This is a genomic window from Pseudoclavibacter terrae, from assembly GCF_008831075.1.
Lineage (GTDB): Bacteria > Actinomycetota > Actinomycetes > Actinomycetales > Microbacteriaceae > Pseudoclavibacter > Pseudoclavibacter terrae.
Window position 1 is genome coordinate 297,358 of the sequence record NZ_WBJX01000004.1, and the last position, 114,395, is coordinate 411,752.

103 protein-coding genes (1 of these 103 running past the window's edge) are annotated in these 114,395 nt (G+C 69.1%); 45 read left to right on the forward strand and 58 right to left on the reverse strand.

Annotated elements, in window-relative coordinates; genetic code table 11:
• Positions 1–201: 201 nt before the first annotated feature.
• The 6 genes from F8O03_RS13210 to F8O03_RS13235 all read right to left on the reverse strand — a co-directional run bounded on the left by F8O03_RS13210 (position 202) and on the right by F8O03_RS13235 (position 6,936).
• Positions 202–1,599 (reverse strand): acetyl-CoA C-acetyltransferase, encoded by a 1,398-nt coding sequence (locus F8O03_RS13210; protein ID WP_151424257.1) that lies wholly within the window; start codon positions 1,597–1,599, stop codon positions 202–204.
• Positions 1,596–2,618, reverse strand: a complete 1,023-nt coding sequence (locus F8O03_RS13215) for a fumarylacetoacetate hydrolase family protein (protein ID WP_244296272.1) — start codon at positions 2,616–2,618, stop codon at positions 1,596–1,598. Before F8O03_RS13215 ends, F8O03_RS13210 begins: the two co-directional genes overlap by 4 nt.
• Entirely contained in the window at positions 2,615–3,685 is a 1,071-nt protein-coding gene (locus tag F8O03_RS13220; protein WP_151424258.1) for an amidohydrolase family protein, read from the reverse strand. Before F8O03_RS13220 ends, F8O03_RS13215 begins: the two co-directional genes overlap by 4 nt.
• Positions 3,682–4,815: an FAD-dependent monooxygenase gene (locus tag F8O03_RS13225; protein ID WP_151424259.1), complete on the reverse strand. Its 1,134-nt coding sequence runs from the start codon at positions 4,813–4,815 to the stop codon at positions 3,682–3,684. The genes F8O03_RS13220 and F8O03_RS13225 overlap by 4 nt, the downstream gene beginning before the upstream one ends.
• A gap of 88 nt (positions 4,816–4,903) precedes the next feature.
• A complete protein-coding gene (locus F8O03_RS13230) occupies positions 4,904–5,944 on the reverse strand; it encodes a cyclase family protein (RefSeq protein WP_151424260.1) in 1,041 nt (346 codons plus the stop codon).
• A complete protein-coding gene (locus tag F8O03_RS13235) occupies positions 5,941–6,936 on the reverse strand; it encodes a fumarylacetoacetate hydrolase family protein (protein ID WP_244296274.1) in 996 nt (331 codons plus the stop codon). Before F8O03_RS13235 ends, F8O03_RS13230 begins: the two co-directional genes overlap by 4 nt.
• A 210-nt stretch (positions 6,937–7,146) precedes the next feature.
• Here F8O03_RS13235 and F8O03_RS13240 point away from each other — a divergent pair, with 210 nt between their 5' ends.
• A complete protein-coding gene (locus F8O03_RS13240; RefSeq protein WP_244296275.1) occupies positions 7,147–7,584 on the forward strand; it encodes a prevent-host-death protein in 438 nt (145 codons plus the stop codon).
• Between the two features lie 250 nt (positions 7,585–7,834).
• Here the strand turns inward: F8O03_RS13240 and F8O03_RS13250 are convergent, their stop codons facing one another.
• The 9 genes from F8O03_RS13250 to F8O03_RS13290 all read right to left on the reverse strand — a co-directional run bounded on the left by F8O03_RS13250 (position 7,835) and on the right by F8O03_RS13290 (position 16,860).
• Positions 7,835–8,602, reverse strand: a complete 768-nt coding sequence (locus F8O03_RS13250; protein WP_151424264.1) for an SDR family NAD(P)-dependent oxidoreductase — start codon at positions 8,600–8,602, stop codon at positions 7,835–7,837.
• Positions 8,603–8,985: 383 nt separating this feature from the next.
• Positions 8,986–10,200 (reverse strand): acetyl-CoA C-acetyltransferase, encoded by a 1,215-nt coding sequence (locus tag F8O03_RS13255; RefSeq protein WP_244296276.1) that lies wholly within the window; start codon positions 10,198–10,200, stop codon positions 8,986–8,988.
• Positions 10,197–10,853, reverse strand: a complete 657-nt coding sequence (locus F8O03_RS13260) for a CoA transferase subunit B (RefSeq protein ID WP_151424265.1) — start codon at positions 10,851–10,853, stop codon at positions 10,197–10,199. Before F8O03_RS13260 ends, F8O03_RS13255 begins: the two co-directional genes overlap by 4 nt.
• Positions 10,853–11,671, reverse strand: a complete 819-nt coding sequence (locus tag F8O03_RS13265) for a CoA transferase subunit A (RefSeq protein ID WP_151424266.1) — start codon at positions 11,669–11,671, stop codon at positions 10,853–10,855. Before F8O03_RS13265 ends, F8O03_RS13260 begins: the two co-directional genes overlap by 1 nt.
• Positions 11,664–12,950 carry a bifunctional 3-oxoadipate enol-lactonase/4-carboxymuconolactone decarboxylase PcaDC gene (gene pcaDC / locus F8O03_RS18440; RefSeq protein WP_151424267.1) on the reverse strand — a complete coding sequence of 429 codons (1,287 nt, stop codon included), beginning with the start codon at positions 12,948–12,950 and terminating at the stop codon, positions 11,664–11,666. Before pcaDC ends, F8O03_RS13265 begins: the two co-directional genes overlap by 8 nt.
• Positions 12,947–14,227: a lyase family protein gene (locus tag F8O03_RS13275; protein ID WP_151424268.1), complete on the reverse strand. Its 1,281-nt coding sequence runs from the start codon at positions 14,225–14,227 to the stop codon at positions 12,947–12,949. Before F8O03_RS13275 ends, pcaDC begins: the two co-directional genes overlap by 4 nt.
• Entirely contained in the window at positions 14,224–14,805 is a 582-nt protein-coding gene (gene pcaG / locus F8O03_RS13280; RefSeq protein ID WP_151424269.1) for a protocatechuate 3,4-dioxygenase subunit alpha, read from the reverse strand. The genes F8O03_RS13275 and pcaG overlap by 4 nt, the downstream gene beginning before the upstream one ends.
• Positions 14,798–15,601, reverse strand: a complete 804-nt coding sequence (pcaH, locus tag F8O03_RS13285) for a protocatechuate 3,4-dioxygenase subunit beta (RefSeq protein WP_151424270.1) — start codon at positions 15,599–15,601, stop codon at positions 14,798–14,800. The genes pcaG and pcaH overlap by 8 nt, the downstream gene beginning before the upstream one ends.
• On the reverse strand, positions 15,598–16,860 hold the full coding sequence (locus tag F8O03_RS13290; RefSeq protein ID WP_151424271.1) for a 4-hydroxybenzoate 3-monooxygenase: 1,263 nt from the start codon (positions 16,858–16,860) through the stop codon (positions 15,598–15,600). Before F8O03_RS13290 ends, pcaH begins: the two co-directional genes overlap by 4 nt.
• 926 nt (positions 16,861–17,786) lie before the next feature.
• Between F8O03_RS13290 and F8O03_RS13295 the strand changes: the two genes are divergently transcribed.
• On the forward strand, positions 17,787–19,790 hold the full coding sequence (locus tag F8O03_RS13295; RefSeq protein WP_167516575.1) for a serine hydrolase domain-containing protein: 2,004 nt from the start codon (positions 17,787–17,789) through the stop codon (positions 19,788–19,790).
• 284 nt (positions 19,791–20,074) lie between these two features.
• Positions 20,075–20,728 (forward strand): hypothetical protein, encoded by a 654-nt coding sequence (locus F8O03_RS13300; RefSeq protein ID WP_151424273.1) that lies wholly within the window; start codon positions 20,075–20,077, stop codon positions 20,726–20,728.
• A gap of 9 nt (positions 20,729–20,737) precedes the next feature.
• On the opposite strand, the gene F8O03_RS13305 is transcribed toward F8O03_RS13300, so the two are convergent.
• Positions 20,738–22,114, reverse strand: coding sequence for an Imm61 family immunity protein (locus F8O03_RS13305; protein WP_167516576.1), 1,377 nt, complete (start codon positions 22,112–22,114; stop codon positions 20,738–20,740).
• Between the two features lie 333 nt (positions 22,115–22,447).
• On the opposite strand from F8O03_RS13305, the gene F8O03_RS13310 reads away from it, so the two are divergent.
• The 7 genes from F8O03_RS13310 (at position 22,448) to F8O03_RS13340 (ending at position 27,614) form a co-directional block, all read left to right on the forward strand.
• Positions 22,448–22,987, forward strand: coding sequence for a helix-turn-helix domain-containing protein (locus F8O03_RS13310; RefSeq protein WP_151424275.1), 540 nt, complete (start codon positions 22,448–22,450; stop codon positions 22,985–22,987).
• Positions 22,987–23,700 carry an ABC transporter ATP-binding protein gene (locus F8O03_RS13315; protein WP_151424276.1) on the forward strand — a complete coding sequence of 238 codons (714 nt, stop codon included), beginning with the start codon at positions 22,987–22,989 and terminating at the stop codon, positions 23,698–23,700. The genes F8O03_RS13310 and F8O03_RS13315 overlap by 1 nt, the downstream gene beginning before the upstream one ends.
• Before the next feature lie 242 nt (positions 23,701–23,942).
• Complete coding sequence (locus F8O03_RS13320; protein WP_151424277.1) at positions 23,943–24,509, forward strand: hypothetical protein; 567 nt, start codon at positions 23,943–23,945, stop codon at positions 24,507–24,509.
• A gap of 26 nt (positions 24,510–24,535) precedes the next feature.
• Positions 24,536–24,763, forward strand: a complete 228-nt coding sequence (locus F8O03_RS13325; RefSeq protein WP_151424278.1) for a PLD nuclease N-terminal domain-containing protein — start codon at positions 24,536–24,538, stop codon at positions 24,761–24,763.
• Positions 24,760–25,677 carry an ABC transporter ATP-binding protein gene (locus F8O03_RS13330; RefSeq protein ID WP_151424279.1) on the forward strand — a complete coding sequence of 306 codons (918 nt, stop codon included), beginning with the start codon at positions 24,760–24,762 and terminating at the stop codon, positions 25,675–25,677. The genes F8O03_RS13325 and F8O03_RS13330 overlap by 4 nt, the downstream gene beginning before the upstream one ends.
• The gene (locus F8O03_RS13335) at positions 25,674–26,426 is read left to right on the forward strand and encodes an ABC transporter (RefSeq protein WP_151424280.1); all 753 of its coding nucleotides are present in this window, start codon (positions 25,674–25,676) and stop codon (positions 26,424–26,426) included. The genes F8O03_RS13330 and F8O03_RS13335 overlap by 4 nt, the downstream gene beginning before the upstream one ends.
• A gap of 696 nt (positions 26,427–27,122) precedes the next feature.
• A complete protein-coding gene (locus tag F8O03_RS13340; protein WP_146079064.1) occupies positions 27,123–27,614 on the forward strand; it encodes a hypothetical protein in 492 nt (163 codons plus the stop codon).
• A gap of 83 nt (positions 27,615–27,697) precedes the next feature.
• Here the strand turns inward: F8O03_RS13340 and F8O03_RS13345 are convergent, their stop codons facing one another.
• On the reverse strand, positions 27,698–28,222 hold the full coding sequence (locus F8O03_RS13345) for a hypothetical protein (protein ID WP_167516577.1): 525 nt from the start codon (positions 28,220–28,222) through the stop codon (positions 27,698–27,700).
• A 308-nt stretch (positions 28,223–28,530) separates the two neighbouring features.
• Between F8O03_RS13345 and F8O03_RS13350 the strand changes: the two genes are divergently transcribed.
• The 6 genes from F8O03_RS13350 (at position 28,531) to F8O03_RS13375 (ending at position 33,515) form a co-directional block, all read left to right on the forward strand.
• Positions 28,531–29,433 carry an ATP-binding cassette domain-containing protein gene (locus F8O03_RS13350; protein ID WP_151424282.1) on the forward strand — a complete coding sequence of 301 codons (903 nt, stop codon included), beginning with the start codon at positions 28,531–28,533 and terminating at the stop codon, positions 29,431–29,433.
• 27 nt (positions 29,434–29,460) lie between these two features.
• Complete coding sequence (locus F8O03_RS13355) at positions 29,461–30,282, forward strand: ABC-2 transporter permease (RefSeq protein WP_151424283.1); 822 nt, start codon at positions 29,461–29,463, stop codon at positions 30,280–30,282.
• A 61-nt stretch (positions 30,283–30,343) separates the two neighbouring features.
• Positions 30,344–31,561: a sensor histidine kinase gene (locus F8O03_RS13360; protein ID WP_151424284.1), complete on the forward strand. Its 1,218-nt coding sequence runs from the start codon at positions 30,344–30,346 to the stop codon at positions 31,559–31,561.
• Entirely contained in the window at positions 31,558–32,256 is a 699-nt protein-coding gene (locus F8O03_RS13365; protein ID WP_151424285.1) for a response regulator transcription factor, read from the forward strand. The genes F8O03_RS13360 and F8O03_RS13365 overlap by 4 nt, the downstream gene beginning before the upstream one ends.
• 150 nt (positions 32,257–32,406) lie before the next feature.
• Positions 32,407–32,958 carry a TetR/AcrR family transcriptional regulator gene (locus F8O03_RS13370; RefSeq protein WP_151424286.1) on the forward strand — a complete coding sequence of 184 codons (552 nt, stop codon included), beginning with the start codon at positions 32,407–32,409 and terminating at the stop codon, positions 32,956–32,958.
• Positions 32,955–33,515 (forward strand): dihydrofolate reductase family protein, encoded by a 561-nt coding sequence (locus tag F8O03_RS13375; protein ID WP_151424287.1) that lies wholly within the window; start codon positions 32,955–32,957, stop codon positions 33,513–33,515. Before F8O03_RS13370 ends, F8O03_RS13375 begins: the two co-directional genes overlap by 4 nt.
• A gap of 45 nt (positions 33,516–33,560) precedes the next feature.
• Here F8O03_RS13375 and ppgK read toward each other — a convergent pair whose 3' ends face one another.
• Genes ppgK through F8O03_RS13395 form a run of 4 tightly spaced genes read right to left on the reverse strand, consistent with a single transcriptional unit; the run spans position 33,561 to position 39,624 of the window.
• Positions 33,561–34,358, reverse strand: coding sequence for a polyphosphate--glucose phosphotransferase (gene ppgK / locus F8O03_RS13380; RefSeq protein WP_151424288.1), 798 nt, complete (start codon positions 34,356–34,358; stop codon positions 33,561–33,563).
• Complete coding sequence (locus F8O03_RS13385; protein WP_151424289.1) at positions 34,355–35,980, reverse strand: DHA2 family efflux MFS transporter permease subunit; 1,626 nt, start codon at positions 35,978–35,980, stop codon at positions 34,355–34,357. Before F8O03_RS13385 ends, ppgK begins: the two co-directional genes overlap by 4 nt.
• Before the next feature lie 58 nt (positions 35,981–36,038).
• Complete coding sequence (locus tag F8O03_RS13390) at positions 36,039–38,330, reverse strand: glycoside hydrolase family 3 C-terminal domain-containing protein (RefSeq protein WP_151424290.1); 2,292 nt, start codon at positions 38,328–38,330, stop codon at positions 36,039–36,041.
• 28 nt (positions 38,331–38,358) lie between these two features.
• Positions 38,359–39,624, reverse strand: a complete 1,266-nt coding sequence (locus tag F8O03_RS13395) for an MFS transporter (protein ID WP_151424291.1) — start codon at positions 39,622–39,624, stop codon at positions 38,359–38,361.
• Positions 39,625–39,737: 113 nt separating this feature from the next.
• Here F8O03_RS13395 and F8O03_RS13400 point away from each other — a divergent pair, with 113 nt between their 5' ends.
• The gene (locus F8O03_RS13400; protein ID WP_151424292.1) at positions 39,738–40,334 is read left to right on the forward strand and encodes a TetR/AcrR family transcriptional regulator; all 597 of its coding nucleotides are present in this window, start codon (positions 39,738–39,740) and stop codon (positions 40,332–40,334) included.
• A gap of 83 nt (positions 40,335–40,417) precedes the next feature.
• Here F8O03_RS13400 and F8O03_RS13405 read toward each other — a convergent pair whose 3' ends face one another.
• A complete protein-coding gene (locus F8O03_RS13405; protein ID WP_151424293.1) occupies positions 40,418–41,377 on the reverse strand; it encodes a GlxA family transcriptional regulator in 960 nt (319 codons plus the stop codon).
• 126 nt (positions 41,378–41,503) lie between these two features.
• On the opposite strand from F8O03_RS13405, the gene F8O03_RS13410 reads away from it, so the two are divergent.
• Positions 41,504–42,142 carry an isochorismatase family protein gene (locus F8O03_RS13410; protein WP_151424294.1) on the forward strand — a complete coding sequence of 213 codons (639 nt, stop codon included), beginning with the start codon at positions 41,504–41,506 and terminating at the stop codon, positions 42,140–42,142.
• Positions 42,143–42,148: 6 nt separating this feature from the next.
• Positions 42,149–42,997, forward strand: coding sequence for an HAD family hydrolase (locus F8O03_RS13415; protein ID WP_151424295.1), 849 nt, complete (start codon positions 42,149–42,151; stop codon positions 42,995–42,997).
• A gap of 412 nt (positions 42,998–43,409) precedes the next feature.
• Here the strand turns inward: F8O03_RS13415 and F8O03_RS13425 are convergent, their stop codons facing one another.
• The 6 genes from F8O03_RS13425 to F8O03_RS13450 all read right to left on the reverse strand — a co-directional run bounded on the left by F8O03_RS13425 (position 43,410) and on the right by F8O03_RS13450 (position 49,131).
• Positions 43,410–44,117, reverse strand: coding sequence for a GNAT family N-acetyltransferase (locus F8O03_RS13425; protein ID WP_208851868.1), 708 nt, complete (start codon positions 44,115–44,117; stop codon positions 43,410–43,412).
• A gap of 295 nt (positions 44,118–44,412) precedes the next feature.
• Positions 44,413–45,621, reverse strand: coding sequence for an MFS transporter (locus F8O03_RS13430; protein ID WP_151424296.1), 1,209 nt, complete (start codon positions 45,619–45,621; stop codon positions 44,413–44,415).
• Between the two features lie 9 nt (positions 45,622–45,630).
• Positions 45,631–46,011 (reverse strand): hypothetical protein, encoded by a 381-nt coding sequence (locus F8O03_RS13435; protein WP_244296277.1) that lies wholly within the window; start codon positions 46,009–46,011, stop codon positions 45,631–45,633.
• A 173-nt stretch (positions 46,012–46,184) separates the two neighbouring features.
• Positions 46,185–47,264: a LacI family DNA-binding transcriptional regulator gene (locus F8O03_RS13440; protein WP_151424297.1), complete on the reverse strand. Its 1,080-nt coding sequence runs from the start codon at positions 47,262–47,264 to the stop codon at positions 46,185–46,187.
• Positions 47,261–48,076, reverse strand: coding sequence for a TIM barrel protein (locus tag F8O03_RS13445; RefSeq protein ID WP_151424392.1), 816 nt, complete (start codon positions 48,074–48,076; stop codon positions 47,261–47,263). The genes F8O03_RS13440 and F8O03_RS13445 overlap by 4 nt, the downstream gene beginning before the upstream one ends.
• A gap of 41 nt (positions 48,077–48,117) precedes the next feature.
• Positions 48,118–49,131, reverse strand: a complete 1,014-nt coding sequence (locus F8O03_RS13450; RefSeq protein WP_151424298.1) for a Gfo/Idh/MocA family oxidoreductase — start codon at positions 49,129–49,131, stop codon at positions 48,118–48,120.
• A gap of 139 nt (positions 49,132–49,270) precedes the next feature.
• Here F8O03_RS13450 and F8O03_RS13455 point away from each other — a divergent pair, with 139 nt between their 5' ends.
• The 3 genes from F8O03_RS13455 (at position 49,271) to msrA (ending at position 51,912) form a co-directional block, all read left to right on the forward strand.
• Positions 49,271–50,740: a sugar porter family MFS transporter gene (locus F8O03_RS13455; protein ID WP_151424299.1), complete on the forward strand. Its 1,470-nt coding sequence runs from the start codon at positions 49,271–49,273 to the stop codon at positions 50,738–50,740.
• Between the two features lie 207 nt (positions 50,741–50,947).
• A complete protein-coding gene (msrB, locus tag F8O03_RS13460) occupies positions 50,948–51,403 on the forward strand; it encodes a peptide-methionine (R)-S-oxide reductase MsrB (protein ID WP_151424300.1) in 456 nt (151 codons plus the stop codon).
• Positions 51,403–51,912, forward strand: coding sequence for a peptide-methionine (S)-S-oxide reductase MsrA (gene msrA / locus F8O03_RS13465; protein WP_151424301.1), 510 nt, complete (start codon positions 51,403–51,405; stop codon positions 51,910–51,912). The genes msrB and msrA overlap by 1 nt, the downstream gene beginning before the upstream one ends.
• Before the next feature lie 173 nt (positions 51,913–52,085).
• On the opposite strand, the gene F8O03_RS13470 is transcribed toward msrA, so the two are convergent.
• From F8O03_RS13470 to F8O03_RS13480, 4 genes are all read right to left on the reverse strand, one after another.
• Positions 52,086–52,586 carry a MarR family winged helix-turn-helix transcriptional regulator gene (locus F8O03_RS13470; RefSeq protein ID WP_151424302.1) on the reverse strand — a complete coding sequence of 167 codons (501 nt, stop codon included), beginning with the start codon at positions 52,584–52,586 and terminating at the stop codon, positions 52,086–52,088.
• Between the two features lie 21 nt (positions 52,587–52,607).
• A complete protein-coding gene (locus F8O03_RS18105) occupies positions 52,608–52,781 on the reverse strand; it encodes a hypothetical protein (RefSeq protein WP_167516578.1) in 174 nt (57 codons plus the stop codon).
• 171 nt (positions 52,782–52,952) lie between these two features.
• Positions 52,953–54,404: an ice-binding family protein gene (locus F8O03_RS13475; protein ID WP_151424303.1), complete on the reverse strand. Its 1,452-nt coding sequence runs from the start codon at positions 54,402–54,404 to the stop codon at positions 52,953–52,955.
• Between the two features lie 175 nt (positions 54,405–54,579).
• On the reverse strand, positions 54,580–55,329 hold the full coding sequence (locus F8O03_RS13480; protein ID WP_151424304.1) for an IclR family transcriptional regulator: 750 nt from the start codon (positions 55,327–55,329) through the stop codon (positions 54,580–54,582).
• A 175-nt stretch (positions 55,330–55,504) separates the two neighbouring features.
• On the opposite strand from F8O03_RS13480, the gene F8O03_RS13485 reads away from it, so the two are divergent.
• Positions 55,505–56,527 carry a VOC family protein gene (locus F8O03_RS13485; RefSeq protein ID WP_151424305.1) on the forward strand — a complete coding sequence of 341 codons (1,023 nt, stop codon included), beginning with the start codon at positions 55,505–55,507 and terminating at the stop codon, positions 56,525–56,527.
• A gap of 164 nt (positions 56,528–56,691) precedes the next feature.
• On the opposite strand, the gene F8O03_RS13490 is transcribed toward F8O03_RS13485, so the two are convergent.
• Complete coding sequence (locus tag F8O03_RS13490) at positions 56,692–57,426, reverse strand: SDR family NAD(P)-dependent oxidoreductase (protein WP_151424306.1); 735 nt, start codon at positions 57,424–57,426, stop codon at positions 56,692–56,694.
• 208 nt (positions 57,427–57,634) lie between these two features.
• Here F8O03_RS13490 and F8O03_RS13495 point away from each other — a divergent pair, with 208 nt between their 5' ends.
• Both F8O03_RS13495 and F8O03_RS13500 read left to right on the forward strand, forming a co-directional pair.
• The gene (locus F8O03_RS13495) at positions 57,635–58,093 is read left to right on the forward strand and encodes a hypothetical protein (protein ID WP_151424307.1); all 459 of its coding nucleotides are present in this window, start codon (positions 57,635–57,637) and stop codon (positions 58,091–58,093) included.
• Between the two features lie 10 nt (positions 58,094–58,103).
• A complete protein-coding gene (locus F8O03_RS13500; RefSeq protein ID WP_151424308.1) occupies positions 58,104–58,346 on the forward strand; it encodes a hypothetical protein in 243 nt (80 codons plus the stop codon).
• Between the two features lie 15 nt (positions 58,347–58,361).
• Here the strand turns inward: F8O03_RS13500 and F8O03_RS13505 are convergent, their stop codons facing one another.
• Positions 58,362–59,144 (reverse strand): IclR family transcriptional regulator, encoded by a 783-nt coding sequence (locus F8O03_RS13505; protein ID WP_244296278.1) that lies wholly within the window; start codon positions 59,142–59,144, stop codon positions 58,362–58,364.
• A 276-nt stretch (positions 59,145–59,420) separates the two neighbouring features.
• Here F8O03_RS13505 and hutH point away from each other — a divergent pair, with 276 nt between their 5' ends.
• Both hutH and F8O03_RS13515 read left to right on the forward strand, forming a co-directional pair.
• Positions 59,421–61,112, forward strand: coding sequence for a histidine ammonia-lyase (hutH, locus tag F8O03_RS13510; RefSeq protein WP_151424309.1), 1,692 nt, complete (start codon positions 59,421–59,423; stop codon positions 61,110–61,112).
• Between the two features lie 183 nt (positions 61,113–61,295).
• Positions 61,296–62,024, forward strand: coding sequence for a hypothetical protein (locus tag F8O03_RS13515; RefSeq protein ID WP_151424310.1), 729 nt, complete (start codon positions 61,296–61,298; stop codon positions 62,022–62,024).
• Positions 62,025–62,073: 49 nt separating this feature from the next.
• Here F8O03_RS13515 and F8O03_RS13520 read toward each other — a convergent pair whose 3' ends face one another.
• From F8O03_RS13520 to F8O03_RS13540, 5 genes are all read right to left on the reverse strand, one after another.
• A complete protein-coding gene (locus F8O03_RS13520; protein ID WP_151424311.1) occupies positions 62,074–62,880 on the reverse strand; it encodes a nitroreductase family protein in 807 nt (268 codons plus the stop codon).
• 143 nt (positions 62,881–63,023) lie between these two features.
• The gene (locus tag F8O03_RS13525) at positions 63,024–63,362 is read right to left on the reverse strand and encodes a hypothetical protein (protein WP_151424312.1); all 339 of its coding nucleotides are present in this window, start codon (positions 63,360–63,362) and stop codon (positions 63,024–63,026) included.
• A 168-nt stretch (positions 63,363–63,530) separates the two neighbouring features.
• Positions 63,531–64,259 (reverse strand): class I SAM-dependent methyltransferase, encoded by a 729-nt coding sequence (locus F8O03_RS13530; protein WP_244296280.1) that lies wholly within the window; start codon positions 64,257–64,259, stop codon positions 63,531–63,533.
• An 82-nt stretch (positions 64,260–64,341) separates the two neighbouring features.
• Positions 64,342–65,451, reverse strand: a complete 1,110-nt coding sequence (locus F8O03_RS13535; protein WP_151424313.1) for a type III polyketide synthase — start codon at positions 65,449–65,451, stop codon at positions 64,342–64,344.
• Between the two features lie 280 nt (positions 65,452–65,731).
• A complete protein-coding gene (locus F8O03_RS13540; protein WP_151424314.1) occupies positions 65,732–67,006 on the reverse strand; it encodes a M23 family metallopeptidase in 1,275 nt (424 codons plus the stop codon).
• Positions 67,007–67,286: 280 nt separating this feature from the next.
• Between F8O03_RS13540 and F8O03_RS13545 the strand changes: the two genes are divergently transcribed.
• Complete coding sequence (locus F8O03_RS13545; protein WP_151424315.1) at positions 67,287–68,759, forward strand: MFS transporter; 1,473 nt, start codon at positions 67,287–67,289, stop codon at positions 68,757–68,759.
• A gap of 44 nt (positions 68,760–68,803) precedes the next feature.
• Positions 68,804–71,212 carry a glycoside hydrolase family 2 TIM barrel-domain containing protein gene (locus tag F8O03_RS13550; RefSeq protein WP_151424316.1) on the forward strand — a complete coding sequence of 803 codons (2,409 nt, stop codon included), beginning with the start codon at positions 68,804–68,806 and terminating at the stop codon, positions 71,210–71,212.
• A gap of 46 nt (positions 71,213–71,258) precedes the next feature.
• Here F8O03_RS13550 and F8O03_RS13555 read toward each other — a convergent pair whose 3' ends face one another.
• Positions 71,259–72,245 (reverse strand): LacI family DNA-binding transcriptional regulator, encoded by a 987-nt coding sequence (locus F8O03_RS13555; protein ID WP_151424317.1) that lies wholly within the window; start codon positions 72,243–72,245, stop codon positions 71,259–71,261.
• Between the two features lie 91 nt (positions 72,246–72,336).
• Here F8O03_RS13555 and F8O03_RS13560 point away from each other — a divergent pair, with 91 nt between their 5' ends.
• The 4 genes from F8O03_RS13560 (at position 72,337) to araA (ending at position 77,541) form a co-directional block, all read left to right on the forward strand.
• Complete coding sequence (locus F8O03_RS13560; RefSeq protein ID WP_151424318.1) at positions 72,337–73,344, forward strand: LacI family DNA-binding transcriptional regulator; 1,008 nt, start codon at positions 72,337–72,339, stop codon at positions 73,342–73,344.
• Positions 73,345–73,520: 176 nt separating this feature from the next.
• Complete coding sequence (gene araB / locus F8O03_RS13565; protein ID WP_151424319.1) at positions 73,521–75,308, forward strand: ribulokinase; 1,788 nt, start codon at positions 73,521–73,523, stop codon at positions 75,306–75,308.
• Complete coding sequence (locus F8O03_RS13570) at positions 75,305–76,027, forward strand: L-ribulose-5-phosphate 4-epimerase (RefSeq protein WP_425280957.1); 723 nt, start codon at positions 75,305–75,307, stop codon at positions 76,025–76,027. The genes araB and F8O03_RS13570 overlap by 4 nt, the downstream gene beginning before the upstream one ends.
• Complete coding sequence (gene araA / locus F8O03_RS13575) at positions 76,024–77,541, forward strand: L-arabinose isomerase (RefSeq protein WP_151424320.1); 1,518 nt, start codon at positions 76,024–76,026, stop codon at positions 77,539–77,541. The genes F8O03_RS13570 and araA overlap by 4 nt, the downstream gene beginning before the upstream one ends.
• Before the next feature lie 485 nt (positions 77,542–78,026).
• On the opposite strand, the gene F8O03_RS13580 is transcribed toward araA, so the two are convergent.
• Genes F8O03_RS13580 through F8O03_RS13600 form a run of 5 tightly spaced genes read right to left on the reverse strand, consistent with a single transcriptional unit; the run spans position 78,027 to position 83,301 of the window.
• Positions 78,027–78,902 (reverse strand): ABC transporter ATP-binding protein, encoded by an 876-nt coding sequence (locus F8O03_RS13580; RefSeq protein ID WP_151424321.1) that lies wholly within the window; start codon positions 78,900–78,902, stop codon positions 78,027–78,029.
• On the reverse strand, positions 78,902–80,116 hold the full coding sequence (locus tag F8O03_RS13585; RefSeq protein ID WP_244296282.1) for a FecCD family ABC transporter permease: 1,215 nt from the start codon (positions 80,114–80,116) through the stop codon (positions 78,902–78,904). Before F8O03_RS13585 ends, F8O03_RS13580 begins: the two co-directional genes overlap by 1 nt.
• Positions 80,113–81,249, reverse strand: a complete 1,137-nt coding sequence (locus F8O03_RS13590; RefSeq protein WP_151424322.1) for a FecCD family ABC transporter permease — start codon at positions 81,247–81,249, stop codon at positions 80,113–80,115. The genes F8O03_RS13585 and F8O03_RS13590 overlap by 4 nt, the downstream gene beginning before the upstream one ends.
• 7 nt (positions 81,250–81,256) lie before the next feature.
• Complete coding sequence (locus tag F8O03_RS13595) at positions 81,257–82,186, reverse strand: siderophore-interacting protein (protein WP_151424323.1); 930 nt, start codon at positions 82,184–82,186, stop codon at positions 81,257–81,259.
• On the reverse strand, positions 82,183–83,301 hold the full coding sequence (locus F8O03_RS13600) for an ABC transporter substrate-binding protein (protein ID WP_167516579.1): 1,119 nt from the start codon (positions 83,299–83,301) through the stop codon (positions 82,183–82,185). The genes F8O03_RS13595 and F8O03_RS13600 overlap by 4 nt, the downstream gene beginning before the upstream one ends.
• 159 nt (positions 83,302–83,460) lie before the next feature.
• Between F8O03_RS13600 and F8O03_RS13605 the strand changes: the two genes are divergently transcribed.
• Complete coding sequence (locus F8O03_RS13605; RefSeq protein ID WP_151424325.1) at positions 83,461–84,279, forward strand: hypothetical protein; 819 nt, start codon at positions 83,461–83,463, stop codon at positions 84,277–84,279.
• A 67-nt stretch (positions 84,280–84,346) separates the two neighbouring features.
• Here the strand turns inward: F8O03_RS13605 and F8O03_RS13610 are convergent, their stop codons facing one another.
• A complete protein-coding gene (locus F8O03_RS13610; protein ID WP_151424326.1) occupies positions 84,347–85,132 on the reverse strand; it encodes a helix-turn-helix transcriptional regulator in 786 nt (261 codons plus the stop codon).
• An 85-nt stretch (positions 85,133–85,217) separates the two neighbouring features.
• Between F8O03_RS13610 and F8O03_RS13615 the strand changes: the two genes are divergently transcribed.
• From F8O03_RS13615 to purT, 3 genes are all read left to right on the forward strand, one after another.
• Entirely contained in the window at positions 85,218–87,023 is a 1,806-nt protein-coding gene (locus F8O03_RS13615; RefSeq protein ID WP_151424327.1) for an ABC transporter transmembrane domain-containing protein, read from the forward strand.
• Positions 87,020–88,915 (forward strand): ABC transporter ATP-binding protein, encoded by a 1,896-nt coding sequence (locus F8O03_RS13620; RefSeq protein WP_151424328.1) that lies wholly within the window; start codon positions 87,020–87,022, stop codon positions 88,913–88,915. Before F8O03_RS13615 ends, F8O03_RS13620 begins: the two co-directional genes overlap by 4 nt.
• A 67-nt stretch (positions 88,916–88,982) precedes the next feature.
• Positions 88,983–90,191 carry a formate-dependent phosphoribosylglycinamide formyltransferase gene (gene purT / locus F8O03_RS13625; protein WP_151424329.1) on the forward strand — a complete coding sequence of 403 codons (1,209 nt, stop codon included), beginning with the start codon at positions 88,983–88,985 and terminating at the stop codon, positions 90,189–90,191.
• 217 nt (positions 90,192–90,408) lie between these two features.
• Here purT and F8O03_RS13630 read toward each other — a convergent pair whose 3' ends face one another.
• Positions 90,409–91,302: a hypothetical protein gene (locus F8O03_RS13630; RefSeq protein WP_151424330.1), complete on the reverse strand. Its 894-nt coding sequence runs from the start codon at positions 91,300–91,302 to the stop codon at positions 90,409–90,411.
• Between the two features lie 146 nt (positions 91,303–91,448).
• On the opposite strand from F8O03_RS13630, the gene F8O03_RS13635 reads away from it, so the two are divergent.
• From F8O03_RS13635 to F8O03_RS13645, 3 genes are read left to right on the forward strand one after another with little or no spacing between them, the layout of a single operon-like run.
• Positions 91,449–92,519, forward strand: a complete 1,071-nt coding sequence (locus F8O03_RS13635) for an efflux RND transporter periplasmic adaptor subunit (protein WP_167516580.1) — start codon at positions 91,449–91,451, stop codon at positions 92,517–92,519.
• 1 nt (position 92,520) lies between these two features.
• Positions 92,521–93,441: an ABC transporter ATP-binding protein gene (locus F8O03_RS13640; protein ID WP_151424332.1), complete on the forward strand. Its 921-nt coding sequence runs from the start codon at positions 92,521–92,523 to the stop codon at positions 93,439–93,441.
• On the forward strand, positions 93,438–94,727 hold the full coding sequence (locus F8O03_RS13645) for an ABC transporter permease (RefSeq protein ID WP_151424333.1): 1,290 nt from the start codon (positions 93,438–93,440) through the stop codon (positions 94,725–94,727). Before F8O03_RS13640 ends, F8O03_RS13645 begins: the two co-directional genes overlap by 4 nt.
• Before the next feature lie 114 nt (positions 94,728–94,841).
• Here the strand turns inward: F8O03_RS13645 and F8O03_RS13650 are convergent, their stop codons facing one another.
• Positions 94,842–95,510 carry a hypothetical protein gene (locus tag F8O03_RS13650; RefSeq protein WP_151424334.1) on the reverse strand — a complete coding sequence of 223 codons (669 nt, stop codon included), beginning with the start codon at positions 95,508–95,510 and terminating at the stop codon, positions 94,842–94,844.
• A 267-nt stretch (positions 95,511–95,777) separates the two neighbouring features.
• Here F8O03_RS13650 and F8O03_RS18110 point away from each other — a divergent pair, with 267 nt between their 5' ends.
• Together F8O03_RS18110 and F8O03_RS13660 are read left to right on the forward strand one after the other, a co-directional pair.
• Entirely contained in the window at positions 95,778–98,360 is a 2,583-nt protein-coding gene (locus tag F8O03_RS18110) for an HNH endonuclease signature motif containing protein (protein WP_167516581.1), read from the forward strand.
• A 250-nt stretch (positions 98,361–98,610) separates the two neighbouring features.
• Positions 98,611–99,270, forward strand: a complete 660-nt coding sequence (locus F8O03_RS13660; protein ID WP_244296283.1) for a dihydrofolate reductase family protein — start codon at positions 98,611–98,613, stop codon at positions 99,268–99,270.
• 183 nt (positions 99,271–99,453) lie between these two features.
• On the opposite strand, the gene F8O03_RS13665 is transcribed toward F8O03_RS13660, so the two are convergent.
• Positions 99,454–102,021 carry an MMPL family transporter gene (locus tag F8O03_RS13665; RefSeq protein ID WP_151424335.1) on the reverse strand — a complete coding sequence of 856 codons (2,568 nt, stop codon included), beginning with the start codon at positions 102,019–102,021 and terminating at the stop codon, positions 99,454–99,456.
• A 136-nt stretch (positions 102,022–102,157) separates the two neighbouring features.
• Between F8O03_RS13665 and F8O03_RS13670 the strand changes: the two genes are divergently transcribed.
• Positions 102,158–102,799, forward strand: coding sequence for a TetR/AcrR family transcriptional regulator (locus F8O03_RS13670; RefSeq protein ID WP_151424336.1), 642 nt, complete (start codon positions 102,158–102,160; stop codon positions 102,797–102,799).
• Positions 102,800–102,876: 77 nt separating this feature from the next.
• Here the strand turns inward: F8O03_RS13670 and F8O03_RS13675 are convergent, their stop codons facing one another.
• The 8 genes from F8O03_RS13675 to F8O03_RS13710 all read right to left on the reverse strand — a co-directional run bounded on the left by F8O03_RS13675 (position 102,877) and on the right by F8O03_RS13710 (position 111,986).
• Entirely contained in the window at positions 102,877–104,022 is a 1,146-nt protein-coding gene (locus tag F8O03_RS13675; RefSeq protein WP_244296284.1) for an alpha/beta fold hydrolase, read from the reverse strand.
• Between the two features lie 28 nt (positions 104,023–104,050).
• A complete protein-coding gene (locus tag F8O03_RS13680) occupies positions 104,051–104,590 on the reverse strand; it encodes a histidine phosphatase family protein (protein WP_151424337.1) in 540 nt (179 codons plus the stop codon).
• Positions 104,587–106,158 (reverse strand): ABC transporter ATP-binding protein, encoded by a 1,572-nt coding sequence (locus F8O03_RS13685; protein ID WP_151424338.1) that lies wholly within the window; start codon positions 106,156–106,158, stop codon positions 104,587–104,589. Before F8O03_RS13685 ends, F8O03_RS13680 begins: the two co-directional genes overlap by 4 nt.
• 54 nt (positions 106,159–106,212) lie before the next feature.
• The gene (locus F8O03_RS13690) at positions 106,213–107,904 is read right to left on the reverse strand and encodes an ABC transporter permease (RefSeq protein WP_151424339.1); all 1,692 of its coding nucleotides are present in this window, start codon (positions 107,902–107,904) and stop codon (positions 106,213–106,215) included.
• Between the two features lie 19 nt (positions 107,905–107,923).
• Entirely contained in the window at positions 107,924–108,967 is a 1,044-nt protein-coding gene (locus F8O03_RS13695) for an ABC transporter substrate-binding protein (protein WP_151424340.1), read from the reverse strand.
• Between the two features lie 33 nt (positions 108,968–109,000).
• On the reverse strand, positions 109,001–109,975 hold the full coding sequence (locus F8O03_RS13700; RefSeq protein ID WP_244296285.1) for a metallophosphoesterase: 975 nt from the start codon (positions 109,973–109,975) through the stop codon (positions 109,001–109,003).
• The gene (locus F8O03_RS13705; protein WP_167516582.1) at positions 109,972–110,781 is read right to left on the reverse strand and encodes a tyrosine-protein phosphatase; all 810 of its coding nucleotides are present in this window, start codon (positions 110,779–110,781) and stop codon (positions 109,972–109,974) included. The genes F8O03_RS13700 and F8O03_RS13705 overlap by 4 nt, the downstream gene beginning before the upstream one ends.
• 305 nt (positions 110,782–111,086) lie before the next feature.
• The gene (locus F8O03_RS13710; protein WP_151424341.1) at positions 111,087–111,986 is read right to left on the reverse strand and encodes a MurR/RpiR family transcriptional regulator; all 900 of its coding nucleotides are present in this window, start codon (positions 111,984–111,986) and stop codon (positions 111,087–111,089) included.
• Between the two features lie 39 nt (positions 111,987–112,025).
• Between F8O03_RS13710 and F8O03_RS13715 the strand changes: the two genes are divergently transcribed.
• Positions 112,026–113,006, forward strand: a complete 981-nt coding sequence (locus tag F8O03_RS13715; RefSeq protein ID WP_151424342.1) for an NAD(P)H-quinone oxidoreductase — start codon at positions 112,026–112,028, stop codon at positions 113,004–113,006.
• Positions 113,007–113,161: 155 nt separating this feature from the next.
• Here F8O03_RS13715 and F8O03_RS13720 read toward each other — a convergent pair whose 3' ends face one another.
• Complete coding sequence (locus F8O03_RS13720; protein WP_104251912.1) at positions 113,162–113,626, reverse strand: DUF6892 domain-containing protein; 465 nt, start codon at positions 113,624–113,626, stop codon at positions 113,162–113,164.
• Between the two features lie 160 nt (positions 113,627–113,786).
• Here F8O03_RS13720 and F8O03_RS13725 point away from each other — a divergent pair, with 160 nt between their 5' ends.
• Positions 113,787–114,395 carry the 5' portion of a DJ-1/PfpI family protein gene (locus tag F8O03_RS13725; protein WP_167516583.1) on the forward strand. It continues 12 nt past the right edge of the window, so only the first 609 of its 621 coding nucleotides appear in the window; it begins with the start codon at positions 113,787–113,789; its stop codon lies beyond the right edge, outside the window.

The following is a 114,395-nucleotide window of genomic DNA, read 5'->3' on the forward strand; positions in this document are numbered from 1 at the left end:
TCGCTTCGTTACGGGAAACTTCCCCAAACGATGCGAGAAAGCCATCCCGAGACTCGTCGTGCAACGCCACCCGGCCGACCCCACCGCACCCCACCGCCTCGGGATGGGATACGCGCACGCAGATGGGGTACACGCCATCCCGAAGCGCCAAACCCATCCCGAAGAGACGAGATTGGGTTCGGTCAAGGGCAACCGGTGGGGTCAGCGGGTGAGGATGAGGGCGTCGCCTTGGCCGCCTCCGCCGCAGAGGGCGACCGCGGCCGTTCCGCCGCCTCGGCGGTTGAGTTCGTGCACGGCGTGGACGACGACGCGAGCTCCGGATGCGCCGATCGGGTGGCCGAGGGCGATCGCGCCGCCGTGCGGATTCACGACCTCGTCGGAGACGCCGAGCTCGGTCTGCGACTGCACGACGACGGCCGCGAAGGCCTCGTTGATCTCGACATGGTCAAGCGAGGAGACTTCGATGCCCTGCTTCTCGCAGGCCCGCGCGATCGCGCGGGACGGCTGCGACTGCAGCGACGCGTCGGGGCCGGCGACCTGGCCGGCTGCGCCGACGACCGCGAGCACGTCGTAGCCGTGCGCGTCGGCGAAGGCGCGAGTCGTGAGGACAACCGCGGACGCACCGTCGGAGATGGGCGAGGCGTTCCCGGCCGTGATCGTCCCGTCCGCGGCGAACGCGGCGCGCAACCCGGCAAGCGATTCGGTCGTCGTGGAGGGGCGGATGCCCTCGTCGCGCGTCACACGAACCGGGGCGCCCCGACGCACGGGCACGTCGACGGCGACGATCTCGGCGTCGAAGAGGCCAGCATCCACGGCCGCGGCGGCACGCTGATGCGAACGCGCGGCGACCGCGTCCTGTGCCTCGCGCGTGATGCCGAGGCTCGTGTTGTGCTGCTCGGTGAGGAGGCCCATGCTCTGCCCGGAAGCCGCATCCGTCAGCCCGTCGTGGGCCATGTGGTCGAGCGCCTCGACCGAACCGTACGCCCAGCCTTTGCGGGAGCCGGCGAGCAGGTGCGGCGCCTGGCTCATCGACTCCATGCCGGCCGCGACGACGAGCTGCGCGTCGCCGGTCTTCAGCAGCCGGGCGGCGTCGATGACGGCGGTGAGCCCGGAGAGGCAGACCTTGTTGATGGTGGCGACGTGCGCCGAGGCGGGGATGCCCGCGGCGAGCGCCGCCTGGCGTCCGGCGTTCTGCCCGACCCCCGCGGAGAGCACGTGACCGACGAGGACGGCGTCGACCAGCGACGCGTCGATGCTGCCCTGTGTGAGCGCGCCGCTGATCGCGGCGGCGCCGAGCTGCGGGGCGGTCAGCGTCGAGAGCTGCCCGTTGAGCTTGCCCTGCGGGGTCCTCGCGGCGGCGACGATGACGACGTCATCGAGGTGAGACCTCGGGGCGCCCGCCACCTCGCCAGCAGGAGTGACCTGCTCATTGACGAGTTGGCGCTCACCTTCGCCCGCTTGGATGGGGGCGCGGCCCGCGCTCTCCGCGGCAGCGCTCGGCACCGCGCCTGCGTTTGAACCAGGAGCAGTGAAATCGCCAGCGGCACCGGGATTCTTCCATCCGGTTCCCGAGTCGGTGCCGAAGTCTGTGCCGCTCATGCGCTCACGCGTCCTCTCGTTCGTTCCCGCGATGCCTTGCGGGCGCGGGGCACGGGCACGGCTTCGACGGCCGCGCCGATGACGTTGCTGATCTCGCCGATGCGTTCGACGCGCAGCTCGACGACGTCGCCCTCCGCGAGCGGTGGCGGCGTGAGCGAGCCCGCGCGTCCCCACAGCTCGGCGAGGCAGCCGCCGTTGCCCGCGGTGCCGGAGCCGAGCACGTCACCCGGCACAACCCGAGAATTCCGGGAGGCGTAAACCAAAAGGTGAGGAAACGACCAGCCCATGTTCGAGAGCAGGTCGCTGCCGATGAGCTCCCCGTTGACGAGCACCCGCAGCTCGAGCTCGAGGAAGCCGTCGGCGTCGTGCGCGTCGGCGAGCTCGTCGGCCGTGACGATCCACGGTCCGAGCGTCGCAGCGAAGTCCTTGCCCTTGCAGGGCCCGAGGCGCACTTTCATCTCGCGCGACTGGATGTCACGCGCCGACCAGTCGTTGAAGACGCTGTACCCGAAGATGTGGTCGGCCGCTGCGGCCGCGTCGAGGTTCGACCCGTCGCTGCCGTCAACACCGCCGACGATCACGGCGACCTCGAGCTCGAAGTCGAGCCGCTCGGTCACGGGCGGGCGGATGCTCGCCCCGCTGCCCACGAGCGAGTGCGGGTTGGTGAAGTAGAACGTGGGCGCGTCGTACCACTCGGCGACGACGCCCGAGTCGCCGTCGATCGACTTCACGACGCCCTCGACGTGCTCCTCGAAGGCCACGAAGTCGCGCACGCTCGGCGCCTCGATGGGCGCCAGCAGCTCGACGTCGGAGACCGTCGGAGCGAGGCCGAGCGAGCCGTCGGCCCGGGCCGCCTCGATGAGCGAGGCCGCGACAGCGTTGGCGCGCTCGAGGCCGAGCCGGGTCGCGCCGAGCACGGTCAGCCCGTCGGCGAACGCGAGCAGCCGGTCGCCGCCCTCGTGCGCGACGACGACCCCGTCGTGCGTTCGGCCGTCGCGCATCCACCTGGCGTATCTCACCGGGCCGCCTCCACGCTGTCCCAGACGCGGGGCAGTCGCGCGGCGTTGCCGACCAGGATCTGCGCCTCGTCGTCGGCGCCGAGCTCCGCGTCGCGGACGCGCTCGACGGGGTTCTCGACGCCCATGTCGAAGGGGTAGTCGGAGCCGAGGAGCACCCGGTCGGCGCCGACGGCGGTGACGAGGTTCCGCAGCGCGTCGGGCGTGTGCACGAGCGAGTCGAAGCTCAGCTGCCGTAGGTACGTGGACGGCGCTCGCAGGCAGGTGCGCGCTTCGGGGCGCACCTCCCAGGCGTGGTCGGAGCGGCCGATGAACGTCGGCAGGTAGCCGCCGCCGTGCGCCGCGATGAGCACGAGGTTCGGGAAGCGGTCGAGCACGCCGCCGAAGATGAGGTGGGAGATCGCAGTCGCGTTCTCTGCGGGCTGGCCGACCGTGTTGGAGAGGTAGAAACGGTCGAGGCGCTCGTCGAGGCTGCAGCCGAACGGGTGCAGGAACACGATGGCCTCGAGCTCCTCGGCGCGGCGCCAGAAATCGTCGAGCCGCGCGTCGCTGAGCTCGACGTCGCCCGCGAACGACGACAGCTCGACGCCCGCGAGGCCGTTGGCGAGCACGGCGTTCTCGAGCAGCTCGACGAGACGGTGCGGATGCTGCAGCGGCACGAGCCCGAGCCCGCGGAGGCGGTCCGGGGCGCCGGCCACGTGCGCGGCGATCGCCGCGTTGGCTTCTTTCGCCGCCCACACGGCGAGCTCCTCGCCCGCCCACGGGTAGTAGTGGCTCGGGGAGGGCGAGACGAGCTGCACATCCACGCCCTGCGCATCCATCACCGCGAGGCGCTCTTCGAGCGAGATGAGCTTCGGGAAGCGCGACTTGATCATGGCACCGGATACGGCGAGGCTCTCAGGCCCGTTGCGCTTGGCCTCGAGCTCTCCGGCGGCGGCGAAGCCCTCCGGGTCGCGGCCCTGCACAGCACCCTGGAGCGCGGGGAGGAGGAGGTGCGCGTGCACGTCGACGACCTGGCCGGCGGTGCCAGAAGCACGGCCGGCGGCAGTCACGTCGTTCGCCACGCTCATGCTGGCACCGCCACGAGCTGTGCGACGCCACCCATGAGGGCGGGCACGTTGCCGTCGCGCTTGCCCTCGAGCTGCCACTGGCCGAGGGTCGTGGAGGCCTCCACGACGTGCGACGCGCGGGGGATGCGGCGGGCGTGGAACTCGTCCCAGAACTGCTGGTCGAGCTGGTCGCTCTCGAGGAGCATCGTGGCGAGCACGAGCCCGTCCTCGGAGGCCTGGGCCGCGCCCTGCGCGATGGTTGGCGGGCAGCTGTGGGCGGCGTCGCCGATGATGACGACCCGGCCGCGGTTCCACGCATCCGGAACGACGTGGGAGGTGAAGAGCGTGTAGTGCACGCGGGCCGACTCGGTGAGCGAGTCGCGGATCTCCTGCCACGGCCCGCCGTAGCTGCCGGCGAGGTCGCGCATGATCTCGACGCTCTCGGCTGGCGTGAGCCCGGTGCGGTCCTGCGCCTTCTCGACGAGGTACGCGTAGATGCTGTTCTCGCCCGTCGGGCAGTAGCCGGCGATGAAGCAGCGGCCGCCGTAGTAGAGGTCGGTGTGGGTGACCTCGGCGGGGCGTTCCACGAAGGCGCGCCAGATGCCCATGCCCGTGCGCTCGGGCTTGGTCTCGATGCCGATGAGCGAGCGGGTGGGCGAGTTGAGGCCGTCGGCGCCGATGACGAGGTCTACGCGCGACGTGTCGCCCGCATCCGTCGTCAGGGTCACGCCGTCGGCGTCCTGCTCGAGACCCGTGACGGTGGTGCCGTAGTGGATGCGCGCGCCGACTTCCAGGGCGCGCTCGGCCAGGATCTTGGCGAGGTCGGGACGGTACATGCCGGCCGTCGCCGGGTACTCGGGGCCGCCCGTGCGGGTCTCGGTGAGGCTCGCTATGACCGTTCCAGCCGGGTCGGGGGCGCGCATGCTGACCTCGTCGAACGAGTAGGACTGCTCCTGGATGCGCTCCCAGATGCCGACCTGGTCGAAGACGCGCAGCGCGTTGCCCTGCAGGGTGATGCCGGAGCCGAGGGCCGTGACCTCGGGCTTCGCCTCGTAGACGTCGACCTCGACGCCACCGTCGGCGAGGAGGATCGCCGAGACCATGCCCGCGACTCCGCCTCCGACGATGGCGACCTTGGAAACTGCACTCATGATGGTCCTGCTTTCTGCGTCTGCGTTGACGATGAAGGTGTGCGTGCCGTGCGGCGGGGGCTGCCGTGGGCTGAGGTGCGGGGGCTGCTCAGCGGATGGCGATGGGGTTGACGGGAGACCCGACGGCGCCGGTGATGGGCAGCGGCGGGGCGACGAGGAGGAAGTCGTAGATGCCGTCGGCAGCGCACGCATCGGCCAGGGATTCAAGGTCCCACATCTCGCCGATGGTCAGGCCCATGTTGGGGATGACAACCTGGTGGAGCGGTTGGAAGGCGTCGTCGAACTCGTTGGGCCGCACTTCGAAGCCCCACGTGTCGGTGGCGATCGCGGCGATCTCGCTGCGGTGCAGCCAGCCCGCCGTCGTGAACGAGAGCCCGGCGCTCGGGCCGCCGGCGTAGCCGTTCCAGCCGTCGCGTTGCGCGCGGGCGTAGCGGCCGGTGCGCACGAGCACGATGTCGCCGCGGCCGACGGCGGCGGTCGCGCCCTGCGCGCGGATGCAGGACTCGAGGTCGGCGGTCGTGATCGCGTAGCCGTCCTCGAGCTCCCCGCTGTCGCGGAGGTGCCTGCCGAGGTCGAGGAGCACGCCGCGGCTCACGATCTCGGCCGCGGTGTGCTCGATACCGGTGATGAGGTCGCCGTCGCTCGTCACGACCTCGCCGGAGCGGCGCCCGTTCCACGCGTAGCCGTGGTCGAAGATGTGGCCGAGGCCATCCCACTGCGTGGAGCACTGCAGGGGCATGGCGATGACGTCGTCAGCCCCGCCGAGACCGTGAGGGAACCCCTGGTTCGCGAGCTGCGCATCCGTGCCCGTGTCGAGCATCGTGTGCACGGGGTTCGTGCGGCGCCGCCAGCCCAGCTGGGGGCCGTTCATATCGAACGGCTGGGAGAGCGAGGAGCTGCGGCCCGTGCGTACGAGCTTCGCGGCGTCGGCGCGCTTGGCGTCGTCGATGAAGTTCAGCGTGCCGATGCGGTCGTCCTCGCCCCAGCGGCCCCAGTTGCGGTAGGCCTGAGCCGCACGGGCGACCTCGGTGGCGGGGTCGGTGCGGTCGAGCTCGGCCGGGTTCTCGGTGGGGGTTCCGGTGACCGTGGGAGCGCCCCCGGCGCTGGCGGTCTCAGTGACGGAGGTCATGACGACACCGCTTCCGCCCGCACCTGCGTGGTCTGCGTGCCGAGTCCTTCGATGACGCTCACCATGACGTCGCCGTCCTGGAGGAGGCGGCCGTCCACGATGCCGTTGCCGGCTGGGCTGCCCGTGAGGAGCAGGTCGCCGGGGAGGAGCGGCATGTTCTCGGATGCTGCCGAGATGAGCGCGGGGATGTCGAAGAGGAGGTCGTCGGTGACGGCGTCCTGCATCGTGTCGCCGTTGAGCGTGAGCTTCAGGGTGAGCGAGTGCGGGTCGGTCACGAACTGCGACGGAACGAGGAACGGGCCGGTGGGGAGGAAGCCCGGCGCGTTCTTGCCGCGGTACCAGTCGGTGCCGATCTCCTTCATGTCCTTGCGGAAGATGAGGTCGCGCGTCGAGATGTCGTTGACGATCGTGTACCCGGCGACGTGGTCGAGGGCGTCCTCGCGGGAGACGCGGTGGGCGCGCTTGCCGATGACCACCGCGAGCTCCAGCTCCCAGTCGTGCTGGTTGCTGTAGCCGGGCAGCTCAAGTTCGGCGTCGACGCCGGCGACGGCCGTCGGGAGGCCGATGAAGAAGTACGGCTCGCCGTCCCTGGCGCGTGCATCCATCATCTCGGCCGCCCATTCGCGAAGCTCCTCAATGGGCCGCGGGTCGTTCTTGGCGCGGCCGGCGGCGACGAGGTCGATGACGTGCGTGCGGTAGTTGGCGCCGGTCTGCAGCACCTGGCGCGGCTCGACGGGGGCTTCGAGGGTGACGTCGTCGAGGCTGACCCATGTGCTGTCGTCGCTGGCGCTGCCCTGCGCGAGGTCGGCCAGGCGGTCCCACGAGGTGGGCGCTTCGGCGAGGAAGTCGTTGAGGGAGTCGGCGCCGAGCTCTTCGTGGCTGAGCGGGCGGATGCGGCCGGCCGCGACGAGTCCGAGCTGCGGCTTCCCCTCCCCCACGCTGAAGCGGGCAAGAGCGAAGTCGGCGGTCAGGCCTTCGGACGACGATGTCACGGGTGGTCTCCAATTCACGACGCTTCGGTGCGTTCGTGACATAAGTCAATCGCGTGCGGTCGCATCAGCCAAGCCGGGATCCGTTATCCCGGGCATCAGGGTTGGTGATGCGGATGTGTTTCGCGGCCAGTGGTTCTCCACAGATTCCTCGCGTGACCCTATTCAGAACTACTTCTGAAGTACTCATTCGTCATGCACTCCACAACATCCATGGCCAGGACCGTCAACTCGTCCGACCTCAGCCGTAACGCGACGAAGGTCTTTGCGGCGGCTGAAGACCACCCCGTCGACGTCACCCGACGCGACGGTGAAGATCTTGTGCTGATGTCGAAGAGCGAGTCTCAGGCCCGCGATCAGCTCTTGGAGATCGCGGCGCAGCTCATCGCCGTAGCGACCGACGACCGCGGCTCGCTCGAGCACCGAATGTCGCAGATGTTTCCATGGATCCTGGCACTCAGCCCAGATGGCCAACGCAAGTGCGCGCACGACCTGCTCGACGCTTCGCGTGCATCCTTCTCTACCGGTCAGGCTCATCTTGCGATTGCCGAGCTCACGGCGTGGAAGGAAACGGCATCGGCGCTCGCGGCGGGACTGACCCCAGTTCAAGCCGACTGGCTCGAAGCCGACATCACCGTGGAACGCCCCTAGAAGGTGACGAAAGACACACCTGTCCCCCCGCCCGACGAAGAAAGGCGAGTACCGCATCCGATTCGCGGCGAACTCGGCAGCCTTCATCGTGACGGTCACGTCTATGCACGCTGGCAGCACAAGCCAACGCTGCGCGCTGATGCCCGCATCTGGTTCTCCGTCGAGGATGACGTCGTCTACCTGGAGCAAGTTCACACACATCACCCCCACGAGACGAAGTAGGTGCGCCAAGGGGTGCATGGGTATGAAGTCAGCTGATCGCCCTCGCGATCGGCAGCCCGCCGCCGTGCGAGGTGAGGCCGCCGTCGACGGCGAGCTCGGCACCCGTCACGAATGAGGTCGCCGGTGACAGCAGGCTCGCGATGACGTCGGCGACCTCGCTCGGCGAGCCCGTGCGGCTGAGTGGTGTCAGCTCGACGTTGATACCGCGGAACGCCGCAGACGCGCTCGCCGTCATGGGCGTCTCGATGTACCCGGGGTGCACGCTGTTCACGCGGATCCCCCGCGGCCCGAGCTCCATCGCCGCGGTCTTCGTGATGCCGCGCGGCGCCCACTTGCTGGCCGCGTAGGCCACGGCGTAGTGCGCCATGACCGCTGCGGCCGAGCCGACATTGACGATGGATGCGCCGCTCGCCATGAGTGGGGACAGCGCCTGGATGCCCAGGGCGGGGCCGGTCGCATTCACCGCGAAGGCCAGCTCGAAGTCCTCGGCGGTGACGTTCTCAATGCGCGCACGCCGCGTGATGCCGGCGGCGTTGACGAGTCCCGCGAGCGCGCCGGCGGCTGCGGTCGAGGCAGCGGCGAGTGCGGCGACAGCAGCCCAACCCTCCGGGTCGCGCACGTCGAGAATGACCCGGTGGACGCTCGGTCGCTCGGGCGCATCCGCTGGCCAATAGAGGTCGGCCGCGATGACCGGGATGCCGTCGGCAACGAGCCGCCCGACGACCGCCGCCCCGATGCCGGACGCGGCCCCAGTGACGACTACGGGCGCGGCCGTCGGGCTGGCGGTTTCTGGCACGGGGCTCCTCTCGGCGCGCCGCTCTGCGCATCCATCTCAACTCAAGCAGGGCGCATGGCAGGGAGACACGGGTAATTGCTGATCCGGCGCATCCACTCTCTGGATGCGGTGACCCCCGAGAACACGGTTTCGGGATAGAGAGATGCCTTCGTGTTGGGAAACTTTCCAGCACGAAGCGAGAAACCCATCCCGAGACGGAGGCGGGAGCCGCCGAGGAAGGCAGGCCGTGCCTATCGGGTGTTTCGGGATGGGTTCCGCGCTTCGGGATGGGTTGCAAGCCATCCCGAAGCGTGAAAGCCATCCCGAAACGAGAGTGGGGCGGCCAGAAGGGCGGAGCGGACGCGTGGATACGGGCGCGTGGATACGGGCGCGCAGCGCCCCCGCTACACGCGCTCGAAGACGGCGGCGAGGGCTTGGCCGCCGCCGATGCACATGGTCTCGAGGGCGAGGCGCGCGTCGAGGGCGGGCAGCTCGTTGGCGAGGGTCGCGAGCATCCGGATGCCCGTGGCGCCGATGGGGTGGCCGATGGAGATGCCGGAGCCGCGCGGGTTGAGGCGCGGGTCTTCGGCGTCGATGCCCCAGTCGGCGAGGCACGCGAGCACCTGCACGGCGAACGCCTCGTTGAGCTCGATCACGTCGAGGTCGTCGAGTCCGATGCCTGCGCGCGAGAGTGCGAGCGAGGTCGCCGGCACGGGCGCGACGCCGAAGAGCCGCGGGTCGTTGCCGGCAACCGCCCACGAGACCAGCCGGACCGAAGGAGTGAGCCCAAGCGAAGCGGCGCGCGCAGGCGTCGTCACGATGCAGGCGGCGGCCGCGTCATTCTGGCCGCTCGAGTTGCCGGCGGTGACGGTGGATGCTGCATCCTTCTTCCCGAGGATCGGGCGCAGGCGGGCGAGGGCCTCGAGCGTCGAGTCGGCGCGCGGATGCTCGTCCCGGTCGACGAGCACGTCCCCCTTGCGTCCGGGCACGGTGACGGGAACCAGCTCGGCGTCGAACGCGCCGGATTCCTGGGCGGCGACGGCGCGCTGGTGCGATTGCAGGGCGAAGCGGTCCTGCGCCTCGCGCGAGATGCCGTACTCGGATCGCAGCAGTTCGGCGCTGCCGACGTTGCCGTCTGGGCTCGGGTAGTTGACGCCGCCGACCGTCTCGCGGCCGCGGGCGAGCGCGTCGTGCAGCATGAGGCCGGCGGGCGGGGTGCCGCGGCGACCCTGCTCCGTGTAGAGAGGAGCGTTCGACATCGACTCCGCGCCGAGGGCGACGATCACGTCGGCGACGCCCGTCTGCACCTCCATGGCCGCATTCATGACGGCCTGCAGGCCCGAACCGCAGCGGCGGTCGAGCTGGTACCCGGTCGTGGTGCTCGGGAAGCCCGCATCCAGCGCCGCAACGCGCCCGAAGGCGGGCGACTCCATGGAGGGGTAGCCCTGCGCGGCGATGACCGAGTCGACCGCATTCACGTCGAGCCCGCTGCGCGCGACGAGCGCCTCGAGGACGGCCACGCCGAGGTCGCGAGCCGACAGCGGCGCGAGCGAGCCTCCGAGGCGGCCGACCGGCGTGCGCAGGGGCGAGCAGATGACGACCTCGCGCAGCTCGGTCACGCGGAGACCTCCTGCAGCGAGTCGGCGACCGTGAAAGCGGCCCCCGTCGCATCCCGAACCTCGTCGACCGTCACGCCGGGTGCGAGCTCGATGAGCACGAGCCCCGAGTCCGTCACGTCGAGGACGGCGAGGTCGGTGATGATGCGGTCGATGCAGCCCTTGCCCGTGAGGGGCAGGGTGCACTGCTCGACGATCTTCGGCGAGCCGTCCTTCGCGACGTGCTCCATGACGACGAGCACGTGCTCGGCGCCGTTGACGAGGTCCATGGCCCCGCCCATGCCCTTGACCATCTTGCCCGGCACGGCCCAGTTGGCGATGTCACCCTGCGCCGAGACCTGCATGGCGCCGAGGACGGCGTTGGTGACGCGCCCGCCGCGGATCATGCCGAAGCTCGCCGCCGAGTCGAAGAACGAGGCGCCGGGCAGCACGGTCACGGTTTCCTTGCCGGCGTTGATGAGCTTCGGGTCGGCTTCCCCCTCCCACGGGTACGGGCCGACGCCGAGGATGCCGTTCTCCGAGTGCAGCACCACCTCGATGCCGTCGGCGATGTAGTTGGGGATGAGCGTCGGCAGCCCGATGCCGAGGTTCACGTACGAGCCGTCTTTGAGCTCCTTGGCGGCGCGGGCGGCCATCTCGTTCCTGGTCAGCGGCATCAGGCGTGTCCCCTCGAGTCGGTGGATGAAGTGGATGCGCCAGCGGCTTCGCGCGGCCGGACGGTGGTCTTCTCGATGGGCAGCTCGCCCGCCTGCTCTGCGCTCAGCACGATGACGCGGTCGACGTAGATGCCGGGCAGGTGGATCTCGTCGGGGTCGAGCTCGCCGGGTTCGACGAGGCGGTCGACCTCGGCGATCGTGATGCGTCCGGCCATGCCCGCGAGCGGGTTGAAGTTGCGGGTCGACTTCTCGAACTGGAGGTTGCCGTGGCGGTCGCCGACGGCGGCGCGGACCAGCCCGAAGTCGGTGCTGATGGCCGTCTCGAGCACGTACTCCTTGGCGGCGCCGAAGACGTCGAAGGGGCGCTGCTCCTTGGGTTCGCTGACGAGGCCGACGGTGCCGTCGGAGTTGTAGCGGATGGGCATCCCACCTTCCGAGACCATGGTGCCGGCGCCGGTCGCCGTGTAGAAGGCGGGAACGCCGACGCCGCCGGCGCGGAGCCGCTCGGCGAGCGTGCCCTGCGGGGTGAGCTCGACCTCGATCTCACCGGACAGGTACTGGCGCGCGAACTCCTTGTTCTCGCCGATGTAGCTGGCGATGACGCGGCGGATGCGCCCCTCGGAGAGCAGCTCGCCGAGGCCCCAGCCGTCGACGCCGCAGTTGTTGGAGACGACCTCGAGGCCGTCGACGCCGAGCGCCTGGATGGCCCGGATGAGGGTGATCGGCACGCCGGAGAGGCCGAAGCCTCCGACCGCGAGGGACGATCCCGCCGGGATGTCGGCGACGGCGTCGGCCGCCGAGGCGTAGGTCTTATCCACGTTCTGCTCCTTCGTTGGGGCTGGATTCTTGGTCGGTGCCGTTGCCGGCTGCGGTCCCGCCGCTGCGGCCGGCGGCAGCCGCGAACTCGGCGTCAATCTCCGCGAACACGCCGCGCGCGATGCCGAGAGCGCCGTTGGCGGGCGGCAGCCCGGCGTAGAGGGCCGTGTGCAGGATGACTTCGGCGATCTCGGCGCGCGACAGGCCGTTCCTGAGGGCGGCGCGCACGTGCATCCGGATCTCGGCCTCGTGCGACCCGGTGACGAGGCTCGCGAGGGTCGCGATGGACCGCTCGCGGCGGGACAGCTCGTCGCGCGCCCAGATCTCGCCCCACGCGTAGCGGGTGATGAAGTCCTGGAACGGCGCCGTCTCGGCGGTTGTGCCGGCGACGGCCCGGTCGACGTGCGCGTCGCCGAGCACCTCGCGGCGCACGCGCATCCCCTGCTCATGCGCGGCGGCCTGCGTCGACTGGCCCTGCGACGCGGATGCGCGCAGGTGCGTCGTGAGGAGGCGGGCGGCGGCGTCCGGGTCTTCGAGCGCGGCCAGGTGGGCGGTGCCCGCGATGGTCGAGTGGTAGCCGTTCGGGATGCGCTCGGTGAGCGCCTGCATGGCCTCTGGCGTCGTGACGGCGTCGTGTTCGCCGCTCACGACGAGGGTCGGGGCGCGCAGGGAACCGAGCGAAGCGGTGCGGTCGAAGGCGGCGAGCGCCTCGTTGCAGCGCGCGTACGACTCGTCGTCGATGTCGATGAGCGTCGAGAGCGATCGCGCGGCGGCCGAGAGCGGGTGCTGCTCGAGGAAGCCGGGCGCGAACCAGCGCTCGGCGCTGCCCGTGACGAGCGACGCGGTTCCGGATGCGCGCACCCCGCTGGCGCGTTGCTCCCAGCCCTCGGTGGTGCCGATCTTCGAATCGGTGCAGAAGAGGGCGAGGCTCTTCACGCGGTCGGGGTGCGCGAGGGCCAGTTCGAGGGCGATGGCCCCGCCGAGCGAGAGCCCGGCGAGGTGGAACGCACCGCCGCCGGCTTCCTCGACGACGTCGAGCACCGCATCCGCCAGCTCGGCGATCGTGAACGGCTCGGCCGTGGCCGGGCTGGAGCCGTGACCCGGGAGGTCGAGGCGCAGGATGCGCAGCGTGCTGCCCGGCGTCGAGGCGCGGAGGGCCGCGACGGTGCCGTCCCAGAGCGCCATAGTCGTGCCGAGGGATGGGAGCAGGACCAGCAGCTCGTTCTGCGACGCGGGCTGGGTGCCGGGTGCGAAGGCACCCCTGAGGCGTGGGATGGTCATGGTGTCTCCTCGCTTCGCGCGGTGGTCTGCTCGGGGCGTTTGCCGTCGCGGTCGCTGTCGGGCCCGCCGTCACGGTCGCCGTCGGGCCTGGCGTCCTGGTACAGGAACCGGCTGATGGCGGCATTCACGACCCGATTGGCTGCCTGCAGCGTGACCTGGTCGGCGCCCGCGACGGCGGAGTCGGCGAGGTGGTGGCGGGCGGTCTCTCGCTCGACGGTGACGCGGTCGAGGGATGCGGCGAGCCGGCGCGCGGACACGCCCGCGAGCTCGAGGAGGCGGCGCAGCGCATCCCATTCAGCGTGCCATTCGCCGGCCGGTCGCTCGTCTTGCGAGACCGCAGCGGACGCGACCGTCGCCAGCAGGCCAGGTGCCTGCAGCGCGTTCGAGACGACGACGATGGGGGCGACGGGGTTCTGCTTGTGGGGCATGGCGGACGACGTGCCGCCGCCGCCGAGCGAGAGCTCGCCGACGCGCTCGCCGGAGGCGGTGACGAGGTCGCGGCCGATGCGGCCGAGCGCTGTGCACACGGCCGTGGTGGCGCTGGCGACGGCGAGCACGGGGGTGCGCTCGGCGTGCCAGGAGCGGCGAGGGTCGTCGAGGCCGAGGCCGGCGGCGAGGTGCGCTCGCAGGATGCTGGTGGTCTGCGCACCGGACCCGAGGCGGTCGGCCGCCTCGCCGGTGCCGACCCCTCCCCCGAACTGCACGGGGAAGGCGAGGCCGTCGATGGCGGCGATGGCGGAGGTGACGCCGTCGAGCCAGCCCGCGAACTGCGCGCCGAGCGTGCTCGCGGCGGCCTGCCGGCCGAGGGTGTAGGCGACGCGGGGCGAGCGGCGTTCGGCGTCGGCGAGGCCTTGGAGGCGGGTGCCCGCGGTGACCAGGTCGGCGCGCACGGCCGTGAGCGCGTCGCGCGCGTGCAGCATGCTGGCGGAGTCGACGATGTCCTGGCTCGTCGCGCCGGCGTGCAGGCGCGGGGCCTCGACACCGGCGGAGGCGAGGGATGCGCGCAGCTGGCGCACGAGCTCCGGCACGATGACGCCGTCGGCTTCGATACCGTCGCGCAGCGCAGCGGCGTCGAGGTCGGCGGCTTCGATGTCCGTCGCGGCCGCGCTGGCGTCGCGCGACTCGAGGGAGGCCCAGGCGCGCAGCAGCTCGGCCTCGACGACGAGCATGCCCCGCACGAGGCCGCCGAACTCGTCGGATGCCGCCCCGGAGCCCGTCCCGCGGGCCCCTGACTCGCGAGCATCCGTCTGGCGGGAGTCTGCCTCGCCCGCGCTCACAGTTCCTGCCCGAAGTCGAAGAAGACGGTCTCGCCGTCGCCTTGGAGGCGGATGTCGAAGCGGTAGCTGCCCGGGGCATCCGGGTCCGCGATGAGGGTCGCACGACGGTCGGGGGCGATGCCCGCGAGCACGGCGTCTGCCTCGTTCTCGGCGGGCTGGTCGCCGAAGTACGCGCGGGTGAAGAGGTGGTGGAGGAGGCCTCGCGCGAAGATCGTGACGAGCAGGTAGGGCGCCGCTCCCGCATCCCGCCGTCCTGGCTTGATGGTCGTGAACGAGTAGTGGCCGTCGCGGTCGGCGGGGGTGCGCCCGAAGCCGGTGAACGTGTAGCCGTCGCGTTCGAGGCTGCCGCGCTGCGCGACGGGTGCGCCGTCGGCGTCGAGCCCCCAGAGCTCGAGGATCGCATCGGGAACCGCCTCCCCTGCCCCGTCGGTGACGGTGCCGTGCAGGCGGATGGCGTCGGGGCGCCAGGGCGCGGCGATCTCGCCGCCGCGCTCGTAGGGCAGGGCGTAGCCGTAGAAGGGGCCGACGGTCTGCGACGGGGTCTGGCCGAACGACGTGGGCGTTGTTGCCTCAGGCATGGTCGGTGTCCTCCGGTTCCATCCACGTGGACTTCGATCCGGTGAGCACGATGTCCCACTTGTAGCCGATCGCCCACTCGTGCTCGCTGACGTCGTGGTCGTAGTCCGCGACGAGCCTGGCTCGCGCGGCGGGGTCGACGATGGACTGGTAGATGGGGTCGAGCGCGAAGAGCGGGTCGCCGGGGAAGTACATCTGCGTGATGAGGCGCTGCGTGAACTGCGTGCCGAACAGCGAGAAGTGGATGTGCGCGGGCCGCCACGCGTTGCGGTGGTTCTTCCACGGGTACGCGCCGGGCTTGATGGTGGTGAGGCGGTACTCGCCGTTGTCGCCCGTGATGATGCGGCCGACGCCCGTGAAGTTCGGGTCAAGCGGGGCGGGGTGCTGGTCGCGTTTGTGCACGTAGCGGCCGGAGGCGTTGGCCTGCCAGATCTCGACGAGCTGGCCGCGCACGGGGCGGCCTTCGCCGTCGAGGATGCGACCGGAGACAATGATGCGCTCGCCGATGGGTTCGCCGTTGTGCTGGATGGTGAGGTCGGATTCCTCAGCCGCCACGTCCGTGTGCCCGAAGGCCGGTGAGACGAGTTCGATCTCCTCGGGGTCGGCGCGCACGAGCTGGTGCGTGGGGTGGCGCAGCGCGACCGAGCGGTACGGGGCGAAGTCGCGCAGCGGGTGGCTGCGGGCATCGTCGGCGTGGGCCGCGTGGGTGTCGGCGATCTGCTGCGAGATGTGCGCCTGGCTGACGAGCGAGTCGACGGGAACGTCGAGCGTCTCGGGTCGTCCCTGTCCGGCGCTCATCGTGCATCCACGAACGGGAGGCCGGCGTACTGCTCGGCGAGGCTGACCTGGGCGGCGTGCGAGGAGGTGACGTAGCGGATCTGCCCGAGCTGGCGTTGGAAGTCGAAGGCGCTCTGCTCGGCGGATCCGTCGGCGGGGTGCACGTGGAGCATGTCGGTCATCCACTGCGAGAAGTGCTGCACCTTCCACTGCCGGTCGAGGGCCTTGTCGCTGTACTGCTCGAGGCCCGTGTCGTCGCCGGCGTAGTGGGCTTGGAGGGCTTCGGCGAGGAGGGCGACGTCGGCGATGGCCGAGTTGAGGCCTTTCGCGCCGGTGGGGGGCACGATGTGGCCGGCGTCGCCGACGAGGTAGAGGCGGCCGTAGTTGAGGGTGGAGACGACGAAGCTGCGCATGGGCAGGATCGATTTCTCGGTGATGGGGCCTTCGGTGAGGGTCCAGCCTTCGGTGCCGAGGCGCGTCTGGAGGGCCGCCCAGATGCGTTCGTCGCTCCAGTTGGCGATGTCGTCGTCTGGGCTGACCTGCAGGTAGAGGCGCGAGACGGTGCTGGAGCGCATGGAGTGCATGGCGAAGCCGTCGCGGTGGAGGGCGTAGATGAGGTCGTCGGTGGAGGGGGCGACGTCGGCGAGGATGCCGAGCCACGCGAAGTCGTAGACGCGTTCGGCGACGTCGAGGGTGCCTTCGGGGAAGGTGCGGCGGCAGATGCCGTGGTAGCCGTCGGCGCCGATGATGTAGTCGCAGTCGAGGGTGATGCGCTCGCCGTTCGGGGCCGTGTAGGCGAGGGAGGCGCGGTCGCCGTCGTGCGTCGATTCGATCTGGGTCGGTTGCACGTCGGTGGCTTCGAAGATGAGCTGCGAGCCGAGGCGCTCGTGTTCGGCGACGAGGTGGTGGACGAGCGCCTGCTGGCCGTAGACGGTGACGGTGCGGCCGGTGAGCTCGGCGAAGTCGATGTGGTGGCGCTCCCCCTCGTGCTGCAGGTAGATGCCGTGGTGGGTGAGGCCGTTGGCTTTGAGATCGGCGTCGAGGCCGAACTTGGCGAGGAGGTCGACGGAGTCCTGTTCGAGCACGCCGGCGCGGATGCGGCCGAGCACGTACGCCTTGTCGCGTGCTTCGAGGATGCGGTAGTCGATGCCCGCCTGGCCCAGGATGTGGCCGAGCAGCAGCCCAGCCGGCCCGGCTCCGATGATCGCCACCTGTGTGGACTGGCGTGCGCCGGCCTCTGCAGGCTGGGCGCCCTGGCCGTGGCTCTCGTCGTTCGTCATCGAACGCCTCTCGTCGTTGGGAAGGATGAGACGAGTGTGCGCGGGAGGCGGATGCGGTGGGCCGGGGTTTCCGCTGAGTGGAAGGACAGGAGAAGCCATCTGGCGATCTGATCGCGGGACAGCTCGCCTCGCGTGACGCTACAGAGTTGTCGCAAAACCGACGGCGTGTGCGCGTTTCCGTAGATGAAGTTGTGACACATGGTTTTGAGAATCGCGCGACTTGGACCCATGCGGGACCCTGGCCGAGACATACTCCGGTGGTGAGACGTCCCGAATCCCTAGGGTTTTGCGAGCATGCTTCTGCAGCGAGTCGATCTAGCCGGGGTCGAAGATGTGCCCCAGAATGCCGCTGGTCAGCGTGAGCCAGACGAGCGCGACGACTGCTCCTAGGCTCACAAGTAGGGTGAGTATTTTCTTGTTTTCGTTCGTTGGCATGTCACCAGCTTGCATGCTCGCCATCTGCAGGTATCCACGGCGGTTGCGGGGACCGAGGCGCAGTCGTCGTGGTGCCGTCGTGCGCCGAGGTGTGTTGGGGTTCGTTCTCTACTGCGTGAGACACCTCAGAACCCATGGTTTCGCGAGGACTGGACGGGATCGAGCAAGCTTGCCTTGCGATGCCGCCCGGGTTGCTTGCGAACCCGATTGGTCTAGCCATTCGGGCGTTCCAGCGACTGGAGACAAGCGGTCGCTTCACTGGGTGAGAGAACCCTCGGCCGCCATCCGACAGCACGCGCAATGCGTCGCCTGAAGCCGTCGAGATCCCGAGGACGATTAGGCCCCGGGAGGAACGGGGATATGACTGTGGCTTCGTCACATCGATCCCGGTCCTATGTTTAGAGGGAAAGTCTGTCAATGAGCCCCCGTTCGGGGTCGGTCGATACTCCGGCCTCGCTCTGTCAGCTATGTACTCCGTTGAAGGATCAAAATTGCTCAGCTCTCCCCTCTTCCTCGTTCGCGGCCTGAGCGCTATAGCCCTGACATGGGTGTTCGCGATGCTCGGCGCGACAAGCGCAGCAGCCGCGCCCGTCGGGCTCACGAGCACCGCGCACGAGCTCACGACTGAGGACGTGAACGCATGGCTCGACGGGATGCTCCCTTCCGCTCTCGAGCGTGAGGGAATCGCTGGTGCAACGGTTGGAGTCGTCAGCAAGGGACAGGTGATGACGCAGCGTGGGTTTGGCTACGCGGACACCGGCTCGGACACTGAGGACCCGGTGCCCGTGGATCCGCAGCACACGCTCTTCCGCATCGGGTCGATCTCCAAGATCGTGACCGCCACCGCTGTGATGCAGCTCGTCGAGCAAGGACGTCTCGCCCTGGATGCGCCAGTTCAGGACTATCTCGACTTCACGCTCGACACCTCATTCGAGAAACCCATCACGCTCCGTCATCTCCTCACCCACACCGCCGGCTTCGAGGACAAGATTGCCGGAGTCATCGCTGGCCCCGGAGAGAATGCCACATCGCTCCGCGATGCCGTTACGGTCGACCAGCCCGAGCAGATCGCAGAACCTGGCACGACCCCCGCATACTCCAACTACTCGAACGGGCTCGCCGCGTATGTCGTAGAGCGGACCGTCGGCGTCGGCTACGCCGACTACGTCCAGGAGCACGTCTTCGACGCGGTAGGAATGTCGACTGCAACGCTCGCCCAGCCGCTGCCCGATGAGATGCAGTTGTCGATGTCCAAGGGCTACTCGTTCACCGGCTCCGCTGAAGTGCCGTTCGAGATCAATGCACCCGCCCCTGCCGGTGCGATCTCCGCGACGACTGCAGATATGAACGCGTTCATGCTCGCGCAGCTCGGGGACAGCAGTCCGCTGCTCAGCGAACGCACTCTGGAGCAGATGCACGAGCCAGCCCTCAGCGCCGAGGAGCTTGGCGGTCTCGCTGCAGGACCTCGCATGACCCTGGGATACTTCGAGGCGGACAGAAACGGGCACCGAATCCTCAGCCACGGAGGTGACCTCACCGCGTTCCACGCGCAACTCGACCTCTACCCAGACGACGAAGCCGGCGTATATATCTCCCTGAACAGCACCGGGTTGAACGGGGACGCGTCGACTGCGATCCGAGACGCCCTGTCTCGCGGGTTCGCAGACCGGTACTTTCCCGACCAGCGCGACGCAGCCGTCGTGGAAACGACGACCGCAGCCGAGCATGCAGACGAGATCGTCGGAACCTATCAGGTGTCGAGACGGAGCGAGTCCACGTTCGTGCGCCTTTTCGCTGCCTTCTCCACCGTGGAAGTGTCTCCAAGCGCGGGCAATGCGGTGACGATATCGGCGGTGACCGACTTGGCCGGGATTCCCGTGGATCTCGTCGAGGTGGAGCCCTGGGTCTGGCAAGAAGTTGATGGGCAACGACGCTTCGCCGTCGATCAGCAGGACGGACGCGTGGTCGCGATCGGCCTCAACCCGGCGTTCGCGCTCCAGCCGATGTCGCCGAGTCGGGCGGCGTTGCCGATCATCGCGACGCTCTCGCTCGCTGTACTCGCTGCCGCGGTGCTCGCGCTTCCTGCGCGGTGGGGCATCCGTCGCTGGTACAAGGTCGCTCAGGAAGCCCCGCGTCGGGAGCGGCTGCTGCGCCGCCTCCGAGCGGTCGCCCTCGTGGCGCTTGCTCTTGCGGGCATACTCTGGGCGACAGTCGCGGCGACGCTCCTCTCGGACGGAGCTCCACCGTCTGCAGTGATTCTGCGTTCAGCACAAGCACTCACCTTTGCGGCCGTTCTGGGCGCGCTTCCGGCATTGCTCCTCGCAATCCACCGCGCGCAACCAACGGAGAACAACGCGGAGATTCCTTCGTCGTGGCGCTCCAGAGGGGCACACACCCTCCGCATCACCGGACGCATTGTTCTGACGCTCGCATTCTGTGGACTCGGGTACGTGGCTGTCGTCGGCGGATTGCTTCTCCCGAGCATCACCTACTGACCACAGGCGCTTGCCCCGCGGCTCTCGAGGACGGTGACGCCCGCGCTGCGATCTACGGGCACGACGTGGCGGACCTCGACGGGGAGCAGCAAGCCCGCGCCCCACTTGACGTCTCGTCCGTCATGCAACCTGTGACTGCCAGTGAGACATCTCAAAACCCATGGGTTGCGAGAACGAGGGTGATCCCCACGAGTACGTGTTTCCGCACCACCTCCCGCTAGTCGTCGTGAACACACCGCCGGACCGTGTCCGCCCTAGGCCAGCTCGAGGGAGAGTATGGGGCGGTGAGCACCCATTTCGACAAAACGTTCCGGGCCGATCCGCGGTTTGCGCGCAAACGAGTCGCAGGTCACACCTGGTTCGGGATCGCGCTCATCCTGGCGGGCTTCGTCTGCATCGTGTTCACTGCGCAGAACTTCATCCCTCTCGCCGAGTGGGCCCGCGAGGGAGGCGAGGACTCGGCACTGGTTCGCAATCGCATGGCGGGCATCACGCCGCTTGTCATGATCGCGATCGAACTCGTTGGCATCGCTTGGGGGGTGTACCTCCTCATCGTCGGCGCTCGCCCGTGGCATGTCGCTGCGACCGGGACCCGGCTGCGCAAGCGCTACTACGGCTTCCATCTCAGCGATCAGACCTTCTTTCACGAGGCGCACCGGCGATTCGCGACCGGTGATCCGTCAGTGTTCGCGCCCTTTCCTCACCAAGTAGATGGCGGGCAGACGGTCGTGATGATCTGGACAGCCGACGCCGACCAGACCGCGTTCGTCGGCATCTCCTGGGACCAGAATCGGCGACGCACGCACAATCTGCCACTCATCTCGCACACTGGCCCGCGCTATCAGGCACTCGACGCCGCGCTCCGGAACAAGCTGTACAAGCCGCTGCCCGACGAGCACAATCCACTGCTGCGCCCCGGCACTCGACCAGCAGACTGAGCGAGCCGATCAGCCGCCGAACGAGTCCAGCGGTGTCCGCTGCCCTTCTCGAAACTCGTCTAGGGCCCGCTCGAAGGAGTACGACGAGGACCGGTAGAGCACGGATCCATCGTGCGCGACGAGGATCATGCCGCCGCCGCGAATCGATCGGAACACCGCGACTCCCCCATCGAACGGGGCCGCGGACACGGGATCATCAAAGACCTTCCCCCGCTTCTCGTTGAGGGAGCAGAAGAGACGAAATCCCGAGTCCGCGAGTCGGCGGTCCGATGCCGAGAGCCGTCCCCAATCGACCGAGGGTGGCACGGCATCCCCACGGCTGACGGGAACGAGGATGGGCGATAGGGCCGGTGATCCCGCCGCGTCGAGGTACGACTCGCGGATCTCCTGCGGCGTCGAGCGCAGCAGGTGGGTGAAGTCGCGGGCATCCCGTGCTGCGGTGATTCCAGCATCGGCGATCTCGATGCCCCGTTCGGAGCCGTCTGTCCCGCGCACGGACACCCACCCGGGTGCGACGGGCTCAAACCGCAGGCCTTCCGCGATCTCGACGGGAGGAGCGGGCTCGACGAGGAGGGGGAGCCTGAGCTGGGGAGCGTGCCGGGCAGCCGGACCGAACTGCAGCAGCAGATAGCGCTCAACGTCTTCGGCGCCGCGAGCTCGCATCCTCGTGTCATGTAGGCCACGGGAGTACCGGCGGACGCACCACCATCCGTCAGCGTCCGAGACTTCATAGCCGGTCTCGAAGTCACCGACGAGCACCGTGTCGCCACGTGCGGTCACCTCGGCGCCGCCGAGCGCGACGAACTCCCGGAAGGCCGTCGAGAACAGCCACTCGGGCGACCACGACAGAACGACGGGCGGGTTCACCTGGGGTTGACCGACGTCGAAGACGGGAGATCCGTGTGGGTCCAGCAGTGCTCGTCGAAGGGTCCCGAGGGGCACGGCCATGAGGTGACTGAACGTTCGGGGCTCCCAGGGAACCCCGCGAAGGAAGATCACTGTTCGGCTCGGATCGGCCACGCTCCAGAGACGAACGTTTCCCTTGCCGTCGGTCGCCGACTCGGTGCCAGCGGCGAGCGCTGGCTGAGTGCTTGTCGCCAGCAGCCCGAATCCACGCGTCCCCCGGACTGATGCGTTGCCGATGAGGAAGGTCAGGTAGCGCTCGACGTCCTCGAGCCGTGACGCCTGAAACTCCGTGACATAGCTTCCCGATCGCGACGCTCCGGCCACCAGATAGCCGGCATCGCTTGATCGGACTCGGTGGCGCTCCTCGCCACCCCTGCTCCACACTTCGACGTCCTCATCGTCGCTGCCGACCGCGTACCCAGCCAGCCCGATGAACTCGGCGAACATCGACGAGGGACCGAGTGCGTTGAGAAGCGTCACGCAAGCGACGGTAGCGTGCCCGGGCCGAGGGAACCCTGCCGGGTCTACCCGACCCCACCGTGCCTCGAGTGCCTGCAGTCGAGGCTCATCGCTGGGGTTTACTCGGCCGCGTGAAGCAATGTGGTCGATGCAGCTCCTTGTAGGCGGTGCATCTGTCTCAGAACCTCCTTCGTCTCGAAACCCATCTGTTTCGCGAACCTGAGGACGGGGGGCTAGTCGGTCTGTGTGTGGGTTGCTGGATGGCGGCGAACACCGCGGGCCTCTACGTACTGGAGTCGACTCATCATTGCCACTTAGCGCTTGTATCAGTATTGATAATGATACTGTTTGAACATGGTCTCCTCGTCTGCGCTCTTCCATCCCATCCGGCTTCGTATCGTCCAGTCGTTGTTAGCGGGTGACGAGCTGACGCCTCACGAACTGCATGGGCGGTTGAGCGATGTCCCGATCGCTACCCTGTATCGCCATATCAAGCACCTGCTCGAGCACGAGCTCATCGAGGTCGCGGACGAACGTCGTGCGCGCGGTGCGAGTGAGCGTTCGTACCGCGTTAGTGCGAGTCTGGCGAACCCAAGTTCGGATGAGTTGCGGTCGCTGTCGTCTGAGGAGCTGATGACGGTGTTCACCGTCTTCGTCTCTGGGGTCATTCGTGATTTCGATACGTACGTGGAGGGTGAGGCGCGGGATCTCATCGACGATCGGGTGAGCTTCGCGCAGGCGGATTTCTGGGCGACTGATGAGGAAGTGGATGCGTTTTTCGCATCGGTCATGGAAGCGCTTGGGAAGGTTTTGGAGAATGAACCGGGTGAGGGTCGTCGCCGTCGCGCGCTGACGACGATCACGCTGCCCCGCCCCGAGATCGATGGTGTCTGATGTCGACAATCGGGCGGTTCACCGCAATTGCGGACGGGCTCGTGGTTGGGTACGGCACCACTCCGGTGCTCGACCCCGTGGACGTCCGTATCGGGGTCGGTGTGACGGCGCTTCTTGGGCGAAACGGCGGAGGGAAAACCACGCTGATGCGCACGATCTGCGGCATCATTCCCGCCCTTTCCGGCACAATCTCCGTGCTGGGCGAAATCGTCGCAGACGGGGCCGCCGTACGGACGCGAGTGGGGTATCTCGGCCACGAGCTCGCGGTGGCTCACGCTCTGACCGTGCAGCAGAATCTCATGTTCTGGCGTGACATCTCACGTGCATCGGCACGTGCCAGGATGCGCGGGATTGATGAGATTGTGGCTCAGTTCGAGTTGAGGCCGATCTTGCATCGGCGGGTGGCGTCCCTGAGCCGCGGACAGTGTCAGCGTGTCGAGCTTGCGCGTATGAGCATGAGCGATCCAGAGTTCGTGGTGCTCGACGAACCGCTGACCGGGCTCGATCCTCTATTCGCTTCCCAGGTCCGCTCACTTCTTCGTTCTTGGGGAGAGACGCGAACTGTGCTGTACTCCACGCACAGCGTGCCCGAGGCGTTGGCGCTCGCCGATCGATTCCTGGTCGTGCGAGGTCGTTCGGTCGTGGAGCTCGGCGGTGATGGATTCGCTGTCAGCGAGCAGACCATCCTGCGGCATCTGCAGGTTGCCGCGTGACGGGGCGAAGGGTGCGTCGCTCGCTCGCGATCCGCGCGTTCACTCAGCGGGCCTGGATACATCAGGGAGCCGCGCTGCTCTTGTTCTCGATCGGTATCGGGGCTGGGGTGGGTTTTCTAACGTGCCTAGTTGGGCCGGGAGCGAATGCGTTGTCCGGGGCGGACGGCTTGATACCTGCTGGAGTGGCCGAGTTGGCGACGGTGCGAGATTCCGCGGGGGCAGTTCTTCCCGTGGCTTCCTTCGTGTTCTCGCTGACGCCCATTCTCCTGGGCTCCCTTGTCTCGATCATCGCGACGTTGACGTTGCCCGGTGTCGTCGCAGACGACGTGCAGGGCGGTGGGATCGAAGTGTTGCTGGCAGGGCCCTTGCCGCGTCGGGACCTGTTCCTGTCGTACCTCGCTGCCGGCTGCGTCCTTGCTGCCGTGTCGTGGCTCGCAGCGACGCTCGCATTCGCGGCGACGACCGCCGCTTCGCTGATTGTCACCTCGACGGTGGTGGATGTGACGCTCCCCTTCGTGCTTGCGCTCATTGTCCTCCCGCTCTCGTTGGGATTATGGTCTTCAGCCGTCACCCTGTTCGGCGCTCTCTTCCACCCGCGCAGTCTCGAATCGCGGGCTGGAATGAATGGTGGCCCGATACGACTTCTTGCGATCGCCCCCTCCCTGCTTGGCCTCCCTGCCATAGTGCTTCTCCCGGATCTGGCCCTCCCCGCCCTCGGGGCGATGTTCCTCGGCGCCCTGGCAGCCAGCTTGCTCACGGTTCACCTCATAGCGCGCGGCTTTCGAAGTACCCGCATCCTCGGCAGCTGACCACGTCTCCCCAGAATGGACACCCCATGAATCTCGACTTCGACCTGGTCGTCCCGCTCCTCCCGCTTCTTGTCCTCTTGATCCTGCTTCTTGGCTGGTGTCTCGTCGATCTGATTCGGCGCCCCGAGGTGCGATATCTGCCCAAACTGGTTTGGGCGCTGATCGCGATCGTCGTGATCCCGTTTGGCGCCATTGCCTACTTCATTCTCGGCCGTACTTCGGAAGCCCCTCTGAGTGACGAGGACCTCCGGTGAACACCAACAACGTCGCGCTCCAGGTCGATCGCATCACGCGCATCTTCTCCAACGGCACGGGGATCCGCGGCCTCACGTTCCAGGCGAACAGTCAGGGTGTCACCGCCGTCATAGGTCCGAACGGGGCTGGCAAAACTGTCCTTTTCACCATCATCGCGGGGCTCGCCTCCCCCGATTCCGGACAAGTCGTGTCGCCACCCGGGACGCGAACGGCGTACTGCCCCGATGTCCCCGAGTTCGAGTCGTGGCTCACGGCCCGCGAAGTGGTCGAAAACTCCGCGTTGATGTCCGGTGCACGCAGCAGCATCGCGCCGCGGGAAGCCCTGCGGCTCTGCGGGTTGAAGAAGGTTGAGGCACGCCGTGTCGCGGACTTCTCTCGAGGGATGCTCCAGCGCCTCGGTCTGGCGTCTGCACTGGTGCTGGATCCTGACGTGCTCATCCTCGACGAACCCAACAGCGCGCTCGACCCCATCGGCCGCGCGGACATCCGAGCTGTGCTTGAGGAGCAACGAAAGCACCGGTGCATACTCCTCTCCAGCCACCTACTCAGCGAAGTGGAACACCTCGCTGACCAAGTGGTAGTCCTGAACGAGGGGCGCCTGGTCTCGTCCGGAACGACGGCGCAGCTGCTCACACGCGCCGCCAGTCCCACCTGGAACATCCGGCTGACCTCAGCGCTCACCACAGAGCAAACGCGCACATCGGAAGAGGCACTCCGCTCACGATTCCCGACGGCGCACATCCGGTTCCTCACCGACGCGATCTGTCGGGTGCAGTTCCCGAGCTTCGTACAAGCGGACACCGAGCTCCCTCGACTGATCGCCGAGCTGCCCGCGCCACTCTTCGAGGTTTCACTCCAGGATCGAGATCTGGACGCCGCATTCGCTCGGATCATCGGAGGTACCCGCTCATGAGACAGACCGTTCTTGCCTCCGCAAACACTGAGATCCGCCGCCTCACGCGGTCGGGGCTCCTGCTGGGTCTGATCGTCGCGTTCATGTTCTTCGGCCTGTCGGCACCAGTGCTCGCAACCCATATGCAGGAGATCTTCAGCGCAGCTGCCAATACCGAACAGATCAGCATGACCGCTTCAGCAGCCACCCCAGCCGACGGGATCGCGCTCTACAACCAGAGTGCCATGCAACTCGGCCTCATCCTGTCCGTTGCCACCGCGATCACGTCGCTGACGTGGGACACGAGACCCGGCTCGTCAATCTTCTACCGCACTCGCGTACGAACGCTCTCATACCTGACCGTGCCCCGCCTTGGGGTCGACGGGCTCGCGGCGGTGGCGAGCTACACCCTTGGCCTCGCGTGTGCTGGCATCGTCACCACTGCGGTCATCGGGCCGCTGTCCCCGACGCTCATCGCAACAGTCTGGGTTTCCTCATCGTTGTATCTCGCGATGGCCATGAGCATCGGCTATCTGCTCATGACCGTCTTCCGCCGAACCGCGGCAACTCTCGCAGTGTCCGTGGTTCTGCTCCTCGCGCTGCCCCTCCTCAACCAAGTGGGCGCAACAGCAAGCTGGACGCCCACGGCCCTTCTCGCGCAGACAGAACTCACTACGCCGCCCCTGCTCATTACAGGAACCGTGATCATTGGTTGCGTACTGGTGGCAGAGAGGATCGCAAGACAACAGACGCTCCGTCGCGATGCCTAAACACCCTTCGAAGGAGGACGCCCTAATCTCCTTGGGCGGGAAGCGGCTATCCGCGTGTCAACAACTATTGGCAGTCCGAGACACGGTGGCCGCCAGTTGATGCCGAGCTGTCCCCGAGGAACTCTTGTCTGCGAGATCGGCACCGGGGGCGGTTCCGGCAGCCGGCATGTCTCAAAACCTTCTTGTCGCAAAACCCATGGGTTTCGCGAAACAGGGTGCTGGCGAGTTCTCTCCGTCATAATGTTGCGATGGTGAGCAGGGGACTGAAGAAGCGCATTCTGCGCCTGGCCTCCAGCTCGCCAGCGCAAGGAGATGCGGGCTTGCCGGCCTGGCCCTACGACGTCGACTTCGTGCTGAACGAAGGCCGGTCGAGGACCACCTCAGTCGGCACGGCCGCCTTGCGCGAGTGATTGCCTAGTCGGAGCATCACGGCGATGTCCTCGTAGACTCCCACCGACCGAGAACATTGTGCGACGGAGGCGCGTGTGCTGCCTGACCGACGTTTTCGTGGTCCAGCGCTGACCTGGATCGAGAATGGGTGCGGCTCTTGCCGTGCCCGGTGGGAGCGTCGCGATGCGCGTGAGCCACGCGAACTCGGCTCGGTTCCCATCCAGATGTCGGAGCACTTCCGCTGCGGATGCCAGGAGTCGAGTCTCCTCTATTCGTGCAGCAGCTGAGCCCGTATGATCACGCCTCGTGAAGAGCCTGAACGTTCCGATGATCGTCGATTCCAGCTCGTGGTGGGACAAGGCCGTCGAAGTGCCCAACATCGATCACGAACCTGCCGGACACGCGACCTGGCTGTGGGACCATCCATCGGTCTTCGACACCGACCACGACGAGACACTCCTGTTCGTGGAGACCGGACGCGGGGTTACCCGGTGCGGGACGGCTGACGACTTCAGTCAGGACGTCCTGTTCGAGAACGTGCCCATGGGATACACCAGCCTGACGCTGCTCGAGAAGCGCGCGGTCGTCATGGGTGGTCGTGTCTCGCGCCTGTGGCCTGGTGAACGTCGAACGCAGGGATACGTCGCGAGCACGGTGGATGCGGCGGGGCGGCCTCTCGGGGCGGGTCACGATTCGATCCTCTGGCAGAGCATTCACCGCGCGCTGCGATGGTCGGCGATCGTCCCGGACCGCCCGTTCACCGTCGGCGCCGTGCTCAGCTCACAGGCCTGGCACTGATCGCCGTCGGCTCAGATTGGCGGCGCCCGCATCCGACTGCCGGTCAACCGGATTGGTGAACCCGTTCGACTTGTCTCAGCTTCTTAGCCTGCGACCCACGGAGCCGTGAGGCCCGCACGGAGGGCACGATCAAGGTCGTCGAACTGACGACCGCGCAGCACGATGAGGGGCGCGTTGCAGGTGGCCTTCCGCCTGCTCCCCCAGGTCATTCCGACGAACGCGAGCTGGTCGGCGTCGGCGGTCCAGATGAAGACGACGCCGTCACCTCCGCGGGTCTGCTCCGACAGCGGCACATACCGGGTCGGATCACCGGAGGCGAACGCCGCGTGGAGCCGCTCGAACGCGTCCGGGCTGAGCGCGTGGTACCCCTCGAAACGCTTCCGGAGTGGCGTGCCGGTCTGCTCGCGAACCCACACTCGCGTCCAGGACCCAGTGATCGCCCCGACAGCGAACACTCCGAAGGTCACGGCGAGGATGATGATCGCAATGGGAAGAATCCCCAGCCCCCGCATCGCCTGATATCGCGGGCGCGACGCTTCCTCAGCGCTCTCCTTCGAGTACTCCATCAACCCGGCGAAGTTCACCACCGCGAACACCACCGCTGCCATGCACAGCAGGAGCGCACCCGTCGCCACGATCGTGCGTGGCAGGGAACGCCGAGAGACGAAGCCAGGAGTCCGCGAAAACGTCGCGTCGTAGAGAGCCACACCCCAGCATCCCAGGTCTGCGAGCCTGCTGCCTGAGCGCGCCGGCGGGCGCTGGTGGCATGCGGAATCTGCTTCCGCGCATTCTGCGGGGCGGTTCGGGATGCGCGACGCGACCAGCCGCAGTTCAACCCCTGGTTGGCATCCGCTCGAACCCGTCGTCCGTAGCGTCGAGGGCACAACGCATCCGCTGGGAGAAGGAGCACGACGCCATGACGATCGAAGTCGAGGGCCTGACCAAGCAGTATGGGGACAAGCATGCGGTGCGGGATGTGAGCTTCACTGTCCAACCGGGCAAAGTCACGGGGTTCCTGGGCCCGAACGGAGCCGGCAAGTCCACGACGATGCGCTCCGTCGTCGGGCTCGACCGCCCCACCTCCGGGCGCGCGCTCATCGATGGCAGCGAGTACCGAGCATTCGCGGCGCCGCTGCGCGAGGTCGGTGCCCTGCTCGACGCGAAGGCGGCGCGCAGGTCCCGCACAGCGCTGAACTACCTCACCTCGATCGCGGCGACGCACCGGATTCCGCGCTCGCGCGTCACTGAGGTGCTCGAAGCCACGGGCCTCAGCTCGGTCGCCCGGAAGAAGGTCGGCGGGTTCTCCCTCGGCATGGGTCAGCGCCTGGGCATCGCCGCAGCGCTCCTCGGCGACCCTGGCACGCTCATCCTCGACGAGCCCGTCAACGGCCTCGACCCCGAGGGCGTGACCTGGGTGCGCGAACTGCTGGCTCGGCTGGCATCCGAGGGGCGAACGGTCTTCCTCTCCTCGCACCTGCTGAGCGAGCTCGCGCTCATCGCTGACCACGTGATCATCATCGGCCGCGGTGAGATCATCGCCGATTCACCACTCAGCTCGCTCACCGATCAAGGGGGCAGCCGCGTCCGCGTGCGAACGCCGGACGCCCGAACCCTCACCCATCGACTCACGACCACGGGGGTGACGGTCGCATCGAACGAACCCGGCCTGTTGGAGGTCGAAGGCCTCACCGCCGAGCAGATCGCCCGCGCCGCCCACGAGGCGGGAGTGCTGCTCACCGAGTTGACGCCGCTGCGCCAGACCCTCGAAGAGGCCTACAACCACCTCACCCGCGACTCCGTCGAGTACGCCTCGGCCTGATCCCGCTTCCCCCACGAAAGGACCCTCATGAGCACCACCACCGACACCACCCGCGCCCGCACCGTGCGCCAGGTCCGCGTGCGCAAGGTCAGCTTGGGTGGCGCTGTCGTCTCCGAATGGATCAAGTTCCGGGGACTGGCGTCGAACCACGCCCTCGCAGGACTCACGGCCCTGCTCCTGGTCGCCAACGGGGTCGCGATGCCCTGGGCTTACGTCTTCCGCGACCGTGGCTCACCCCAGGCTGACTACGACGCCTACCCCGAGATGATCGTCGACAAGACCGGCTACGTCGGCATCATCCTCGCTGTGCTCGCGGTGCTGATGATCACGAACGAGTACCGCTCCGGGCAGATCAGCACCACGCTGCTCTCGGTTCCGCGACGGACGCCGGTGCTCGTCGCGAAGGGCGCCATCGTCGCGGGCATCGCCTTCGTGATCGGAGCAGCCAGCTCGGCAATCGGGTTCGCGGTCGCCCCGACGGTCCTCGCCGGTGGCGGGTACAGCTACGTCCTGGACACCCCAGACCTGCTCCGCCTCGTCGCCGGCTCGGGGCTGTACCTCGCCGCCATCAGCATCATCGGTCTTGCGATCGGTGCGATCATCCGCAACGTCATCGCCGCGGTGCTCGCGACGATCACGTTCCTCCTCATCGTGCCCGTGATCCCGCAGATGTTCACCGAGTTCGGCACTGAGATCACCCGCTTCTTCCCCATCCAAGCAGGCTCGCTGCTGCTCGCCCCCGTCGGCACGGACCCGATGGGCCCGTGGACTGGCTACGTCGTTCTGCTGACCTGGGCACTGGCGCTCTTCGCGGTCGCGACCATCCTGCTCAAGCGCCGCGACGCCTGAGCACTGGACTGAACAGGCAGCAGGGGACAATGTGAGAACAGTTCAGGATGGAGGTCAGAGCATGGGTGCTCGCGCTTCGGTCCCGGCAGTGGATGCGGCGGACGTCGACCGCGTGCTCGGCACGCGGCTACCGCGCTGGCTTGCCGCCCATCCGAGGACGGTGGATGCGCTCATCGCCCTCATCTGCCTGTCAGCTCAAGCACTCGTGCTCATCCTCCCCGGTGAGCAACCGCTGTGGCCTGGCCTGCTTCTCGCGATCCTCTCGTGTGGGCTGCTGCTGTGGCGGCGGGTGTCTCCGCGAGCGGTCCTCATCGCAGTCGTGCTGGTGGGCGTGGCTGGCACGCTTCTGCCTGCCCCGGTTGCCCTGCTGGGCCTGCCCGTCGCCGTCGTGCTCTCCACGCTGGCCTCCGCGACGCCGACTGCGACTGCGCTCGTGGGGTACGCCATCGTCGTGGGTCTGCCCGCGCTCGGGGCGCTTCTGCTGTACGCGACGACGGGTGTGACCCATGCGCCGTCGCTGCTGGACCCCCTGGCGCTGCTCGCTCTCGCTCTCGGCATCGCCGCTCGCGGCACCGCGCGCCGCCGAGAAGCCCTCACGGAATTGATGAACGAACGGCTCAGCACGGCGCGTGGCGTGGAACGGCAGCGCATCTCCGCGGAGATGCACGACATCGTCGCCCACTCGCTCTCGACGATGATCGCCCTCGCCGATGGCGCATCCAACGGCTGGCAGAAGCACCCGGAGCGGTCAGCGCTGGCACTCGACAGGCTCGGCGAGGTCGGGCGAAGCGCACTCGCCGACATGAACAGGATCCTGCACGTGCTCCGCGACGACGACGCGGTGCTGGACGAGCGCCTGCACCGCTCGGGCCACAACGTCCCGGAGCTGGAGGAACTGGTCGAGGTCTTCCGAGATGCGGGTCTGCCCGTCACACTCACCCGCTCTGGCGAGGCGATGCCCGCGAATCCCGCACTATCGACGACGGTGTATCGCATCGTTCAGGAGTCGCTCACCAACGCGCTGCGCTACGCCGCAGGGGCCACTCGAATCGAGGTCAGCATCGACGTGGCTGGGGGCACTGTCATGGTGCAGGTCGCTGACGACGGACGCGCCGATCCCCGCGGGGGCCGAGTCCCGAGCCAGGGCAGTGGCCGGGGGCTGCTCGGTGTCGCCGAGCGTGCCGCGGCGTTCGGCGGCGGCAGCTCGGCTGGCCCACGACCGGGCGGCGGCTGGGTGACGACAGCCACTCTGCGGACCGACGGAGACGCACGCGCATGACCGAGATCAGTTCGCCGAAGATCAGAGCCCTCCTCGTCGACGACCAGGAGCTCGTTCGGATGGGCACGGCGCTGACCCTGGACTCGGCCGACGACATCGAGGTCGTCGGCGAAGCGGCCACGGGCGAGGAGGCGATCCGCCGCACCCGCGAGCTCAAGCCCGATGTCGTGTTGATGGATGTGCGGATGCCCGGCATCGGCGGCGTGGAGGCGACCAGGATCATCACCACCGCTCACCCGAGCACGCGGGTGATCGTGCTCACCACCTTCGACATCGACGAGTACGCCTTCGGCGGTCTCGACGCCGGTGCAAGCGCCTTCCTCCTCAAGAGCACACCGCCGGATCGGCTCCGGGAGGCCGTGAGGACGGTTCATTCGGGCGAAGCCGTGGTCGAGCCCCGGATCACGAAGCAGCTGATAGACCACTACACCTCCAGAGGGTCGCATCTGCACCCTGAGAGCCCTGCGAGCCCCGTGGACGACGACCCGAGCCATCCGCTCGACCCGCTCAGCCCGCGCGAGCTCGAGGTGTTCGCGTGCGTGGTCGCCGGACTCTCCAACGGTGAGATCTGCGAGACGCTCCACCTCTCCCCCGCCACGGTGAAGACGCACGTGAACCGCATCTTCGCCAAGCTGCACGTCCGCGACCGAGTTCATGCGGTCATCCTCGGGCACGAGCTGAAAAGGCGACGGTAGGGGCGGGGGCAGCACGGACGGCTAGCGAGGAACGATCGCCCCCGGTGGTATCGCCGGGTTGGGCTTTGCGTGTCCCAGAGCGACGCGTGCCGATGCGGTGCGGTGCGGTGCGCATCCATCTCAGTTAAGAAACGCGTGTACACTAACTCCATGGCCCGCCCGCGTCGACTCGAAGATGAACAGCTGCTGGCTCGGATCGTCGAGGCTCTGGAGCAGCGCACCGACTTCAGTCCGTGGTCGCTTGCGGATGTTGCCCCGGCGGCCGGTATCGGCGCCTCGGGCTTGGTCAAGCGCTTCGGCTCGAAGGCGGGGCTCGTCCAGGCGCTCACCCGGCGGTGGGTCGAGCTCATCCCACAGGGACCTCCGCCCGCCGGAGTGGACCCTGGCGACGCGCTCCGCGAGTACGTGGGGCGCGAATTCGGCGCTGGCTCGGCGGCAGGCGCCCTGTACGCCCTGTCGGAGATCATCGGGGAACTTCGAGACCCGATGCTCAGCGCGCTGCTGGCTGAGGGCTGGGAGAGACAAGCCACCCGACTCGCTGAACTCCTCGAGGCGATGGACCTTCCGCGCCTCGCCGACGCGCGGGCCGGAGGCGCGGTGCTGCTCGATGCCCTCCACGGGTCCCTGCTGCGCACTGCAGTGAACCGCGACCCCGTTTCTTCCCTGATGACCCTCGATCGATTTCTGGAGATGTGGAAATGAACTCTCGTACCTGGCGCGGCCGCGTCTTCATCGGCGTGAGCGCAGACGGCAAGATCGCGCGGGAGGACGGCACACTCGAGTGGCTGACCGACCCGTCGCCCCGACCGCACGCGGTGAGTGGGAACAGCGACCGCCCCGCACTCGTCTGGGAGACGTTCTCCCCGACCATCGACACGATCGTCATGGGGCGTGCAACGTACGAGTCGGTGCTGGGCTTCGACGGGTGGCCGTTCGACGGGAAGCGGGTGATCGTGCTCACCTCGCGAACAGCGGTCGAGGATGCGCGCGTGACGAGGGCCGAGTCCGTCGACGAGGCGACCCGCCTCCTCGAGGAAGGCGGAGCGGCGGAGGTGTACATCGACGGTGGCCGCACCATCCAGTCGTTCCTTCGCGCAGGCCTCGTCGACGAGATCACCCTGTCGGTCGCCCCCATCATTCTCGGCTCTGGACGATCACTCTTCGGTGCCCTCGACGCCGACGTACTGCTCACGGTCCGGGGCAGTCATGCCACCGAGGATGGCCTCGTCCGAACCACGTACGACGTGACGACCCGGTGAGATGGATCGCGTGAGTTCGCGTCGAGCGGTCGAGCACCAGGAACGCTAGCGCCAGAAGGCAGCGCCCGCCGTGGTTGCGTACTGGTCGTGACCCTGCAGCCCCGAGAATGCCGCGGCTCCGCTGATCCCCGCTGCGAAACCGAGCTGCGCGGGGACGACGGGAGCGGTGCAGTCGATGAGTGGCAGGAATTTCTCCGGCGTCGAGGAGATGCCGCCCCCGATGACGATGAGATCCGGGGACATCAAGCGCTCGAGCGCGTCGAGGTAGATCTGGAGGTTGCCTGCCCACGCGACCCAGGACAGCCCGAGTCGTTCCCGTGCCACGGAGGAAGCTTTGGACTCCCAGTCGATTCCGTTGATCTCCAGGTGGCCGAGTTCGCTGTTCGGGATGAGAGTTCCGTTGTGAATGAGGGCGGTGCCGATGCCTGTGCCGAGCGTGACGAGAATCACGAGACCGCCTTCCCCCTTGGCGGCGCCGTAGCGCGTCTCTGCGTAGCCTGCCGCGTCGGCGTCGTTCATCGCGACAGCGGTTCGGTTGAGTTCGTTGGAGAGATGGGTAGTCGCGTCGAAGCCGATCCAGCCGGGATCCATGTTCGCCGCGCTGAGTGTCACGCCCTTGCTGACGACGGACGGCAGACACACGCCGATCTGCTGGTGTTCGCCGGCAGGGTCGAGAAGCTGGACACAACCGGCGATGGTGTCGACGACGTGGACAGGTGCACCACCTCGGGGCGTTGGCGCGTGCACTGCCTCTCCGACGAGCTTTCCGGTGCGGAGATCGACGAGCCCGGCTTTGATGGTCGTGCCGCCGACATCGACGCCGATGGTCGCATGTGGATTCATGCCCTTGAGTCCTCCGTGATTCCTTCGTCGAGCGTGGGGACCGTGCCCGACATACCGGCACTGGTCTCGACAACTTCGGTTTCGAGGTCTTCGATTCGCTGCCCTCGTGTCCGGGTACTCAGCTCGCGTGCGGGCAGGAGCGCGATGGCGATGATGGTGACGATGGCCAGAGGGGCCGAGTAGAGGAATGCGTCCGCGACACCGCGCGCGTAGGCCTCTTCGACGATTCCGCGGAGGGGCTGACCGAGTGTCTGCAGGTCGGCGATCTTGGTGAGGTCGACGGTCCCAGCGTCGATACCGGCTGTCTGGAGCTCCGTCGCGTTGCTCTGGACGACGGATTGGGCTCGGATGCTGAGGATCGCGCCGAGGAGCGTGACGCCGATAGTTCCGCCAAGGCTTCTGAAGAATGCGACTCCGGCGCTCGCGACGCCGACTTGGCGTGGGTCGACGTTGATCTCTGCCATGAGGACAAGGTTCTGCATGACGCAGCCGATTCCGATGCCGACGAGTGCCATAGCCACCCACAGGTAAGGCATCGGAGTGGACACGGTCAGCATGCCGAGCATGGTCACGCCGACTGCGAGTGAGCTCGCGCCGACGATCATCCAGGGTTTCCACTTCCCGGTTCGGCTGATGAGGGCGCCTGCCACAGTGGAGGCGATCGTCACTGCGATGAGCTGCGGCAAGGCGATCAACCCGGATTCCGTGGTGGATGCGCCTCGCGAGAGCTGGAGGTACTGGCTCACGAACACGGCCGTGCCGTAGGTTGCGACACCGACGGACAGACTCGCGAGCACCGTCAGCACGAACCCACGATTCCGGAAGAGGGAGAGCGGGATGATGGGCTCTTTTGCGCGTGCTTCGACGATCACGGCGAGAATCAGCAGGATGACCGAACCGCACCCGAGCACCAACGATGTCACGGAGAGCCAGGGGAACCAGTTCCCTGCCTGAGAGACCCAGATGAGAAGACCTGAGACGCCGGCCGAGATGAGGAGCGCACCCGCGTAGTCGATGTGGACTCGCGTGTTGCGTCGGGGCACGCGGAGGGTGATGGAGACAACGACGAGGGAGATCACGGCCACCGGGATGGCGCTGTAGAAGTTCCAGCGCCATCCCAGTGCGTCCGTGAGGAACCCGCCCAGGAGCGGACCGCCGATGGTGCCGACCGCCATCACGGCACCGAAGAGACCCATGTACTTGCCGCGGTCCCGCGGGCTGATGATGTCGGCGAGCACGATCTGCACGAGCGTGAGGAGACCGCCGGCGCCGACGCCTTGCACTGCGCGTCCGGCAATCAGCATCTCGGGCCCTGTCGCGAGCCCGCACACCACGGAGCCGACCAGGAAGATCGTCAGCGCGGCGTTGATCAGCGCTCGTCTCCCAACCATGTCCGAGAGCTTTCCCCAGATCGGGGTCGTCACGGTGATGGTGAGGAGCGCGGCGGTCACGGTCCACGTGAGTGTGGCTTGTGTGCCGCCGAGGTCGCTGATGATGCGCGGCAGGGAGGTGGAGATGATCGAGCTGGAGAGCATCGCTACCAGCAGGCCCAGCATGAGACCGGTCAGAGTTGGGCCGACGCGGACGGGGCGTTGGGTGGAGGTTTCGTCAAGCGTTGACACGACTCAGCGGTCCTTTCAGGGGCTGCAGGTTTGGCAGTACTGGCGGCGGCGGGGACAGTCAGAAGTTGCGGTTGCCCTTTTGTGCGCTTTCGACTCGGCTGGCGTTGAGGCGCTGCAGCAGGTCCGTGAGCTGCGCCTTGGGCAGGTAGCGTCCCGCGCTCAGGGTTCGCAGTCGTCCGATGGGGATGCGCATGCCCGACTTGTTCGCGTCGATACCGAGTTCCTGCGACGCGACACTCTGCGTGTTTCCATTTCGGCCCATGATGTCGGCGATTGCCGCCGCGCCGATGGGGTCGCGGAGGAGCTCAGCGACGGTCGATTCCTCGGTAAACGGACGCCGCACCGCGTCGCCGTCGAGCCGCACAGTGCCGGATCGACGGATGTCTCGGCTGGATGCGGCGGCGTGGATGCCGTACTCGCCGCCTTCGACCACCCAGCGGTGGAGACCAATGTCCCAATAGGCGAGATCCTGGCGCGGGATCGTGATGGTCACATGCGCGGTCTCCCCCGCCTTGATGCCGACGCTCCGGTATCCGCGAAGCTCCATCGGTGGCCGCTGAACACCGCCCTCCTTCGACACGTAGAGCTGGATGACCTCCCGGCCGTCAACTGAACCGGTGTTGCGCACTGCCACCTCGACGCGGATGCCGTCGGGTGTGGCGACGAGCTGCAGGTCTGCGTACTCGAACTGCGTGTAGGAAAGGCCGTGCCCGAAGGGGAAGGCGACCTCACGACGGAGGTGGTCGTACCCGCGGTACCCGACGAAGATGCCCTCGCCGTAGCGAACGTGCAGCTGGTCGCCCGGGTAGGTCAGGTACGACGGCGCGTCTTCCAGGCGAACGGGAGCGGTCTCCGCGAGCCTGCCGGATGGGTTCACGCGTCCGAGGAGCACGTCGGCGATCGCTCCACCGCCCGCCTGCCCCAGGATCGTTGCATCCAGCACGGCTGGCACCGACTCGGCGATCTCAGCGAGCGCGATGACACCCCCGTGAATGAGCACAGCTACGGTCTTCGGCTGAGCTGCAGCAACAGCGCGGAGCAGCTGGATCTGTTCCGCGGGCACATTGATGTGGGTTCGGTCAGTTCCCTCCGCCTCGTCTGCTGCGGTCAGACCGAGGAAGACCACCGCTGTGTCGGCAAGCTTGGCGGCTTCAACGGCTTGCTGGCGGAGATCGGCAGCGTCCGTGCCGTCGTGGCGATAACCCTCGAAAGCTCGCAAGTCGACGTCCGGAGCGAGTGCGCGCAACTCGTCGAATGGAACGTCGGTGCGTGTCGGAATGACTCTGGAGCTGCCACCACCCTGAATCCGGGGCGAGGTCGCGAACGGTCCGACGACCGCAACCGTGCCTGTGCCTCCGAGCGGCAGCACCTGCTCGTCGTTCTTCAGCAGGACGATGGCGCGGCCGGCCACTTCGCGTGCGAGGGCGTGGTGCTCCGCCTCGTCGAAGGTCGTGTCCGGATGCGCGATGCGGGCCTGTTCCGCGCGTTCGGCGAGGTCCAGCATCCGCTGCACGCTCTGGTCTAAGACTGCTGGGTCCAGAGACCCGTCTTCTATGGCCGCGACGACCTCGGCGTCCGCCCCGAGGTCACCACCCGGCATCTGCAGGTCGGTGCCGGCGCGCAATGCGCGCACCCGGTCGCCGACGGCGCCCCAGTCGCTGACCACGGCACCGTCGAATCCCCACTCGCCGCGGAGGACTTCGGTCAGGAGCCAGTGGTTCTCGGTTGCTGGAGTGCCATTGAGCTTGTTGTAGGACGCCATCACGGTCCACGGCTTGGCTTCTCGGACCACCCGCTCGAACGTGCGCAGGTAGATCTCCCGCAGCGGGCGCTCGTCGATGTCAGAGCTGGAGCGCATCCGGTCCAGCTCTTGGTTGTTGGCCGCGAAGTGCTTCAACGACGCGCCGGCCCCGCTGCGCTGCAGTCCAGTGACCCAGGCCGATCCGATCTGTCCGCTGAGCAGCGGGTCTTCGGAGAAGTACTCGAAATTGCGTCCACAGCGGGGGTCCCGCTTGATGTTCACTCCCGGGCCGAGCAAGACGTCGGTGTCGAACGAACGGGCCTCCCGCCCCAGGGCCTCGCCGAGTCGCTCGACGAGTTCCGGGTCCCAGGTCTGCGCGACTGCGACCGCTGGAGGAAAGCACGTGGCCGGCTCACTCGGGGCGATGCCCATGTGCGGGGTGTCTCCGGCGGACTGGTGACGGACTCCGTGGGGGCCGTCTTCCATCGTGACGACTGGCACGCCAGCGGGTTCTTTCGTCACCCAGTACGCGGCACCGCTGGTGAGCGCGGCCTTGTCTTCGAGCGTCAACGCATCAACGCTGTGACGTGCTGTGGTGAGGTGTGACATGAATCTCCTTGATCGAGGCGGATGTGAGTTAGCGGGTTTTTCGCAGCATGCCGAACAGCGCGCTGGACCCTAAGAGGAGCGCGCCTCCGATGAGGAATGCTGGCCCGAAGGATCCCGTGATGGCGATGACTGCAGAGGTCAAGGCCGGCGCCACCGCTTGCCCACCGGTCGCGGCGACGTTGAGGAACCCGAGGTCTTTCGCTGCCTGGTCTCCGCTCGGCAGCACTTCCGTGCTGACGACCTGTTCGATGGAGTTGTAGATGCCACCACCGAGGCTGTTTGCTGCGCCGAACACGAAGATCGCCCACGGTGCCTGCACGAAGAAGAGGAAGACGGTCCCAAAGGCCATGAGTATCGATGCGATGACGATGAAGATCTTGCGGCGCTTGAACTTGTCCGAGATGGGACCGATCGCGGTTCCCACGAACATGGATCCGATAAGCGAGATGATGCCGAGGACGGGGAGGATCCGGGCTGCTTCTTCGGTCGAGGCGCCGAGGTAGTCGGTGACGATGTAGAGCTGGTAGCCGGTCACGACGTAGGTGCCGATGATGTTCAGAACTCGACCGCTGAACACGAGGTAATAGTCGCGGGATTCCTTGATGGGGAATGCGAAGGACGCGATGAGGGACTTGCGGCTGAACGGTTCGCGAGGCTGATCCCTGTTGGAGGGCTCGGGCGCGATCACTGCGATCAAGGGCCCGGCGAGGAACATGAGACCGGCGAAGATGAACATGCCCAGGGTCGGGTCGGTGAGGAAGCGCGGAGCTGTGATCTGACCGAGCAGCGCGATACCGAGCAGCTGGCCGAGCCCGTAGAGCGCGGACATCGTGCCGCGACGAGCGACGGGGACTCGGTCGGGCAGCATGGCCAGCAGCGGTGCGATGACTGCGTTCAGGAAGAACTGGAAGAGGCACCAGGCGAAGATCATCATCGGGATCGTCTGGGATGCGGCGACGAAGGCTAGCGAGAGGCCAGCGCCGGTCGACCCGAAGAGAATCCACGGGATGCGGCGTCCGAAGCGGGAGCGTGTGAGGTCGGAGAGAGCACCGAAGAGCACGTTCGCCACAGTCGCAACGATCACACCGCTCGTCGCGATGACGGCGACGATGGCGATTTTGGAGTCGGGCGCCATGATCTCGATGCGCGCGGGCAGCAGGATCGCATTGAAGGCCATGAAGGGGCCGAGGCAAAGCATCGATCCGACCAGGAGCGCGATGCCGATGCGTACGGGTTTCCACGGTTGCACGGGCACCGAGGTGGTGTTGTCAACAACAGTGACTTGTTCGTTCATCGTTGAACTTTCTGACTGGAGGCTGAGGTAGGTACGCTACTTGCGATATCGCAAGTAGCGGGAGCTTACGGCTCTACTAGCGTCATCGCAAGTAGGCGTGCAAGACTGCCCCCATGACTTCCACCAGAACGCGCCTCTCCGCGACCGCACGAAAGGCGCAGATCGTCAGCGAGGCGGACATTCTGATTCGAGAGCGCGGGTTCCAGGCACTGTCGATCGCTGCGGTCGCGGAAGCCTGCGGCGTCTCACGCATGGGCGTGCTTCACCACGTTGGCTCCAAAGAGAACCTGCTCATCGAGGTCCTCGAAGCGAAGGAGCGGGAGACCACGGTCGAGGTCGCGGCACTCCTCGGCGACACTGGCGAGCAGGATGCGCGTCGAGTGCTTGACGTGATGATGAACCGCAACATGCGGCACCGTGAAGTGATCCATCTCTTCACCGTGCTGGCGGCGGAGTCGATCAACCCCGAGCACCCCGCGCACGCCTACTTCGCGGAGCGGCTCCAACGAGGCGCGCGACTGCTGGCCCCCCTGTTTGTCGAGTACTCGGACGAACCAGAGCTCACCGCGCTTGAGGTCTTGTCCTTCATGGATGGGCTTCAGTTGAACTGGCTGCGCGATCCAACAATCGACATCGCGGCACGATGGGACGACTTTCTGTCGAGGTACCTCATCCCAACGCGCGAGCGTGCCCTGCCCGCGCAGAGCTGAGCCAGCGCTCCGTTCCGCCGCTGCAGCGGACGCTCGCCGCCTGGCACATTGTTTCGGGCTCAAGGAGGTTCAGGATCGGCGGGTCACACCCCGTCCGCAGCTCCCTCCCCGAACCGCTTCCGGTAGCTCGACGGGGTGCTCCCGAATGCGGCTGCGAAGTTCTGCCGCAGGGTGACGGGGCTGCCGAATCCGCAGGCCGCAGCGATCTGGTCGACGGACAGTTCGCTGGTCTCGAGGAGGGTGCGCGCCTCGTCGAGGCGGCGCGAGCGCACCCAGGCTGCCGGCGTCGACCCTGTCTCGTCGCGGAAGGCGCGCACGAAGGAGCGCTCGCTGAGGTGCGCCGCTTCGGCGAGGCGCGCCACGCTGAGCTCTTCGGCGAGGTGCTCGAGCGCGAACGCGCAGGCCACAGCGACCGCACCCCCGGACGAGTCGGCGGGCACGGGCCGCTCGATGTACTGCGCCTGCCCGCCCTCCCGGTGAGGCGCGACGACCAGGTGGCGCGCGACCCGGTTCGCGACCGCTGACCCGAGCCGCGTGCGCACGATGTGGAGGCAGGCGTCGATACCGGATGCGGTGCCTGCCGAGGTCATGACGTCGCCGTGATCGAGGTACAGCGCGGACGGCTCCACGGAGATCTCAGGGTGGCGTCGCGCGAGCTCCTCGGTGCTCTTCCAGTGCGTCACGGCGCTGCGCCCGGCCAGCAGCCCCGCGTCCGCGAGCGCGTTCGCGCCAAGGCAGAGGCCCACGATCGGCACCGCCCTCGCGTGGCGCTCCCGCAGCAGCTTCGCGAGCGCCGGGCTCGGCGCGACACCATCCTGAATCCAGGAGGGCACCACGATCAGGTCAGCATCGCGGGCGCTGTCGAGCCCCTCGATACCGCCCAGTGCGTACCCCTCTGATGTCGTCACCGAACCTGCAGCCTCGGAGAAGAAGGACGTCTGCCACGGCGCCGCCCCACTGCGCGCGACCTCGTCGAACACCAGATGCGGCACCGAGAGGTGGAACATGGAGGCCCCATCGAATGCGTAGACCGCGATCTTCACGTGCCCTCCTGCTGCTTGGCGTAAACCCATCGTAAGCGTGCATTTCTGCCAGTGGCACCCCGAGACGCGGCGGCAGAACATAGGAAGCACGGCGCGTGCCGTCACCAACGTCTGGAGCAGAAGATCATGACCTCCCCCCGCAGAGCCCTCGTCCTCGTCGACGTACAGCAGCAGTACTTCTCGGGCCCCCTCGAGATCCAGTTCCCGCCACTGGCCGAGTCCCTGCCCAACATCGCGGCCGTCATCGACTCGGCCGCCGAGTCCAGCATCCCGGTCGCGGCGGTCCAGCACACGGCCGGCGACCAGGCGCCCGTCTTCAATCCCACGACGCCTGAGTTCGCCCTGCACCCAGAGGTGGAGCAGCGTCGGCAGCCCGAGTGGAAGAGCGTCGTCAAGCAGTACGGGTCGGTGTTCGCCGACACGGACCTGCTCCCCTGGCTGCGAGAGCACGACGTCGACACGATCACCCTCGTCGGGTACATGACCAACAACTGCATCATCGCCTCGGCGGTCGAAGCGGAGGCGCACGGGATCGCCGTCGAGGTGCTGTCCGACGCGACCGGCGCCATCAACATCGCGAACAGCGCCGGCTTCGCCCCGGCCGAGACGGTCCACACCACACTGATGGCCTTGCTGCAGTCGAACTTCGCGGCAGTCGCGACCACCGAGGATTGGGCACAGGCGCTCGCCGACAGCCAGCCGCTCGCGAAGGACAACCTCCCTTCGTCGGCGATGTACGGCGCAGAGCTCGCCGCGCGCGGGTAGATTTCGATGGTGGATGCACCTAGGACGACCTCACGGCGGGCGGTGTTCCTCGACATCGACGGCACCCTGACGACAGACCTCGGCGAGGTGCCGGAGTCGGCGCACGCCGCCATCAAGAAGGCGCAGGCTAACGGGCATCTCGTGTTCCTCGCGACCGGGCGCAGCCCGCTGGAGATCGACCCGCGGGTCGAGGCGGTCGGCTTCGACGGCATGGTCGCGGGCGCCGGCGCGTACGTCCTCTACGAGGGGACGTGGATCGTCGACAAGCATCTCAGCGAGACGGAGGCGACCGCCCTCACGCGCGCCCTCGACGAGCTCGGCGTCGACTACAGCCTGCAGGGCAGGCACGCCATGCACACGACGGTCGGGCACCGGTCGCGGATGCGGCGCATCCTGACCCAGCTCGGGTTCACCGACTTGGAGGAGTCGGGGCTGAGGCACCACGTCATCGACTCCGGCCCACTGGAGCTCGACCGGACCGCGAAGGTCGTGTTCAGCAGCGACGACCTGACGACGTTCGACCGGGTTCAGGCTCGACTCGGCACCGAGTACGCGATCGTCGGCGGCACCATGCCCGGCCTCGGCACGGGCGGCGGCGAGATCTCCATGCTCGGGGTGCACAAGGCCGCGGCCATCGAAGCACTGCTGCCCTCGCTCGGTCTCGGCATCGAGGATGCGATCGCCGTCGGCGACAGCGGCAACGACCTCGAGATGCTGCTCGCCTGCGGTGTCGGCGTGGCGATGGGGAACGCGACGCCGGCAGCCAAGGAAGCCGCCGACTTCGTCACCTCGTCCGTCGACGACGACGGCCTGCACGCCGCGTTCGTGCGTCTCGGCCTCATCGAAGGCCGCTAGCCAACCGGCAGCGTCAAGCACCTCCCCCAGCTTCGCCGCGAACGCCTCAGGCTGGCCGGCGTACCCGAACTCGCCGCCCATGAACCCACCGTGGTGGCTGGGGAAGACCGTCGGTTGCGGTCCGAGTCGCTCGGCCTCAGGCCGGGCAAGCGGATGCCGAGCGCACGGTGCTCAGCGTTCTGACCGGCATCGCCGCCCCTGCCTGGCGGGAACAACACCACAGCTAGGTGCCGCCGACCGAGGCTCCCTCAACTCTTCGAAGAGCAGCAAGTGATGCTGCCCGCTGCGGCAGCGCCCACGACACGCGGCCATCGATTCTGCAGACGCCCAACGACGCCCCGATCGCCCGATCTCCGCGAAGTCCTCGCTGTCCGTCCGCCACAGAGAGCGACCCTCCCGATGCGACGCGTCGTCATTCCTCAGCGGCGACGACTTCCCAGAGGCCGAAGGGCGTGAAGCCCGCGGCCCGCGCCAGCGCAACGGACGCCACGTTGTCCACCTGGCAGCGGTACTGCGGCTCGTATCCCCGCGAGAGTGCTGCCGAGCTCGCCGCGCGGACCGTCGCGCGACCAAGGCCCCGACCGCGGAACTCGGGGAGCGTGATCACGCCGAGATCTGCCAGTCGAGTGCCGTCCCAGGGATACATGCTCACGGCGGAGGCAAGCCTGTCACCGACGAAGGTGCCGAACACGAGCCAGTGGTCGAGTTCGACGAACGCCTCGTCGAGATCAGCCTCGGGTGCTGCTGCTGTCAGTTCTTCGAAGGCGGGAGCATCCGCTTCCGTCAGCTGCCGGGTTGCTGGGCTGGGTGCCTCGCCGCGAAGCACGGCCTGCGCGTCGAGCGTCAGATAGAAGAGATGATCCGCGCCGTTGAGCGTCACGCCGGCGCGCTCGAGGACGAGCCCGAGCGCTGCGTCGTCGGTGCGGTCCCCGTCGGCCAGCGCGAGTTCACGCGCGCGTGCCGGCGTCAGCGAGACGAGCACCGGGCCCGCCTCCACACGCAGGCGCGCCACCGATCGACGCTCGGGCAGTGTCGGGTCGACCACGACGAGGGCAAGGTCGCTGAAGCCCGCATCCAGCACAGTCGGCATCCACTGGTCGGTCACGAGAGAGGAGAACACAGCATTCATACTGCCCGAGATCGGGGACGACGGCGCCAGCGGCGCTGATCACTCGCGAAGGCCAGCCCCGTCAGCGGCGACGTCCTGCGGCGATGGACGGCGCGAGGCCTACCACTCTCGGCCCCTCCACGACACCGAGCGCTGACGCGATCCGATGGTCATCGTGCTCCGCACGGTTCATGACGTTTCCTTCTCGTCAGCAAGGGGCTCCCGTCGGAGAAGAGCAGGATCGTCTTCGGTGTGAAATCAGGCCAGGCCGACGCGTGCGCTTTGATCCGACGCCCGCCCGCCTCAGTCATTGAGGAGCAGCTCCGACCTGGCCCGACAGCGTGACCGCCGCGACCGTGCAGCAGACCACGAATACTCCGCCCCCGACGGCGACCGGGATCGCGAGGTCGATCGACCCCAGGAGTCCGCCGAGCGTCGCGCCGACTGCGAGCCCCAGGAGGCTGAGCACGCGCGTGCTCGCGCCGACGCGGCCGAGCAGCTCGTCGGGGATGAGGCGGTGCCGGAGGGACTGCGCGCAGACGTTCCAGACTGTCGCGTGCAGGATGTAGAGCGCCAGGAGCACGCCAGCGACGATCGCATGCGTCGTGACGGCGAGCCCCCCGAGGGTCGCGGCTCCGAGTGCAAGACTCGCTGCGATCGTCCACCGGTACCCGGGCCACGTACGAAGTTGGGCGGCCAGGAACGTGCCAAGCAGCCCGCCGAGGGCCGACCAGGCGAGCAGCAGCCCGTACCCGGTGCCGTCCAGTCCGAGGCGCTCTTCGGCGAACAGCACGAGAATCGAGAAGGGCAGCATGTAGCCGACGCTCGCCAGGGCTCCGATCAGCGCCAGGCTGCCGACGATTCGGTGGCGCGCCAGCCATACGGTGCCTTCGCGTACCTCGACGGCGAGGGAACGTCGAGCGCTACCCGTTTCCTCGCCTCGCCTGACCGCGTTCCGGATCGGCAGCGCGAGCGCGGCGAGACCCGCGACGGCCCACAGCCCACCCATCGCGAAGACGGGCATCGCCGCGGCAACGGCGAACAGGAAACCCCCGAGGGGAGGGCCCGCGAACTCGTCGGCGACGAGCTGCGCGGCCGCCACCTTGCCGTTCGCGGAGTCGAGCCGCTCGCGGTCGACCAGCGACGGCAGGATCGCCGAGGCCGCGTTGTCGGCCATGCTCTCCAGCGTCGCGACCACGGCCATCGCCGCGTACAGGATCAGCAGCGTGAGGACGCCGAACTGGATGGCCAGAGCGAGCCCCAGCAAGGAGCAGCCGCGGAGCAGGTTCGCCGCGACGAGCAGGGTGCGGCGGTCGAACCGGTCGACCCAGACGCCGATGGGCAGCGCAACCAGCAGACGGACGAGCGCATAGAGCGTCGCCAGGCCTGCCACGAGGCGCGGGTCGTCGGTGACCGAGGCAGCGAGCAGCGGCATCGACACGAAGGCGATGCCGTCCGCCAGGTTCGATAGGGCGTTCGCGCTCCAGAGCACACGGAATCCCCGACCGAGTCGCATCCGTGAAGCCTACCGACGCGCGGATTGCCTGAGGTCCCTCATCAGGCGCGGAGTCCGAAAGTGCCGCACCTCGAGCAGCCAGACCCGGGCCGGGTAGCTCAGCCGCACGACGAAGTAGTTGAGATACTCGACGACCCCGAACACCCACGTGAACCCGACCAGCGCTGCGATCGGCCATGAACTGGGCCACCAGGCAACAATGCCGACGAGGCCGCCGACGAACACCGCGAGGTTCAGCCACTTCAGAGCCCCGACCACGCGGGCGAGCCCGACGGGCATCCTCGAAGCGCCGACCCAGTTCCGCGCCAGGAGCCAGTAGGCGCCGCCCTGCAGCAGCACGAAGAGCAGTGGGGCGAGCGCCAACCAGAATGCCGCGAGGTCCTTGCCCATCACCAATATGGTCGGCACGAACCACACGCCCAGCATCGCGAACGTCGCGACTGACGTCAGTTCGCCAGCACCGAGTGACAGGTATTGGCGGCGCGCGTCATGCCGCGTGCGAGGCGGCGAACCGCTCGGTCGAGACGGCCGCGCTCCGTCGGAGGGTGGCCGCCGGCGGTCCGTCACCGCGAGCGCTCAACAGAGTTGCCGCTACCCCCGCTGCTGCTGCGCACCACGAGCTCGGTCGGCAGGATGCGGTGCTCACCGATCCGCGGCACCTCGCCTTCCGCGTTCGCATCCACTCGTCCGACGACCATCTCGACGGCGGCGGAAGCGAGCTGCGCGGGGTCCTGCGCGAGGCTCGTGAGCTGCAGGTAGGGCAGCTCGGCTTGCTCCGAGTTGTCGAAGCCGACGACGGCGAGGTCCTCGGGGACGCGCTTGCCGAGGAGGCGCGCCTGCGCGACGACCCCCTGCGCGCTGCGGTCGTTGAACGCGATCACGGCGGTCGTGTCGGGGTAACGCTGCAGCGCATCCGCGATGGCTTCCGCGCCGGCGGCTTCGGACGCTCCCCCGGCGACGATCGCAATCTCGTCGCCGATCCCGGCCTCGGCCGCGGCTTCGAGGAACGTCGCCGTGCGCACCTCGTCACCGGAGACGCCTGGTGCCCCGAGGTACAGGATGCGGGAGTGCCCGCGCTGGTGGAGGTGCTGGACGGCGAGCTCGGTGCCGCGTGCGTCGTCCATGGAGACGCTGTCGAATCGCTCGGACGAGTACTGGCTGGCGACTGTCACGACGGGGACCTCGTCGGCGATCCGGTTCAGCTGGGGCTCGTCAAGCGACGCCCCGAGCAGCACGAGTCCCTCGACTCGCTCCCCCAGCAGCGCCTCGATGGCATCCGCTTCCCCGCGCCGCTTGGTGACCGCGGCGAGCGACACGTTGTACCCGGCCGCCCGTGCGGCGAGCTGCAGCTCATCGATGAGCTGGCCGTGGAACGGCTGCGCGGCGTGGAAGACGATGCCGACGAGCCGCGACCGCCCCTGCTTCAGCATGCGTGCCCGCTCGTCGCGCCGATAGCCGAGCCGGGCCGCGACCTGGAGCACGTGCGCGCGCGACTCGGGACTCGCGCCCGGCACATCCCGCATGACGATCGACACGAGCGGCTGCGAGACGCCCGCCGCGTCAGCGACGTCGCGCATCGTGACACGCCTGCCGCCGCCCGGTCGCGCCGGGCGGCGGGCATCTCCTGCGCTCACGTCGCTCATACGTCGATGCTAAAGGCCTCCCGGAAGCGGCGCAGCGCGAGGTCGGAGTCGGCAGACGCGAACGCCTCCATCGCAACGACTCCCCGGTACCCGAGCTCATCGAGCGCCCGGGCTACCCGCGGGTAGTGGATCTCGCCCGTCCCGGGCTCGCAGCGGCCTGGCACATCCGCCACCTGGATCTCGCCGATGTACGGCAGCGCCCGCCCGCACAGGTCCACGAGATCGCCTTCGCCGATCTGCGCGTGGTACAGGTCGAGGTTGAGGCGGAGGTGCGGACTGTCGACGGCCGCGACCAGCGCGATCGTGTCGCTCGCCCGGTTGAACGGCACCCCGGGGTGGTCGACGGCGTGGTTCAGGTTCTCGAGCGTGAAGACCTTCCCGCACTCCTCGCCGAGCTTCGCGAGCCGCTCGAGCGTCCGCAGCGCGGCGAGCCAATCGGCCGGCGTCGTGTGCGCGCTCGGCCGCACGGGCAGGCCGTTGTCGTCGAGACCCGTTCCGTGGATCACGAGGCGCGGCACGTTCAGCACCTGCGCCGCCTCGAGCGACTCGCGGGCTGTCTCGACGATCGCGTCGGCCCCATCCGGGTCGATGAGCTCGCCGCGGATGTAGCCCGACATGGAGCCGAACGTCGCGCCGGTGGCGACCAGCGCATCCAGGTCCTTCTCCCACCAGCGCCAGATCTCGACCTCGAACCCGGCCTCGTCGATGCGGCGCACGCGCTCCTCGAACGGCAGATCGAGGAAGAGCATCTCCGCGCAGGCGGCGAGCACAAACGGTGACGTGGCGGTGCCGGCTCCACCGTTCGAGGCCATTCCGCGGCTCACGTCACCTTGATTGGCCGAACCAGCCCCGCTCATCGGACGACCTCGACGGGTGCGCCCGTCTTGACCGACTCGATGCAGGCGAGCGCGATGACCATCGCCTCGAGCGCGGCGTCCGTGCCGGGGCGGGGGCTCTCGACGCCGGCGACGGCGTTCACGAACGCCTGCAACTCGCCCGTGTAGGCGGCGCGCATGAGCTGCGTGTCGGCGCGGACGGTGTCGAAGGATGCGCCGGCCGCGCCGTAGAGGCGGAGGCTGGACGCGGCGAGCTCGCCCGCGGTCGCCATGCCCGCGCTGCCGAAGATCTCGGCGCGGGTGTCGTAGCCGTAGGCGGCCGAGAAGTTCGCCTCGGCCGTTGCGATGGCGCCGTTGTCGTAGCGGATCGTGACGACGGAGGTGTCGAGGAGGCCCTTGTCTTTGAAGTCAGGGGCGACGAGCGCATCCGCGACGGCGTAGACCGAGGTCGCGCGGGCTCCAGGGTTGAAGAAGTTGAGGGTGTCGAAGTCGTGGATGAGGGTCTCGAGGAAGATCGTGAACGGCGGGATCGCGGCGGGGTTCGCGAGGCCCGGGTCGCGGGTCACGGAGCGCAGCAGCTGCGGGGTGCCGAGGGTTCCCGCGTCGAGGGCGGAGCGCAGCTCGGGGAAGCCGTTGGCGTAGCGGCGGTTGAAGCCCACCTGGAAGACGACGCCGTGGCGTTCGACGGCGGCCTCGACGCGGCGCAGCTCCTCGAGCGAGACGCCGGTCGGCTTCTCGCAGAAGATGGCCTTTCCGGCGGCGGCCGCCTGCTCGACAAGGGCGGTGTGGAAGCGCGGCGGGGCCGTGATGACGACCGCGTCGAGGTCGGGGCGGGCCAGCAGCTCGGCGATGTCGGTGTACGACTGCTCGACGCCGAGCGTCTCGGCGAGCTTCGCGGCTGCACCCTCGACGGGGTCGGCGATGGCGATGAGCTCGGCGTTCGGGATGTCGCGGGCGATGAGCGCTGCGTGGTTGCTGCCGATGCGGCCGGCACCGATCAGGGCGACGCGGATGAAGGGGTTCGTGGTCATGGTGTTTCTCCTGGGGACGGCGGTGCCGACACGACACTGTGCTGCTGGGTGCGCCCAGCACGCAAAGACTATTACGTACTAGCGCTCGGCGTCTAGTACGTATAAGGTTGCCTGCAATCGGCCGGTCGACCCGGCCCAGATCGCGGACAAAGGAGTTCTCATCACTTCCACGCACGGGGCATCAGCGTCAGAGACGGCCCTCCCCAAACTCACGCCAGGCCCGTACCGCAAGCGGCTCGGGCTCATCTCGATCGTCGCCTGCTTCGGCGGCCTGCTGTTCGGCTACGACACGGGCGTCATCAACGGCGCACTGCGCCCGATGGCCGCCGAGATCGGCCTCGACGCCTTCACCGAGGGCGTCGTCACGAGCTCGCTCGTGTTCGCCGCCGCCTTCGGCGCACTCTTCGGCGGGCGCATCTCCGACGCTATCGGCCGGCGCCGTACGATCATCATCCTCGCCGTCCTGTTCTTCGTCGGCACGGTCATCGTCGTGGCGTCGCCGAACTTCGCACTGCTGGTCGTGGGCCGCATCATGCTGGGCCTCGCCGTCGGCGGCGCATCCACCGTGGTGCCGGTCTACCTGGCGGAGCTCGCGCCGTTCGAGATCCGCGGTTCCATCACGGGCCGCAACGAGGTCGCGATCGTCACGGGCCAGCTCTCCGCGTTTGTCATCAACGCCATCCTCGGCAACACGCTCAGCCACATCGACGGGGTCTGGCGCATCATGTTCGCGGTGTGCGCGATCCCCGCCATCTGCCTGTTCTTCGGGATGCTGCGCATGCCGGAGTCGCCTCGCTGGCTCGTCGAGAAGGGTCGTCACGCCGATGCGCTGGCCGTGCTGAAGACGGTGCGCTCCGAGGAGCGCGCGATCGCGGAGCTCGGCGAGGTCGAGCAGGTGGCGGAGGAGGAGCAGAAGGAGTCGAAGGTCGGGCTCGCGGCCGTCCTGACCAACAAGTGGCTCATCCGCATCCTGCTCATCGGCATCGGCGTCTCGATGATGCAGCAGCTGACGGGCATCAACTCGATCATGTACTACGGGCAGGTCGTGCTCATCGAGTCGGGCTTCGAGGCCAGCGCCGCCCTGATCGCGAACATCGCGCCAGGCGTCGTCGCCGTCATCGGCGGGTTCATCGCGCTGTACATGATGGACCGCGTGGACCGTCGGAAGACGTTCGCGATCGGCCTCACGCTCACGACCACGTGCCACCTGCTCATCGGCGCCTCGTCGCTGCTGCTGCCCGTCGGAAACCCGGCGCGCCCGTTCGTGATCCTCATCCTCGTCGTCGCGTTCGTCGCTTCGATGCAGACGTTCCTCAACGTCGCCGTCTGGGTGTACCTCGCCGAGATCTTCCCGCTGCACATGCGCGGCCTCGGCATCGGCGTCTCCGTGTTCTTCGGCTGGATGACCAACGGGTTCCTCGCCCTCTACTTCCCGAGCCTCATCGCCGGGATGGGCATCAGCGGGGTGTTCTTCCTCTTCGCCGGGATCGGGGCGCTCGCGCTGATCTTCACGATCACGCAGGTTCCAGAGACCCGCGGCGTGACCCTCGAGAAGCTCGAGGTCGGCGTCACGACGGGAGCAATCCACGTGCTCGGCAAGAGCCGCTAGACACCACAGAATTCAAGACTCGGCCGCTTCTGCGAGCGGCCGACCCGCCCGCGGGGATCGGCTTCGATTGGACGTCCTGGCCGGACCCCGCGGGCTTTTCTGTGCGCTCCAACCTGAGCGTCCGCCGAAAAGCGCGAAGACGTGCATCCGATGTCGGAACGCTTTCGCCCGCCCGCGTGTTGACCTGATGTTGGAGAGGACATACCCATGACGCAGTACACGAAAGACCAAGACGCCATCGCTCGTCTCACGCCCGAGCAGTACGCCGTGACACAGCAGTCGGCGACCGAACGCCCCTTCGAGAACGAGTTCTGGCACAACGACGACCCGGGCCTCTACGTCGACATCGTCTCCGGCGAGCCCCTGTTCGCCTCGACCACCAAGTACGACAGCGGATGCGGGTGGCCCAGCTTCACGAAGCCACTGAGCGCGGAGAACATCGTCGAGAACTCTGACACGTCGCTCGGCATGCGGCGCACGGAGGTGCGTTCAGCCGCCGCTGACAGCCACCTCGGCCATGTCTTCGACGATGGCCCCGTCGACCAGGGAGGGCTGCGCTACTGCATCAACTCGGCTGCATTGCGCTTCGTTCCGCTCGAAGACCTCGAGACGGACGGCTACGGCCAGTACATCGCACTGTTCGAGGACAAGGCGGGCATCTGATGGCTGACGAGCGCGCGATCCTCGCCGGCGGGTGCTTCTGGGGGCTCGAGGAACTCATCCGCGACCTGCCTGGGGTGTTCAGCACGCGGGTTGGCTACGCCGGCGGCACCACCCCGAACGCCACCTACCGGCACCACGGCGACCATGCCGAGGCCGTCGAGATCGAGTTCGACCCGTCGAAGACCTCGTACCGTGATCTGCTCGAGTTCTTCTTCCAGGTACACGACCCGACAACGAGGAACCGGCAGGGCAACGACCGCGGTACGAGCTATCGCTCGGTGATCTTGACGCTCACCCCCGAGCAGGAGCGAGTGGCGCGCGAGACGATCGCTGACATCGACGCATCGGGTCGCTGGCCCGGCAAGGTCGTCACGAAGGTCGAATCGGCCGGCGAATTCTGGGATGCGGAGGAAGAACACCAGAACTACCTCCGCAAGCACCCGGGCGGCTACACGTGCCACTACGTGCGCCCCGGCTGGGTGCTCGAAGACTCGGCTGCGACGAGCTAGCCGCGAGGTCGTCCAGGGGCCCAGCTAGCCAGGATGCCCGCAGTCGAGTTCTCTCGACGGCGGGCATCCTGCAGATCTGACGTCGCCACTGAGGTCGTGAGCCCCCGGGTGCTTGCTCGGCTCGGTCAAGTGCGGGACGAGCGCGATGGTTGCTCATCTCGAGCGGGTCACCGTCAGCCGTTCGAGGATTCCCCGTCGACGACCGCGGTGACCCGGTCGAGGTACAGCGACACGAGCTTCGCCTCCTGCGGTGAGAGATCCTCAGACAGGTGACGGATCTGGCCGGTGACCGGGTCGATCTCGTCGGCGTCGAGGTCGGTATCGACCGGAACGATCATCTTGCGTCGCCGATCATCCGGGTCAGGCGTGGTGCGGATGAGGCCAGCCTCCGTGAGGCGCTGCACGAGCATCGTGGCCGACGCACTCGTGACGTCGAGGTACTCCGCCAGCGCGCTGGGGCTGGTCGTGATGCCGTCGCTGGTGCGTTCGAGAATGAACCTCATCGCAGACCGGTGCGTTTCACTCAGCTCACCGGTCGCTTGGCGCCGGCGGCCGAGGCGCGCTTCCGCGCGACGCAGTTCGTCGACAGCTTCCGAGGCGTCATCGCCTGGAGTGCGTGACGGATGCTCGCGGGTCGTCGAACGGTCTTCGCGATTGTTCGAGACGTCAGTCATCGGCGCGGAACCAGGCCGGGCTCAGAGGAAGGCGGAGACCGCGGCGAGGAAACCGACGCTGAGCGTCGCCCCGACCGCGCAGATGGCGAGGAACTCCTTGGGCAGCGTTCGCCGCTGGTAGGAGTCCCAGTAGGTGTCGGACGACGACAGCGCGGAGGACTTCTCGGTCGTGGAGGTGGGGGTCACGGAAGTCATGTAGTTAGCCTAGCTACATTCATTGCGGTCCACAAGGAGCCTGGCCCACGGGCGTGAGGACGGACGTTCGAATCCCGCAGCCGACCAGCAACAGGTCCTCCAGAAGCCCGGGGACACCGCAAACCGCCGCACCCCGTGGAGGGTGCGGCGGCTCTTCAGCATGGATCCGGTCTACGCCGTGTTCTTCCGGCGCAGCGCCAGAATGCTCAGGGCGCCTCCCAGAAGCAGCGTCCCGGCTCCGAACGCCATCCACGGGTTGAAGTCAGCGGCGCCGGTCGTCGCGAGCTCCGGCGAGGTCGTCTTCACCGGGCCGGGAGCCACGCTGGACGTTGCCGTCGGGGATGCGCTCGAGGTTGTCGTCGGGTATGCGGTCGGCTGCTCGGTCTCCGTGGGCGGGACCGTGGGCTGCTCCGTCTCGGTCGGAGGAACCGTCGGCTGCTCGGTCTCCGTCGGAGGAACCGTCGGCTGCTCCGTCTCCGTCGGAGGAACCGTCGGCTGCTCCGTCTCCGTCGGAGGAACCGTCGGCTGCTCCGTCTCCGTCGGAGGAACCGTCGGCTGCTCCGTCTCCGTGGGAGGAACCGTTGGCTGCTCGGTCTCCGTCGGCGGCACCGTCGGCTGCTCCGTCTCCGTCGGCGGCACCGTCGGCTGCTCGGTCTCCGTCGGCGGCACCGTCGGCTGCTCGGTCACCGTCGGAGGAACCGTCGGCTGCTCAGTCTCGGTCGGCGGAACCGTGGGCTGCTCGGTCTCGGTCGGCGGAACCGTCGGCTGCTCGGTCTCGGTCGGAGGAACCGTGGGCTGCTCGGTCTCGGTCGGAGGAACCGTGGGCTGCTCGGTCTCGGTCGGAGGGACCGTCGGCTGCTCGGTCTCGGTCGGCGGCGCGCAGAGCGCGGGCGTGAACGTGTTGTCGTCCAAGGTGACGGATCCGGTTCGTGCGATGGCACGGCCCGCGATGGTCGAGTCGGTGTTCACCGTGACGGATGCGAGCGCGATGATGGTGCCGACGAAGGTCGTGTCCGTGTCGAGCGTCGCGGAGCTCCCGACCCGCCAGAAGACGTTGCACGCCTGCGCACCGTTGACGAGGGCGACGGTGCTGTTCGGCGCGGTGGTCAGGGTCGAACCGATCTGGAAGATGAAGACCGCGTTCGGGTCGCCTTCGGCATCGAGGGTCACCGTGCCGGTCAACCCGGCCGAGGTGTCGGCCTTGTAGACGCCCGCCACGAGGGTCTGGCCGCCGAGGTCCGCGGCGATAGGAGCGTCGGACGCCTGGCTGGTGAGCGCGTTGTACGCGATCGCGGCATCCGACTGAGCGGCGGCGGCATCCTCGAGGGGCCGCGTCTCGCCGAGCACGATGCCGGGCGGGAACCCGGAGATGGCGCTCCCCGGGGCGACGCCGAGGTCGCCAGAGAGGATGCTGTCACCGGTGTTGGAGACGGATGCGCCGCCGAGCACCGAGAAGCTCGACGCGGTGCCGAGGTCCACTGCAGTGCCGATGGCCTGGGCGGAGTTGGCCTGCAGCAGCGCGGGCACGAAGGCGAGCACGGCGAGCACGCTGCCGGTTGCAGCCAGGAGAGGGATTCGAGCTCGGCGGGGGGCGGAGTTCGATGGAAGGGTGGGATTTGCCATGACGGCCTCCTCGAGCCGCGCAGGGCGGCGAGCACGCGAAGTGCGAGCATGGCTGACAGTACGGCAACGATGTTGCTTAACCTACGGAATCCCGCAATCCGGTATCAGATGCGGCACCCGGGCATGAAATACCCGGGCAACCGGGCCCACCCACGCGCCTCATCACCGCAGCGCCTCAGCGCCCGAGCGCCCCCGAGATCCCCCGCGCCGCCATCCGCACCCCGAGCGCGAACTGCGGCTCTGCGAGGCGCTCGACGTGCGCGATGATCGAGACCGCTGCGACGACCTCGCCGTGCGCATCCACCACCGGGGCGGCCATGGAGAAGGCCCCCGGCGTCATCTCCTCCACCGAGCGGGAGAGGCCCGTCGCGCGGATCTCCGCGAGCCGTCGGCGCAGCGCCTTCGGGTCGGTGATCGTGTTCGGCAGGTACTGGCGCGGTTTCGACGCGACCACCTCGTCGAAGAGCTCGATGGGCGCGTGAGCGAGCAGCACGAGCCCGACCCCCGTCGCGTGCAGCGGAAGGCGAGTTCCGACGTCCGAGATCACGCGCACCGCGTTCGGGCTCGAGATGCGCTCGAGATACACCGCGCCCAGGCCATCCCGCACCGCGATGTGCACGTTCTCCTCGGTCGACTCGAGGAGGTCCTCGAGGTACGGACGCGCGATCGCGCGCAGCCGCTCGGCCGTTGTGCGCCGCGCGCCCAGGCGCCACAGCTTGATGCCAACCCGGTAGGCGCCGGAGTCGGCCCGCTCGAGGCCGCCCCACTCGGTCCAGGATGCGAGCATCCGGTGCGCCGTCGACACCGGCAGGTTCGCCGCCGCCGCGATCTGCGTGAGCGTCAGCTCCTCCCGCGCGGAGAAGGCCTCAGCGATCGCGAACAGCTTCTGCGCGACGCTGCGCTCGTCACCACCGCCACCGGACATGCCGCAATGGTAGCCGCGAGCGGATCATCCACATCGATGATGCTCGGCATCATGAAGTTCAGCTTCCCTGATATGTGGGTTCGAGACGAAAGTTGTGGTGTGCCCGAGAACGGCACGCGCACACCGCGGCCGAGAACCACCACAGACGCACTGCACCAGACGAAAAGGATCGACGATGATCAAACTGCTCTCCCACCTCTCGCACATCGAGATCGCAACGCCAGACGTCGCGGCGTCGGTGAAGTTCTACGAAGAAGAGTTCGGCCTCCGCGTCGTCGCACGCGAGGACGGCAAGGTCTACCTCCGTTCGTGGGGCGACTACTACACGTACAGCCTCGTCATCGCCGAGGGCCCAGAGGCCGCCCTCAACGTCATGGGATGGCGCACCTCCAGCGCCGAAGCGCTCGACGAGGCCGCGAAGCGCGTCGAGGCAGCAGGCGTGCAAGGCCAGTGGACTGACCGCAGCGTCGGCCACGGCAAGTCGTACACCTTCACCGGGCCATACGGCCACACCATGGAGCTCTACTGGGACGTCGACAAGTACCAGGCAGACGCCGAGCACGCCTCCGTCTTCCCCGACCGCCCCGAGAAGCGGTCGAAGCACGCCGTCGGCCCCCGCCAGCTCGACCACGTCACCGTCGCAGCCTCCGACGTTCGCGGCTTCGCGAAGTGGTACAACGAGGTCCTCGGTTTCCGCATCATGGCCTACACGGTCCTCGACGACCACCCCGTCACCGTCTTCTCCGTGCTCACCACGAACGAGAAGTCCCACGACCTCGGCGTCGTCCTCGACAGCTCGTCGCGCCCCGGCCGCATCAACCACTACGCCTACTGGGTCGACACCCGTGAGGAGCTCCTCCAGGGCGCCGACGTGCTCATGGAGAACAACGTCCCCATCGAGTACGGCCCCTCCATCCACGGCATCGGCGAGCAGAGCTTCCTCTACCTCCGCGACCCCAGCGGCATGCGCATCGAGGTCAACACCGGCGGCTACCGCAACTACGTTCCCGACTGGGAGCCCAACGACTGGAAGCCCTCGACCGGTTCCAACAACCTCTACCGCAACGGCGCCATGCCGATCTCCATGACCGAGTCGTTCCCGCCGGACGCCGGACACCCCACCGCCACCGAAGAGGGCATCCTCCCCGGCACGGAAGAGGCCATCCTCAACCCGTACGCCGTGCAGGGCCGCGGCTAGACCGCGCCGAACGACGTCGCCGTGTCTCCAGCGGCGACGTGAGATCCGCACGACCGAGATCTGCGCGGGCCCCGCGCATCCACCAGGTCCTCCTTTCCTGGCGGATGCGCGGGGCCCGCGTTCGTGCGCTCGTGTGGATGCGCGCGATGCGCGCGGGGTGCGGGTCAGCGTTCAGGGAGGGCGACGCCGGTCACCACCGCGAGCTCCCGGACGAGGCGCGCGCGGAAATCCGGGTCGCGCACGCCGCTTGCGGGCTGCTGCTGCGCGCCGTGATGCCAGTAGCCGCCGCTGACCTGCAGATCGGGGTCGACCGCGAGTCGCTCCTGCGTCTCGTGCCCGAGATCGAAGTCGTCTGGGGCCCCGGCACCGCCCATCTTCGTCGCCACCCAGCCGGGGTCGACGGAGTTCGCGAGCACGCGAGGGGCCCAACGCTCGGTGACCGCCGCCGAGAAGGCCGCGACGAGCAGCTTCGTGTCGGAGTAGCTCGCAGTCATCGAACCGCCATCCCAGTCGAGTCCATCGAGCGTCGCCCTGCCGTCCCGGTGCATGCTGCTGCTCAGGTAGACGTGCCGGGTCGGGGACGTCAGCAGAGCGGTGAAGAGGTAGGGCGCGACCACGTTGACGGGCAGCAGGCTCGGGCCAGAGAGAACTCCTGCATTGTGGATGACCGCGTCGATGGCTGCGCCGTCGTTCAGCTCGCGCGTGGCGTCCAGCACCGCTGCGCGGTCGGCGAGGTCAGCGATGACGATGTCCGCGCCGCGTCCAACCAGCGCAGCGACCGCATCCGCTCGACCCGGGTTGCGCGCGTGCACGATCACCGCGTGCCCCTGGTCGAGGAGCGCCTCGGCCGTCGCGCGGCCGAGGCCGTCGGTGGAACCGGTGATGAGGATGCGAGCCATGCGCCCATCCTCACACCCCCGCAGAACGCGCCGGCCTTCCTGGGTGCGCTTAGCGCAAAAGAGAAGCACCGCACAAGGGTCGCGGCGTCCCGAAAAAAGAGCCCTACTCTCAGCGACACCGACGTTCGCACTCGTCTCCAGCATTCCCGCTCGCTGCTGGCCACCAGCCAACGCAGGCGACCTCCCCCACCCCTCTCAAAGGACCCCCATGCCTGCCATCGAACGGCGCTCCATCCTCGCCGCCGCCTGGACGACCCCCGTCATCGCAGTTGCCGCGCTGACACCTTCCGCGAGCGCATCCGCGACAACCCAGATCGCCTCCACTGGCGAGGCCGAATGCCAGATCGAGACGATCACGCCGGCGGCTCGTTTCTCCACAACCGGCACGGCGGGCTTCCCAACCGGCACCGTCTTCGCCGTCGACGGCGGCGCACCGTCGACGTCGATCGAGGTGCGCGCCAACGGCCAGATCTACCCGCTCCAGGGATTCGGCACGGTCACGCTCCCCGCCCCCGTCGCCGTGGGGGATGACGTCGTCGTCACCTTCACCGTCAACGACAGCGACGTCAGCACGCTCGGGGCGACCTTCACGCTCCCGCAGGGATACTCGCTCGCAACCGACGCGGTCGACACCGTCACCGTGAGCCCATTCGCTTGCCTGGCATAAGGAGAAGGACATGACTCGACAAGAAGGCCTCGCCCTCGGATACCTCGTCGCGGGGCTCGCGCTCGGCGTGATCGCCCTCGTCGCGGACCTCATGGGAGGCCCCGCCTACCTGCACGCCCTCACCTGGGTGGGAGGATTCGCCGGCGGCTACGGCGTCGTCACGATGATCAAGGGCGCCAGGCAGCGCAGACGGCATCCGCTCGGAACCACCGACTACGAACCAGACACGAGCAAACCGCCGCACCTCAGCTGAGCGTTCGAAGCGCGCCTACTTCCCGAAGATTCGCCGGGCGATCTCCCCCGCAGCTCCCTCGAGGAGCGTCCGCAGTCGAATCTCGTCCTGCGGACGCTCCTCGGACCAGGTGACAGCAAGCGCCGCTGCGGGCCAACCCGCGTGGTCGAGCACGGGCATGCCAACGGAACGCATCCCGACGGACACCTCCCCGTTCTCTGACGCGAACGCGCCGCTCCGGATGCCGTCCAGGATCACCCGCAGCTCGCGCGGACGCCGCGGCCCGCGCCCCGTGCGGTCGGCGAACGACGACGCGTCCGGGTACAGCGCCCGCACCTGCTTCTGTGGCATCGCGGCCAGCATCGCGCGGCCGGATGCGGTGAGGTGCGCCGGCAGCCGCACGCCCACGTCGGCGACGAGCACTGGGCGGCGCGGCGCGCGCTCGTCGACGATGTAGAGCACGTCCCGCCCGCTCATCACGGCGAGGTGCGCGCTCTCCCCCACCTGGTCGACGAGGTCGGCGACCACCGGATGGCCGATTCGGGCGAGGGGCTCCTGCCGCGCGTATCCGCCGGCGAGTTCGAACGCGGCCGTGCCGAGTCCCCAGCGTCGCTCTCCGCGCAGGTGCACCACGAAGCGTCGCTCGAGGAGCGTCGTCAGCAGGTGGTAGACGGTCGACCGCGGGATGCCGAGCTGCGCCGCGATGGTGCTCGCCGCGACGGGGCCACGCTGATGGCTCAGGAAGCTGAGGATGGCGAGGGTCTGATCCGCCGCCGGCACCTGGGCGCGGGCGGGTGCTTCGCCGCTGACCTCGGTCACGCGGTTGCCTCTGCCAGGCGACGACGGGACCTCACCCAGGGGGCGCCCGTCGCGGTGGCTGTCGCTGCAGACCTGTCCAACATCAGTGCAAAAAGCGGCGAGAACAGCGCGAAGGGCCCCCAAATGGCGGATATTGCACTCATGTTGGACACCAAGCCGACCGCCAACTGCGCGGCAGGTCCCCGATCGCCGCCGCGAGGCCAGTTGTCTGAGATCACAGACACTGAGTGTCCTCCCCGCGCAGACATCGCGCAACGGGTGGAGTGGAATCGACACATGAGCACAGCAGCGCCCGCCACGGGTCACGACAGCCCCCAAGACAGCGCCGCCGACACGACCGGCGCCGTCCAGAGTGCCGCACAAGGTGCCGGCGCGGCCGGCAACATCATCGCGGGGACGGACACCAGCGGGACCGGCAGCAGCACCGTCAGCTCCGAGACCGTCGTCCTCGGCGTGCGCCCGCTCGAACCAGCCGAGGTCGTCGCGGTCGCGCGTCACGGCGCTCGCGTCGAGGTTGCACCGTCGGCACTTGCCGAGGTCGCCCGCTCGCGTGAGCTCATCGAGCGCCTCGCCGATGACCCGAACCCGCACTACGGCATCTCGACCGGGTTCGGCGCGCTTGCGACGACGTTCATCGCGCCCGAGCGGCGCGTGCAGCTGCAGGCGAGCCTCGTGCGGTCGCACGCGGCTGGCACCGGCCCTGAGGTGGAGCGCGAGGTGGTCCGCGCGCTGCAGCTGCTGCGCCTGCAGACCCTCGCGACGGGGCGGACCGGCGTGCGGCCTGTTGTCGTCGAGACGTACGCGGCGATGCTCACTGCTGGCATCACGCCGATCGTGCGCGAGTACGGCTCGCTCGGCTGCTCGGGCGACCTCGCCCCGCTCTCCCATCTGGCGCTCGCCGCGACGGGAGAGGGCACGGTGCGCGACGCATCCGGAGCCGAGGTGGATGCCCGGGACGCGCTCGCCGCGGCCGGCATCGAGCCCCTGGTGCTCCGCGAGAAGGAAGGCCTGGCGCTCATCAACGGCACCGACGGGATGCTCGGCATGCTGCTGCTGGCGATCCACGACATCGAGATGCTGCTCACGACGGCGGACGTCGCGGCGGCGATGTCGGTCGAGAGCCAGTTCGCGACCGACGCCGTCTTCGCCGCTGATCTGCAGGCCCTGCGCCCGCAGCTCGGGCAGGGCGACTCGGCCGCGAACTTGCGCCGCTTCCTCGCCGGCTCCCCCATCGTCGCGAGCCACCGCGGCGCGGACGACGGGCGGGTGCAGGACGCCTACTCGCTGCGCTGCTCCCCGCAGGTGCACGGCGCGGCCCGCGACACGGTGGCGCACGCGGCCCTGATCGCCTCGCGTGAGCTCGCATCCGCCGTCGACAACCCTGTCGTGACGGTGGATGGTCGGGTCGCGTCGAACGGCAACTTCCACGGTGCGCCGGTCGCGTACGTGCTCGACTTCCTCGCGATCGCGGTCGCCGACGTGGCGAGCATCTCCGAGCGGCGCACCGACCGCGCCCTCGACCCGGCCCGCAACCGCGGGCTGCCGCCGTTCCTCGCCCACGAGGTCGGCGTCGACTCCGGCCTCATGATCGCGCAGTACGCTGCCGCAGGAATCGTGTCTGAGCTGAAGCGACTGGCTGTGCCGGCATCCGTCGACTCGATCCCGTCGTCGGCGATGCAGGAGGACCACGTGTCGATGGGCTGGTCGGCGGCCCGGAAGCTGCGCCGAGCGGTGGACGGGCTCGGGCGGGTGCTCGCCATCGAGGTGCTCACCGGGTCGCGCGCGCTGCAGCTGCGTTCACCGCTCGAGCCGGGGCGCGCGACCGCAGCCGTCAGCGCACTGGTCGCCACCGTCTCCGGCGGGGCTGGCCCCGACCGCTTCCTCAGCCCCGAGATGGAGGCCGTGGCCGAGCTCGTGCTCTCCGGCGAGGTCGCGCGTACCGCGCTGGAGAACTCAGCCGCGAGCTGACGGGCGCCTCTTCGGAGTTGGGGGGACGACGGCGCCTGGAGGCCTGGAGACCTGGAGACCTTTCCTGGCGATCCCCGTGCTTTCCGACGGCCTATGAACCAGGATCAGTGTGGACGCCGAATTCCCCCGCCTTCCCGTCGGCCGTCCGTGGCACCTCGCCGCTCCCCCATCGAGAGGTCCTCCATGTCGAATCCCACCCCCACGCGTTCCCGCACCGACCTCTCACGTCGATCCTTCGTGACGGGCGCCGCCTGGTCCGCGCCGATCATCGCCGTCGCTGCGGCGTCGCCGCTCGCCGCGGCGTCAGCGACCTGCACGCAGGACGCGCAGATCAGCTGGTCGAGCACCTTCACCGCGACGGACACGCAGAACGGTTCGGGCAGCTTCCAGACGCCGAGCGGTGAGGTCGTGAACTACACGGTCACCGTTCTCACGGGTGTGAACATCGAAGTCCCTGCGACGTCCGACAATCTCAACACCACGGGCGACGGCATCTTCCTCGGCGACCGGCAGCTCGTCGCTGCGGCGACCAAGGAGTTCGACGGGACCTACACGCAGACGACGACGGTCACGTTCGACCAGCCGATCGAGAGCATCCGCTTCCGGGTCTTCGACGTCGATGGCAGCGAGTTCTACCGAGAGCATCTCCGTGTGACCGGCCTCCCGGGCGTGGTGGCGACGCCAGGCAACCGGGTCGAGTTGGAACCCGTGTCCGGTACCTACCGGCCAACTGAGGATCTCCCCATCGGGCCTGTCATCGCGGGATCGGTCTCCTATGCAGCCAGCGGCCCGACGAGCTCCTTCACCGTCGAGCTCACGACGCCGCGGACCGCGGTTCCACCCCAGGGCGTCCTGAGCCACGGGGTGCGGATGACGAACCTCACGTATGCGGCGGCGTGCGCGACGGCGTGATCTCGCGCTGACCTGGCGGGCTCGCAGCGCTCCCGGGCGGCTCACCGAGCTACTGGCCCGCCTGCGCCTCGTCCCATCCCTGCTGCGGGGTGTCGCAGGTGTCGCGGAACACGTACTGCGAGGGCAGCTTGCGCTGGTGCGACGACCAGTCGATGGCGGGGCGGCGCTGCTCCTTGGGGAGGTACCCGAGGCGGTAGACGGCCATGAGCTCGAACTCGTCCGGCACCTTGAGGAGGTCGACGATCTTGTCCCACTGGCCGGGCACCTCCATGGGGAACGACACGAACTGGATGCCCATGCCGATCTCACCCGTGGTGAGCCAGATGTTCTCCATGGCCGCGCCCATGCTGAACACCGAGTAGAACGACGACAGCTCCCCCGGCCGGTATTCGGAACGGTCGAGCATGACGCCGAGGAGGAGCGGGGATCCGGCGACGAGCTTCCGGTTCTCCTCGCCGAGCGTGTTGGGGACGCGCAGGGAGTTCATGAGGAACTGGCCTCGCTTCGTGAAGACCTGACTCGTGAACGGCCGCAGGGGCGCGGGGAGCTTGTCGAACAGCATCCCGTCGCGCCGCTGCTCCATCTCCTCCTTGCTGAAGCGGAAGTACGGCTTGTAGCGCTCGAAGAAGGTGCCGTTGCTCATGGCGGTTGTCATGCTCTCGCCGCTGATGCTCGCGATCGCCTCGATCGTCTCGCGCGCCTCGACGACCACGAACCGCCACGGCTGGCTGTTCAGCTGCGAGGGCGCGCGACCGGCGACCTCCATGAGGAGGCGCTGGTGCTCCTCGCTGACGGGATCGGGGAGGAAGGGGCCGTTCGTGGTCTTGCGGCGTCGCAGAACGTCGAGGAATTCCATGCGCTGAGTCTGTCGTATCCGCCTGAAACGTTTGTCGAGCGATCACTGCCAGGGAAATGGCCCTCTCGCACTCGCCCTGAAGGGCGATTCGGCTGGCAGCGATCGCGAAGACAAGGCCAAGAAAGGGTGTTTGGCTGGCATCGTCAGCGGCGAGTGGATGCGCGGATTGCGAGCGCGTAGAAGGGTGCTGCGGTGAGGGCGAGCGACGGGTGGCGTCGCGAGTGCGTGCCGGCGAAGGGGATCGCGGCGAGCGGCACCGCGGTCGGCAGCAGCAGCTTCCCTGCGCGGCGGCGGCTCTCGTCGCGGCTCGTGAGCAACGCGACGCCCGCGGCGAGTGTCAGCGCGGATGTGCAGATGTAGAGGGCATGGTGGATCCAGTGCCAGCGTCCTGTTCGCACGACCCCGGTCGCAACACTGGCGCCAAGCGCGCAGTTGGCGGCGTAGCTCGTCGTCGCGGCGACCAGCAGCGGGGGCACGTTCACGACGCCGAACCTACACGGGCGGCCTGAAGCGAACGCCGGGCGGGTGCGAGAAGCTGAGGCTGACGCAGGGAACTGGAGCCGGGCGCAAGGAGCTGGAGCCGGGCGCAGGGAACTGAAGCCGGGCGCAAGGAGCTGGAGCTCGTCGCTCAGTCCGGGTCGCGCATCCGCTCACCGTTGCGGTGTGAGCGTCTCGTCTCGGGTCAGCAGCAGTCGGTAGGGGAACTGGCGTCGCACGCACCAGCTCTGAGGCACCGCGGCACGGAGTTCGGGGGCCGTGTAGCTGCGGCGGATGGAGAGGGTGCCGTCGTAGTGGACGAACGACCCGCGGTCGAGGGGTTTCGTCGCGGCGCCGAACGCGGCGAGCGCAAGGCGTCCGCGCTCGATGTCGCTGTGCAGGGCGAGCGGCGCGAGGGCCGCACTGTCGGCGAGAAGGCTGGTGAGCGTGTGCGGGTTGAGGTGGTGCAGCAGGTGGTTGGAGGTGACGATGTCGAACCGCTCCCCCGCCGCCACGAGCTCCCCGCTTGACGCCGCCCGGAAGTGCACGCCGCGCTGCGTCAGCCCGCGCGACTCGACGAACTCGTGCGCGCGTTCATCCGGGTCGATGGCGGTGACCTCGAGCCTGAGCCCGTCGCGCGCCGCCCAGCCGGAGAGGGCGAGCGGAATGTCGCCCCCGCCGAAGCCGATGTCGAGCAGCCTGGATGCGCGCCGCCGGTCGAGGACGGGCCGCACGTCGCGCAGGTACACGCGCCGCCATCCTGCGACGAGCGCGTTCACCGCGCGGAACTGCGCGTACGTGGCGAAGAGGCGGTCGCGGTCGCAGTCGGGGTCGTCCATGAGCTCGAGCGAGGTCGTGTCGCGCGGCAGGGGACGAAGCGACGGGAGCGTGGGAGGCCTCACAGCCCTGGCCCACCCTGCGCGACGACTTCGAGAGAGAAGACGTCGCGCATTGCAGCGCGGCCGGTTGCCACCACCGCGACCCTCACGCGCGCATCCGCGTGAACCGCCCGACCTCGACCGTGAGGCCGGGTCCGAACGCCATCGCGCAGAGCGCTTCGCCAGCCCCTTCGAGGTGGGTGTCGTCGGCACCCTCGCCGAGCAGCCGTTCGAGGATGAACAGCACTGTCGCGCTCGACATGTTGCCGTAGTCGCGCAGCACGCCGCGGGACGGGGCGAGCTGCTCCTCCGTGAGTCCGAGCGACTGCTCGACCTTGTCGAGGATGCTCCGCCCGCCGGGGTGGATCGCCCACAGCGGCGTCTCCGACGGCACGGTCGGCGCGAGAAGCGGCCCGACGACATCGCCGATGGACGCTCCGATGATGCTGGGCACGTACCCGGAGAGGCGCATCCGGAACCCGCTGTCGCCGATGGTCCACGCCATCTCCGACTCGCCCTCGTCGGTGATGGTGCTCTCGAGGGCGTCGATGGTGAGGATGCTCGCGCCGGCCGGGGCGGGGCGCGCGGTGACAAGCGCGGCAGCGGCCCCGTCTGCGAAGACGGAGGTGGCGACGATCTGCTCGGGGTCATTGGAGCTGGTGAGGTGGATGGTGCACAGCTCGACGCACACGATGAGCACAACCGCGTTCGGGTCGGCGCGAGCGAACGCATCCGCTGCCCGCAGCGCGGGGAAGGCGCCGTAGCAGCCCATGAAGCCGAGGTGGAAGCGTTGCACGCGCGGTGACAGGCCGAGGCCGCGCACGATCTCGTAGTCGGGGCCGGGCGCGTAGAAGCCGGTGCAGGAGACGGTGACGACGTGCGTGATGTCGGCCGCGTCGAGGCCGCTGCCGTCGAGCGCGGCGCGGGTGGCGCCGAGGAGCAGTTCGGGGACGCGCTCGGCGTAGAGCTGGTTGCGGGCGCCCGTCGATGCGTCGAGGACCTGGCCGCCGGCGACGAGCGCCGAATCGGTGCCGCCGGCGAGCGCATCCACGACGGTGTGCCTGCGCTCGATCGCCGAGCCGTCGAACGCCGCGCCGATGAGGCGGGCACCGAGGCGGTTGATGCCTGGCTGACCTGCGAACAGGTCACGGGCCTGGGTCTGCGGCAGCTCGGTCGGGGGCACTGCGGTGCCGATGCTGCGGATGTGCACGCTCACGCCACGACGGTACGCCCCGCATCCTGAGAGCACCCGCGAGGCGGGACCGGTGCGGGCCCAGCACGATCGGTGCCAGAGAGATGGCCCTTTTCGCCAGCCCATAGGGGCACATCGACTGGCAGCGATCTCGGACGGGCGCCCCTGAAGGGCACATTGACTGGCAGCGATGCAGCCGCGAGAGCCCTGGAAGACTCGGCGATCCCCGGGAAGACTCGGAGACTCCCAAGAACGCGTCAGCGGGGAACCCCGTCAGCAAGGAAGCGGGGCCCCCTCGCCCGCGCTACTCACCGGGGTAGGTCATGAGGTCCCCGGTGAGCGGCACCTGGCCGCTTCGCTCCCCCGCGTCTGCCTTGTCGACCTTGTAGGCCTTGCCCTGTTCGCCGGCGTCGAGGGCGGCCTGCGAGGTGACCTGCCCGTCGAGCGTGAACGTGTCGAACATGAACGGCAGCCCGTTGGAGGCGAGTGGGTTCGGGGAGTCCATGAGGTGGAAGTGGAGGTGCGGGGCGTCGGTGTTGCCGGTGTTGCCGAGCAGGCCGAGGCGGTCGCCGCGGGTGAGCTGCTGCCCGACTTGGAGGTCGAAGGGGTTGCCGGTCTTGAGGTGCGCGTAGAAGGCGTAGGTGCCGCCGCCGATGTCCTGCACGACGTAGTTGCCGCCGTATTCGTCGAGGGTGAGGGTTGGGCCGGGGGCGGTGCCTGGTTCCTGTTCGGGGCGGTCGGTGGTGATGGCGACGATGGGGCCGTCGGCGACGGCGATGACGTTCTGGCCGTAGCCGGGGTAGCTTCGTGCATTGTCGCGGGCGCCGTCGTCGGAGAGCTTCATGGTGGGGGTGAGCTTGACGTAGTCGATGGCCCACCGTTCTGGCGCCCAGTAGGTGCCGTTGATGGGGCTGACGGCGCCACGGTGCGCGGTGAGTCCGCAGCAGCCGTTGGCGTCGAGCCAGTTGTCGCCGGTGAGGGGCGGGCCGATGACGGCGACGTCGCGCTTGTCGACCCTCACGGCCTGCGTGGTCTGCTCGATGGTCTTCTCGTAGAGGGGCGGCTGGGCTTTGGGCATCTCGACGGTGACGGTGTGCTCGATGCGGTCGGGAACGTCGGCGTCGGATGCGACGGTGGCGTCCATCCACACGGTCGCGTTCTGTCCGGGGCCGAGTTCGAGCCCGCCGCCGTCGGTGGTGCCGGCGACGCGCATCACGTCGTCGAGGTCGTCGCCCTCGAGCTCCTGCAGCACGGTGCCGCTCGCGCCCGCCTCGACTGCGGTGACCTTCACCTTCGACGGCGACCCGTTGGTGAGCTGCAGTTCGTAGGCGAGGTGGATGCGCTCGTCCGTTCCGAGCACGGGGATCGGCTCGGCGAGCGCGGAGACGACGACTGGCGTGAACTGCTCGCCGGTGGCTCCGGGTGCGGCGGCAGCGGGAGGCGTCTCGCTGACGGACGGGGGTGCATCCGCCCCGATGGTGAGAGCCGGGCTCGCCGAGCAGGCACTCAGAGCGAGGAGGCCCGCGACCGCGACGGCGGCCGCGAAGACACTCGCGTTCCCCGCCCTGATGCCGGTCATGGCCTGAGTTTAGGCCCGCGGATGGAGGCCCGCCAGAGCTGCGCAATCGGCTACGGGCGGAGATGGCGGATGCTGTTGAAGTGAGAGTCACCGCACGTGGAGGTCGACTGGGCCGCTCCCCGGCTCATCTTTGCCGTGAGAGCGCCCTTGACACTCCAGCTCGTCGCATCTACTTTTGGTGACACGTGTTACCAGCGCTCCCAAATGTGATCGATCACACTCTGAGGCGCGTGACCTACCAGCGAACCAGAACCATCGAACGTCTGACGAAGGAGTCACTATGACGTCGCATCCAGAACCCGAAGCCGCGGCAGGTGATGTGCGCGCAGCTGTCGGCAGCGCGCCGATCTCCGACGCGGTCAACGCCCCCGTCGCGGACGTGGTGGAAGAAACGCCCGTGCGCCTGCGCGAACGTATCTCCTACGCCACGGGCGACATCGGCGGCAACCTCATCTTCGCCACGGTCTCCTCGTTCGTGCTCTTCTACTTCACGGACACCGTCGGCATCGGCGCCGCCATCGCCGGCACGATCATCCTGCTCGGCCGAGTGCTCGACGGCACGATGGATCTCGTCGTCGGCACCCTCATCGACAAGACGCAGACCCGCTGGGGCAAGGCCCGCCCCTGGATCCTGCTCAGCACACCGATCGTGACGCTCGCGTTCGTCGGCCTCTTCAACGTGCCGGCCGGCTTGAGTTCAACGGGTCAGGAGATCTACGCCTTCGTCTTCTACTTCCTGTGCCTCGCGATCGGCTACACGGGCTCGAACCTCGCGTATCACACGCTCCTCTCCGTCATCACCTCTGACGGCAAGACGCGCGTCTCGCTGACCGTCATGCGAACGTTCGCCGCCCTCCTCGCCACGCTCCTGGTGAACTTCTTCACAATCCCGCTGATCGGACGGTTCGGCGGGGGCCAGACCGGTTGGTCGATCACCGTCGCGATCTACGCCGCCATCGCTGCCATCACCTTCATCGTCGTGTTCCTCGGCACGAAAGAACGTGTCACCACCACAGTCGAAGCCGACCGCAGCTCATCGCGCTCCGTGCTTGAGCTCATCCGCATCCTGCTCAAGAACAAGTACTTCTACCTGGGCTTCGCTCTCTTCTTCACCCAGTTCCTCGCCTCCGGGGTGGGCAGCGTCGGCATCTACTTCGCCAAGGACGTGCTCGGCGACCCCAGCCTCTACAGCTTCTTCAGCCTCGCCACGATGGGCCCACTGCTCATCGGCATGTGGTTCATGCCGATGATCACAGCTCGCTTCGGCAAGCGCCTGCCCTTCCTCGTCGGCTCTGCGCTGGCCGTCGTCGGGCTCGGGATCGCGCTCATCGACCCGACGAACTTCACGATGGTCATCGCGGGCAGCGTCGTCCGTTCGATCGGCACCATCCCCGTATCCGCGGCTCTCTTCGCGCTCGTCGCCGACATCGTCGACTATGGGGAATGGCGCACGGGCGTTCGAGTGGATGCGATGACGTACTCGGCCGCGACGGCTGGCCAGAACCTCGGCGCGGGTGTCGGAGCAGCGCTCGTCGGCTGGCTGCTCGCGGCAAGCCAGTACGACGGCGCGGCTGCCACGCAGCTCCAGTCGGCGATCGACATGGAGATCTTCCTCTTCCTGGGGCTGCCACTCATCGTCTACGCCCTGCAGTTCGTCATCGCGATCTTCCTCAACATCGATCGCTACCAGCCGGGTATGTCCGAAGACCTGCGTCTGCGGCGTACGGGCGCGATCCGCATCCCGCAGAACTGACCGCGCACGTCCACCAGCACCCTCACGAGAGAGCAGGCCAGCACATGGCACGAGAACCCTTCAACCGCGGCTGGACCGTGAAGCCCAAGACCAGCATCTTCGCGCAGATCGGGGGTGCCGGCTCCGCGGGCGTGGAGGTCGACCTGCCGCACGACGCGCTCTTCGGCGAGCAGCGATCCGCGGCCAACTCGGGCAAGAACGCCTACTTCCCGAGCGGAACCTACGAGTACTCGAAGAGCTTCGACGTGCCCGCCGAATACCGGGGGAAGCGTGTCTCGGTCGAGTTCCAGGGCGTCTACCGTGACGCGGTCGTGTTCGTCAACAATGCCTATGCCGGCCAGCGACCGTTCGGGTACTCGGCGTTCACCGTCGACCTCGACGACCACCTCGAGTACGGCACCGACAACACCATCCGGGTCGAGGTGCGCTCCCACGACGACTCGCGTTGGTACGCGGGGGCGGGCCTCTACCGCGACGTGACGCTGATCGTCACGGACCTCGTGAAGATCGCGAACTCGGGACCCCGAGTCACGACGCCGGACATCGACGCCGACCGGTCGATCGTCGAGCTGGCAGTGCCACTCGAGAACCACTCACCGAATCGGACGACCCCGGTCGTGAGCACAGAGATCCGGGACGGGCAGGGTGCGCTCGTCGCTTCCGGAACGACGCCCACGACCCTTCGTGCCGGAGCTGCTGCGACGGCCCGGCTGCGCCTCCACATCACGGATCCCAACCTGTGGAGCGTGGACACTCCCCACCTCTACACCGCCGTGACGACGCTTGTCGACGGCGGCACCGAGGTCGACTCGCGAAGCACGACCTTCGGGGTACGGCGACTGCAGCTCGACCCCATCTTCGGGCTCCGCATCAACGGAGTCGCGACGAAGCTTCGGGGCGCGTGCATCCATCACGACAACGGCCTGCTGGGCGCCGCCGCGATCCGGCGAGCGGAGGAGCGGAAGATCGAACTTCTGAAGAACGCCGGCTTCAATGCCATCCGCATGTCCCACAACCCCGCCAGCTCCGCCCTCCTGGACGCCTGCGACCGGCTCGGCATGCTGGTCATGGACGAGACCTTCGACATCTGGACCGAGAGCAAGTCGTCGTTCGACTACTCCCTGTCGTTCCCAGAGTGGTGGGAACGGGACATCGAGGCCTTCGTCGCCAAGGACTTCAACCACCCGAGCGTCATCTTCTACTCGATCGGCAACGAGATACCCGACACGGGCAACCCGCTCGGCTCCGAGTGGGGGCGCCGGCTTTCGGAGAAAGTGCGCGAGCTCGACGACACGCGTTTCATCACCAACGGGGTCAACGGATTCGTCTCGACGCTTCCCACGCTGCTGCCGCTGATGAAGAGCCGGAGCCAGAACGCGGAACCAGAAGGCGGGGTCAACGGCGCCGGCGAGATGATGAACCAGGTCAACGCATCCGAGCTCGTCACGAAGGCCACGGAGGAATCCTTCGGGGTGCTGGACGCCGCCGGACTGAACTACGGCGACTCCCGCTACGAGCTGGACAAGGAGCTGTTCCCGAATCGCGTCATCATCGGCACGGAGACGTTCCCCCCGAACATCGACCGCAACTGGAAGCTCGTGCAGGAGCACGATCATGTCCTCGGCGATTTCACGTGGACCGGATGGGACTACCTGGGCGAGGTGGGGATCGGCCGGAACCAGTTCCTCGACGAGCAGCCCCAGTTCGAGGCGCCGTTCCCGTGGCTGACCGCCTGGTGCGGTGACCTCGATCTGACCGGCTTCCGCCGACCCGCCTCCTACTACCGAGAGATCGTGTTCGGCCTCCGGACGGCTCCGTACCTCGCAGTGCTGCGCCCCGAGGCCGTGGGTCGAGACGTCCGCCCCGGGCAGTGGGCCTGGTCCGAATCGATCGCCAGCTGGGATTGGGCTGTCGATGAGCAGACACCGATGCAGGTTGAGGTGTACTCCCCCTCGGAGAGCGTCGAGCTCGTGGTGAATGGCAGGTCGGTCGGCACGGCGCAGACCGGGCCGGACAACCGCTTCCGAGCCACCTTCGACCTGCCGTACGAGCGGGGAACCATCGAGGCGTTCGCCATCGTCGGCGGCGAACGCGCCGCGTCCGTGTCGCTGCGGTCACACGCCGGCACCACGGCCCTCAGCGTGTCAACAGACCGGAGCACGCTCGACGCCGACGGAGGCGACCTCGCCTACGTCGACATCGAGCTGCGGGATGCGGACGGCGTCCTCGCCACGTCAGAACTGCGACAGGTCTCCGTGCGGGTCGAAGGTGCCCGACTCGTGGCGCTCGGCAGCGGGAAGCCGGACAACACCGAGCGCTTCGACGCGCAGACCCACGCGACCTTCGACGGCCGCCTGCAGGCGATCATCCGCCCGACAGGACCGGGGCCCATCACGGTCACGATCAACGCAGACGCTGCGGAGGCGGTGACGCTGCAGCTGGCCGCACGGTAGCGACGGCCCCGCGCGGAGTCGGGAGCGCTCGCGCGCGGGTCACACGTCAGGTGGTCTCTCGCGTGACCACCTCGAACGGAGTGAATGCGCGCGGCGCTGGCCCGACGTCCGCGCCGAGGCGCTCTTCGAGTTCGCGCGCCAGGGCCTCGACGAGCGGCTCCCAGGTCGTTCGGACACTGGAGAGCGCGGGCGACCAGAGAGCCCCGGTCGACGTGTCGTCGACGCCGATGACAGACATCTCGTCCGGCACCGAGACGCTGCGTTCTCGCGCGCCGGCGAGCAGCGCCAGGGCGACGTCGTCGTTGTAGCAGGCGACGGCTGCGGGGGCTCCACCGCTCATGATCTCGGCGACGGCCGCCGCCCCGCCCTCGCGGGTCACCGGCACACGCACGAGCCTGGGCGCGGGCAGCTCGCGCTCACGGCTGTGCTGCTCAAGCACCGCGAGCCGCGACGGCCCGTATGGGTCGCTCCGCGCATCGGAGATGGCAGCGAACCACAGCTGCCGTGGGCCGCGGCGCAGCAGTTCGTCGATCTGCAAGCGAGCGACGCCGCCATCGCTCACCACGGACGAATCGCGGTCAGCGGGGACAACCAGCACGCCCGCCGCCGTGAGCTCCTCCGACTCGGTACTGCTCAGGACGCCGAGGTCGACGACCGCGAGCGGTTGGAGCGCCTGGACGGCCGCGACGGAACCGCCCGGAGATTGCGTCGCGAACCGCACGACGACGTTGCCGCCGATCGCTCGCGTGCGTTGCACGACAGACTCCACGGCATCCTGGAGGTTGCTGCCGAAGGTCGCATTCGGCACGAGCACGACGACCGTCCCCGACTTTCCCATCACCAGAGACCTCGCGGCCGGAGACGGCTGATAGCGAAGCTCCCGCGCCGCTTCCAGCACGCGATCCCTCGTCGCCTCCGGGAAGCGCTCGACCTTTCCGTTCAGGATGTTGCTCACCGTCGAGCGCGAGACTCCCGCGAGGCGCGCCACGTCGAAGCTGGTCGCAGGTTTGTCCGTGGTGGAGTCGGTCGCCATCAGGCCATTCTGTCGGATGGAGGACCCCGCGCACACGCAACCAGCGCGCTTGCAGGTCGCAACAGGCCAGCCGGTCGGAGATAATCACCCCATGCCAGCCCAAGAGCGCCCCGTCGCGCTGCGCCCCGCGAGCGTCTTCGACGTCGCGAAGTCGGCCGGGGTCTCGCATCAGACGGTCTCCCGCGTACTCAACAACCACCCGAGCGTGCGCGAGACGACACGCGCGAAGGTGCTGGATGCGATGCGCGAGCTCGACTACCGCCCGAACCTCGCGGCCCGCACACTGTCCTCGAAGCGCAGCCGCACGCTCGGCGTCATCTCGACGTCGAAAGGTGAGTTCGGGCCGGCGTCCAGCATCTCGGCGATCACCGAGGCCGCCCGCTCGCGCGGCTACAGCACGATCATCGAGTACGCCGACGAGCTGTCGCCGACCTCGGTGGATGCGGCCCTCGCGAGCCTCGCGGAGCTCGCAGTCGAGGGCATCGTCGCGGTCGCCCCGCAGACACGGGTGCTCGAGGCGCTGCAGACGACACACACGAGCATCCCCTTCGTGACGGTGCAGAACCGCGAGACGCTCGATGGCGTCGAGGTCGCGGTCGACCAGTTCCGGGGGGCGCAGCTCGCGACCGCGCACCTCCTCGAGCTCGGCCATACCAGGATCGTGCACCTCGCCGGCCCCAGCGACTGGCTCGACGCGACCTCACGCCTCCACGGCTACGAGCACACGATGGCCGAGCATGGCCTGACCGCCCAGCACGTCGACGCCGGGGCGTGGACCCCGGCCGCCGGCTACGCGGCAGGCCGCGAACTGCTCGCCTCCGACGCGACCGCGATCTTCTGCTCGAACGACCAGCTCGCGCTCGGCGTGCTGCACGCTGCACACCAGCTAGGCGTCGACGTGCCGGGCCGCGTCAGCCTGATCGGCTTCGATGACATCCCGGAAGCCGCCCACTTCTGGCCGCCGCTCACCACGATTCGACAGGACTTCTCGGTGGCCGGCCGCCGCTGCGTCGAGCATCTGCTGGACGACGGGAACGCGACACCCGCAACGGAGCTGTCGCTGGTCGCACGCGCATCGACGGGACCCAACCCGATCTAGCGGCCGGCCCTGCCGAGCAGCGCGCCTCGCCCCGGCCGCGCCTTGGCCATGCGATGCAGTCCCGGGGCCTGGGGCGCGTCTCCAGTTCCCTTTTCGAGGTTCGTGTCGTAGTCTTTTCCGAACAATGTGATCGATCACATTCACCTCGAGGCACAGCCAAAGGAGACCTGCCGACGATGAGCGAGCCAACCGAAACGCCCGAAGCAGCCGAGCGCGACACCTACGTCATCGGCGTCGACTACGGGACCCTCTCGGGCCGCGCCGTCGTCGTGCGCGTGCGGGACGGCGCCGAGCTCGGCGTCGGCGAGCTCGCGTATCCGCATGCCGTGGTCGACAGCGTCCTCCCGGCAACCGGGGAGAAGCTCCCGCCCGAGTGGGCGCTGCAGGTGCCGAGCGACTATGTCGACGTGCTCAAGGTCGCCGTGCCCGCCGCCATCGCCGACGCGGGCATCGACCCGGCGGATGTCATCGGCATCGGCACCGACTTCACGGCCTGCACGATGGTGCCGACGCTCGCCGACGGCACCCCCCTCAACGAGGTCACCGGCTTCGAAACCCGCCCCCACGCCTACGTGAAGCTCTGGAAGCACCACGCCGCGCAGCCGCACGCCGACCGCATCAACGATCTCGCCGAGCTCATGGGCGAGAAATGGCTCGCCCGCTACGGCGGCCTCATCTCAAGCGAGTGGGAGTTCGCGAAAGGCCTCCAGCTCCTCGAGGAAGACCCCGAAGTGTACGCGGCCATGGACCACTGGGTGGAGGCAGCCGACTGGATCGTCTGGCAGCTCACCGGCACCTACATCCGCAACGCCTGCACGGCCGGCTACAAGGGCATCCTGCAGGACGGCGAGTACCCGAGCCGCGAGTTCCTCGCCGCCCTCAACCCCGACTTCGCAGGCTTCGCAGACGACAAGCTCGCCCACGAGATCGGCCAGCTCGGCGACGCCGCCGGCACGCTCTCGGCGGAGGCAGCTGCCTGGACCGGCCTGCCGGAGGGCATCGCCGTCGCCGTCGGCAACGTCGACGCGCACGTCACCGCCCCGGCCGCGGCAGCGACCGAACCCGGCCAGATGGTCGCCATCATGGGCACCTCCACCTGCCACGTCATGAGCTCCGGCACCCTCACCGAGGTGCCAGGGATGTGCGGGGTCGTGGATGGCGGCATCGTCGCGGGCCTCTACGGCTACGAGGCCGGCCAGTCGGGTGTCGGCGACATCTTCGCCTGGTATGTCGAGAACCAGGTGCCAGCGCGCTACGAGCGCGAAGCCACGGAGCTCGGCATCTCGGTGCACGAGCACCTCACGAACCTCGCGGCCTCGCAGCCGGTTGGCGCGCACGGCTTGATCGCGCTCGACTGGCACAGCGGCAACCGCTCGGTGCTCGTCGACCATGAGCTCTCGGGCCTGCTCGTCGGCGCGACCCTCGCGACGAAGGCTGAGGACGTCTACCGCGCACTGCTCGAGTCGACCGCGTTCGGCACACGCAAGATCGTCGAGACCTTCAACGCCTCGGGGGTCCCCGTCACCGAGTTCATCGCGGCCGGCGGCCTCCTCAAGAACGCGTTCCTCATGCAGACCTACAGCGACATCCTCGGCATGCCGATCTCGACGATCGACAGCACGCAGGGTCCGGCGCTCGGCTCGGCCATCCACGCCGCGATCGCGGCAGGCGCGTACCCGGATGCGCGTGCAGCGGCAGCCGCCATGGGCCGCGTGACGCGCGCCAAGTACACGCCGAACCCCGACGCGGTGGCCGCCTACAACGAGCTGTACGCCGAGTACGACCTGCTGCACGACCACTTCGGGCGGGGTGCGAACCAGGTCATGAAGCGACTCAAGCGGCGCCGCCGCGAGGCGCTCGCCGGCGCATCGACAGCGGAGGCAGCCGAGGCAGCCGCATCCATTGCCGCCGCCGCAGACCCATCCACATCCGCGCCCGCAACCCACGAGGAGGTCAGCGCGTGAGCATCCAGACCCAGACCATCACTGCCGAGGTGCAGGCGAGCATCGACACCATCCGCGCCGAGGTCGCCGCCCTGCACGACGAGCTCGTGCGCTACGGCCTCGTCGTCTGGACGGGCGGCAACATCTCCGGCCGCGTGCCCGGCACGGAGCTCTTCGTGATCAAGCCGTCGGGCGTCAGCTACGACGACCTGGCCGCCGACAACATGATCCTCTGCACCCTCGACGGCGCGGTCGTTCCTGGCTCCCCCGGCTCGGACCGTTCACCCTCGAGCGACACGGCGGCCCACGCCTACGTGTACCGCAACATGCCGGAGGTGGGCGGGGTCGTGCACACGCACTCCGACTACGCGGTCGCGTGGGCGGTGCGCGGCGAGCCGATCCCTTGCGTCATCACGGCGATGGCGGATGAGTTCGGCGGGGAGATCCCCGTCGGCCCGTTCGCGATCATCGGCGACGACTCCATCGGCCGCGGCATCGTCGAGACGCTGCGCGGGCACCGCTCGCGGGCCGTGCTCATGAAGAACCACGGCCCGTTCACGATCGGCAAGGATGCCCGCGATGCCGTGAAGGCCGCCGTCATGGTGGAGGACGTCGCCCGCACCGTGCACATCTCCCGCCAGCTCGGCAGCCCTGACCCCATCCCCCAGCAGGCCGTCGACTCGCTGTTCGACCGCTACCAGAACGTCTACGGACAAGACCCGACAGGAGCCCTCAGTTGAGCGCACTCACCACTTCCTTCGACGCCTACGAGATCTGGTTTTTCACCGGCAGCCAGGGCCTCTACGGCGAGGAGACGCTGCGTCAGGTCGCGGAGCAGTCGCAGGCCATCGTCGACACTCTCAACGAGTCGCCGAGCACGCCCGTGAAGATCGTCTGGAAGCCGGTGCTCACCGACTCCGACGCCATCCGCCGCGCGGCCCTCGAGGTCAACTCGAACGACAACGTCATCGGCATCGTCGCCTGGATGCACACGTTCAGCCCCGCGAAGATGTGGATCCAGGGCCTCGACGCGCTCGCGAAGCCCCTCCTGCACCTGCACACGCAGGCCAACGTGGAGCTGCCGTGGGCCGACATCGACTTCGACTTCATGAACCTCAACCAGGCGGCGCACGGCGACCGCGAGTTCGGGTACATCCAGACGCGCCTCGGCATCCCCCGCAAGACTGTTGTCGGCCACGCGTCGAGCGCCAGCGTGACGCGGCAGATCGACAGCTGGTCGCGCGCCGCGGCCGCCTGGCAGGCGGTACGCACCATGAAGCTCGCCCGCTTTGGCGACAACATGCGCTTCGTCGCCGTCACGGAGGGCGACAAGACGGAGGCCGAGCTGCGCTTCGGCGTGCAGGTCAACACGTGGGGTGTCAACGAGCTCGCCGAGGCCGTCGCCGCGGTCGACGATGCGGCGGTGGATGCGCTGGTCGCCGAGTACGAGGAGCTGTACGACGTCGCTCCCGAGCTGCGGTTCGGTGCCGAGCGCCACCAGTCGCTGCGCGACGGCGCCGCCATCGAGCTCGGCCTGCGCTCGTTCCTCGAGGCCGGCGGCTTCAGCGCCTTCACGACGAGCTTCGAGGACCTCGGGGAGCTCAAGCAGCTCCCGGGACTCGCCGTGCAGCGCCTCATGGCGGAGGGCTACGGCTTCGGCGCCGAGGGCGACTGGAAGACGGCCATCCTCGTGCGCGCCGCGAACGTCATGGGCGCCGGCCTGCCAGGTGGCGCGAGCCTCATGGAGGACTACACGTACGACCTCACGGAGGGCAGCGAGCTCATCCTGGGCGCGCACATGCTCGAGGTGAGCCCCTCGCTCACGACGGCCAAGCCGACGCTCGAGGTGCATCCGCTCGGCATCGGCGGGAAGGACGACCCGGTGCGCCTCGTCTTCACGGCCGACCCGGGCCCCGCGGTTGTCGTCGCGCTCAGTGACATGCGAGACCGGTTCCGCCTCGTCGCGAACGTCGTCGAGGTCGTCGAGCCCACCGCTCCCCTGCCGAAGCTGCCCGTTGGCCGCGCCGTGTGGAAGCCGGAGCCCTCATTCGAGGTGTCGGCCGCCGCCTGGCTGACGGCCGGCGCCGCGCACCACACGGTCATGTCGACAGCGGTCGGCATCGACGTGTTCGAGGACTTCGCGACCATCGCGAAGACCGAGCTGCTGCGCATCGACGCCGATACCACCCTGCGTGAGTTCAGCAAGGAAGTGCGCTGGAACCAGGCCTACTACCGCCTCGCGCAGGGGCTGTAGGCAGGGCGGCCTCTGCACGGTATGCGCGCCGGCAGGGGCGCCCCCAGACCGGGGCCGACGACGCGCCTCCTTGCGTCGGCGGCCCCAGACAACGACCACGTGGTGGCGCCACTCTTCTTCGGAGAGGGCCAACGGCGCCACCCCGTGGCGCCCCCTCCTCCGCCCCTCCGCTCCCGCCGCCCCTCCGCTCCCTCCACTCCCGCCGCCGCCCGCGGCCGCCCGCCGCGCCCGCGGCCGCCCGCCGCGCCCGCGGACGACAGACCTGGGCTCTGCGCATCCGCCCTCCGCCACGCGGATGCGCAACACCAAGGTCTGCAGAGGGGCCGGGCTCAGACCTGGGGCTTCTTCAGCCAACTTGCGCGGAGCGGATGCGCAAAGCCCAGGTCTGCAGAGGGTGGCACTGCGCTGGCCAGACGCAGAGGGACAGCGGAGCAGAGGTGAACGGGAGACGGGGGAACGGGAGAAGAAAAGCAGAGAGACCTGCCCTACTCCGCCCACACCCCTTCGCGGGGAATCACGAGCGGCGTGCCCGTCTCGGGGTCGTCGATGATGCGGCAGGGCAGCGAGAAGACGTCCTCGACCAGCTCGGCGGTGAGCACCTCGCCCGGCTTGCCCTGCACGACGATCTCGCCGTCGCGCATGACCACGAGGTGCGTCGCGAAACGGGCCGCCTGGTTGAGGTCGTGCAGCACCGCGACGAGCGTGCGTCCCTCGCCGCGGAGCCGGCGGAACAGCTCGAGCAGCTCGTACTGGTGCGAGATGTCGAGGAACGTCGTCGGCTCATCCAGCAGCAGCACGGGCGCTTCCTGCGCGAGCGCCATCGCAACCCACACGCGCTGCCGCTGTCCACCGGACAGCTCGTCCACGAAGCGCGACGCCAGCGCATCCACTCGCGTCGCGGCCATCGCCTCGGTCACGGCTCGCTCGTCGGCCGCCGACCAGCGGTCGAACATGCCCTGGTGCGGGAACCGGCCGCGCGCGACGAGGTCGGCGACGCGGATGCCCTCCGGCGCGAGCGACGTCTGCGGCAGCAGCCCGAGGCGCTTGGCGACGTCCTTCGTCTTGAGGGTGAAGATGTCGGCGCCGTCGAGCAGGACGCTGCCCTCGCTCGGCTTGAGGAGGCGCGCGAGGGCCTTCAGCAGCGTCGACTTGCCGCACGCGTTGGGCCCGATGATGACCGTGAACGAGTGGGCGGGCACCTCGAAGTCGAGGCCCTCGATGATGGGCTGGTCGTCGTAGCCGACGTGCACGGAACGGGCTCGCAGGTCGGCGGACGCGCTGACCTGGGCGAGCGCACCGCTCCCGTCCGCGGGATGCACCGCGCCGCCTGCTCGAGACGCCGTGTGAGCTTCGATCGTCATCACTGACGTCCCTTCTTCGTGACCTGCTCGTGGACGAGCAGCCAGGCGAGGTAGATGCCGCCGACGCACACGGTGAGCACGCCGACGGGGAGGTCGACCATCTGCGCGACGAGGTCGGCCGCGACGAGGAGGAGCGCGCCGACGAGCGCGGATGGGAGCAGCTGCAGGCTGGCCCCGTTCGTGAGGCGCCGCGCGATCTGCGGGGCGGCGAGCGAGATGAAGGCGATCGGGCCTGCCGCCGCAGTGACCAGCGCGGTGAGGGCGACGCCGACGAGCGTCGAGAACGCGCGGGTTCGGTTCGCGTGCACGCCGAGCGAGAGCGCCGCGTCGTCGCCGACCTCGAGGGCCGCGAGCGGGCGTCCGAGGAAGCCGCACCCGACGATCAGGGCGGCGAAGATGAGCGTGGCCGGCAGCAGCTGCGCGTAGCCGAGCGCGCTGAGCGAGCCTGACCCCCAGACGGCGGCGAGCATCGCCTCCTCCTGGCTGACCCTCATCATCATGAGCGAGTTCACGGAGGCGAGCATGGCGCTCGCCCCGATGCCCACGATGATCAGCCGGAACGGGCGCAGTCCCTTCCTATACGCGAGCAGGTACACCACGACCGCGACGGCGGCCCCGCCGAGCAGGGCTCCGGCGCCGATCGCGTAGTACGAGGTCGAGCCGATCCAGAGCATCACGATGCTGGCGCCCGTGTAGGAGCCCGTCGAGAAGCCGATGATGTCGGGGGAACCGAGCGGGTTGCGGGTGATCGACTGGAAGATCGCGCCGCTCGCGCCGAGCGCGAGGCCCGCGAGCACGGCGAACAGGAACCGCGGGAGGCGCCACTCGAACACGACGAGCCGGTGCGCGCGCGACGCATCCGCGTCGAAGAGCGCCGTCAGCACCTCGCCGGGCGAGAGGGCGAGCGTGCCGTAGCCGAGCGAGACGACGCCGAGGGCCAGGATGGCGACGACGATCGCGCCGCACACGATGACGGCGCGGTGTCGGTGCAGGTTCGAGAACCGGCCGAAGCGCACCGCGTAGGTGCGGTCGCCGAAGTCGATGCCACGCGGAGCGCCTGTTCCGGGGCCGAGCGGAGCGCCGTGGTCGACGACGTCGGTGCGCCCGCTGTGCAGGCTGTTGCCTCGTGTCTGCGTCTTGGCCGTGGCCGTGGCTGCGACCGTGGACCCGACTCTGGATGCGGCCACCGGTGTCTCGTCCTGTGTTCTGGTCACAGCCCGCTCACCTTCTTACGGCGCACGAGCCCGATGAGCACGGGCGCGCCGATGATGGCCGTCACGAGCCCGACCCGCAGCTCGCCGGAGGGCAGCACGATGCGACCGAGAATGTCGGCGGCCAGCAGGAGGATCGGAGACATGACGATCGACATGACGAGGATCCAGCGCTGGTCGGGGCCGACGAACCAGCGCACGACGTGCGGCACCATGAGGCCGACGAAGCCGATGGGGCCCGCGATGGCGACGCCAGTGCCGGCGAGCAGCGTCACGGCGATGACCATGAGCGCTCTGGTCGAGCGGATGCGCACCCCCAGCGAGGCGGCGAGCTCGTCGCCCAGAGACAGGGCGTTGAGGGAGCGCGCGCAGAGCAGCGCGAGCACCACGCCGACGACGATGAGAGGCAGGCAGGTGAGGAGCACGTCCATGGACCGGCCGCCGATCGACCCGACACCCCAGAAGCGGGTCACGTTGAGGGCGTCGATGTTCTTCAGCACGATCGCCGACGTGAAGCCGCCGAGCACGGCACTGATCGCGACCCCCGCCAGAGTCAGGGTCAGCGGCGTCGCCTTCCCGCCGCCGACAGATCCCATGGCGTAGACGAGCATGGTCGCGAGGAACGCGCCGAGGAGCGCGAACCACACGTACTGGCCGGGTGCGGTGAGGCCGAAGATGCCGACGGCGAGCGTCACGACGAAGCTCGCACCGGCGTTGACGCCGAGGATGCCGGGGTCGGCGAGCGGGTTCCGGGTGAACGCCTGGATGAGGGCGCCGCACAGGCCGAGCGCGGGTCCCACGACGAGCCCCACGAGCGTGCGCGGGATGCGCAGGTCGAGCACCATCACGTGCTCCTCCGTCGCGCGTGAGCCGAAGATGCTCTCCCAGACGACCTCGGGCGAGATGGCGCGCGCGCCCACGAAGATGCTCAGCGCGACCGTTCCAGCCAGCACCACGAGGGCGATGACCAGGGCCAGGGTGCGCTTCGCGTTGCTGCTCGCCAGGCCGCTGCCGGGAGCATCCTGGGCGCTGTTGTGCGAATCCGGGCGGCTGCCGCGCGAATCCGGGCGGCTGCCGCGCGCATCCGAGCCTGGACGAGCCCCTGCTGCCCGCGGCCCTGTGTTGACTGCGACCACGACGCGGTTAGAGCCCGACCGAGGCGTAGATGCGGAAGACCTCGTCGATGCGCGCTTCCTCGTCGACCTGCTCGCCGTCTTCCGGCTCAGCGTAGAGGTCCATGATCTGCTGCCTGACGGACTCGTCGAGCGCCTCCCACTTCGCCGACCAGGCCTCGACCTCGTAGGTCCAGTAGCCGACGACCTTGTACGCGGAGCCGGGCAGGCCAAGCGTGTGACGCAGGTGGCTGCGCACCTCGCGCGTGACGCGGGTCTCACCGGCCACCCACACGTAGACGCTGCCGTCGTTCGGGATGTCGAGGCGCTTGACGGTCTCGACCAGGCGGCTCGGGCGGTGCCCGTTGCCGGAACCGCGCACCCAGTTCGCCGCCTTGAGGTCTGTGGACGGGAACAGCTCGTAGCCCGCATCCCGGATCTCGCAGACGATCTCCGTCTCCACGTCCGGCGTCAGCTCCGCCACCCGCAGGGCCGCTGGGAGGGCGGGCTCGTCGCAGATGAGCATCTGCTTCGTCACGCCCGCTGGCAGCGCGTAGAGGTCGCGCGGCGGGTTGATGCCGAGCACGTACCCCGGCTTCGCACCGAGCACCCACGTGCTCGCGATGCCGCCCTCGTGGACGACGAAGTCGATGTCGACCTCGCCCGGACGGTGGTCGCGGATCGTGTAGGTGCGCATCTGCGACGGTTCGACACCCTCCTCGTAGTCCCAGCCGCGGCCGGAGACGAACGGCAGGCGCGGCTCGAGGTGCGCCTCGTCGGGGAAGAAGAGGCGCACGTACTCGTCGCCGACGCCCGTCGTGGGGTAGTCGTGCAGGTCGTCGCCGCCGAGCGTGACGCGGATCATCCCGGGTCCGAGCTGCTTCACGCCCGTCACGACCGCACGGTGGATGCGCTCGACGTAGTCGCTCGTCCCGGTTCCGGTTGTGTCGAGGGAGGTCATTCTGCGCCGCCTACTCCGTTGCCGTCGATCGCCGAGTTGAGCATGGGGACGAACTCGTCGAGGGCCCACGGGATGGAGAGGGGTGTCGGCGCGTTGGTGGCCATGGCGAGCGGCTCGCTCTCGAGGAACAGGTAGTGGCCCGTGGCGATGGGCTCCCACAGCTTGAACGTGGGGTGGTTCAGCGTGTACTCGAGCTCCTCAGGGCTGTTGGACCAGGCGACGAAGAGGTCGGCGGGGATGGTGTCGAGCTCTTCGAGGCTGACCGCGCCGTACCAGTTGTCGCCCTCGACGGTGCCGAGCACGGTGTCCATCGCTGGCGTGTTCTGGAGGCCGAGGTCGGTGAGGAACTGCACACGAAGGTCGGTCGGAATGTAGATACCGGCCTCCGTCCCGCCATCGCTGAGGGTGAGGCCGTACGCGAAGGTCGTGTCCGCGAACTGCGGGTTCTCCTCCTTCACGGCGTCGAGCTGCCCTTGGGTCTCCGCGATGATCTCGTCGGCCTTCGCGGGCTGCCCGAGGCTGTCCCCGACGATCTCGACGAGCGACTGCCACGACTCGGAAGCCCACGCCTTCTCGGGGTACGCGACGGTGGGGGCGATCTCGGTGAGGCGGTTGTACTCGACCTCCGTGAGGCCGGAGTGCGGGGCGAGGATGACATCGGGTTCGAGGGCGAGCACCTGCTCGAAGTCGAGGTCCCCGGCGTCGCTGTAGTTGAGGATCTCGGGCATCGTGCCGCCCAGCTCCTCGACCTCGGCGCGGAACCACGGCGAGTAGCCCTCCTCGTCGCCACCCCACGTCTCGGGAATCCCGACGGGGACGGTCCCGAAGGCGGCGACGACATCCTGCGTCGCCCAGCCGACGGTCACGACGCGCTCGGGGGCCTCCGTGATCGTCGTCTCGCCGAAGGCGTGGGTCATCGTCACGGGCAGGGCACCCTCCTCCGCGGGCGTCGCCATCACTCCGTCGGCTGTCGCGGTGTCACCGGATGCGCATCCCGCGAGCGCGAGCACCCCGACGGTGGCGGCGGCGAGAGCCCCGGTCCAGCGACGGCGCGCGGAACGGTGCGTCGAAGGTCGGGGCGGGGCGGACGAGCGGCGGGTGACAGTCGAGGTCAAGGTGGCTCCATTCGACAGAGTGCAGACGCGAGAAGTAAGGGTTACCTCAGAACACACCGAGCCTACGGAGGTGGCGTATCGCTCCGCGGTCACTCGGCATCGCATTCCTGCCACCGCGTCTGGCGACGGGCCGCCCGCGCGCCGCGCTACGCTTCGAGAGTGAATCAAGGTGAGCTGGTCGGGGGGCTGCTCGTCATCTTCGTGCTCGCCGTGATCGCGATCGCCACGATCGTGGTGTTCGGCGACCTCAGCATCCGCCCCCGTCCGCGCCGCCTGCCGGTCTGGCAGTACACGCACCGCGTCATCGGCAAGGATCAGCCCTACGCCACATCCACAGGCTCGTTCCCGGCGAGCGAGCAGCGCCTCTGGGAGCTCTGGCGCGAGAGCCACACGCCCGGCAGCATCGTCGCCGTCCCGGTGGCGTCGGACCCGGTCGCGCCGAAGCCAGTCGCGGACAGCGCTGACAACAGCGGCCGCAGCGAGGCGGAAGACGCCGAGGCCAACGCCGACACCAACCCCTCGGGCGCAGATGCCGGCGGGGACACCCCTTCGGTCGATGCCGCCGAGAAGATCCCGGAGGTGCGGCAGATGCGCGTCTCCCGCGTCTCTCGGGAGCTGCGCTCGGTGTATCCGCTCGCCCTCGTGGGCTTCAACGTGTACTTCGAGGAGTACGAGAAGACCGAGTTCCCGGTCGGCCTGATCGTGCGTGGCAGCGACGGTGTCGCCATGATGACCCTCACCGACGACGACATCGTCGCGTTCGACGAGCGCGGGCGACGACTCTGGTCGAGCCGCTGGGAGCGGCTCATCTTCTCCAACGCCCACGACCTGCTGCTCTACAACGGGCACACGCAGATCCGCATCGACGACGAGGACCAGCGCGACCTCGTCGAGGCTCTCGTCGTCAAGTACGGGCGCTTCGAGCAGATGCACTTCCTGCCTGGCCCCGAGCGTCGCGCGCCTGACGCCGACGAATGACAGCCGACGCGTGACGCCTGACGCCTGACGCCTGACGCCTGACGCCTGATTCTTGCTGGTCGCGCTGCTACGGCCGCCAGTCGCTGGGCTTCGACCCCATGGCGCGACGGAAGGCGGCGCTGAACGCGCTCGTCGTGGCGTACCCGACGCGGCCCGCGACGGTGCCGACGGGGACGTCGTCGGCGAGCATCCGCGCGGCCGCGGCCATGCGCACCATGGTGCGCCAGTGCGAGAAGGTCATGCCGACCTCGGCCGCGAAGATGCGGGCGATCGTTCGGACGCTCAGCGACAGCTGCCACGCCCACGCCTCGACGCCACGATCGTCAGCTGGGTCGTTCAGCACGCGGCGCACGAGCGGGGCGAGGCGCTCGTCGCGGGGGACGGGAACTGTCTCGACGTAGCTCGTCGCCTCTGGCAGCAGTTCGATGACGACCGTCTGCGCCCGCAGGCGCTGGTCGGTCTGCATGGGCGACTCGGCGAGGTGCAGCAGCAGCTCGCGGAAGGCGGCGCCCAGCTGCACGGTGCCGACCGAGGGCCAGTCCGGGGCGACGTCGCTCGTGAAGTAGGTGCAGCATCCGGTCGACGAGGCGTCGACCTCCATCGTGTGCGGTGTGAAGGGCGGCACCCAGATGCCCTGCCCGACGGCGAGCGTGCGCAGGGCGCCTTCGACGAGCACCACGACACTGCCGCGCGACGGCCACATGATCATGCCCTCGGGATGCACGTGCGGCTCCCGGTCCCCGAGGTTCGGGCCGGTGAGCACGGCCGTCGTGAGGAGGAACGGTGCGGGGATGCCAACGGGCCTGACCTCGACGGTCGCAGGCCCTTGGCTGAATTCGAGCGCCTGGAACACGGTGGATCTCCTGGTTGTCCGGAACGCAACAGAAGTTGGCCGAACGTATCGCTAGCTGGACTTAGGTGAACCTTACTATCGACGGATGCCCCGTGAGAACCCCAAGGCCCCGACCCCCGCATCCGTCATGCGAGACGCGCTGTTCGCGTCGGGACGCAGCTGGCGGCTCACGCTCGCGACGCTCGGCTACGTCGCCCATGAAGCTGCCGAGGCCCTGGTGCCGGTTCTCGTCGGCGTCATCATCGACCGCGCCATCGTCACCGACGACGCCGTCCAGCTCACGCTGTGGCTCGGCGTGCTGCTCGCGAACTTCCTCGTCCTCTCCTTCTCCTACCGGTGGGCGGCGAGGCTCATGGTGCGCATCTACGGGCACGGCGAGCTGGAGCTCCGGCGGTCGCTGCTGACGCGGGTCCTGCACCCCAACGGGGTCACGAGTCGCCGCAGCCCGGGTGAGCTGCTGCAGATCACGACCTCCGACAGCTACCGAGTCGCGGGCGTCTCGTGGTCGGTTGTGCAGCAGGGGGCGAGCGCGGCGGCGATCCTCGTATCGTCCGCCGCGCTGCTCGCCATCTCGGTGCCGCTCGGCATCGGGGTGCTCGTCGCGTCGCTGCTGATCCTCGTGGGCATGCACGCGGCGTCCAAGCCCATCGAAGCGAGAGGGGCCCGAGAGCAGGCATCGGCGAGCGCCGCCAGCGACGTCGCGACTGACCTCGTCGCGGGGCTCCGCATCATCCGCGGCATCCGCGCACAGCCGGAGGCCACCCGCCGCTACCTGGACGCGAGCGCGGAGGCGAAGACCGGCGCGATCGCCGCGAACCGCGGCATCCAGCGGTACCTCGCGGTCAGCGGTGTCGCGTCCGGTGCGTTCCTGGCGGTCCTCGCGTTCTCGGCGGCGGCACTCGCCTCGCTGGGGCAGATCACGCTCGGCGAGCTCGTCGCCGTCGTCGGACTCGGCCAGTACCTGCAGGGCTCGCTCGCGCACGTGGGCACCTTCGCCTCCAACTGGCTGCACAAGCGGGCGTCGGCGGTCCGAGTCGTCGCGGTGCTCGGAGAGGAGCACGCCGTGCCGATCGAGGACACGCACTCCGGCGGCGCGGGGCTCGTGGATGCGGTGCGCGCGAGCGCCGACTCCCCCGCGTCGTTCTCCTGGCGGGCACCGGACGGGAGCCTCATCGACGTGGCCCCGGGCTCGCTCGTCGGCATCAGGCCCTCGACGCCGGCGTCGGCGCGGGCCCTCGCGGCCACGCTCGCGTTCCGGGTCCCGCTCGAGGCGGGCGAGGTGACGGTCACTGGCCTGGATGCGCGCACGATCGGCCCCGACGCCTACCGGCGCCTCGTCTTCGCGCCACCCCACGACGCCATCGTCTTCTCTGCGACGCTCGAGGAGAACCTCCTTCTTGAAGCGGAGGAAGTGACAGAAGCGGCGGAGCGAGGGACAGGGACGGGGGCGGGGACTCTCGCGACGGGGGTGGCGGGCACGCGTCCGACGAACTCCGGCACGCGCCGGGAAACGGCTGCCGAACGGGCGGCGCTCACGGAGGTCTCCGCGCTCGGATGGGACCGGCAGCTCGGCGAACGCGGCCGTCGCCTCTCGGGCGGGCAGCGCCAGCGCGTCCTGCTCGCGCGCGCCTTCGCGAGTGACGCTCGCGTGCTGGTGCTCGACGAGCCCGCCTCCGCCCTCGACCCGGCGACCGAGGCGCGCGTCGCCGAGTCGCTCCGCACGCATCCGGTCACCACGCTGCTCGTCACCCGCAGCCCACTGCTGCTCGCGGCCTGCGACCGGGTCGTCGAGGTTGGCGTCGCCGCGGGCTGCGCAGGGGGCGCCGCATCCGACTCCCCACCCATCGCCGACGAGCGCACCAGCACCGATGAGGAGCTGGCACGCCGATGACGCCGCTGAACCCGACCACGCCGAACGAAACGCGCGACGCGTCCGCCGGGCCCGACTCGCCAGACCTGACCGCCGCGCCCCAACCCGCGCCCGCGCCCGCGCCTGCCCTCCTGCCCATCGCGACGGGCCGCGAAACGGCGCACACCGTCGCCGCTCTGCTGCGCGCATCCCGGACCCGGATCGCGGCCATCGTGCTGCTGCTCCTCGGCGGGTCCTCGTCCACGCTGCTCGTTCCGCGCCTCCTGGGGTGGCTCGTCGACCTCGTCACGGGAGGCGCCGGCGTGGCCGCGCTCGTCACACCGGGCGTGCTGCTGCTCCTCGTCACGGCGGTCTCCGCGCTGCTGGCCTACGCGGGCATCCGCCTGCTCGTCGCTCTGGTGCAGGAGCTGGTGAGCTCCCTCCGCGAGGACGCCATGGGCGTCGTGCTCGCGATGCGCGCGAGCCAGGCCGAGAGCTCCGACTCTTCGGACATCGTGTCGCGCGTGACCGGCGACGTCGAGTCCGTGACCGAGGCCGCCTCGGGTGTGCTGCCGGCGGTCACGCAGTCGTCGTTCATGATCGTGCTGTCGCTGGCTGGGATCGCCGCGATCAACCCGTGGCTCGGGCTCGCCGCACTGGTGGCCGTGCCCGTTCAGGTGCTCGCGACGCGGTCCTTCATCCGTCGGTCCCGCCCCGTGTACGCGGAGATGCGGGTCGCCGAGGCCGAGCGCGGACAGGTCATCATCGAGGGCGTCAGCGGGGCCGACACGATCCGCGCCCACCGCCGCCAAGCGCATCAGCTCGCCGAGGTGGATGCGCGCAGCCTCCGCTCGATCGACCTCCAGTACGAGGCGGCGCGCATCCGCACGACGTTCTTCGGGCGCCTGAACGCGGGCGAGTACCTGGGCGTCGCGGCGATCCTGATCGTCAGCTTCTGGCTCGTGCAGGCGGGTGCTGTCTCGGTCGGCGGTGCAACCGCTGCCGCCCTCTACTTCCTCGCGCTCTTCGGCCCCATCGGGTCGCTGCTGTCGAGCATCGACGAGCTGCAGCTCGCCGGTGTCGGCCTCGCGAGGCTCGTGGGGGTCGTCGGGGCCGGCCGGCACCGCGTGAGCGACCGTCAGGGTGACGTGGCGCCTGCAGCCCCCGTCGAGGTGCTGCCAGAAACGCAGTCTGGGCCGTCGGCGATGCCCGCCATTGCAGTCGACGCGGTCGATTTCAGCTACGACGGCGAGCGGATGCAGCTCTCCGACGTCACCCTGACTGTCGCGCCGGGTGAGCGCGTGGCGCTCGTCGGCGAGAGCGGGTCGGGCAAGAGCACGCTCGCGCAGCTCATCGTCGGGGCGTTCGACCCGACGGGCGGCTCGGTGCTCGTGGATGGGCGGACCGCGGCGGACCGCGAGCGCGACGCGAGCGTGATGCTCGTCACGCAGGAGATCCACGTGTTCGCAGCGACGATCGCCGAGAATCTGCGCTTCGGGGCGCCCGCGGCGAGCGGTGAACAGCTCGCGGACGCGGTGCGCGAGGTCGGGGCCGAGTGGCTGCTCGAGCTCGAAGACGGCCTCGAGACCCGGGTGGGCGCATCCGGCCTCGCGCTCGACGGCGCCGCCGCCCAGCAGCTCGCACTCGCCCGGGTGCTGTTGCGCAAGCCCGCGATCCTGGTGCTCGACGAGGCGACCGCGGAGGGCGGGGGCGACGACCCGCTCGGCCTCGATGCCGCCCTCACGGTGGCGGCCAGCGGCCGCACCTCGGTCGTCGTCGCGCACCGCCTGTCGCAGGCGCGCGTCGCCGACAGGATCGTGGTCCTCCGGGCCGGGAAGGTCGTCGAGCTGGGTGCTCACGACGAACTGGTTCGCCGTGGCGGTGAATACGCCCGCCTGTGGGCCGCCTGGCAGAGCGCCTCCCCGGCCGGCTAGGCCCTCGCCTCGCGCGCGAGGGAGCGCGACGCGCCCGCCGGAAACACGGGGGTGGGAGAATGCGTGCATGACGGATGGCACCCTCGGCACCCCGCTCACCTCGGCTTCGACGCGCGCGCTGCTGCTCGGCGCAGGCGAACTCGGCAAGGAGGTCGCGATCGAGCTGCAGCGCCTCGGCGTCGAGGTCATCGCGGTCGACCGGTACGCGAACGCTCCCGCCATGCAGGTCGCGCACCGCAGTCACGTCGTCGACATGCTCGACCCGGTGGCGCTGCGCGCCGTGCTGGCGCTCGAGCATCCGGACATCGTGATCCCAGAGGTGGAGGCGATCGCGACGCAGGTGCTCGCCGAGATCGAGGCGGAGGGGCTCACCCGCGTCGTGCCGACGGCGCGGGCGACGCAGCTCACGATGGACCGCGAGGGTATCCGCAGGCTGGCCGCCGAGGAGCTCCACCTCGCGACGTCGCCGTACCGTTTCGCGGACACGTTCGCGGAGTTCGCGGCGGCCGTCGAAGCCGTCGGTCTGCCGTGCGTCGTGAAGCCGGTCATGTCCTCGTCGGGGAAGGGCCAGTCGGTGATCCGGGAGCCCGACGACATCCAGGCGTCGTGGGAGTACGCGCAGGAGGGCGGACGCACGGGCCGCGGCAGGGTCATCGTCGAGGGTTTCGTGCCCTTCGACTCCGAGATCACGCTGCTCACGGTGCGCCACGTCGGTGGCACGGTGTTCTGCGAGCCGGTCGGGCACACCCAGGTCGACGGCGACTACCGCGAGTCGTGGCAGCCGGCCGCGTTGCCCGAGGCCGCCCTCGAGAAGGCGAGAGTCGTGGCGAAGACGGTGACGGACGCCCTGGGCGGCTACGGGCTGTTCGGGGTCGAGCTGTTCATCGTCGGCGATGACGTGCTCTTCTCGGAGGTGTCGCCGCGGCCGCATGACACGGGCCTCGTGACGCTCGTCTCGCAGGACGTGTCGGAGTTCGCGCTGCACGCCCGCGCGGTCCTCGGGCTTCCGGTGTCGGAGCCGCTGCGCATCGGGGCAGGGTCCGGGGAGCCGGCCGCCGCGTCCTGCGCCGTGCTCGCTGAGGGCACCGGGGTGCCGGTCGTCGAGGGTGTGGATGCTGCGCTCGCCGTCCCGACGTCGCAGGTGCGGCTCTTCGGAAAGCCGAACGTCGCGGGCAAGCGCCGGGTCGCCGTCGCGCTCGCGCGCGGCGCCGACGTCGACGAAGCGCGGGAGCGGGCGCGCGAGGCCGCGGCGGCGCTGCGCATCACGCTGGGCTGAGGAGAGCGGACCCGCACTGGCGGGAGGCGTCGGGCTGGGCGCGCAAGCCTGGGGTCAGCGTGCGCGGGACCGCGCGGCGCCCGTGCGCCGGAGGATCAACTGGAGCAGGACGGCGCCGGCGATGATGCCGAGCTGCGCGCCGCCCCAGGCACAGACCTCCGGGAAATGCGTGTTCCCCGCGGAGCGAACCTGCATTTCTCGCAGGTCTGCGCCCGCGCTACCCCTCCAGCCCGAGCTCGCGCACGCATTCGCGGAGGAACGCGGCGCCGGCATCGTCGTGGATGAGGTCGCCGAACGTGACGACCTCATAGTCCTTCTCGAGGATCCCGTCGGCGGGGCGAACGTCGACGTGCGCGGCGTCGTACCCGCTGGCGTGCAGCTCGTCGGCCATCTTGTAGTCGCTGCGCGAGTCGCCGACCGAGCGCCACCGCTTCGGCAGCGGGCCGGCGGCCTTGAACTCGGCGAGGGCGCGGCGGGCGCCGTGATCCTTGTCGAGCTTCACCGACTCGATGTCGGTCGAGATGATCGTGGGGTCGATGCGGAACGGGACGAGGCCCCGCGCATCCGGAGCCTCCCGGTCGCCGTGGCGCATGCCGATGCCCTGCTGCGCGGCAAGCTCGAACGCGGCGTCGTCGAAGGCCTTCTGCCGTTCGAGGTAGGCCTCAGAGCTGACGTCGGTGCGCTGCTCGACCGAGATCATGGCCTTCTTGGTCTCGTCGAAGAAGAGGACGTCGCTGAACTCCCCCTCGCCCAGCTCGCGGATCGCGGCGACGTAGGCGGCGGGCGGCACGACCGACTCGTCGATGTGGAGCTCGCTCATCCCTTCGGGTGAAATCGCCGACCAGGTTCCACCCTTCTCGTACACGCCGAACATGCGCGCGCCCGGCTGCTGCAGCGCGTCGGCGAGCCCGTTCTCGAACAGCGGCTCGATGACTCGCTCGCGAATGAACTCCTCGGAGCGGCCCGTGATGAACGCGATGGGAACGCCCGCGGCGGCGAGCGTGACGAGGTCATCGAGGATGCTCTGGATCGCGACGGTGCGGGTCACTGGGCTCGCGATGGGGCCGTCGACGTCGAGGAGGAGGCCGAGGTCAGGCGTTGAAGTGGTCACGTCTCATTGTGGCAGGGGGCGAGTACCCGGGTCCAGGACGGGCGCGCCCAGTGTCGTCGGCCCCTGCTACCTTGTGCGCGGGGTCGGCTTCCGCATCAGGCCGGCGTAACCCGCAGATGTCGTCGCGGTCCTACGATGCGGACAGAATGGAGCTCGGCGTGCGCGTATGGAAGTCCTGGATCTGGCCGGGAATCAAGATCCTCCTGGTGGCCGTGATCGCCGTCGCGCTCGTCAAGATCGCCTTCTTCAGCTCCGCACCGGAAGAGTCCGCCGCCGTGCCGACCGGTGAGATCGTCGAGCCCATGATCAGCCCCGTCCTCGGCACCATCACGAACGACGTCACCTTGACCGCGAACGTGCAGGAGTCACCTGCCGTTGAAGCGAAGGTGCCCATGATGGGCACGGTCGACGCCGTCTACGCGACGCAGGGCGGGCGGGTCGAGGCGGGTGACGTGCTCGCGTCGATCCGCAACGAGAAGACGCCGCCCGCCGTGGCCCCGACGGCACCGGATGCGAGCGGCGAGGCTCAGCCAGCGCCGGCCGCCGAGCCGGAGTACGAATGGAACGAGATCGTGGCGCCGACGTCGGGCACGATCACGAAGCTCAACCTCATCGCTGAGCAGCAGGTGTCCGTCGGAGAGGCGCCGGTCGCGATCACGCCGGCGAGCTTCGTCGTGAAGGGCACGATCCCACCTGCCCAGCTGTACCGTCTCGCGACGACGCCGACGGATGCGCAGGTCACGATCACGGCCGGCCCTGCACCGTTCACGTGCACCGAGCTTCGCATCGCGTCTGGTGCCGCGGCGAAGAGCAGCAGCGCCGCGGGGGACCCGACCGGCGCATCCGGTGCGGCCGAGACGACGGACACGACGACCGTCACGTGCCGTGTTCCTGCCGAGGTGACCGTCTTCCCCGGCCTCGAGGCGAACGTCGTGCTGCACGGCGGGGTGGCGGAGAACGTGCTCACCCTGCCCATCACAGCCGTGAAGGGCCAGGCAGAGACGGGTGTCGTGTTCGTGCAGGGTGCCGACGGCAGCATCGAGGAACGCGAGGTGAAGCTGGGCCTCACCGACGGGACCCTCGTGCAGATCGCTGAGGGCGTCTCCGAGACCGACATCGTGCTCGAGTTCGTGCCCGGCGCCGACCAGGCGGCACCGGAGGACTGCTTCATCGACCCGATGAGCGGCACAGAGGTGTGCGGAATGCTGGGCGGCTGAGGTGGCGTTCATCGAGCTCCGCGACATCTCGAAGTCGGTGCGGGCCGCCGATGACAGCGAGCTGCACATCCTGCGCGGCGTGAACCTGCGGATCGAAGAGGGCGAGCACCTCTCCATCGTGGGCCGTTCGGGGTCGGGCAAGTCGACGCTGCTGAACATCCTCGGGCTCCTGGACGCGCCGACGAGCGGCGAGCTGCTCTTCGACGGCAAGCCGACCGCCGCGCTGCGGCTGCGGGCGCGTGACCGGATGCGCGGCGCCCAGATCGGCTTCGTGTTCCAGCAGTTCAATCTGCTCGAGGGGCGCACGGCGACGGAGAACGTCGCCATGCCGCTGCTCTACGCCCGCGATCGCTCGTTCTGGCGGCGAGACGCGCTCGCCAGGGAGGCGCTCACCGATGTGGGGCTCGATCATCGCCTCGACTCGCTGCCCACGCGCCTCTCCGGCGGTGAGCAGCAACGCGTCGCGATCGCGCGCGCCATCGTGCGCCGGCCGAGGGTGATCCTCGCCGATGAGCCCACCGGGGCGCTCGACGTCGAGACGGGCGCGCGCGTCATGACGCTGCTCGCCGACATCTCGAAGGAGACCGGGGCAGCGCTGGTCACCATCACCCACGACGAGAGTGTCGCGGCGAGAGCCGACCGGATGCTGCGGCTCGACGCGGGCGTGCTGGTCCCGTCGAGCGCTGGCGGGGGTACGGATGCCGTCGCACATCCGGGCACGGGCCTGCATTCGGACAGGCGCACGACGACAGACCTGGAACTGGACCTAGACCTGGACCTGGAGCTGGAGCTCGACGCGCCCTCGACCGCTCCCTCACTGAGAGCTGAGACCGAGACCGGCACTCGGTCCGCGGCCGGGACGACGGCCGGGGCGAGGGCCGGGACGACGGAAGCGACTCCTGCGGAAGGCGCGAGCGCATGAGCTGGTTGACGCAGGTTGCCGGCGCGTTCATCGAGGCCTGGGATGAGCTGCGGGTGCACCGGGTGCGCGTGACGCTGGCACTCGTCGGCATCGGGATCGCCGTGTTCGCGATCGTCGCCGTCACGGGGCTCGGGTCGATCACGCGGCAGTCGTCAATCGAGATATCCGAGCGCTCGAGCGGCCGACCCGCGAGCTACCAGCTGATGGTGTCGAGCGAGGCCACCGACGACAAGGTGGAGGCCTACGAGGCGGCGTATGCCGCCGCCATCGAACGGTATGGGATCACCTACCAGTCGACGTCCGGGTACGGGGCGACGCGCATCCAGTTCCTTGACGGCGTCGCCGAGGTCGAGTCGATGATCGTCGATCCGGCGTACGGCGAGATGCACCGGGTGAAGCTGCTCGACGGGTCCTGGCTCACGGCCAGCGACGCCGACCGTCTCGCGCCAGCGGTCGTCATCAACGAGACCATGTGGAACCGGCTCGGCAACCCCTCGATGGCTGAGCATCCGACGCTCAAGGTCGCAGGGTCGGCGCCGACCACGGCCGTCGTGGTCGGTGTCTCCGCGAACATCTACCCGGACTACCCGGAGCAGCTCTACGTTCTGAGTGACGCGCAGCACCTGCTCGGCGCCAGCTCGGGCGGCGGGATGATGGGCGGTGGCGGCATGATGAGTGGAGTCTTCACCGACCCGTTGGCTGCTGGCTCGGAGGGCGACTCCGCGACGTTCCCCACGTACGAGCTGTGGCTGCCCCTTGAGAACCACGAGCAGCTGTCGAGCCAGATCGTTCGGGACCTGAAGGCGGCGCTCGGTGACGGCGGGGCGGTCGAAGCGCAGCGCATGGACTACCTGGCGTGGGGCGACGATCCGTTCCTGGCGGTGCAGATCCTGGTGACGGCCGTCGGCGGCATCGTGCTGCTGGTCGGCACGATCGGGTTCGTGAACCTGTCCATCGTGACGGTCAAGCAGCGGGTGCGGGAGATCGGCATCCGTCGCTCGTTCGGAGCAACCGGGGGGCGCGTGTTCTTCTCGATCCTGCTGGAGAGTGTCGTGGGGACGCTGCTCGCTGGCGTCGTGGGGATCGGATGCGCGATCGTGCTGCTGCAGAATCCGCTTGTCCAGGAGGCGATCACGGGTGGGCTCGGACTCACCGATTCGGTGCCGTTCCCAGTGGATGCTGCGGTGCTCGGCATCGTCGTCAGTGTCGGCGTCGGCCTTCTCGCGGGGTTCATCCCCGCCGTCATCGCGACCCGCAGCAACGTGATCGACGCGATCAGGTCGTAGGGGCGTCGCGCGGGGTCCGGCGGGGTCCGGGGGGGCCGGGGTCGCGGCGGCTCGCTGGGCTGCACGGCGACCGGCGGGTCGGTTGATCGGCTGGCGCGGCCTCGGGCGCGGCGGTTAGCTGGCTGGCGCGGCCTCGGGCGCGGCGATCGGCGTGCCGAAGCGAAGGGCGGCGACGACGGCCCAGATCAGGAGCAGCGGCAGCGCGACGTAGGCGGCGGCCATGAGGGGTGCGCTCAGCGTCAGGTAGCCGGCGGCGGATGCGAGCAGGGCGAGGACGGTCGCACCGCTGACAAGCGTCGCCCAGAGCACGCGCCGACTCTGGCCCATCAGCACGATCAGTACGAGGGCTGCGAGCGCCAGCATCTTCACGCCATCGACGACCTGGATGGCCGCCCAGATCTGGCCGGAGTCGAGCCCGATCACGCCTGCTGCGCCGTCGGATGCGAGCCCGAACGTGAGGAGCGCTTCGCCGGCCAGCTGGATGAGCGAGAGCACAAGCGTTGCCAGGCCCGCGCCGCGGGTGGCGCTGCGCATCCGCTCGCTGCCGAGCAGGGTCGACATCCCGTAGAGGGCGACGGCGGCGAGTCCGTGCACGAGTGCCGCGTTGACGAGCACGCTCGGCGAGGTGGCGTAGGCCGCGGCGATGGTGGCGGAGCTGTCGCTGGGGGCGACGTCGGGGGCACCGACCAGCAGGCCGCTGACCCAGGCCGACACGTAGACGCCGCACCACACCCACAGCGTGCGCTGGATCTCGAGCGTCGGGGCTGCGAGTGGTGAAGTCATGCGGCCACGCTAGCCGGGGCGCGGGAATGGATGCTGTGTTCAGGCGGGTGGGTGCTGGGCTCTCGCGGATGGATGCTCAGCTCACGCGGGTGCGGTGCGCTCGCGGCGGTCCACTGTCTGCCCCTTCCGAGCGATACCCCCGTGAATGGGGTTCGTCGGGTGATGGGGGGACCCGCCTGTCACCGTTTCCCTCAGAAAAGTGGCGCCCATGGTCAAGAAGTGATGCCCGAAACACAGAATGTCGGTGGTCCGGGAGACGATGGAGGCATGCAGAACGAACCGGTCGACAACACGGCGCCGCAGGCAGCGGTGCTCGGTCGTTCCGCGACGGCGGGCGAGGTGCGCGACCACCTGGCGGCTCGCCTCGGCGTCGACCTCACCATCGTCGGCGAGGCCTGCGATGAGGCTCCGCAGGAGGCGGTGCCCGCTCGTTCCGTCAGGATCCGGGAGGTGCGCGACCGCCTCGCGGCGCGTCTTGGTGTCGAACCCGCCGTGGTCGACGGGGCTTGCCAAGACGCCGAAGACCGCTCGTCCGGCCCACGCCGCGCCCTGCTGATCTCCGCGCTCGCCGACAACCAGCGGCAGCTCAACAGGCTGCACGGCGAGCAGGCCGAGCTGCACACTCAGGCGCTCGAGATGGGCCTCCGTGGCGATGAGCTCGCTGGCACGTCGAGCCCGGCGCTCGAGGTTCGGTCGCTTGCGGGCGAGATCGGGGCCGCGTCCGGCAGGTCGCAGCGGTCGGTGCAGATCGAGTTCGGTCGGGCGTATGCGATCGCCAAGGTCTTCGAGCCCGTTCAGGGTGCGTTGGAGGCCGGAGCGATCAGCCGGGCGCACGCGCTCGTGATCGTCGACGCCGGCCTGCGCATCGCGCATCCCGATCCGGTTGAACTCGAGCGCCGCAGGGAGGAGTTCTGCAGAGTGGTGCTCGAGAAGGCAGGGTCGACGACTCCTGGCCGCATCAGGGCGCTTGCGGAGCGCGCTGCCGAGGAGCTGACGGAGGAGTCGCTGGATGAGCGCTTCGAGCGGGCCAGCCGCACACGGAGGGTCACGCTTGCGCAGCTCGAAGACGGGCTCGGCGAGCTCTCGATCGTCGACTCCTACGCGAAGCTCAGGCTTGTGTTCGACCGCGCGACGAGGCAGGCGCGGGTCATCAGCGACGCCGAGCGACGGGCAGCCAAGGAGCGTGCCGACTCTGATCGCGCTGCGGTCTCTGGTCACGCGGCGAACACTGGGCTCGCTGCCGACTCCGGTCACGGTGCCGACTCCGGTCACGGTGCGAACACTGGGCTCGCTGCCGACTCCGGTCACGGTGCGGGCTCCGGTCACGCGGCGGGCTCCGGTCACGCGGCGGGCAATCTCGAGTCCAACGCCGGTGATCCTGCTGGGCGGCTGGGCGGTTCCGGTCTTCCTGCGGACGACCTCGAGAGCCAGACCGGGGGCGCGGAGACGGGTGCGGAGGCGTCCGCCGTCGCGGGCGCGACTGCGGGCGCGGGCGCGGGCGCGGATGAGACTGCGGACGCGGACGCGGATGAGACTGCGGACGCGACCGGGACTGCGAGTGCGAGTCCGGAGTCGGCTGACCCGAACGAGGGCCGTCTGCCCGAACCGCGTTCGCTGGATGAGGTGCGGGCCGATGTATTGAGCGACAGCTTCCTCCGGGCGACGCCGGAGGAGATGAAGGGCCGAGACCCCATCGAGGCAAAGATCGCCTTCGTGGTCCCCGTCGAGACGTACCTTGCTCCGGCGGCGCCTCCGCACCGCGAAGGCCCGCTGGGCACACCGCCAGAATTGCCCGGCGTTGCCGACCCTCCGCCACCGCGCGGGGCCTCAGCTCCGGCCCTTCTTGACGGCTACATCCCCGTTCCGACTGCGGAGGTTCGCCGTCTCATCAACGCGGCTCCCGAGTTCGAGCGCATCTTCACCGACCCAATCAAGGGGACGCTTGTCGAGGTCGACAGCTACCGACCGACGAGTGCGATGCGACGTCGGCTCGCCGTTCGCGACGGTCGGTGCCGCTTCGTGGGTTGCATGATGCCGACGAACCGCTGCGAGATCGACCACACGAAGGCCTGGGAAGAAGGCGGGCCCACGAGCCTCCCCAACCTCGGCCACCTCTGCAAGGGCGACCACACGGGCAAGCACCACGGTGACTGGGCCCTGCAGCAGCTGCCGGATGGGATCTACGAATGGAGCTCACCCACCGGACTCCTCTTCCGGGACGAGCCAGTGCAGTTAGGGAGGCTCACCACCTTGCCACCGCCACTTCCCGCCGCGAATGCGCATGCCGTCAACCCGCCAGATGCGAGAACCCCGCGAGAGCCAGACGTCCCTGCAGGCCCCGAACTCCCCGCAAACCCTGGCGACCCTCCGCGCCCTGCGCGCCCTCCGCGCACGGGCGAGCCTGGCGATACTGGCGATACTGCAAGCACCGCAAACCCTGGCGACCCTCCTCGCCCTGGCGAGCCTGGCGCCCCTCACGACCCTCACGACCCTCACGGCACTGGCGACACTGATGCCTCCCGCGACACTGGCACCTCCCGCGACACTGGCGACGCTGGCGCCCCTAGCGACGCTGGCGACGCTGGCGACGCTGGCGACGCTGGCGACGAGGATCGTCGTCAGCGCTTCCCGAAGATCGGTTTCCTGGAGGAGTTCCGGCGCGAGCGCGCGGCGAAGAAGGCGGCCGTCGACGCGGCGGACTCTCGGTCACGGCAGCCAGAGTTCCGTCCAACGGCGCAACACGGCGAACCTGAAGGCCTGGCGCGAAACACGCCAGAGGGCGGGCTGGGAACCGGAGATCGCGTGGGCCGGGAGGGCCCGGCATCCTCGCCCGATCCACCACCCTTCTAGGCTCTCGGATTCCCACCGCGTTCACCGTTGGCGGGGCGTCTCGCGGTCGTACATTGAGACGCAAGGTGGCGGCAGTCAGCGCCCGGGAAACACCTCGACGCGGACAACCGCGGAGCGTCAGGAGGAGTGACAGCCGGAGCAGCAGCAGTGGAGCAGCAGCGGTCGTGGAAGCGACTCCGGCTCCGAGAGCAGCCGCCCGCGACGGGCTCCGAGAACAGCCGCTCGAGATAGAACAACAAGCAACAAGCTCATGAGTGCGATCAAGGGAGACGCCATGACCGGTCAGATCATCATCGATCTCTTCACGACGCTGGACGGGGTGCAGCAGGCTCCGGGCGGCCCGGAGGAGGACCCGGAGGGTGGGTTCAGGTTCGGCGGTTGGCAGGCGCCGCTCATCGATGAGGTGGACGGCGACCAGGTGAACGCGGGCATCCAGAGCATGGATGCTCTGCTGCTGGGCCGGAAGACGTACGACATCTTCGCCGCATACTGGCCCCGATACGCGGACGGTCCGTCCGACAGCATCGCGTCGGTCTTCAACAGCATCCCGAAGTATGTGGCGTCGCGCGGCAACCCAGAACTTCCCTGGGCGACGTCACACCTTGTGGGGCCGGACTTGGCGACCCAGGTTGCGGCGCTCCGAGAGCGGCACTCCAGCATCCACGTGGTCGGGAGCGTCGACTTCGCACGGACGCTCGTGCGGGAGGGCCTCTTCGACGTGCTGAATCTGTGGGTCTATCCGGTGGTGCTGGGCGCCGGGAAGCGCCTCTTCCCCCACGACGGACCGCCCCTCGGGCTGACCCTGCTCGAGCCGCCCGTCGCGTCCCCGAAGGGCACCGTCCTCCTCAAATACGGCCCAGGCGGCCCCGTGGAGACGGCCGACATGGACGAGGCCCTCCGCGAGCGCTGACCGGCCCCGACCGCCGTATCGGGGAACGGGAACACAGCCGTCCCCGCCACGACCACGACCACGACCACGGTTACAACCACAACCACAACGACAACGACAACGACAACTGCGGCGAACCGCTGCCCCGGACTGTCGGGGCAGCGGTTCGCCGCAGACGTACTTCTTTCGTGCTTCGTCCGCGCCCTAGTGCACGGGGTGCTTGCGCTCCAGCGCGGCCCCTTCGACGTCGACGTTCGGCATGATCTTGTCGAGCCACTTCGGCAACCACCACGCTGACTTGCCGAGGAGGTGCATGAGCGACGGCATGATGAGCATGCGCACGATGAACGCGTCGAGCAGCACACCGAACGCGAGCCCGAACCCGATGGAACGGATCATGGTCGACTCGGCGAACACGAACCCGCCGAACACCGACACCATGATGAGCGCCGCCGCGATCACGACAGCCCGGCCGGCGCGGAAGCCCTGCACGACCGCGACCCGAGCCTCGGCCCCGTGCACGTACGCTTCGCGCATCCCGGACGCCAGGAACAGCTGGTAGTCCATGGCGAGCCCGAAGAGGATGCCGACGAGGATCACCGGAAGGAAGCTCAGGATGGGGCCCGTCGCGTGCAGCCCGATGAGGTCAGCGAACCAGCCCCACTGGAAGACGGCAACCACGGCACCGTACGTCGCGAACAGCGACAGGATGAACCCGCCCGTCGCGATGAGCGGCACGAGGATCGACCGGAACACGAGGATCATGATGAGCAGCGACAACCCGACCACAAGGGCGATGTAGAGCGGCAGCACCGAGTTGAGCCCCTCGGAGATATCGATGTTGATCGCCGCCTGCCCCGCGACGCCGAGCGTGATGCCGTCCTCGATCTCCGGCAGCGCGCGCAGCTCACCCACGAGCTGCTCCGTGGAGACGCTGTTCGGCCCCTCCGCCGGAATCACCTGGAACGCCGTGAGGGTCTTGCTGTCGGACACCCCGATCGGAGCGACCGCCGTCACATCATCGAGCGACGCGAGCTTCTCCGCGACCAGCACCTGCTTGTCGAGCACGCCCGCATCATCGAGCCCCTCCGGCAACGTCGCCGTCACGAGCAGCGGCCCAGTCGTGCCCGCCCCGAACTGCTCCTCCGTGATCGTGAACGCCTGATACGACGCCGACTCCTCAGGCTCCGACGACCCATCCGGCAGCCCCACCCTCATGGACAGCGCGGGGATGGCGACCGTCAGCAGCACCGCAACTCCCGCGAACACCGTGACGATGGCCCGCCACGTCGGCATCGCCTTCAGCGGTGCAGCGTGCGCGGCACGCACCTGGCCAGTGACGACCCCGACGCTGCCAGTCCCGGCGCCGCCGGTCTCGCCAGCCCCGCCGCCCGAGCCGTGCAGCTTGCGGATGTGCGCCCGCCGACGCTTGTTCAGCACCCGCATCCCGAGCTTGCCGAGCAGCGCAGGCGTCAGCGTGACGGCGATGAGCACCGCGATCAGCACGCACACCGCCCCGGCCGTGCCCATGAGACCAAGGAACGGGATGCCCGTGACGTTGAGAGCAAGCAGGGCGACGATGACCGTCGCACCGGCGAACACCACCGCGTTGCCGGCGGTGCCGTTCGCGAGCCCGATCGACTCGCGCACCTCCATGCCCTGCATGAGCTGCTTGCGGTGCCGGTTCACGATGAACAGCGAGTAGTCGATGCCCACCGCGAGCCCCAGCATGATGCCGAGAACCGGGGTGACCGACGCCATCTGCACGACCCCGGAGAACGCGAGCACGCTGACGACGCCGATCGCGACGCCCACAAGCGCCGTGAGGATGGGGAGGGATGCGGCAAGCGCCGACCCCAGCAGCACCAGCAGCACGATGGCCGCGAACACGAGGCCAACCGCCTCTCCGATGCCGAAGATCTGCGGCACGCTCTGCGCGATGTCCGTCGAGAAGGCCACGTTCACGCCATCCACGGGGTGCGCCTCGAAGTACTCGATGACGCCCTGCTTGGCTTCCTCGCTCAGCTCCAGGCGCGGCTCCGTGAACGACACGTTCACGATCGCCGTCGACCCGTCGTCCGAGACGAGGCTGATGCCATCCGACAGCTCGACGAGCGTCGCGCCGTTCTCCAGCTGCTGCAGCTGCGTGTCGATCTCAGCCTGCGATGCATCCAACGTCGCCTGCTGCTCGGCGAGAGCCTGCACCTGCGCGTCCAGCTGCGCCTGCTGCCCCGCGAGGGCCTCAACCTGCGGCGCCGGGTTGCCCGCCGCCTCGAGCTGCTGCCTCGCAGCATCGAGCTGCGCCTGCGCAGCATCCAGCTGAGCCTTCCCTGCGTCGAGCTGCGCCTGACCCGCGTCAAGCTGCGTCTGCCCCTCAGCGATCTGCGTGCGACCGCTCTCGACCTGCGCCGCCTGCCCCTCGAGCTCGGCGGTCGCCGAGAACGGGTCGATGACGTCCGCGACGTCGGCGAGCTCGCCGCGATCCGCGATGACCGCGCTGATCTCCGCGCGCTGCGCATCAGTGAGCGCCGACCCGTCCGCCGTCGAATAGACGACGGTGCCGGACGCGCCCGCGAAGTCGGGCAGCTGCTCCTCGAGATCCGAGATGACCTCGCCGGATGCGGTGCCTGGCACGTCGAAGCTCGACGTGAGGCCCTTGAACCCGATCAGGAACCCACCTACGGCGAGCCCCAGGATGACCAGCCAGGCCCCCACGACCACCCACACTCGGCGGGTCGCGAAGTTCCCCAGGCGGTACAGCAGTTCGGCCATCAGCATCCTCTCGGCGCACGAGATCGTGCGCGCTCGTTCGTGGCGGCGCTCGAGCCCAAACCGTCCGCCTGAGGGAGCGCCGCCCTAGATCATACGCAACGTCTCGTCTACGCAGTTTGTGAATATGATGGCGGGCATGCCAGAGCAAGCCGCAGACGTCTCAGAGCAAGCCCCAGGCGTCGACGAGCGCGCCGCTTCCGCCCACCGACAGGGCCCGGTGCGCAGCGAAGCCGCCAGGGTCGCGGTGCTCGAGGCCACCTCGAAGCTGTTCGCCGAGCGCGGCTACGAGCGCCTCACGATGGAGGGCGTCGCGGCAGAGGCCGGCGTCTCGAAGCAGACCATCTACCGCTGGTGGCCTTCCAAGGGAGCCCTCGTCTCCGACTGCCTCCTGCAGGGACAGCTCTTCCCGAACCGCTTCACGGTGCCGAACTCGGGCGAGCTGCGCCACGACCTCACTGCCTGGCTCAGCGCCATTCTCGCGCTCCTCGGACAGCCGCAGGGCGAGCTCCTCGTCCGTTCGCTGATCGCCGCATCCGTCGAGAACGCCGACATCGGCAGGCGCTTGCACGAGAGCCTCGGCGCGAGCCGCTCCCTCACCGAACGGTTCGAGATCGCGATCGCCGATGGCCAGCTGGCAGCGGATGCGCGGCTCGAGGAGATCGGTGAGGCCATCGTCGGCGCGCTCCTCCTCCGCGCACTGAGCCGCACCGAATCAAGCGATGACAGCATCCAGCGGCTCCTCGATGCCGTGCTCGGACCGGCTCAGGCGAAGGGCTGAGAGCCAGCCGCTGACTGGCCCGCGCTGCCCGACCGGCAGCAGCTGACGCGTCGCTCAGCAGGCGTCGCCCCCACGCATCACGCGCGGTCCTGACTCCCTCGTTCCTCCGCCTGGCTTCCCCCACCGGCTTCTGCACCGGATTCTGCGCCGCATTCTGCGCCGGCTTCTGCGCCGGCGCCGTCAGGTTCCGCTCCGGCTCCGCGGAAGGCTTCGACCTGCGCTTGGAAGTGCTCCGTCTTCGCCTCGGCGATGTCCCGCGGACGGTTGGCGGCACTCGCGAAGAACTCGTTCCACCGCGAGCGCAGCACCTGCAACACCAGTCGGGGCGTGACGTGGACCTTGCGGTTGCGGGCTTCCTCGTCGGCGACCTGCACGAGCTTGCCGGCTGCGGCGTCTGCGGCGAGATCCTGGCCGGCACCCTCCGCGCTTCGCGTGTCGAAGGGCTCCCGCGCGTGGTCAACGCAGAGCTCGGCGACGCCCTTCGCGTGGTCGTACATGACGGAGTGCGCGGCGCCCTCGATCTCCCACGTGGATGCTCGAGGGAGCAGCCCGGCCATCTCGCGCAGCCAGGACCGCGGCACCAGCGAGTCGTGCTCGCCCCTGATGACGAGCGTGTGCGCTTGGATGCGGGGCAGCACATCCTCGATCCGGTACCGCATCATGCGAGGCAGCACGGCGGAGAACCAGCGGAACCCGCACAGCAGGTAGGCGCCGACGGCGAGCATCGCGACGCGGAACGGCTCGTGCGCCGACGACTCGAGGAACCGGAACGCCAGCTTCGGGAGCGACCGCTCTCGCGGGTTCGTGACGGGGCCGATGAGCACCAGCGTGCTCAGCTCGGGGCGCTGCGAGGCGAGCTCGGCCACCACCTGCGTTCCCATCGAGTGGCCGACGAGGACAGGGTCGACCAGCCCCAGCTCGTCGATGACGGTGCCGACCACAGCGGCGTAGCGCTGGATGCTCATGGGCCGCTTCGGGTACGGGACCCCCGCGAAACCGGGCAGGTCGAGGGCGTGCACCGGCCCGAACTCCCCGAGCCCAGGTGCGAGGTTCTCGTAGTAGTTCGACGCGACCCCGATGCCCGCGACGAGCACGAACGCGCGATCCCCATCGGCGCCGATCGTCGAGACCCGCGCCCGGACTTCCCCGTGGCGGATGTACCGAACCTGGACGCGCTGGCCTGCGAGGTCAGCGGCGGAGGCCGGTCGGGAAGCGGGAGACACGGCACCAACTGTAGCCAGCCGGCACCCCTCACTCCCCCAGGAAGCGCGCCGTCGGCCGACGACCAGCGCCCGGCTCGAGCAGCACCACCTGCCCGTTCAGGATGCGAGGGCACACGCCACCCGTGACGGCTTCGATCCCCGCCCTCAGGAAGACGCCGTGACTCACGACCACCGCCGTCCCGGGAGCTTCGAGGAGAGCGCCGAGGGCGCTGCCAGCTCGCCTCCCCAGCTCGACCGCCGTCTCCGAACCCGGGTAGTCCCCCGACGGCCATCGCTCTGCGGCCTCGGCCACCCGCATCCCCTCGGCCTCACCGAAGTCGCGCTCGAGCAGGTCGGGTTCGACGACAGGATCGGCGGCGCCGAGGTGCGAGCCCAGGATCGCCGCGGTCTGCGCCGCACGGGCCAGCGGCGAGGTGACCACGCGGCCCCACTGCGCGCGGGCGAGGAGCCGGCCCGCGGCCTCCGCCTGCGCCTCCCCGTGCGCATCGAGGGCGATGTCGCTGCGGCCCTGCAGCCGGCGCTCCAGGTTCCACGCGGTGCGACCGTGCCGCACCAGAGCGAGCGTCATGCCGCCGACGTCGAGGAGTTGGACGCGCCGACTGCGAGTTCCTGCGCGTCAGCCGGGGTCGAACCAGCAGTCGCCCCGGTCGCCTCCGAGCGAGTCGCCGCCGGGACGGATGCGTCGGCGCCACCCGCGGATGCGCGGACTCCGGAACCCGAATCAGCCGCTGCGGGTGCGCCGACCTCGGAACCCGAGACAGCCGCTGCGGGTGCGCCGACCTCAGCACCAACATCAGCGCTGACACCAGCCCCCGCACTGGCTCCAGCACTAGCGCTAGCGCCCGCCCCGGGATCAACGCCAGGGCCGGCTGCGTAGATCCGTGCCCTCGCGACACGGACCGTGACGCTGTCGCCGACCCTCGGCCGGATGCCGCGGGTCCGCGCGCGCAACCGCAGGCCGGCCCAGTCGAGCACGAGGTCGCTGCCCTCCGGTGTGAAGAGCGCCGACCTGACCGTCGCGTCACCCGCGGTGGTTGCCTCGCTCGCCCGGCCTGCTTCGCCTGCCTGCCTGATGACGCCTTCGCGCAGCACATCGCCCGCCGCGACGGCGTGGGCCGACCGGTCTGGAACGTCCGTCGAATCCGCGCCCTTCGCCTCAGTTCCAGCGCCGCCCACGATCTCCACCTCGACGTCGCTCGGGAGGATGGCCGCTTGCACCGCGCCGAGGCTTCCCGGCTGGCACCCCTCGAGGCGGGTCCAGTCCACGCGCAGCGGGTGCGCATCCGCCGCGAAACCCGCCCTGTCGACGGCCCCGTCGACCGCGCCGCCGACCACCCCGTCGACTGCGCCGTCAACTGCGCCGTCAACCGCACCGCCGATCATGCCGCCGATCGTGCCGCCGACGATCGTCGCGTCGGACAGGAACTTCGCGATGAACGGCGACGCGGGACGAGTCACGAGCTCCTCCGGGGTGCCGAGCTGCTGGATGCGCCCGCCGTCGAGCACCGCCACGCGATCGGCGAGGGCCAGCGCCTCGGAGCGGTCGTGGGTGACATGCACCACCGTCAGGCCGAGCTCCCGCGTGAGCGTGTGCAGCTCGAGCCTGAGACTGTCGCGCAACGGCTCGTCGAGCGCCGACAGCGCTTCGTCGAGCAGCAGCACCCGCGGCCTCCCGATCAGCGCGCGGGCGATCGCCACGCGCTGCCGCTGACCGCCGGACAGCGTCGCCGGGTTGCGCTTCGCAGAGCCGGCCAGGCCGACCATCTCGAGCGCCTCATCGACGCGGCGGCGGCGCTCAGGCTTCGCGACACGGGCGCGGCGCAGCGGGTAGTCGACGTTGCGGCCGACGTTCCAGTGCGGCCAGACGGCGTGCTGCTGGAACACCATGCCGAGTTCCCTGGCCTCCGGTGGCACGACGGATCCCCCGCCGGCCACGACCCGCTCGCCGATGCTCACCCGCCCCGATGTCGGCGCTTGGAACCCCGCGATGGTGCGCAGGAGGGTCGTCTTGCCCGACCCGGACGGGCCGACCAGCGCGAGGAACTCCCCGTCGCGCACGTCGAGGTCGACGCTGTCGAGGCCGACGGTGCCGCTCGGGAAACGGACGGAGACTGAGTCGAGGGTGACGGATGCCACGTGATGCCTTCCAGGAGAGTGGTGCAGGTCAGAGGTCGAGCAGAGCGCCGACCGCTACTTCGGCGCCCTCGTCGCGACGCCGATGACGGCGACGCCGAGGAGCGCCACGATGAGGGACAGCGCGGCGGCGGTGTTGAACGCCCCGGCCTGCTGGAGGTTGAAGATCGCGACGCCGAGGGTCTGCGATCCGGGCGAGAGGAGCAGCACGGACAGCGTCAGCTCGCGAACCGCCGTGACGGCGACGAGCACCGCACCGGAGATCGCAGCGGGCGCCGCCATGCGGCTGGAGATGTCGACAAGCGCGCGCATCCGCCCCGCTCCCCCGATCCTCGCCGCCTCCTCAGCACTCGCCGGGGTGCTCGCGAGCGGCGCCGCCACCGCCTGCACCACGAGCGCCGTGAACGAGGTGACGTAGGCGCACAGAATCAGCCACGGCGTGTTGAACAGGCCGATGTGGGGTGCCAGCACGAGCCACGCGACGGCGATGACGATGCCCGGCACCGCCTGGGGCAGCATGGCGAGGGCCCGCAGGGGGCCGCTCCCGCGCATCCGAGTCCGGGTGACGAGCACCGCGATGCCGAGCCCGAGGAACCCGCAGATGAGGGCCGCGAGCACGGCGAGCATGACCGAGTTCGTGGCGCCCTGGATCGCGTTCGCGGAGGTGACGGCCTTCACGACGTTGTCGAGCGTGAGGTTCTCGGGCACCAGGGCGAGCCCCGGCGCGCGGAGCAGCGACTGCTGCAGCAGCGCGAGCAACGGCAGCACGGTCACGGTGAGCACCAGCACCCAGGTCACGATGGACGCGGGAACGCGCGCCCGCCCGAGCGGCAGGAGCTGCGGGGCGGACGACGACGAGTCGAGCTCCCAACGGCTCCTGCCGATGAGGAAGTCGACGACCAGGGCCGCGAGCGCAAGCAGCAGCAGCACGACCCCGATCGTCGCGACGACCGCAAGCGGCTCATCCACGGTCCCCGACTGCAGGTAGCGGTAGACGAGCGTCGCGAGGGTCGTGTACTGCTCGGGCAGACCGATGATCGAGGGGATGCCGAAGTCGGCGAGGTTGCCGACCGCGATGAGCACGAACGACGACAGCAGGGCGGGCCGCAGGAGGGGGACGGTGATCGTGAACACGCTGCGGGCGGGACTCGCCCCGGCGATGCGCGCGGCCTGCTCGAGGTCGGACGGCACGCGGCGCAGGGCGGCCGAGACGATGAGCATCGCGATGGGGTAGCTGTGGACGGTGAGGAGCAGGATGACCCCGTCCGCACCGTAGATCGACCACAGCGGGCCGCCGAACGCCTGCGACCACCACAGGTTCACGGGGCTCGTCGGGCCGGCGATGCCGAGCCAGGCGATCGCGCCGACGAACGGCGGCACGAGCAGCGGGGTGAGCGCGAGGAGCCGCAGGCCGCGGCGCCCCGCCAGGTCGGTGCGGTCGAGCAGCACCGCGAGCGCCGTGCCGATCACCACGGCACCCAGTGCGGATGCGCCGGCCGACACGAGGCTGTTCGTCGCGGCCTCGACGACGTCACCCTGCACGAGGACGTGCAGCTGGGAGCCGCCGGCGGCGAGCACGAGGATCGCGCCGATCGGCACGAGCACGAAGGCGGCGACCGCGATCCAGAGGGCAAGCGACAGGCCGTGGACACCATCCGGCCCTGAAGGCCGGGGCTTCCGGACCGCCGCCGAGGCGGTGCCGCTGCGTTGAGCGGCACCGCCCCGGGGTGTCGTGAGCGTTGCGGTCATGAGAGGAACAGCGTCCTCATCAGAGGAACAGCGTGCGGAACTTCTCGACTGCCGCGTCCTGGCTGGCGCGGATGGTCTCGAGCTCCGGGGAGAGGATCGTGATCTCGTCCATCGAGGGGGCGCCCTCTGGAGTTCCGACGTCCTCGCGAACCGGCAGGTACGACTGGCTGACGGCAAGCTCCTGGCCGTCGGCGCTCACGAGGAAGTCGACGAACGCCTTCGACGCCGCCTCCTCCTCGGTGCTCGCGAAGATGCCGACGGGCTGCGACACGTAGGGCACACCCTCGGTCGGGTAGGACACCGCGATGGGCGACCCCTGGGCGGCGAGCTCGCGCGCCAGGTAGTCGACGACGATCCCCACGGGCTGTGCGCCCGTCGCGATGGCCTGCGAGACGGGGCCGTTGCTGTCCGCGATGACGGGCTCGTTCGCGGCGAGCTTCGTCATCCACTCCTCGCCGAGTGCTGGCTCGTCGAGCCAGACGGCGGCGTTGTAGGCGGCCGCGCCGGACACGTCAGGGTTCGGCATGACCAGCTTGTTCGCGTACTCGGCGTCGGTGAGCTCAGCCCACGACGTCGGCGGCTCGCTGACGAGGCCCGTGTTGTAGGCGATGACGGTCGGGATGATGCGCGTGCCCGTGTAGTAGCCCTCCGGGTCGACGATGTCCTGGTTGAGCGACTCGACGTCGGCCGGCGAGTACTGCAGGAGCAGCTCGTCGGCCGCGTAGTCCTCGAACGTGCCGGCGTCTGCCGCGAGGAAGACGTCAGCCTGCACGCCGCCGGAGGCCTGCTCGGTGGCGACTCGCGTCGTGAGATCGCCCGTGCCAGCCCGGAACACCTCGACGGTGACCTCCGGGTGCACCTCGTTGAAGGCGGCGACGAGCGCATCCGCCTTCTCCTGCGGCTCTGACGTGTAGAGGGTGATGGTGGCGGCCTCCAGCGTGGATTCCGCCGATGGGCTGGCGTCACCGCTGGCGGCGGTGCTCGGGGAGCTTGCGCAGCCCGCGAGGAGGACGCCGGCGAGGCCGAAGGCCGCGAGCGCGGCTGGGGTACGGAGAGAGTTCATGATGACCTAACTGTTCGAGGAGAGCGGGTCTGTTCAGGAGGAGACAGGTGAGAGTTGAGACAGGGTGGGGGTGAGCGTGAAGAGCGGGGCGGGGTGCTCGACGCCGACGCTGGATGCGCTGACGCCGTCCGCGCTGAGGTGCACGAGCGAGAACATCGAGCGGTCGAAGCCGCTCACCGTGCCCGGCTCGGCGTCCATGACCTGGTGGTAGGCGAGCGCCGGCCCCGCCGAGACGTGCACGCCGCGCATGGTGGCGGACAGCGGATGGTGGAAGTGCCCGCACAGGATCGCGCGAACGTCGGTGCCCTCGACGATGTCGAGGAAGTCTGCGGCGTCGCGGAGGCCCGCGCGCGCCAGCATCGGCAGCGGCGACCCGAGCGGCGGGTGGTGCATGACCACAACCGTCCCCGAGGGCGCGAGGGGGCTGTCTGCGCTGATACCGGTGCCAGTGCCAGCGCCGGCGCCAGTGCCAGCGCCAGCGCCAGCGGGCAGCTTCAGCTCGGCTTCGAGCCATGCGAGCTGCTCCACCCCCAACGCCCCTGTGGACGAGTCCAGCAAGACGAAACGCCACTCACCGACTCGCACGGCGCGTGGTGAGGCGTCCTCCGCGTGGCCACCCGCCGGCGCCTGATGGCCGGGGAGGACGCGAGCCGCGGCCCTGTCGTCGTGGTTGCCGAGCACCGAGAGCACGGGCACACCCCACGAATCCTCCACGTCGAGGAGGGCGTCGCGAAGGGCCGGGTACGCGGCCGAGTTGCCGCGCTCGATGAGGTCGCCGCTGATGACGATCGCCTCCGGTTCGAGACCCGCGGCGCGCGCGTAGTCGCTCGCCGCGCACATCCGCGTGATGCCGTCGACCACCCCGTACAGGGGTGCGGCGGCGGTCGCGTGCACGTCGCTCAGGTGGAGCACCGTCGAGCGACGCGACCCCGTCGGGCTCAGGCTGGCCGGCATCATCTGACCGGCGAGATGGGCCAGACCGGCGGGGTGGGAGCGACCGGCGGTCATGACGCGACCGGCGGGGTGGGAGCGACCGATGAGGCGCGCGAAGCTGACGAGGCGGGCACGACCTGCGAGGCCGACGCGACCGGCGCGACCGACGAGCCCGGCGCGAACGTCGCGACCTGCGAGGCGAGCGCGCTCGACGCCGTCCGGCCGGACTTGGCACGCAGGGCACGCACCTGCTCTTCGGTGAGGCCATGCGAGCGCAGGTACGCTTCGGCTCCGCCGAGCTCACGGACGATGCCGAGGGCATGCTCGAGCGCTTCCGGTGGGCTGTCGAGGTGGAGGCGCAGGATCTCGTCGCGCTGATCCGACGGGTACGCGTCAGCCACGGCGAACGCGAACGCCTCGCGGACCGAGCGGACCGCGACGCCGGAGAGCGCATAGTCGCGCACCACATCTGCTTCGCTTGCACCCGCCACGAGCTGCGCGAGCGCGACGACGAGCCCCGTGCGGTCCTTGCCTGCTGTGCAGTGCACGAGCACGCCGCGCTCGGCGTTGGCCAGCACGGCGACAGCCTCGGTGAGTGCCCCGCCGCGACGGCGCAGGAGCGTCTCATAGATGTCCTCGAGGCGGCCCGCGACGGGCGGCTCGCTGCCGTACAAGGGGACTTGGCGTACCGGGACGCCGTGAGCGCGTTCGCCGGACTCGGCACGCTCGCGGAGGTCGAGGATGAGCTCGACGCCAAGCGCCCGTAGCGCTGACTCTCCGTCGATCGAGAGAGCGTCCGGGGAGCCGGCGCGCACGATCCAGGGCGAAGCTGCCTCAGCTGCGCGGGCGTTGAACAGCCCGTCGATCTCGATTGCCCTCACGAGCACCTCCCGTTGCGTTGCGACCAATGCCTCGGTTCCAAGCAGCCAGGGAGAACCCGTTACACCGATTCCGCAGGGCTTGGAACGTCGTTACATCGGGAGTGTGTCGAGGGACGGTGAACACACGGTGACGGGCGGCGAGCGCGCGGATGAACGCCGAGAGGCGAGTTCAAGAGGCGACGAGCACAGACGAGCGCGGCCGCCTGCTGGACCGCCGACAGGAGGTGATCGCCTCAGTGCAGCAAGAGATGATCGCCGCAGTCCAGCAGGAGGCGGTCGCCGCAGTTCAGCAGCAGGCGGTCGCCTCAGTCCTCGGAGAGCGCGTCGGCCACGACGTGGCGCATGCCGACGGCCGTCTCGTCGCCGGCGACCTGCGCCAACGTGGAGTGCAGCGTGTGCAGCACGACGGTGTGGCCGAGGCGCGCGAGGAACGGGTCGATGTCGTGCGCCGTTCCCGCAGGCCCCGTGGTGACGACGATGTCGGCGACCCGCCCGAGCGGCGAACGGGCGTAGCTCGTGACGAGCACCACGGTTGCCCCCTGCGCCCTGGCAGCCTCCGCCGCGCGCAGCGATTGCACGTTGGCGCCCGAGTAGCTGAGCGTCAGGCACGCGTCGCCGCTGGACAGCGACCGCACCGCGAACTGCTGCGCGAGCGCATCCACAGGCGCCTCGACGGAGTGCCCGAGGGTGCTGAGGCGCATCGCGAAGTCCTGCAGGGGCGGCCCCGAGAACCCGCTGCCGACGAGCACGATGCGCCTGGCACCGCGAAGAGCGGCGACGGCCGCGGCGATGCGTTCCGGGTCGACGCTGTCCTGCGCGAGCCGCACGGCGTCGATCGCATCGTCGAACGTGCTCGCCTCCACCGCCTGCGCCTGCTCTCGCGGCGCGAGCGGAGCTGAACGCGCGAGGTCGAGCCGCAGGTGCTGGAAGCCGCGGAACCCGAGGCTCTGACACGCACGGATGACGGTGGCCGTCGACGTGCCGGCAGCGTCCGCGAGCTCAGCCGTCGACCACTCGACCACCTCGTCTGGTCGCGTCAGCACCATCTGCGCGACCTTGCGTTCGCTGGGCCCGAGGGCAGCGGATGCGGCGCGCACGCGGGCGAGCACGCTCAGCTCGGGCCGCGCCACCGCACCGCCCCGCACCGACGCGTCCTCGCGCCCTGACGGGGAAGGGAGGCCTGACGGGGAAGGGAGGCCTGACATGTGAGGGAGTATAGGGGCCCGCATGAAACACTGACCCCCATGCGCGCAATCACGGTTCCCACGCCTGGCGGCCCGGAGGCCCTCGTCCTCTCCGAAGTCGACGAGCCCACCCCCGGGCCCCTCGAAGTTGTCATCGATGTGGCCGCCGCCGGCGTGAATCGCGCCGACGTCGCGCAGCGCGAGGGCAAGTACCCGTCACCTGCCGGGGCACCCGACTGGCCTGGTCTCGAAGTGAGCGGAACCGTCGTCGCCGTTGGGGCGTCCGTCACGGCCTGGAAGGTCGGCGACTACGTGGTCGCGCTCCTGTCTGGCGGCGGCTACGCCGACCGCGTCGCCGTCGACGAAGGGCTCGTGCTCCCCATGCCGAAGCGCGTCGACCTCGTCGAGGCGGCCGGCCTCCCCGAAGCGGTCGCCACCGTCTGGTCGAACCTCTTCATGAGCGCGGAGCTCAAGGCGGGCGACACCCTGCTCGTGCACGGAGGCACCAGCGGCGTCGGCACCATCGCCATCCAGCTCGCTGCCGCGCTCGGCATCACCGTCTACGCGACCGCCGGCACCCCGCAGAAGGTCGCCACGACCGAGCAGCTCGGCGCGACTCGAGGAATCAACTACCGCGACCAGGACTTCGTGGAGGTCATCGCCGAGGCCACCGAGGGTCGCGGGGTCGACGTCATCCTCGACCTCGTCGGCGGAGACTACCTGGCGCGCGACGTTGACGCCCTTGCCACGAACGGCCGGGTCATGGTCATCGCGGCGCAGGGCGGCGACGAAGCCACCATCAACGTGGGGCGCCTCATGCAGAAGCGCGGACGCATCTGGGGGACGACCCTCCGCGCGCGCCCGCTCGAAGAGCGGCGCGAGATCATCGCGCAGGTGCGCGAGCACGTGTGGCCGCTCGTCGAAGCCGGCAAGGTGCGGCCCCTGCTCGACACCGTCGAAACCCTCGACTTCGCGCACCGAGCTCACCGGCGCATGGAGTCGGGCGAGCACGTCGGCAAGATCCTCCTCGCCGTGCGCTGAGCGGCGAGCTCCAGGCAGCAGCCTCAGACCGGCGCGCGCCGACCGGCACCTGCACGCCGGCGCGCGCCCGCCCCCTCTGCCTCGCGGTCGGAGCAGCCGCGCATCGACCGGCCCCTTGCACAGGCCGACGCGCGTCCGCGTTCGACGACCCGCGCTCAGAGCAGCTGCGCGTCGATGCCCTTGCGGCGAAGCCCGTCGAGAACCTCCTCGTCGACCCCGAGAAGGGTCATCGCCGACAGGTTCGGGAAATGGCGGGTGTCGGTGAAGTCCGTGATGTCGAAGGTCGAGTCCTCGCCGCTCCACTGCGGGGCGATCTCCATGTAGATGTCGTTCCCGCCGTCCTGGAAGAGCTCCTCGACGGCCGGCGCGAACTCGCTGGGCACCGGCAGCGCCCGGAAGTAGTCGAGCACCTCGGGGATCGGCTCCGAGATCTCCTTCGACAGGTCCACTTCCCGGTCCACGTGCTCTTCGAGGAAGTCGGCGAGCACGAACTGGGGCGTCAGCAGCTCCTGCTCATACATCAGCTCCTGGATGACGGCGAGCTTGAAGTTGAGGTCCGCGAAGTCGATCGCGTCGCTTGGCTGGTCGCCGGCGGGCTGGGTCTTGGGGGAATCGCTCATGCGAAACATGCTGGCGGAAGCAGTTGAGCGTCAGCCGAGATCCCCCGAGGGCGGGGATGTGGTCGTTTCGGTCGCCGCCGGGCGACCACACCTCAACCTCGGCCGAGCAATCTGCGCCCGGCGCTCGGAGATCCGGGCCGCGCACTGTGAGAATGGCGTCATGCCTGAAGCGAAGCGCCGCGTCACCGTCGTCCTGTTCGAGGGGTTCGAGCTCCTCGACGTGTTCGGCCCCGTCGAGCTGTTCCGCATCGACCCGTCCCTCTTCGACGTCGAGCTCATCGCCCCGCAGGCCGGCCCGGTCCGCAGCTCGCAGGGCCCGGAGGTCATCGCCACGACCGCGTTCCCCGACGCCGCGAGTCCCGACATCGTGCTCGTCCCTGGCGGGCAGGGAACGCGCCGGCTCGCCACCGACCCCGAGTTCCTGGCCTGGCTCGCGAGCTGGGCGGCGGATGCGAGGCTCGTGACCTCCGTCTGCACGGGCTCGGCGCTGCTCGCGGCAGCGGGCCTCCTCGACGGGTTCCGCGCGACCTCGAACAAGCGGGCGTTCGCGTGGGCGTCATCGCAGGGCGCATCCGTCGACTGGGTGCCGCAGGCCAGATGGGTCGAGGACGGCAACCGGTGGACGTCGTCCGGGGTCGCCGCCGGCATGGACATGACGGCCGCGATCGTCGCCGCGATCCACGGGCCCGAGGTCGCGGCCACGCTCACCGACGCCGCCGAGCTCGAGGTGCACGCCGACGCGAGCTGGGACCCGTACGCGGCGAAGAAC

Excerpts from the sequence above, each read along its gene's own strand:
- F8O03_RS13290 (WP_151424271.1), bottom strand. The coding sequence starts at position 16,860 with ATGACGAACGACGAGAGCCACGGCCAGGGCGCCCAGCCTGCAGAGGCC.
- F8O03_RS13395 (WP_151424291.1), bottom strand. The coding sequence starts at position 39,624 with ATGAACGAACAAGTCACTGTTGTTGACAACACCACCTCGGTGCCCGTG.
- F8O03_RS13360 (WP_151424284.1), top strand. The coding sequence starts at position 30,344 with ATGGGTGCTCGCGCTTCGGTCCCGGCAGTGGATGCGGCGGACGTCGAC.
- F8O03_RS13315 (WP_151424276.1), top strand. The coding sequence starts at position 22,987 with ATGTCGACAATCGGGCGGTTCACCGCAATTGCGGACGGGCTCGTGGTT.
- F8O03_RS13440 (WP_151424297.1), bottom strand. The coding sequence starts at position 47,264 with ATGAGCGACGTGAGCGCAGGAGATGCCCGCCGCCCGGCGCGACCGGGC.
- F8O03_RS13220 (WP_151424258.1), bottom strand. The coding sequence starts at position 3,685 with ATGAGCGTGGCGAACGACGTGACTGCCGCCGGCCGTGCTTCTGGCACC.
- pcaDC (WP_151424267.1), bottom strand. The coding sequence starts at position 12,950 with ATGACCATCCCACGCCTCAGGGGTGCCTTCGCACCCGGCACCCAGCCC.
- F8O03_RS13550 (WP_151424316.1), top strand. The coding sequence starts at position 68,804 with ATGGCACGAGAACCCTTCAACCGCGGCTGGACCGTGAAGCCCAAGACC.
- msrA (WP_151424301.1), top strand. The coding sequence starts at position 51,403 with ATGGCTGACGAGCGCGCGATCCTCGCCGGCGGGTGCTTCTGGGGGCTC.
- F8O03_RS13350 (WP_151424282.1), top strand. The coding sequence starts at position 28,531 with ATGACGATCGAAGTCGAGGGCCTGACCAAGCAGTATGGGGACAAGCAT.
- F8O03_RS13500 (WP_151424308.1), top strand. The coding sequence starts at position 58,104 with ATGACTCGACAAGAAGGCCTCGCCCTCGGATACCTCGTCGCGGGGCTC.
- ppgK (WP_151424288.1), bottom strand. The coding sequence starts at position 34,358 with ATGAATCCACATGCGACCATCGGCGTCGATGTCGGCGGCACGACCATC.
- F8O03_RS13520 (WP_151424311.1), bottom strand. The coding sequence starts at position 62,880 with ATGGAATTCCTCGACGTTCTGCGACGCCGCAAGACCACGAACGGCCCC.
- F8O03_RS13545 (WP_151424315.1), top strand. The coding sequence starts at position 67,287 with ATGACGTCGCATCCAGAACCCGAAGCCGCGGCAGGTGATGTGCGCGCA.
- F8O03_RS13595 (WP_151424323.1), bottom strand. The coding sequence starts at position 82,186 with ATGACCTCCCTCGACACAACCGGAACCGGGACGAGCGACTACGTCGAG.
- F8O03_RS13225 (WP_151424259.1), bottom strand. The coding sequence starts at position 4,815 with ATGAGTGCAGTTTCCAAGGTCGCCATCGTCGGAGGCGGAGTCGCGGGC.
- F8O03_RS13485 (WP_151424305.1), top strand. The coding sequence starts at position 55,505 with ATGATCAAACTGCTCTCCCACCTCTCGCACATCGAGATCGCAACGCCA.
- F8O03_RS18105 (WP_167516578.1), bottom strand. The coding sequence starts at position 52,781 with ATGACTTCCGTGACCCCCACCTCCACGACCGAGAAGTCCTCCGCGCTG.
- F8O03_RS13700 (WP_244296285.1), bottom strand. The coding sequence starts at position 109,975 with ATGACCGCCGGTCGCTCCCACCCCGCCGGTCTGGCCCATCTCGCCGGT.
- F8O03_RS13540 (WP_151424314.1), bottom strand. The coding sequence starts at position 67,006 with ATGACCGGCATCAGGGCGGGGAACGCGAGTGTCTTCGCGGCCGCCGTC.
- F8O03_RS13660 (WP_244296283.1), top strand. The coding sequence starts at position 98,611 with ATGAGTGCGATCAAGGGAGACGCCATGACCGGTCAGATCATCATCGAT.
- F8O03_RS13695 (WP_151424340.1), bottom strand. The coding sequence starts at position 108,967 with ATGAACTCTCTCCGTACCCCAGCCGCGCTCGCGGCCTTCGGCCTCGCC.
- F8O03_RS13260 (WP_151424265.1), bottom strand. The coding sequence starts at position 10,853 with ATGCCGCTGACCAGGAACGAGATGGCCGCCCGCGCCGCCAAGGAGCTC.
- hutH (WP_151424309.1), top strand. The coding sequence starts at position 59,421 with ATGAGCACAGCAGCGCCCGCCACGGGTCACGACAGCCCCCAAGACAGC.
- araB (WP_151424319.1), top strand. The coding sequence starts at position 73,521 with ATGAGCGAGCCAACCGAAACGCCCGAAGCAGCCGAGCGCGACACCTAC.
- F8O03_RS13390 (WP_151424290.1), bottom strand. The coding sequence starts at position 38,330 with ATGTCACACCTCACCACAGCACGTCACAGCGTTGATGCGTTGACGCTC.
- F8O03_RS13400 (WP_151424292.1), top strand. The coding sequence starts at position 39,738 with ATGACTTCCACCAGAACGCGCCTCTCCGCGACCGCACGAAAGGCGCAG.
- F8O03_RS13210 (WP_151424257.1), bottom strand. The coding sequence starts at position 1,599 with ATGAGCGGCACAGACTTCGGCACCGACTCGGGAACCGGATGGAAGAAT.
- F8O03_RS13490 (WP_151424306.1), bottom strand. The coding sequence starts at position 57,426 with ATGGCTCGCATCCTCATCACCGGTTCCACCGACGGCCTCGGCCGCGCG.
- F8O03_RS13230 (WP_151424260.1), bottom strand. The coding sequence starts at position 5,944 with ATGACCTCCGTCACTGAGACCGCCAGCGCCGGGGGCGCTCCCACGGTC.
- F8O03_RS13355 (WP_151424283.1), top strand. The coding sequence starts at position 29,461 with ATGAGCACCACCACCGACACCACCCGCGCCCGCACCGTGCGCCAGGTC.
- F8O03_RS13645 (WP_151424333.1), top strand. The coding sequence starts at position 93,438 with ATGAGCTGGTTGACGCAGGTTGCCGGCGCGTTCATCGAGGCCTGGGAT.
- F8O03_RS13555 (WP_151424317.1), bottom strand. The coding sequence starts at position 72,245 with ATGGCGACCGACTCCACCACGGACAAACCTGCGACCAGCTTCGACGTG.
- F8O03_RS13370 (WP_151424286.1), top strand. The coding sequence starts at position 32,407 with ATGGCCCGCCCGCGTCGACTCGAAGATGAACAGCTGCTGGCTCGGATC.
- F8O03_RS13415 (WP_151424295.1), top strand. The coding sequence starts at position 42,149 with ATGGTGGATGCACCTAGGACGACCTCACGGCGGGCGGTGTTCCTCGAC.
- F8O03_RS13445 (WP_151424392.1), bottom strand. The coding sequence starts at position 48,076 with ATGGCCTCGAACGGTGGAGCCGGCACCGCCACGTCACCGTTTGTGCTC.
- F8O03_RS13480 (WP_151424304.1), bottom strand. The coding sequence starts at position 55,329 with ATGTCCGGTGGCGGTGGTGACGAGCGCAGCGTCGCGCAGAAGCTGTTC.
- F8O03_RS13715 (WP_151424342.1), top strand. The coding sequence starts at position 112,026 with ATGCGCGCAATCACGGTTCCCACGCCTGGCGGCCCGGAGGCCCTCGTC.
- F8O03_RS13240 (WP_244296275.1), top strand. The coding sequence starts at position 7,147 with ATGGCCAGGACCGTCAACTCGTCCGACCTCAGCCGTAACGCGACGAAG.
- F8O03_RS13450 (WP_151424298.1), bottom strand. The coding sequence starts at position 49,131 with ATGACCACGAACCCCTTCATCCGCGTCGCCCTGATCGGTGCCGGCCGC.
- F8O03_RS13475 (WP_151424303.1), bottom strand. The coding sequence starts at position 54,404 with ATGGCAAATCCCACCCTTCCATCGAACTCCGCCCCCCGCCGAGCTCGA.
- F8O03_RS13690 (WP_151424339.1), bottom strand. The coding sequence starts at position 107,904 with ATGACCGCAACGCTCACGACACCCCGGGGCGGTGCCGCTCAACGCAGC.
- F8O03_RS13650 (WP_151424334.1), bottom strand. The coding sequence starts at position 95,510 with ATGACTTCACCACTCGCAGCCCCGACGCTCGAGATCCAGCGCACGCTG.
- F8O03_RS13710 (WP_151424341.1), bottom strand. The coding sequence starts at position 111,986 with ATGTCAGGCCTCCCTTCCCCGTCAGGCCTCCCTTCCCCGTCAGGGCGC.
- F8O03_RS13515 (WP_151424310.1), top strand. The coding sequence starts at position 61,296 with ATGTCGAATCCCACCCCCACGCGTTCCCGCACCGACCTCTCACGTCGA.
- F8O03_RS13720 (WP_104251912.1), bottom strand. The coding sequence starts at position 113,626 with ATGAGCGATTCCCCCAAGACCCAGCCCGCCGGCGACCAGCCAAGCGAC.
- F8O03_RS13365 (WP_151424285.1), top strand. The coding sequence starts at position 31,558 with ATGACCGAGATCAGTTCGCCGAAGATCAGAGCCCTCCTCGTCGACGAC.
- F8O03_RS13615 (WP_151424327.1), top strand. The coding sequence starts at position 85,218 with ATGCCCCGTGAGAACCCCAAGGCCCCGACCCCCGCATCCGTCATGCGA.
- F8O03_RS13665 (WP_151424335.1), bottom strand. The coding sequence starts at position 102,021 with ATGGCCGAACTGCTGTACCGCCTGGGGAACTTCGCGACCCGCCGAGTG.
- pcaG (WP_151424269.1), bottom strand. The coding sequence starts at position 14,805 with ATGCCTGAGGCAACAACGCCCACGTCGTTCGGCCAGACCCCGTCGCAG.
- F8O03_RS13325 (WP_151424278.1), top strand. The coding sequence starts at position 24,536 with ATGAATCTCGACTTCGACCTGGTCGTCCCGCTCCTCCCGCTTCTTGTC.
- pcaH (WP_151424270.1), bottom strand. The coding sequence starts at position 15,601 with ATGAGCGCCGGACAGGGACGACCCGAGACGCTCGACGTTCCCGTCGAC.
- F8O03_RS13680 (WP_151424337.1), bottom strand. The coding sequence starts at position 104,590 with ATGACGCTCGCTCTGGTGCGGCACGGTCGCACCGCGTGGAACCTGGAG.
- F8O03_RS13560 (WP_151424318.1), top strand. The coding sequence starts at position 72,337 with ATGCCAGCCCAAGAGCGCCCCGTCGCGCTGCGCCCCGCGAGCGTCTTC.
- F8O03_RS13495 (WP_151424307.1), top strand. The coding sequence starts at position 57,635 with ATGCCTGCCATCGAACGGCGCTCCATCCTCGCCGCCGCCTGGACGACC.
- F8O03_RS13620 (WP_151424328.1), top strand. The coding sequence starts at position 87,020 with ATGACGCCGCTGAACCCGACCACGCCGAACGAAACGCGCGACGCGTCC.
- purT (WP_151424329.1), top strand. The coding sequence starts at position 88,983 with ATGACGGATGGCACCCTCGGCACCCCGCTCACCTCGGCTTCGACGCGC.
- F8O03_RS13580 (WP_151424321.1), bottom strand. The coding sequence starts at position 78,902 with ATGACGATCGAAGCTCACACGGCGTCTCGAGCAGGCGGCGCGGTGCAT.
- F8O03_RS13410 (WP_151424294.1), top strand. The coding sequence starts at position 41,504 with ATGACCTCCCCCCGCAGAGCCCTCGTCCTCGTCGACGTACAGCAGCAG.
- msrB (WP_151424300.1), top strand. The coding sequence starts at position 50,948 with ATGACGCAGTACACGAAAGACCAAGACGCCATCGCTCGTCTCACGCCC.
- F8O03_RS13670 (WP_151424336.1), top strand. The coding sequence starts at position 102,158 with ATGCCAGAGCAAGCCGCAGACGTCTCAGAGCAAGCCCCAGGCGTCGAC.
- F8O03_RS13345 (WP_167516577.1), bottom strand. The coding sequence starts at position 28,222 with ATGGCAGCGGTGGTGTTCGCGGTGGTGAACTTCGCCGGGTTGATGGAG.
- F8O03_RS13335 (WP_151424280.1), top strand. The coding sequence starts at position 25,674 with ATGAGACAGACCGTTCTTGCCTCCGCAAACACTGAGATCCGCCGCCTC.
- F8O03_RS13470 (WP_151424302.1), bottom strand. The coding sequence starts at position 52,586 with ATGACTGACGTCTCGAACAATCGCGAAGACCGTTCGACGACCCGCGAG.
- F8O03_RS13635 (WP_167516580.1), top strand. The coding sequence starts at position 91,449 with ATGGAGCTCGGCGTGCGCGTATGGAAGTCCTGGATCTGGCCGGGAATC.
- F8O03_RS13430 (WP_151424296.1), bottom strand. The coding sequence starts at position 45,621 with ATGCGACTCGGTCGGGGATTCCGTGTGCTCTGGAGCGCGAACGCCCTA.
- F8O03_RS13375 (WP_151424287.1), top strand. The coding sequence starts at position 32,955 with ATGAACTCTCGTACCTGGCGCGGCCGCGTCTTCATCGGCGTGAGCGCA.
- F8O03_RS13310 (WP_151424275.1), top strand. The coding sequence starts at position 22,448 with ATGGTCTCCTCGTCTGCGCTCTTCCATCCCATCCGGCTTCGTATCGTC.
- F8O03_RS18110 (WP_167516581.1), top strand. The coding sequence starts at position 95,778 with ATGCAGAACGAACCGGTCGACAACACGGCGCCGCAGGCAGCGGTGCTC.
- F8O03_RS13435 (WP_244296277.1), bottom strand. The coding sequence starts at position 46,011 with ATGGGCAAGGACCTCGCGGCATTCTGGTTGGCGCTCGCCCCACTGCTC.